This is a genomic window from Halobaculum sp. MBLA0143, from assembly GCF_041361465.1.
In the GTDB taxonomy this organism is placed as follows: Archaea; Halobacteriota; Halobacteria; order Halobacteriales; family Haloferacaceae; genus JAHENP01.
Window position 1 is genome coordinate 901,916 of sequence record NZ_JBGKAC010000001.1, and the last position, 110,787, is coordinate 1,012,702.

The 110,787-nt window shown below is 67.8% G+C and carries 122 protein-coding genes and 1 pseudogene (2 of these 123 only partly in view); 55 read left to right on the forward strand and 68 right to left on the reverse strand.

What is annotated here, in order from left to right:
* From RYH79_RS04705 to rpl7ae, 8 genes are all read right to left on the reverse strand, one after another.
* On the reverse strand, positions 1-1,969 hold the 5' portion of the coding sequence (locus RYH79_RS04705) for a DHH family phosphoesterase (RefSeq protein ID WP_370896727.1). Its footprint begins 353 nt before the window's first position; the window shows 1,969 of its 2,322 coding nt (coding positions 1-1,969); its start codon is at positions 1,967-1,969; the stop codon falls past the left edge of the window.
* A 132-nt stretch (positions 1,970-2,101) separates the two neighbouring features.
* On the reverse strand, positions 2,102-2,761 hold the full coding sequence (locus RYH79_RS04710) for a YIP1 family protein (RefSeq protein ID WP_370900771.1): 660 nt from the start codon (positions 2,759-2,761) through the stop codon (positions 2,102-2,104).
* Positions 2,762-2,850: 89 nt separating this feature from the next.
* The gene (locus tag RYH79_RS04715) at positions 2,851-3,207 is read right to left on the reverse strand and encodes an RNA polymerase Rpb4 family protein (protein ID WP_370896729.1); all 357 of its coding nucleotides are present in this window, start codon (positions 3,205-3,207) and stop codon (positions 2,851-2,853) included.
* A 7-nt stretch (positions 3,208-3,214) separates the two neighbouring features.
* A complete protein-coding gene (locus RYH79_RS04720; RefSeq protein WP_370896731.1) occupies positions 3,215-3,508 on the reverse strand; it encodes a 50S ribosomal protein L21e in 294 nt (97 codons plus the stop codon).
* 137 nt (positions 3,509-3,645) lie between these two features.
* Positions 3,646-4,110 carry a nucleoside-diphosphate kinase gene (gene ndk, locus RYH79_RS04725; RefSeq protein WP_370896733.1) on the reverse strand — a complete coding sequence of 155 codons (465 nt, stop codon included), beginning with the start codon at positions 4,108-4,110 and terminating at the stop codon, positions 3,646-3,648.
* Between the two features lie 4 nt (positions 4,111-4,114).
* Positions 4,115-4,288 carry a 50S ribosomal protein L24e gene (locus tag RYH79_RS04730; protein ID WP_370896735.1) on the reverse strand — a complete coding sequence of 58 codons (174 nt, stop codon included), beginning with the start codon at positions 4,286-4,288 and terminating at the stop codon, positions 4,115-4,117.
* Positions 4,289-4,290: 2 nt separating this feature from the next.
* The gene (locus RYH79_RS04735; protein ID WP_370896737.1) at positions 4,291-4,518 is read right to left on the reverse strand and encodes a 30S ribosomal protein S28e; all 228 of its coding nucleotides are present in this window, start codon (positions 4,516-4,518) and stop codon (positions 4,291-4,293) included.
* Between the two features lie 6 nt (positions 4,519-4,524).
* Positions 4,525-4,887, reverse strand: coding sequence for a 50S ribosomal protein L7Ae (rpl7ae, locus tag RYH79_RS04740; RefSeq protein WP_370896739.1), 363 nt, complete (start codon positions 4,885-4,887; stop codon positions 4,525-4,527).
* A 280-nt stretch (positions 4,888-5,167) separates the two neighbouring features.
* On the opposite strand from rpl7ae, the gene RYH79_RS04745 reads away from it, so the two are divergent.
* A complete protein-coding gene (locus tag RYH79_RS04745; RefSeq protein ID WP_370896741.1) occupies positions 5,168-7,273 on the forward strand; it encodes a hypothetical protein in 2,106 nt (701 codons plus the stop codon).
* Positions 7,274-7,293: 20 nt separating this feature from the next.
* Here RYH79_RS04745 and RYH79_RS04750 read toward each other — a convergent pair whose 3' ends face one another.
* On the reverse strand, positions 7,294-7,506 hold the full coding sequence (locus tag RYH79_RS04750; protein WP_370896743.1) for a hypothetical protein: 213 nt from the start codon (positions 7,504-7,506) through the stop codon (positions 7,294-7,296).
* A 548-nt stretch (positions 7,507-8,054) separates the two neighbouring features.
* On the opposite strand from RYH79_RS04750, the gene RYH79_RS04755 reads away from it, so the two are divergent.
* The 3 genes from RYH79_RS04755 (at position 8,055) to RYH79_RS04765 (ending at position 11,416) form a co-directional block, all read left to right on the forward strand.
* Complete coding sequence (locus tag RYH79_RS04755) at positions 8,055-8,873, forward strand: transcriptional regulator TbsP domain-containing protein (RefSeq protein WP_370896745.1); 819 nt, start codon at positions 8,055-8,057, stop codon at positions 8,871-8,873.
* A 93-nt stretch (positions 8,874-8,966) separates the two neighbouring features.
* The gene (gene tmcA / locus RYH79_RS04760; RefSeq protein ID WP_370896747.1) at positions 8,967-11,237 is read left to right on the forward strand and encodes a tRNA(Met) cytidine acetyltransferase TmcA; all 2,271 of its coding nucleotides are present in this window, start codon (positions 8,967-8,969) and stop codon (positions 11,235-11,237) included.
* Between the two features lie 47 nt (positions 11,238-11,284).
* Positions 11,285-11,416, forward strand: a complete 132-nt coding sequence (locus tag RYH79_RS04765; RefSeq protein ID WP_370896749.1) for a hypothetical protein — start codon at positions 11,285-11,287, stop codon at positions 11,414-11,416.
* On the opposite strand, the gene RYH79_RS04770 is transcribed toward RYH79_RS04765, so the two are convergent.
* The 3 genes from RYH79_RS04770 to RYH79_RS04780 all read right to left on the reverse strand — a co-directional run bounded on the left by RYH79_RS04770 (position 11,413) and on the right by RYH79_RS04780 (position 12,900).
* Positions 11,413-12,102, reverse strand: coding sequence for a hypothetical protein (locus RYH79_RS04770; protein ID WP_370896751.1), 690 nt, complete (start codon positions 12,100-12,102; stop codon positions 11,413-11,415). The two genes, RYH79_RS04765 and RYH79_RS04770, sit on opposite strands and share 4 nt — an antisense overlap.
* Positions 12,102-12,479: a hypothetical protein gene (locus tag RYH79_RS04775; RefSeq protein ID WP_370896753.1), complete on the reverse strand. Its 378-nt coding sequence runs from the start codon at positions 12,477-12,479 to the stop codon at positions 12,102-12,104. The genes RYH79_RS04770 and RYH79_RS04775 overlap by 1 nt, the downstream gene beginning before the upstream one ends.
* Positions 12,480-12,540: 61 nt before the next feature.
* Positions 12,541-12,900 (reverse strand): hypothetical protein, encoded by a 360-nt coding sequence (locus RYH79_RS04780; protein WP_370896755.1) that lies wholly within the window; start codon positions 12,898-12,900, stop codon positions 12,541-12,543.
* 88 nt (positions 12,901-12,988) lie between these two features.
* Between RYH79_RS04780 and RYH79_RS04785 the strand changes: the two genes are divergently transcribed.
* From RYH79_RS04785 to RYH79_RS04800, 4 genes are all read left to right on the forward strand, one after another.
* A complete protein-coding gene (locus RYH79_RS04785) occupies positions 12,989-13,780 on the forward strand; it encodes a hypothetical protein (protein ID WP_370896757.1) in 792 nt (263 codons plus the stop codon).
* A 429-nt stretch (positions 13,781-14,209) separates the two neighbouring features.
* On the forward strand, positions 14,210-14,668 hold the full coding sequence (locus tag RYH79_RS04790) for a hypothetical protein (RefSeq protein ID WP_370896759.1): 459 nt from the start codon (positions 14,210-14,212) through the stop codon (positions 14,666-14,668).
* Between the two features lie 413 nt (positions 14,669-15,081).
* On the forward strand, positions 15,082-15,540 hold the full coding sequence (locus RYH79_RS04795) for a hypothetical protein (protein ID WP_370896761.1): 459 nt from the start codon (positions 15,082-15,084) through the stop codon (positions 15,538-15,540).
* 81 nt (positions 15,541-15,621) lie between these two features.
* Positions 15,622-15,762: a hypothetical protein gene (locus RYH79_RS04800; protein ID WP_370896763.1), complete on the forward strand. Its 141-nt coding sequence runs from the start codon at positions 15,622-15,624 to the stop codon at positions 15,760-15,762.
* On the opposite strand, the gene RYH79_RS04805 is transcribed toward RYH79_RS04800, so the two are convergent.
* Positions 15,759-18,377 (reverse strand): heavy metal translocating P-type ATPase, encoded by a 2,619-nt coding sequence (locus tag RYH79_RS04805; protein ID WP_370896765.1) that lies wholly within the window; start codon positions 18,375-18,377, stop codon positions 15,759-15,761. The genes RYH79_RS04800 and RYH79_RS04805 overlap by 4 nt on opposite strands.
* 231 nt (positions 18,378-18,608) lie before the next feature.
* Between RYH79_RS04805 and RYH79_RS04810 the strand changes: the two genes are divergently transcribed.
* The 5 genes from RYH79_RS04810 (at position 18,609) to RYH79_RS04830 (ending at position 23,797) form a co-directional block, all read left to right on the forward strand.
* On the forward strand, positions 18,609-20,783 hold the full coding sequence (locus tag RYH79_RS04810; protein ID WP_370896767.1) for a beta-glucosidase: 2,175 nt from the start codon (positions 18,609-18,611) through the stop codon (positions 20,781-20,783).
* Between the two features lie 187 nt (positions 20,784-20,970).
* Positions 20,971-22,344: a glycosyltransferase family 2 protein gene (locus tag RYH79_RS04815; protein ID WP_370896769.1), complete on the forward strand. Its 1,374-nt coding sequence runs from the start codon at positions 20,971-20,973 to the stop codon at positions 22,342-22,344.
* A 120-nt stretch (positions 22,345-22,464) separates the two neighbouring features.
* Positions 22,465-22,665, forward strand: coding sequence for a heavy-metal-associated domain-containing protein (locus RYH79_RS04820; protein WP_370896771.1), 201 nt, complete (start codon positions 22,465-22,467; stop codon positions 22,663-22,665).
* 91 nt (positions 22,666-22,756) lie between these two features.
* Positions 22,757-23,593 carry a 5'/3'-nucleotidase SurE gene (gene surE / locus RYH79_RS04825; RefSeq protein ID WP_370896773.1) on the forward strand — a complete coding sequence of 279 codons (837 nt, stop codon included), beginning with the start codon at positions 22,757-22,759 and terminating at the stop codon, positions 23,591-23,593.
* An 81-nt stretch (positions 23,594-23,674) separates the two neighbouring features.
* Entirely contained in the window at positions 23,675-23,797 is a 123-nt protein-coding gene (locus RYH79_RS04830; protein WP_370896775.1) for a hypothetical protein, read from the forward strand.
* Here RYH79_RS04830 and RYH79_RS04835 read toward each other — a convergent pair.
* Positions 23,794-24,477 (reverse strand): competence/damage-inducible protein A, encoded by a 684-nt coding sequence (locus tag RYH79_RS04835; RefSeq protein ID WP_370896777.1) that lies wholly within the window; start codon positions 24,475-24,477, stop codon positions 23,794-23,796. The genes RYH79_RS04830 and RYH79_RS04835 overlap by 4 nt on opposite strands.
* A 177-nt stretch (positions 24,478-24,654) precedes the next feature.
* Here RYH79_RS04835 and trxA point away from each other — a divergent pair, with 177 nt between their 5' ends.
* Positions 24,655-25,077, forward strand: coding sequence for a thioredoxin (gene trxA, locus RYH79_RS04840; protein WP_370896780.1), 423 nt, complete (start codon positions 24,655-24,657; stop codon positions 25,075-25,077).
* A gap of 4 nt (positions 25,078-25,081) precedes the next feature.
* Here the strand turns inward: trxA and RYH79_RS04845 are convergent, their stop codons facing one another.
* Entirely contained in the window at positions 25,082-25,528 is a 447-nt protein-coding gene (locus tag RYH79_RS04845; protein ID WP_370896782.1) for a universal stress protein, read from the reverse strand.
* Positions 25,529-25,929: 401 nt separating this feature from the next.
* Between RYH79_RS04845 and RYH79_RS04850 the strand changes: the two genes are divergently transcribed.
* Positions 25,930-27,177 carry a PQQ-dependent sugar dehydrogenase gene (locus RYH79_RS04850; protein WP_370896784.1) on the forward strand — a complete coding sequence of 416 codons (1,248 nt, stop codon included), beginning with the start codon at positions 25,930-25,932 and terminating at the stop codon, positions 27,175-27,177.
* On the opposite strand, the gene RYH79_RS04855 is transcribed toward RYH79_RS04850, so the two are convergent.
* The 5 genes from RYH79_RS04855 to RYH79_RS04875 all read right to left on the reverse strand — a co-directional run bounded on the left by RYH79_RS04855 (position 27,162) and on the right by RYH79_RS04875 (position 29,814).
* Complete coding sequence (locus RYH79_RS04855) at positions 27,162-27,989, reverse strand: nitrilase-related carbon-nitrogen hydrolase (RefSeq protein WP_370896786.1); 828 nt, start codon at positions 27,987-27,989, stop codon at positions 27,162-27,164. The two genes, RYH79_RS04850 and RYH79_RS04855, sit on opposite strands and share 16 nt — an antisense overlap.
* Positions 27,986-28,417: an SRPBCC family protein gene (locus tag RYH79_RS04860; RefSeq protein WP_370896788.1), complete on the reverse strand. Its 432-nt coding sequence runs from the start codon at positions 28,415-28,417 to the stop codon at positions 27,986-27,988. Before RYH79_RS04860 ends, RYH79_RS04855 begins: the two co-directional genes overlap by 4 nt.
* 59 nt (positions 28,418-28,476) lie before the next feature.
* The gene (locus RYH79_RS04865; RefSeq protein ID WP_370896790.1) at positions 28,477-28,701 is read right to left on the reverse strand and encodes a DUF7123 family protein; all 225 of its coding nucleotides are present in this window, start codon (positions 28,699-28,701) and stop codon (positions 28,477-28,479) included.
* Between the two features lie 69 nt (positions 28,702-28,770).
* Positions 28,771-28,956 carry a DUF7525 family protein gene (locus RYH79_RS04870; protein WP_370896792.1) on the reverse strand — a complete coding sequence of 62 codons (186 nt, stop codon included), beginning with the start codon at positions 28,954-28,956 and terminating at the stop codon, positions 28,771-28,773.
* Positions 28,957-29,031: 75 nt separating this feature from the next.
* The gene (locus tag RYH79_RS04875) at positions 29,032-29,814 is read right to left on the reverse strand and encodes an aldo/keto reductase (protein WP_370900773.1); all 783 of its coding nucleotides are present in this window, start codon (positions 29,812-29,814) and stop codon (positions 29,032-29,034) included.
* Between the two features lie 218 nt (positions 29,815-30,032).
* Between RYH79_RS04875 and RYH79_RS04880 the strand changes: the two genes are divergently transcribed.
* Complete coding sequence (locus RYH79_RS04880) at positions 30,033-30,761, forward strand: DUF4013 domain-containing protein (protein ID WP_370896794.1); 729 nt, start codon at positions 30,033-30,035, stop codon at positions 30,759-30,761.
* 47 nt (positions 30,762-30,808) lie between these two features.
* Here RYH79_RS04880 and RYH79_RS04885 read toward each other — a convergent pair whose 3' ends face one another.
* The 4 genes and pseudogenes from RYH79_RS04885 to RYH79_RS04900 form a co-directional block, all read right to left on the reverse strand.
* Positions 30,809-31,579, reverse strand: coding sequence for a proteasome assembly chaperone family protein (locus RYH79_RS04885; protein ID WP_370896796.1), 771 nt, complete (start codon positions 31,577-31,579; stop codon positions 30,809-30,811).
* A 155-nt stretch (positions 31,580-31,734) separates the two neighbouring features.
* Positions 31,735-31,911 (reverse strand): annotated as a pseudogene (locus RYH79_RS04890) (RNA-protein complex protein Nop10); the annotation flags it as partial.
* A gap of 16 nt (positions 31,912-31,927) precedes the next feature.
* Positions 31,928-32,728, reverse strand: coding sequence for a translation initiation factor IF-2 subunit alpha (locus RYH79_RS04895; protein ID WP_370896798.1), 801 nt, complete (start codon positions 32,726-32,728; stop codon positions 31,928-31,930).
* Positions 32,729-32,887: 159 nt separating this feature from the next.
* A complete protein-coding gene (locus RYH79_RS04900) occupies positions 32,888-33,184 on the reverse strand; it encodes a DUF7565 family protein (protein WP_370896800.1) in 297 nt (98 codons plus the stop codon).
* A 116-nt stretch (positions 33,185-33,300) separates the two neighbouring features.
* On the opposite strand from RYH79_RS04900, the gene RYH79_RS04905 reads away from it, so the two are divergent.
* A complete protein-coding gene (locus RYH79_RS04905; protein ID WP_370896802.1) occupies positions 33,301-34,059 on the forward strand; it encodes a PHP-associated domain-containing protein in 759 nt (252 codons plus the stop codon).
* A 1-nt stretch (position 34,060) separates the two neighbouring features.
* Here RYH79_RS04905 and RYH79_RS04910 read toward each other — a convergent pair whose 3' ends face one another.
* A complete protein-coding gene (locus RYH79_RS04910; RefSeq protein ID WP_370896803.1) occupies positions 34,061-34,597 on the reverse strand; it encodes a metal-dependent hydrolase in 537 nt (178 codons plus the stop codon).
* 250 nt (positions 34,598-34,847) lie between these two features.
* Between RYH79_RS04910 and RYH79_RS04915 the strand changes: the two genes are divergently transcribed.
* From RYH79_RS04915 to RYH79_RS04930, 4 genes are all read left to right on the forward strand, one after another.
* Positions 34,848-36,590, forward strand: a complete 1,743-nt coding sequence (locus RYH79_RS04915) for a methyl-accepting chemotaxis protein (RefSeq protein ID WP_370896805.1) — start codon at positions 34,848-34,850, stop codon at positions 36,588-36,590.
* Between the two features lie 43 nt (positions 36,591-36,633).
* Entirely contained in the window at positions 36,634-37,281 is a 648-nt protein-coding gene (locus RYH79_RS04920; protein WP_370896807.1) for a cupin domain-containing protein, read from the forward strand.
* Between the two features lie 82 nt (positions 37,282-37,363).
* Entirely contained in the window at positions 37,364-38,554 is a 1,191-nt protein-coding gene (locus RYH79_RS04925; RefSeq protein ID WP_370896808.1) for a redox-regulated ATPase YchF, read from the forward strand.
* Between the two features lie 39 nt (positions 38,555-38,593).
* Positions 38,594-38,914: a DUF7991 family protein gene (locus RYH79_RS04930; protein ID WP_370896810.1), complete on the forward strand. Its 321-nt coding sequence runs from the start codon at positions 38,594-38,596 to the stop codon at positions 38,912-38,914.
* Here RYH79_RS04930 and RYH79_RS04935 read toward each other — a convergent pair.
* The 6 genes from RYH79_RS04935 to pth2 all read right to left on the reverse strand — a co-directional run bounded on the left by RYH79_RS04935 (position 38,911) and on the right by pth2 (position 44,581).
* The gene (locus tag RYH79_RS04935; protein ID WP_370896812.1) at positions 38,911-39,702 is read right to left on the reverse strand and encodes a hypothetical protein; all 792 of its coding nucleotides are present in this window, start codon (positions 39,700-39,702) and stop codon (positions 38,911-38,913) included. The two genes, RYH79_RS04930 and RYH79_RS04935, sit on opposite strands and share 4 nt — an antisense overlap.
* Positions 39,703-39,948: 246 nt before the next feature.
* Entirely contained in the window at positions 39,949-40,716 is a 768-nt protein-coding gene (locus RYH79_RS04940) for a hypothetical protein (RefSeq protein ID WP_370896814.1), read from the reverse strand.
* Between the two features lie 90 nt (positions 40,717-40,806).
* The gene (locus RYH79_RS04945) at positions 40,807-41,949 is read right to left on the reverse strand and encodes an acyl-CoA dehydrogenase (protein WP_370896816.1); all 1,143 of its coding nucleotides are present in this window, start codon (positions 41,947-41,949) and stop codon (positions 40,807-40,809) included.
* Positions 41,950-42,099: 150 nt separating this feature from the next.
* Entirely contained in the window at positions 42,100-43,524 is a 1,425-nt protein-coding gene (truD, locus tag RYH79_RS04950) for a tRNA pseudouridine(13) synthase TruD (protein WP_370896818.1), read from the reverse strand.
* A 45-nt stretch (positions 43,525-43,569) separates the two neighbouring features.
* Entirely contained in the window at positions 43,570-44,169 is a 600-nt protein-coding gene (locus RYH79_RS04955) for a response regulator transcription factor (protein ID WP_370896820.1), read from the reverse strand.
* Between the two features lie 73 nt (positions 44,170-44,242).
* A complete protein-coding gene (gene pth2 / locus RYH79_RS04960; protein ID WP_370896822.1) occupies positions 44,243-44,581 on the reverse strand; it encodes a peptidyl-tRNA hydrolase Pth2 in 339 nt (112 codons plus the stop codon).
* 101 nt (positions 44,582-44,682) lie between these two features.
* Between pth2 and RYH79_RS04965 the strand changes: the two genes are divergently transcribed.
* Both RYH79_RS04965 and RYH79_RS04970 read left to right on the forward strand, forming a co-directional pair.
* On the forward strand, positions 44,683-45,258 hold the full coding sequence (locus tag RYH79_RS04965; protein ID WP_370896824.1) for a DUF7529 family protein: 576 nt from the start codon (positions 44,683-44,685) through the stop codon (positions 45,256-45,258).
* Entirely contained in the window at positions 45,255-46,154 is a 900-nt protein-coding gene (locus tag RYH79_RS04970; protein ID WP_370896826.1) for a DUF429 domain-containing protein, read from the forward strand. Before RYH79_RS04965 ends, RYH79_RS04970 begins: the two co-directional genes overlap by 4 nt.
* Here the strand turns inward: RYH79_RS04970 and RYH79_RS04975 are convergent.
* The gene (locus RYH79_RS04975) at positions 46,134-47,018 is read right to left on the reverse strand and encodes an NAD-dependent epimerase/dehydratase family protein (protein WP_370896828.1); all 885 of its coding nucleotides are present in this window, start codon (positions 47,016-47,018) and stop codon (positions 46,134-46,136) included. The genes RYH79_RS04970 and RYH79_RS04975 overlap by 21 nt on opposite strands.
* A 324-nt stretch (positions 47,019-47,342) precedes the next feature.
* The gene (mdh, locus tag RYH79_RS04980; protein WP_370896830.1) at positions 47,343-48,269 is read right to left on the reverse strand and encodes a malate dehydrogenase; all 927 of its coding nucleotides are present in this window, start codon (positions 48,267-48,269) and stop codon (positions 47,343-47,345) included.
* A gap of 180 nt (positions 48,270-48,449) precedes the next feature.
* Between mdh and RYH79_RS04985 the strand changes: the two genes are divergently transcribed.
* Positions 48,450-49,709: an MFS transporter gene (locus RYH79_RS04985; protein ID WP_370896832.1), complete on the forward strand. Its 1,260-nt coding sequence runs from the start codon at positions 48,450-48,452 to the stop codon at positions 49,707-49,709.
* An 85-nt stretch (positions 49,710-49,794) separates the two neighbouring features.
* A complete protein-coding gene (gene upp / locus RYH79_RS04990) occupies positions 49,795-50,469 on the forward strand; it encodes a uracil phosphoribosyltransferase (RefSeq protein ID WP_370896833.1) in 675 nt (224 codons plus the stop codon).
* Between the two features lie 4 nt (positions 50,470-50,473).
* Here upp and RYH79_RS04995 read toward each other — a convergent pair whose 3' ends face one another.
* Positions 50,474-53,593 (reverse strand): PAS domain-containing protein, encoded by a 3,120-nt coding sequence (locus RYH79_RS04995; RefSeq protein ID WP_370896835.1) that lies wholly within the window; start codon positions 53,591-53,593, stop codon positions 50,474-50,476.
* Between the two features lie 97 nt (positions 53,594-53,690).
* On the opposite strand from RYH79_RS04995, the gene RYH79_RS05000 reads away from it, so the two are divergent.
* A complete protein-coding gene (locus RYH79_RS05000) occupies positions 53,691-54,212 on the forward strand; it encodes an MOSC domain-containing protein (RefSeq protein ID WP_370896837.1) in 522 nt (173 codons plus the stop codon).
* On the opposite strand, the gene RYH79_RS05005 is transcribed toward RYH79_RS05000, so the two are convergent.
* Both RYH79_RS05005 and RYH79_RS05010 read right to left on the reverse strand, forming a co-directional pair.
* The gene (locus tag RYH79_RS05005; RefSeq protein ID WP_370896839.1) at positions 54,209-55,252 is read right to left on the reverse strand and encodes an acetamidase/formamidase family protein; all 1,044 of its coding nucleotides are present in this window, start codon (positions 55,250-55,252) and stop codon (positions 54,209-54,211) included. The two genes, RYH79_RS05000 and RYH79_RS05005, sit on opposite strands and share 4 nt — an antisense overlap.
* A gap of 473 nt (positions 55,253-55,725) precedes the next feature.
* The gene (locus tag RYH79_RS05010; RefSeq protein WP_370896840.1) at positions 55,726-58,698 is read right to left on the reverse strand and encodes a PKD domain-containing protein; all 2,973 of its coding nucleotides are present in this window, start codon (positions 58,696-58,698) and stop codon (positions 55,726-55,728) included.
* A gap of 615 nt (positions 58,699-59,313) precedes the next feature.
* Between RYH79_RS05010 and RYH79_RS05015 the strand changes: the two genes are divergently transcribed.
* From RYH79_RS05015 to RYH79_RS05035, 5 genes are all read left to right on the forward strand, one after another.
* Positions 59,314-61,191, forward strand: a complete 1,878-nt coding sequence (locus RYH79_RS05015) for a helicase HerA domain-containing protein (protein WP_370896842.1) — start codon at positions 59,314-59,316, stop codon at positions 61,189-61,191.
* Between the two features lie 2 nt (positions 61,192-61,193).
* A complete protein-coding gene (locus RYH79_RS05020) occupies positions 61,194-61,490 on the forward strand; it encodes a hypothetical protein (protein ID WP_370900775.1) in 297 nt (98 codons plus the stop codon).
* Positions 61,491-61,543: 53 nt separating this feature from the next.
* A complete protein-coding gene (locus tag RYH79_RS05025; RefSeq protein WP_370896844.1) occupies positions 61,544-62,701 on the forward strand; it encodes an AAA family ATPase in 1,158 nt (385 codons plus the stop codon).
* Positions 62,698-63,297 (forward strand): hypothetical protein, encoded by a 600-nt coding sequence (locus RYH79_RS05030; RefSeq protein WP_370896845.1) that lies wholly within the window; start codon positions 62,698-62,700, stop codon positions 63,295-63,297. The genes RYH79_RS05025 and RYH79_RS05030 overlap by 4 nt, the downstream gene beginning before the upstream one ends.
* A gap of 98 nt (positions 63,298-63,395) precedes the next feature.
* Positions 63,396-64,913 carry a KaiC domain-containing protein gene (locus tag RYH79_RS05035; RefSeq protein WP_370896847.1) on the forward strand — a complete coding sequence of 506 codons (1,518 nt, stop codon included), beginning with the start codon at positions 63,396-63,398 and terminating at the stop codon, positions 64,911-64,913.
* 47 nt (positions 64,914-64,960) lie between these two features.
* On the opposite strand, the gene RYH79_RS05040 is transcribed toward RYH79_RS05035, so the two are convergent.
* Together RYH79_RS05040 and RYH79_RS05045 are read right to left on the reverse strand one after the other, a co-directional pair.
* Entirely contained in the window at positions 64,961-65,392 is a 432-nt protein-coding gene (locus RYH79_RS05040; protein WP_370896849.1) for a universal stress protein, read from the reverse strand.
* Positions 65,393-65,491: 99 nt separating this feature from the next.
* Complete coding sequence (locus tag RYH79_RS05045) at positions 65,492-67,390, reverse strand: ATP-binding protein (RefSeq protein WP_370896851.1); 1,899 nt, start codon at positions 67,388-67,390, stop codon at positions 65,492-65,494.
* A gap of 100 nt (positions 67,391-67,490) precedes the next feature.
* On the opposite strand from RYH79_RS05045, the gene RYH79_RS05050 reads away from it, so the two are divergent.
* A complete protein-coding gene (locus RYH79_RS05050) occupies positions 67,491-69,236 on the forward strand; it encodes a TraB/GumN family protein (protein WP_370896853.1) in 1,746 nt (581 codons plus the stop codon).
* On the forward strand, positions 69,233-69,886 hold the full coding sequence (locus RYH79_RS05055; protein WP_370896854.1) for a zinc metalloprotease: 654 nt from the start codon (positions 69,233-69,235) through the stop codon (positions 69,884-69,886). Before RYH79_RS05050 ends, RYH79_RS05055 begins: the two co-directional genes overlap by 4 nt.
* On the opposite strand, the gene RYH79_RS05060 is transcribed toward RYH79_RS05055, so the two are convergent.
* From RYH79_RS05060 to RYH79_RS05070, 3 genes are read right to left on the reverse strand one after another with little or no spacing between them, the layout of a single operon-like run.
* Positions 69,873-70,562, reverse strand: coding sequence for an energy-coupling factor transporter transmembrane component T family protein (locus RYH79_RS05060; protein WP_370896856.1), 690 nt, complete (start codon positions 70,560-70,562; stop codon positions 69,873-69,875). The two genes, RYH79_RS05055 and RYH79_RS05060, sit on opposite strands and share 14 nt — an antisense overlap.
* The gene (locus RYH79_RS05065; RefSeq protein WP_370900777.1) at positions 70,559-71,263 is read right to left on the reverse strand and encodes an energy-coupling factor ABC transporter ATP-binding protein; all 705 of its coding nucleotides are present in this window, start codon (positions 71,261-71,263) and stop codon (positions 70,559-70,561) included. Before RYH79_RS05065 ends, RYH79_RS05060 begins: the two co-directional genes overlap by 4 nt.
* Positions 71,264-71,311: 48 nt before the next feature.
* A complete protein-coding gene (locus RYH79_RS05070) occupies positions 71,312-71,896 on the reverse strand; it encodes a biotin transporter BioY (protein WP_370896858.1) in 585 nt (194 codons plus the stop codon).
* A gap of 134 nt (positions 71,897-72,030) precedes the next feature.
* Between RYH79_RS05070 and RYH79_RS05075 the strand changes: the two genes are divergently transcribed.
* Together RYH79_RS05075 and RYH79_RS05080 are read left to right on the forward strand one after the other, a co-directional pair.
* On the forward strand, positions 72,031-72,981 hold the full coding sequence (locus RYH79_RS05075; protein ID WP_370896860.1) for an AAA family ATPase: 951 nt from the start codon (positions 72,031-72,033) through the stop codon (positions 72,979-72,981).
* 270 nt (positions 72,982-73,251) lie between these two features.
* Complete coding sequence (locus tag RYH79_RS05080) at positions 73,252-73,647, forward strand: TRAM domain-containing protein (protein WP_370896862.1); 396 nt, start codon at positions 73,252-73,254, stop codon at positions 73,645-73,647.
* On the opposite strand, the gene RYH79_RS05085 is transcribed toward RYH79_RS05080, so the two are convergent.
* From RYH79_RS05085 to RYH79_RS05090, 3 genes are all read right to left on the reverse strand, one after another.
* Positions 73,648-74,352, reverse strand: a complete 705-nt coding sequence (locus RYH79_RS05085; protein ID WP_370896864.1) for a class I SAM-dependent methyltransferase — start codon at positions 74,350-74,352, stop codon at positions 73,648-73,650.
* A 4-nt stretch (positions 74,353-74,356) separates the two neighbouring features.
* Positions 74,357-74,809 (reverse strand): HVO_A0114 family putative DNA-binding protein, encoded by a 453-nt coding sequence (locus RYH79_RS18065; protein ID WP_489753347.1) that lies wholly within the window; start codon positions 74,807-74,809, stop codon positions 74,357-74,359.
* A gap of 78 nt (positions 74,810-74,887) precedes the next feature.
* Complete coding sequence (locus tag RYH79_RS05090; protein WP_370896866.1) at positions 74,888-75,280, reverse strand: PPOX class F420-dependent oxidoreductase; 393 nt, start codon at positions 75,278-75,280, stop codon at positions 74,888-74,890.
* 224 nt (positions 75,281-75,504) lie between these two features.
* Between RYH79_RS05090 and RYH79_RS05095 the strand changes: the two genes are divergently transcribed.
* Complete coding sequence (locus RYH79_RS05095) at positions 75,505-75,777, forward strand: MarR family transcriptional regulator (RefSeq protein WP_370896868.1); 273 nt, start codon at positions 75,505-75,507, stop codon at positions 75,775-75,777.
* 61 nt (positions 75,778-75,838) lie between these two features.
* Positions 75,839-76,744 (forward strand): glycosyltransferase family 2 protein, encoded by a 906-nt coding sequence (locus RYH79_RS05100; protein ID WP_370896870.1) that lies wholly within the window; start codon positions 75,839-75,841, stop codon positions 76,742-76,744.
* On the opposite strand, the gene RYH79_RS05105 is transcribed toward RYH79_RS05100, so the two are convergent.
* Positions 76,745-77,572: an amidohydrolase family protein gene (locus RYH79_RS05105; protein WP_370896872.1), complete on the reverse strand. Its 828-nt coding sequence runs from the start codon at positions 77,570-77,572 to the stop codon at positions 76,745-76,747.
* Positions 77,573-77,684: 112 nt separating this feature from the next.
* On the opposite strand from RYH79_RS05105, the gene RYH79_RS05110 reads away from it, so the two are divergent.
* Positions 77,685-78,206 carry a DUF8526 domain-containing protein gene (locus RYH79_RS05110; RefSeq protein WP_370896874.1) on the forward strand — a complete coding sequence of 174 codons (522 nt, stop codon included), beginning with the start codon at positions 77,685-77,687 and terminating at the stop codon, positions 78,204-78,206.
* Here the strand turns inward: RYH79_RS05110 and RYH79_RS05115 are convergent.
* The 3 genes from RYH79_RS05115 to RYH79_RS05125 all read right to left on the reverse strand — a co-directional run bounded on the left by RYH79_RS05115 (position 78,203) and on the right by RYH79_RS05125 (position 80,445).
* Positions 78,203-78,901, reverse strand: a complete 699-nt coding sequence (locus tag RYH79_RS05115; protein ID WP_370896876.1) for an ArsR/SmtB family transcription factor — start codon at positions 78,899-78,901, stop codon at positions 78,203-78,205. The genes RYH79_RS05110 and RYH79_RS05115 overlap by 4 nt on opposite strands.
* Before the next feature lie 95 nt (positions 78,902-78,996).
* On the reverse strand, positions 78,997-79,704 hold the full coding sequence (locus RYH79_RS05120) for a DUF1405 domain-containing protein (RefSeq protein WP_370896878.1): 708 nt from the start codon (positions 79,702-79,704) through the stop codon (positions 78,997-78,999).
* 42 nt (positions 79,705-79,746) lie between these two features.
* The gene (locus tag RYH79_RS05125) at positions 79,747-80,445 is read right to left on the reverse strand and encodes a DUF5806 family protein (protein ID WP_370896880.1); all 699 of its coding nucleotides are present in this window, start codon (positions 80,443-80,445) and stop codon (positions 79,747-79,749) included.
* A 235-nt stretch (positions 80,446-80,680) separates the two neighbouring features.
* On the opposite strand from RYH79_RS05125, the gene RYH79_RS05130 reads away from it, so the two are divergent.
* The 7 genes from RYH79_RS05130 (at position 80,681) to RYH79_RS05160 (ending at position 87,819) form a co-directional block, all read left to right on the forward strand.
* Entirely contained in the window at positions 80,681-81,655 is a 975-nt protein-coding gene (locus RYH79_RS05130; RefSeq protein WP_370896882.1) for an ABC transporter ATP-binding protein, read from the forward strand.
* Positions 81,652-82,443, forward strand: coding sequence for an ABC transporter permease (locus tag RYH79_RS05135; RefSeq protein ID WP_370896884.1), 792 nt, complete (start codon positions 81,652-81,654; stop codon positions 82,441-82,443). Before RYH79_RS05130 ends, RYH79_RS05135 begins: the two co-directional genes overlap by 4 nt.
* Before the next feature lie 58 nt (positions 82,444-82,501).
* A complete protein-coding gene (locus RYH79_RS05140; protein WP_370896886.1) occupies positions 82,502-83,077 on the forward strand; it encodes a YIP1 family protein in 576 nt (191 codons plus the stop codon).
* Positions 83,078-83,207: 130 nt separating this feature from the next.
* Positions 83,208-83,366, forward strand: coding sequence for a hypothetical protein (locus tag RYH79_RS05145; protein ID WP_370896888.1), 159 nt, complete (start codon positions 83,208-83,210; stop codon positions 83,364-83,366).
* 158 nt (positions 83,367-83,524) lie between these two features.
* Positions 83,525-83,674, forward strand: coding sequence for a hypothetical protein (locus RYH79_RS05150; protein WP_370896890.1), 150 nt, complete (start codon positions 83,525-83,527; stop codon positions 83,672-83,674).
* A 388-nt stretch (positions 83,675-84,062) separates the two neighbouring features.
* Positions 84,063-87,176 (forward strand): type 2 lanthipeptide synthetase LanM family protein, encoded by a 3,114-nt coding sequence (locus RYH79_RS05155; protein ID WP_370896892.1) that lies wholly within the window; start codon positions 84,063-84,065, stop codon positions 87,174-87,176.
* 253 nt (positions 87,177-87,429) lie between these two features.
* Entirely contained in the window at positions 87,430-87,819 is a 390-nt protein-coding gene (locus tag RYH79_RS05160; protein WP_370896894.1) for a DUF5684 domain-containing protein, read from the forward strand.
* Between the two features lie 24 nt (positions 87,820-87,843).
* Here the strand turns inward: RYH79_RS05160 and RYH79_RS05165 are convergent, their stop codons facing one another.
* A complete protein-coding gene (locus RYH79_RS05165) occupies positions 87,844-88,776 on the reverse strand; it encodes a sulfide-dependent adenosine diphosphate thiazole synthase (RefSeq protein WP_370896896.1) in 933 nt (310 codons plus the stop codon).
* A 77-nt stretch (positions 88,777-88,853) separates the two neighbouring features.
* Positions 88,854-90,761, reverse strand: a complete 1,908-nt coding sequence (locus RYH79_RS05170; RefSeq protein ID WP_370896898.1) for a hypothetical protein — start codon at positions 90,759-90,761, stop codon at positions 88,854-88,856.
* Positions 90,762-90,978: 217 nt separating this feature from the next.
* On the opposite strand from RYH79_RS05170, the gene RYH79_RS05175 reads away from it, so the two are divergent.
* Genes RYH79_RS05175 through RYH79_RS05185 form a run of 3 tightly spaced genes read left to right on the forward strand, consistent with a single transcriptional unit; the run spans position 90,979 to position 93,260 of the window.
* On the forward strand, positions 90,979-92,010 hold the full coding sequence (locus RYH79_RS05175; RefSeq protein ID WP_370896900.1) for a glutathione S-transferase family protein: 1,032 nt from the start codon (positions 90,979-90,981) through the stop codon (positions 92,008-92,010).
* A gap of 52 nt (positions 92,011-92,062) precedes the next feature.
* A complete protein-coding gene (locus RYH79_RS05180; protein ID WP_370896902.1) occupies positions 92,063-92,812 on the forward strand; it encodes a hypothetical protein in 750 nt (249 codons plus the stop codon).
* 46 nt (positions 92,813-92,858) lie between these two features.
* Positions 92,859-93,260 carry a hypothetical protein gene (locus tag RYH79_RS05185; protein WP_370896904.1) on the forward strand — a complete coding sequence of 134 codons (402 nt, stop codon included), beginning with the start codon at positions 92,859-92,861 and terminating at the stop codon, positions 93,258-93,260.
* 43 nt (positions 93,261-93,303) lie between these two features.
* Here RYH79_RS05185 and RYH79_RS05190 read toward each other — a convergent pair whose 3' ends face one another.
* On the reverse strand, positions 93,304-93,942 hold the full coding sequence (locus RYH79_RS05190; protein ID WP_370896906.1) for a GNAT family N-acetyltransferase: 639 nt from the start codon (positions 93,940-93,942) through the stop codon (positions 93,304-93,306).
* 145 nt (positions 93,943-94,087) lie between these two features.
* On the opposite strand from RYH79_RS05190, the gene RYH79_RS05195 reads away from it, so the two are divergent.
* From RYH79_RS05195 to RYH79_RS05205, 3 genes are all read left to right on the forward strand, one after another.
* Complete coding sequence (locus RYH79_RS05195) at positions 94,088-94,681, forward strand: class I SAM-dependent methyltransferase (protein ID WP_370900779.1); 594 nt, start codon at positions 94,088-94,090, stop codon at positions 94,679-94,681.
* Positions 94,682-94,705: 24 nt separating this feature from the next.
* Positions 94,706-95,131 carry a DUF3054 domain-containing protein gene (locus tag RYH79_RS05200; RefSeq protein ID WP_370896908.1) on the forward strand — a complete coding sequence of 142 codons (426 nt, stop codon included), beginning with the start codon at positions 94,706-94,708 and terminating at the stop codon, positions 95,129-95,131.
* Between the two features lie 95 nt (positions 95,132-95,226).
* A complete protein-coding gene (locus RYH79_RS05205; RefSeq protein WP_370896910.1) occupies positions 95,227-95,544 on the forward strand; it encodes a DUF5785 family protein in 318 nt (105 codons plus the stop codon).
* An 18-nt stretch (positions 95,545-95,562) separates the two neighbouring features.
* Here the strand turns inward: RYH79_RS05205 and RYH79_RS05210 are convergent, their stop codons facing one another.
* Complete coding sequence (locus tag RYH79_RS05210) at positions 95,563-96,018, reverse strand: transcription elongation factor Spt5 (protein ID WP_370896912.1); 456 nt, start codon at positions 96,016-96,018, stop codon at positions 95,563-95,565.
* Complete coding sequence (locus RYH79_RS05215) at positions 96,019-96,192, reverse strand: protein translocase SEC61 complex subunit gamma (RefSeq protein ID WP_370896914.1); 174 nt, start codon at positions 96,190-96,192, stop codon at positions 96,019-96,021. It lies immediately after the preceding gene.
* 94 nt (positions 96,193-96,286) lie between these two features.
* On the opposite strand from RYH79_RS05215, the gene RYH79_RS05220 reads away from it, so the two are divergent.
* The gene (locus tag RYH79_RS05220) at positions 96,287-97,171 is read left to right on the forward strand and encodes a Vms1/Ankzf1 family peptidyl-tRNA hydrolase (RefSeq protein ID WP_370896916.1); all 885 of its coding nucleotides are present in this window, start codon (positions 96,287-96,289) and stop codon (positions 97,169-97,171) included.
* On the opposite strand, the gene RYH79_RS05225 is transcribed toward RYH79_RS05220, so the two are convergent.
* The 3 genes from RYH79_RS05225 to RYH79_RS05235 all read right to left on the reverse strand — a co-directional run bounded on the left by RYH79_RS05225 (position 97,172) and on the right by RYH79_RS05235 (position 99,916).
* Entirely contained in the window at positions 97,172-97,684 is a 513-nt protein-coding gene (locus RYH79_RS05225; RefSeq protein ID WP_370896918.1) for a hypothetical protein, read from the reverse strand.
* Positions 97,681-98,556 carry a sulfurtransferase gene (locus RYH79_RS05230; protein ID WP_370896920.1) on the reverse strand — a complete coding sequence of 292 codons (876 nt, stop codon included), beginning with the start codon at positions 98,554-98,556 and terminating at the stop codon, positions 97,681-97,683. The genes RYH79_RS05225 and RYH79_RS05230 overlap by 4 nt, the downstream gene beginning before the upstream one ends.
* A gap of 61 nt (positions 98,557-98,617) precedes the next feature.
* Complete coding sequence (locus tag RYH79_RS05235) at positions 98,618-99,916, reverse strand: carboxylate--amine ligase (protein ID WP_370896922.1); 1,299 nt, start codon at positions 99,914-99,916, stop codon at positions 98,618-98,620.
* Positions 99,917-100,008: 92 nt separating this feature from the next.
* Here RYH79_RS05235 and RYH79_RS05240 point away from each other — a divergent pair, with 92 nt between their 5' ends.
* Positions 100,009-100,512, forward strand: coding sequence for a DUF5813 family protein (locus tag RYH79_RS05240; RefSeq protein ID WP_370896924.1), 504 nt, complete (start codon positions 100,009-100,011; stop codon positions 100,510-100,512).
* On the opposite strand, the gene RYH79_RS05245 is transcribed toward RYH79_RS05240, so the two are convergent.
* The 6 genes from RYH79_RS05245 to RYH79_RS05270 form a co-directional block, all read right to left on the reverse strand.
* Complete coding sequence (locus RYH79_RS05245; RefSeq protein WP_370896926.1) at positions 100,509-100,682, reverse strand: hypothetical protein; 174 nt, start codon at positions 100,680-100,682, stop codon at positions 100,509-100,511. The genes RYH79_RS05240 and RYH79_RS05245 overlap by 4 nt on opposite strands.
* Positions 100,683-100,742: 60 nt before the next feature.
* Positions 100,743-101,033 carry a DUF7545 family protein gene (locus RYH79_RS05250; protein ID WP_370896928.1) on the reverse strand — a complete coding sequence of 97 codons (291 nt, stop codon included), beginning with the start codon at positions 101,031-101,033 and terminating at the stop codon, positions 100,743-100,745.
* A gap of 84 nt (positions 101,034-101,117) precedes the next feature.
* Positions 101,118-102,179, reverse strand: coding sequence for an NAD(P)/FAD-dependent oxidoreductase (locus tag RYH79_RS05255; protein ID WP_370896930.1), 1,062 nt, complete (start codon positions 102,177-102,179; stop codon positions 101,118-101,120).
* A gap of 610 nt (positions 102,180-102,789) precedes the next feature.
* Positions 102,790-102,924: a hypothetical protein gene (locus RYH79_RS05260; protein ID WP_370896932.1), complete on the reverse strand. Its 135-nt coding sequence runs from the start codon at positions 102,922-102,924 to the stop codon at positions 102,790-102,792.
* A 386-nt stretch (positions 102,925-103,310) separates the two neighbouring features.
* Positions 103,311-103,448 carry a hypothetical protein gene (locus RYH79_RS05265; RefSeq protein WP_370896934.1) on the reverse strand — a complete coding sequence of 46 codons (138 nt, stop codon included), beginning with the start codon at positions 103,446-103,448 and terminating at the stop codon, positions 103,311-103,313.
* Between the two features lie 368 nt (positions 103,449-103,816).
* Entirely contained in the window at positions 103,817-103,945 is a 129-nt protein-coding gene (locus tag RYH79_RS05270; RefSeq protein ID WP_370896936.1) for a hypothetical protein, read from the reverse strand.
* A gap of 287 nt (positions 103,946-104,232) precedes the next feature.
* On the opposite strand from RYH79_RS05270, the gene RYH79_RS05275 reads away from it, so the two are divergent.
* Positions 104,233-106,014 (forward strand): radical SAM protein, encoded by a 1,782-nt coding sequence (locus RYH79_RS05275; RefSeq protein WP_370896938.1) that lies wholly within the window; start codon positions 104,233-104,235, stop codon positions 106,012-106,014.
* Between the two features lie 3 nt (positions 106,015-106,017).
* Entirely contained in the window at positions 106,018-106,794 is a 777-nt protein-coding gene (locus tag RYH79_RS05280) for an MBL fold metallo-hydrolase (RefSeq protein WP_370896940.1), read from the forward strand.
* 11 nt (positions 106,795-106,805) lie between these two features.
* Here RYH79_RS05280 and RYH79_RS05285 read toward each other — a convergent pair whose 3' ends face one another.
* From RYH79_RS05285 to cysS, 6 genes are all read right to left on the reverse strand, one after another.
* Positions 106,806-107,006 (reverse strand): DUF7511 domain-containing protein, encoded by a 201-nt coding sequence (locus tag RYH79_RS05285; RefSeq protein ID WP_370896942.1) that lies wholly within the window; start codon positions 107,004-107,006, stop codon positions 106,806-106,808.
* Between the two features lie 289 nt (positions 107,007-107,295).
* Positions 107,296-107,700, reverse strand: a complete 405-nt coding sequence (locus RYH79_RS05290; RefSeq protein WP_370896944.1) for a YlbF/YmcA family competence regulator — start codon at positions 107,698-107,700, stop codon at positions 107,296-107,298.
* 51 nt (positions 107,701-107,751) lie between these two features.
* Positions 107,752-108,009, reverse strand: a complete 258-nt coding sequence (locus RYH79_RS05295) for a DUF8049 family protein (protein ID WP_370896946.1) — start codon at positions 108,007-108,009, stop codon at positions 107,752-107,754.
* A 28-nt stretch (positions 108,010-108,037) separates the two neighbouring features.
* Positions 108,038-109,024, reverse strand: coding sequence for an FKBP-type peptidyl-prolyl cis-trans isomerase (locus RYH79_RS05300; protein ID WP_370896948.1), 987 nt, complete (start codon positions 109,022-109,024; stop codon positions 108,038-108,040).
* Between the two features lie 79 nt (positions 109,025-109,103).
* Entirely contained in the window at positions 109,104-109,298 is a 195-nt protein-coding gene (locus tag RYH79_RS05305) for a DUF5800 family protein (protein WP_370896950.1), read from the reverse strand.
* A gap of 144 nt (positions 109,299-109,442) precedes the next feature.
* Positions 109,443-110,787, reverse strand: the 3' portion of a protein-coding gene (gene cysS, locus RYH79_RS05310; RefSeq protein ID WP_370896952.1) for a cysteine--tRNA ligase. Its footprint extends 143 nt past the window's final position; only the last 1,345 of its 1,488 coding nucleotides appear in the window; the start codon falls outside the window, past its right edge — the gene reads right to left on this strand; it ends in the stop codon at positions 109,443-109,445.

Sequence of the window (110,787 nt, forward strand, 5' to 3'; positions counted from 1 at the left end):
GCTCGCGGTCCAGCCGCTCGCGGAACTGGTCTGCAACGTGGCCGGCGAGGTCGCCGTCGTCCCCGAACAACAGGTCTGCGACGAGCTCGCGCTTGTCCTCGTAGCGCTGGTAGAACGCCTCCAACGCCATCGCCGCCCGGAGGTCCGCGACGTGGTCCGTGTCGTAGCCGGCCTCGCTCGCCAGGTCGGCGAACGCCGTCGGCGGCTCCTCCCAGTAGGTGATCGCCGGGAGGTGGCTCAGCTCCGACTCCACGTCCGGGTTCACCGTCGCCGACAGCGTCGCCGCCAGCGCGCCGGTCGTCAGCTGCGGCGCCTCCGGCGTCGCCGGCGGGTTCACCATCGTCTCGACGGAGTCGGCCACCTCGGCGTCGCCGGCCCGCGGGTCGACGACGACCCGCTCGGCGCCGTACACGCCCAACAGCCCCAGGCCGTCTGCCGACTCCTCCGTGGAGCCGGTGCCCAGCAGGACCACCAACGGCAGCTTCTCGCCGTGACGCTCCCGGTCGGACAGCATCCGCGTGGTGTCGTTCGTCGCCGCGTCCATGTCGTACACGGAGCCGTCGAGGGGCCGCCGGTCGAAGTAGTGGTACTCCGCGTCCGACTCCGGGTGTTCCGCCCGCACCAGGGGCAGCGTCGCACGCTCGATAGCCGCGCCGGCGACGTAGCCGTCCGTCGTCGCCGCGTGCCGGACGACCACCGGCCGGTCCGACAGGACTGCGCGGTGGATCGCCTCCGCGGCGTCCAGCAGCCCCTCGGTCACGGCGTCGAGAGCGGGGTGAGCGGCCAACGCCCGCACCTCGTCGGGTCGGCTCTTCGCTCGCATCGCGTCCGCGAGCCGTTCGCGGACGGCGTCGGCGTCCTCGTCTTCCAACGCCGCCAGCGCCTCCGTCTCCACCTGGATCTCCTCTTGACGGCGCTCGACTTCCCCGTCCAGCCGGACGGTCTCGCCGACGTCGATGCCGGGGTACGCCCGCACGCCCGCCTCGACGAACGCCGCACAGTCGACCGTCCCCGTCTCGTCGCGGAGCTCGAACACCGTCGGCCCGCTCGTCTGGCGGGCGTCCGTGATCTCACCCTCCAGTCGCACCGTCTCGCCGACGCGGTCCGTGAGACTCTCGACCGTCACGCGGTCGGTCTCGTCGGTCTCGTCGGTCTCGTCGGTCTCGTCGGTCGTCTCTGTCTCGACTTCGTCGTCGTCGACGGACTCGGTGTCGTCGACGGACTCGGCGTCGTCGTCAGACGCATCGGTCTCCTCGACCGTCTCGCCGTTCTCGCCGCCGGCCGGGGATCCGAACTCGAAGCTCGTGTCGTCGGCCGTCTCTCGGTCCGCCTCCGCCGGCGACGGCTCGCCGCCGACCTGGCCGTCCGGGCTCTCGCCCGCCTCGGTGTCGACTTCGCCGCCGGTCTCGTCGGCCGTCGGCTCGTCGGTCTCCGTCTGTTCGTGTCGTTCCTCCGCCTCTGCCTCGTCGTCGTCGGCCTCGTCGTCGTCGGCCTCGTCGGCCGTCGCCTCGTCGGCCTCCGTCTGTTCGTGTCGTTCCTCCGCCTCTGCCTCGTCGTCGTCGGCCTCGTCGTCGCCGGTCTCGTCGATCGCGGTCGGCTCGCGTTCCCGGTCGCCGTCCTGGACGAGCGAACCGCGGAACTCCCGTTCCGCCTGCCGAATCGACCACGACAGGTCCACGTTCCCGTTGTCGCGGACGTTCTTGACCTGCACGTAGACGGTGTCACCCGGCTCCCAGTCGAGCGACTCCAGCCGTCGGTCCAACTCCGATCGGTGGAGCAGTCCGGTCACGTCCGACGAGAGGTCGACGAACACGCCGAAGTCGGCGTAGCCGTCGACCGTACCGCGGTAGAAGCGACCGGCACGGAGCAACGAGGGGTCCGTTCCCTTGAACTCGAAGACGACGTCTTGATCGTGGGAACCACAGATCCGACCGTCGGTGGACATCCCACAGATGATGCACGTACCCATTCGTTCGATTGGTGTATCCCCCGCCTAAAACTGTTGTCGAAACCGCTCCGAGCGCGGCCGTCTCCGGCCGACTCCGCCCGCCTCGTGGTCGCTCTCCGGGTCGCCGCCGCCTACCGTCGCGCCGTCACCGACTCAGATCACGTACCACTGTCCCAACAACGACAGTGTCGCGGCGACCCCGCCGAACCCGTAGCCGAACACGAGCGTCCCGGGGACGGCCGCGGCCGCGAGCGTTCGGGAGACCGACAGCCCGTGGATCTCCCGCAGCCCGACGACGAGGAGGTACGCCCCGTACCCCGCCACGAGTACCTGCACCTCCAACACGGGGACCCCGGCGGCCACACACGGTGCCGCGGCGTACGCGATCACCTGGACGGTCTCGCTCACGCCGCCGCGGTCGGCCGTCCGGAGCCAGCCGTCGCCGCGGACCAACGCCGCCGCCGTCGCCCGCAGCCGAACGGCCGCCGTGACCAGGAACACCGTCTGGAGCGCGGCCGCGAGGTGGAGTGTCGCCGGCGCGACCAGCAGTCCAACCGCGGCCAACGCCACGACCACAGAGCCAGCACGACCACCGAACACGCCCGGCACGAGCCCCGGCTCCGCCGCGATTCGCGTGCCGGCGAACGTCAGCGCCACTACGACGGCGAACACGAGCCCCGGCGCTTGGTCGCCGGGCGCGATTCCGTTCCTGAAGAACCGTCGGGGGTGGACGACCACCTCGAACCAGGCGCGCGCCAGCCCGCGGACGCCGCGTGCCCGCCCGCCCTCCGAGTTCTCGACCCACGTCGTCACGCGCAGCCGTTCGTCGCTCGCGGTCATTACCGTTCCGGAGTCGATTCGGCGTGAGTCGACCCGGCACAGAGAGAGTCCCGAGCGCGCCGTCAGGCGTACTTCGCGACGACGTTCAACACTTCGTCGAGCTCGTCGCCGTCCATCGCGTACCGTTCGTTGGCGAACACGGACCGCAGCTCCGTCCGGTCCGCCGGCAACACGTCGGCAATCTTGATCGCCGTCGAGCCGTCTACCTTCTCTAGCTCCCGCAGTTCGTCGACGAGCTCCCGGGACTCCCCCCCGTCCAACAGGGCGAACCGGTTGACGTGCTCGACGGCCCGCGCGAGCTCGTACCGGAGTTCCCGGTCGTCGTCGGCCGCTCGCTCCGCCTCGACGGCCTCCAAGATCTCCTTCGCCTCCGAGGTCGTCAGGTACTCCTCGTCGAGCGTGTTCTTGAAGATCGTCATTCGTCCGTCACTCCCCGGTGGGCTTCAGGTGGGCGGGCTTGACGATGATCGTCTTCTCGACGGAGTCGTCCGTGATCTCCACCTTGTAGGCGGCTCCCTGCATCCCGGCGACGGTGCCGGTCTGGCCGTTGAACCGTGCGTGGAACTGGCCGTCCTCGACGGACGGGTCCAAGGCGAGGTGGACCGTCTCACCCTCCTCGAACTCCGCGATCGCACGCTGGGGCGGAGAGGTGCCCGCGTCGCGTGGGTCGTTCTTCAGCTTCCCCTTCGTCTTCGAGAGTGGACCGTTGGAGTTCGGCATAGTCGTAGCCAGAGATTCAGCCGGTCGACGTATAAATGGTGCGTTCCCCGACGGGCACGGTGTCGAACGTGAGCCCGCGACCGTCGGACCAGTCGGTGGCGGTCTGCGGACGGCGAGAGAATGAGACGAGACGGTCGCTACTCGTACAGCCAGGTCTCGTCGGCCCGCTCGTAGTCGACCAGCTCCGACTCGTCGAAGAACAGGTCGATCTCGCGCTCCCACGAGCCCTCGTCCTCGTGGTCGGAGCCGTGGATCACGTTGCGACCCAAGTCGAGCCCGAAGTCGCCACGGATGGTGCCCGGGTCCGACTCCGCCGGGTCCGTCTCGCCCATCATCTTCCGGACCTGTCGCACGGCGTCTTGTCCCTCCCAGACCATCGCCATCACCGGTCCGGAGGTGATGAAGTCGACGAGGTCGTCGAAGAACGGCTTGCCCTCGTGTTCGCCGTAGTGTTCCTCGGCCAGTTCGCGGTCGAGTTGGGTGAACTTCGCGGCGACGAGCTTCAGCCCTCGTTCTTCCAGCCGACCGACGATCTCGCCGATCAGGCCGCGCTGGACGCCGTCCGGCTTCACCATCACGAACGTGCGCTGTGTGTCGGACACGGTGTCACTCCTCCTCGCCGGTCCACTCCAGATCCCGCGCCTCGCGGCCGAGATCCGCGTTCTTCTCGCACTTGGCCGAACAGTAGTGCGTGATCGCTCCGTCCGTCTCCACGAACATCGTCCCGGTGCCGGGCTCGATGTCGCTGTCGCAGTAGTCGCAGGTTCGTTCCTGTGGCATCGTCACTGACCCCCGATCGAGTCCGCGTCGCGCTGGGTCTCCCGCAGTTGGAGGACATCGCCCTCCTTGACGGGCCCCAGGACGTTTCGCGTGATGATCCGACCCTGGTTACCGCCCTCCTGAATGCGGCACTTGACCTGCATGGCCTCACCGTGCATCCCGGTCTTCCCGACGATCTCGATGACCTCGGCAGACTGCGAGCCGTCGTCTCCTCCGTCTTCGGCGGACATCGTTGGTTACTGGAGTTCCTCGACCTTGTTGCCAATGTCCTCCACGTCGTCGGACGCCTCACCGGCGTGGACGACTGCGGCGGCCGCGGAGCCGACCTCCAGCCCGGCGGCGTGACCGACGTCGTCCTGTGTACCGATGAATACGTACGGGATCCCCTTCTCCTCGCACAGCTCCGGGAGGTGCATGACGATCTCCTCCGGCTCCACGTCCTCGGCGACGAACACGAGGTCCGCGTTGCCTCGCTCGACCGCCTTGGTCGTCTCGTTCGTTCCTTTCTTTACTGTACCAGTGTCGCGGGCGACCTCGAGCGCGTCGAGACTCCGGTCCGCGAGATCTGCCGGCGTGTCGTAGTCGACGTAGACTGACATTGTTGTTGGTGTCCCGCCCGGTGGCTCGACTTCCCCGCCGCTTCCGGTGTCCCTACCGACGGAGAGGGTCACGACCCCGAGCGGGTCGTACTACACGGGTTGTCCGGAGCAGGTTAAAAGCGTGTTCGTTGCGACCCACGGGTGTCAACCGTCGACACACAGTGTGGACCCGTTCACCCCTCGGTCCGGACTCACTTCTTAGAGGCAAAATAAACGCCAGGTAGTAACAACACGAAACGAAACTGAATTATCCCCGCGTTGTCGTCTGTACCGTACGGCGATGGAACTGCAACGGGAGAGTGACGCGTTCCGGGTGATCGACGCTGCGAAGAACACTGTACGAATCGGCACGGACGGGTGGGACGGTGGCGCCGACGCCCCCACGGTCACGGACGCTATCTCCGTCGGCGGGGACAACTCCGAGGTGGACCCAGACATCTCCGTCAGCGGGACGACAGGCGGACTCGAATTTCCCCAGACTGCAGTCAACGTTGTCCGGCTGGACACGGACGAACGATTCCGTGTCAGTACCCACCAGGATCGGGTTCTGTTCGAGCCAGGGAGCTACGTGCTCCGGATCGACTCTGAGCCACGAGTGTACGTCCGGTTCGACGGCTCGGGAGAGATCAACCGACACGCGCGTGGCCAGATCACCCTGTCGCTGTCGGACCCGACGCCGCTAACTATCCGTTTCAACAGCGATACAGGGCGACCAGGCGACCAGATCACGGTTGGATCCAGCGTCGAAGACGTGGCGAGAGCGCTCCCGTTGCTCGCTGCCGCGACCGACTGTACGACCCCAGACCGGACCTGGCCGGCTGCCAGGAAAGACCCAGTAGGGATCAGGCTCGGCGAGGCGTTCGATCGGCCAGACGGGCTCGAACCGCTCGACACGGGCGTAGAGCTCGTCGTCCCTCCGGAACTGCGCTACCTCGTCGCGAGTGCGTCGCTGGTCTCCTATCTGGGCGCAGACGTGCGGCTGGAGCAGGACTGTACTCCGACACTCCGGGTAGGTGGTGAACCCCACCGGCTCGGTCCCCTCCCGGAGTTCCAGTACGAGGTTGCCTCGACGCTCCGACGAACGTTCTACCTCGACTGTCTCGCCCGCGAGGCCGGGCCACACGCAGAGCGCGTGTCTCTCTCTCACTACCTCCCGGAACTCGGGTTGGACGCGGACTGGCTGTACGAGGCACCGATTGCGGATCGAGTCCAGGCGTACCTGAACGCCCCGTTCGACTCTGTTACCGAGGAGTTCCCCGAGTGGAATCTCTCGATGTACGTCGAACCGAGTCTCGAGAACGTTGAGTGTCTCCCTTACTTCCTAGAGGGGCTGCCGTTCTTCTTCCTCCCGGAGTCGGAGGAGTTGGACAAGGCGGAGTGGATCTCGCTGTCGATGGACGACAGCTACCAACACGGCGACCAGACGGCCGACCCTCGTGAGCCGACGGACGAGACGTTCACACGTCTCCAGCGGGAGATCTCGAACGTCGACCTGGTGAAACCTGTGTTGGGGCCGAGCCGCTACCACGGCTGGCTGGGCGACGACGTGCCAATCGACGTGTTCAAAACGTTTCCGGAGGCGTACGAGAACCGCCAGAAGTACCTCGACGACAGTCCAATCTCGGTAGTCGCGGTCCTCAACAACGCCGACATGCGGGAGGAACACGACGCTGCAGTTGAGCGGTACGAACAACAGGCGGACGCACTCAACATCGACATCGAGGTGCGAGAGAACATCACGAGCGCCGAGCTCGCCCGAGTGTTCGAGTCCCGCAACGACCTGGTCCACTTCATCGGTCACAGCGACGAGGACGGGCTGGAGTGTGCCGACGGCTTCCTCTCCATCTCGTCGGTGTCTGAGTCGAACACACAGACGTTCTTCCTCAACGCCTGTGGCTCCTACCACGAGGGCGTCGGGCTCGTCCGGAAAGGGAGTGTCGCCGGCGGTGTCACCTTCGAGGCGGTGACGGACAGCCAGGCCGCAAAGGTTGGGACGACGTTCGCCCGGCTGATGGTGTCGGGTTACTCGATGGAGCGAGCGCTCGATAAGGCACGACAACAGGTGATGACACCCAAGGACTACGCGGTGGTCGGGGACGGGACACACGTCCTGACGCAGTCTGATGCAATCATTCCACCGGGCCACCGCCTCTCCGAGCACGACGACGAGTGTGTTCTCGAAGTCACACAGATGACTCCAAGAGAGAAAGGCGGTGAAGGACAAGAGAGATTCGAAGGGTTCGACCTGGACTTCCACCTGAACGCACAGCGACGCACGTACCGCTTCGCCAAAGAGGATCTATCGGCGGCAACCGAAGTGATCGAGAACCCAGTACTGTTCGACGGACAGCTCTACTGGTCAGACGAACTACGAGAGCTACTCTGACACCGGGGAGGTCGCTGCAATCACGGTTCTCTCGGGCCGTCGCTGTACGAACTTGCCGCCATCTCCGGAGCACTCTCTACCCCGACGACCAGCTCCCCCGCGACGGTGGAGACGCCTGCGAAGGTGACGAGGACCGCGAGCACGATGATCGCCGCGAGGAGCCGCGGGTTCGTCGTCAGGATCTGGGTCACTGCGTTCGATGCGAGCCGTCGGGTCACGCCTTCTTGCGCCATGTGAAATCGAAACGAACGTCGCCATTTAGGATAAACGATTACCACTTAATCATCAACTTGTAATACAAGAGCATCTGATTTACGAATTCTAACACAACCTGTGAGACACCAGAATTCCGGCGGTAGAGGCGGGAGAGAGCCGCTCGATTCCGGATTTAATACTAACGGAAGTAGTGGAAATTGGTCAGATTTCTGCGTATAGAACGCGCAACAATCTCGCGCGCGGCCTCGGCGAGAGTCTCGACGCGGGGAGATCGGAGCCACCCGAGGCCGTCAGTTCCGTCCCGCCGACACTCGCGTAGCACCCTATCCTGTGTGTACACGGCCCGTGACACGTGGTCTCGTGCCGCACGCGGGCGCGACCGACAACAGTGAACGGAGTCGTCGATCGACGGCGTCTTACGGAGTCTCCTGTACGAACGTGTTCGTTCGTCGACGGCTCGAACGCCGATATCGGGGCGTTCGTGGTTGTTTCATTACAGTTTCTGCCTGGTACAGTCCTCTTACAGCCGGTGGTATTAACTTGTACGAGCGACATACCTTGTCGTATGGTGAAGGCAGAGAACTTACGCACCGACACGGCGAAAGGGGCACTGGAGGCAGTGTTCGAGCGGTGCGACGGCGAGACGTTCGTCGTCGACCCGTGGGTAGATATGCTGCGGGCCATCGCGGAGGCCGGCCGGTCGTTCGACGGCGACCTGCCGACGCTTCGCGTGCTCGCAGACGAAGACACCCTCCGGACCGCACGGAAGGACTTCACGCTCGGCTCGAAGCTGGCCGACATGGTGGACGCCGGCCACGCCGAGCTGCGATCGTACGACGTGACCAACAGCACGGCGTTCACCGACGGCGACGTGCTGTACTCACCGATCGAGGTGGGTGACAACGTCGCCGCGATCGCCGACACCGACGAGCCGTTCGTCACCGACACGTACGACACGCTGTGTGACCAGTGGGACGACGCAGCGACCTTCGATCTCCGGACCCCCGGGCGCAACTCCGTTCGAGAGACGATGTCTGCGGAGTTCGGAAAGACTCCCCAGGAGGACTTCGAGACGGTCGTCACCTCCATCGAGGGTGGCCGTAGCTCCCGTGAGCTGGACGAGGTGATCGTCTCGTTGCTCGTCGCCGCCAAGAACGAGCTGCTGCTGTACGACATCTCGAAGTGGGGGGAGAACGTCGGGCTCGCCAGCAAGGCGACGTTCTCTCGCCGCAAGAACGACCTCGAGGAGATGGGGATCGTCGAGACGGAGAAGTCGCCGACGGATGTCGGTCGGCCGCGCCAACGGCTGAAGCTCACCGACGAGCGGCTCCAGGAGGCGGACGGCGACCAACTGGCCGTCGTCGCACAGAACATCCTCCACTGATACCGGACGGCCATCCCGGCCGCCGACGGGCGAGGGGCGTCGTGCAGTCGGCGGGAGGGAAAGAGCCAACACCGGCGCCGCGGTAGCGACGGTGTGACAGAGATCGCTGCGGCCGTCGCCGCCCTGCGCCGCGAGGCACGGGCAACCGACGGTCGTCGGCTCCTCGCCGTCGTCGGCGAGAGCCACGAGACCTGTCGGGCGGTCGCCGACACCGCGACGGATCTGGCCGTGGTGTCTGGCGACGACTCTCACGACATCCTCGCAGAGTCCGTCGAGACGTACGAGCGACAGCCGGCTCCACACGCCGGCCGGCTGATGGGGACGACACACGAGACGGTCGTCTACGACGGGGTCGACGAGTTCTCGCCGGACGCCGTCGGCCGAACCGTCGGTGCCGTCGCCGGCGGCGGCCTGTACGTCCTCCTGCTGCCGACCGACTGGACCGACCGGACGGACGACTTCCGGGCGTCGCTGGCGGTCCCGCCGTTCGACGCCGCGGACCCGACGAACGCCTTCCGCGAACGGGTCCTGGAGACGTTCGACCACCCGGGTGTCGCGGTCTACGACGCCGACGAGGGCCGTCTCCGCCGTGACGGACTCACCGGTCGGGAACGGCCCCCACCCCGAAGCGACGGGACGCTCCCGGCGGACCCAGGGTTCCCGCTCGCGGCCTACGAGGCGTGTCGCACGGCCGACCAGGGGCGGAGTCTGCGTGCGTTAGAGCGGCTCCGCGAGCCCGAGACGGCAGTCGTCGTGGAGGCGGACCGCGGCCGCGGGAAGTCCACCGTCGCCGGGCTCGCCGCCGGCGCCCTCGCGGCCGCCGGCAGCGAGGTCGTCGTCACGGCACCCACGCGTTCCAACGCCGCCACCCTGTTACAGCGGGCGACCGAACTGACTGGGACGCTCGGCGCACGGTCGGGTACGGAGCCACTCGTCACGGCCGCCGGCGGCCGCGTGGCGTACGTCCCGCCGACGGAGGTGGCCGACCGAGCCGACGACGCCGACGCCGTCTTCGTCGACGAGGCGGCCGGGCTCCCGGTGGCGACGCTGTCCGCGACGCTGGCGGCCGACCGCGCGGCGTTCGTCACGACCGTCCACGGCTACGAGGGCGCCGGGCGTGGCTTCTCCGTCCGGTTCCGCGACCGACTCGCGGACGCCCGCCACACGGTCACGGAGACGCGGCCGACGGAGCCGATCCGACACGCTCCGGGCGACCCACTGGAGTCGTGGTCGTTCCGAGCCCTCGCGCTCGACGCTCGGCCGGCCGTCGACCAACTCCTCGCGGACGCGAGTCTCGCGGACGCGACGTACCGCAGACTGTCGACCGACCGACTCCGCACGGACGACCACCTCCTCCGGGAGGTGTTCGGACTGCTCGTCGTCGCCCACTACCGGACGGAGCCGACGGATCTCGCCCGACTCCTGGACGCGCCGAACCTCTCCGTCCACGCCCTGCTCGTCTCCGGCCACGTCGCCGCCGTCGCGCTCGTCGCCCGCGAGGGTGGGCTCTCGGAGCGTCGCCGCCGCGAGCTGTTCGACGGCGGTCGGATCCACGGCAACATGGTTCCGGATCTCCTGGGGGGACAGCTGCGGGACCCCGACGCCGCACGGCCGGTCGGCTACCGGGTCGTCCGGGTCGCCACACACGGCGTCCTCCGGCGGTCTGGCTTCGGCTCGCGGCTGTTGTCGGCCGTCGAGACCGACCTCGCAGACGGCGCCGACCGCCCGGGGTTCGCGCCCGCCGACTACTTCTCGTCCGGCTTCGGCGCCTCGCCGGGCGTCGTCGACTTCTGGCGTCAGAACGGCTACCGGACCGTCCACCTCTCGACGACCCGCAACGACACGAGCGGGGAACACTCCGCCGTCGTCGTCCGCCCGGTGACGGACGCCGGCCGAGCGTTCGCGGCCCGCCACGGCCAGGGGTTCCGCGACCGGGTCGCCGGCGTGCTCTCGGACGGACTCTCGGACCTCTCGCCGGATGTCGTCCGCGCGACCCTCCGCGCGTGTGGCGCCGACCCCGAACCACTACTAGAGTTGACCGACTACGAGTGGCGGGTCGTCGTCGGCGCCGGCACCGGCCCGACCGGCTACGGCGTCGCGCCGGACCCGTTCCGCCGGCTCGCCGTCGCGTGGTTCCTCGACACGGACGCGCCGGGCGACACTCCCGCCGACGACATCGACGCCCGCCGCGAGCGACTGCTCGTCCGGAAGGTGCTCCAGGGCCACGCCTGGGACGATGTCACGGAGGAACTCGGCTTCGTCTCCACGGGAGAGTGTATGCGGACGCTCGGGGAGACCGTCACGGCGCTCGTCGACCGCTTCGGCGGCGACCGCGCCGCCCGCGAGCGGGCCCGCTACGACTGACCGACGGTTCCGTGGGCTTAACGGCGCCCGTCGTGTACCGTCCCGACATGGGAATTCCGCCGGTCGACGCACTCGTCCGGGTGTTCGGACCGTTCGCACTGCCCGGACTGATCTTCGTGCTCGGACTCGTCGGCTACCTCGTGATCGTCGGGCTGAACAGGCTCGGGTTGGAGTTCTAATCCGGGCGACGGCTCGGGAGGACCGTCAGGTCGCCGAAGTCTCGGACGCGAACCGACAACTCGGCGTCCACCTCGACCGTACCGCCGACCGTCTTCAGTGCTCGCTGGCCCGGCGGAATATCGGGGTTGTCGACCGTCTCGTCGAGGGTGCGGCTCGTCTCGACGCTCACAGTCCCCACGTCGGCGCCGAACGACGCGCCCTCGCCACGGGCCGCCGTCGCGCGGCCGTTCGGGTGGTCGACGGTGGTCCCCTCGGGACCCACCTCCACGCCGAACTCCGGCGGTGAGAAGGGACGGGCCAGCGCGACCGTCTCGGTAGTCCGCCCGCGCGGTGCGGTCCGCGTGACGAGCGAGGTCGTCTCCTCGCCCCCGAAGGCCCGCTCGGACGCCTGTGCGACACCGGGACTCCCGTCGGGACCGTTCACGCCCGGACTGTCCCCCGTCGGCAGCGACTCCTGTCCGACCGGGCGCACGGTCCCCCGGTCTTCGTCGACGGTGTACGGCGGCAGCTCGTCCCAGTGGTACTTCTGGTACCGACTCGACTCCGGGAGGTCGTACGTCCGGTACACCTCGACGACCCGGACGGAGTCTCCGGAGGCCGCCGCCGCGGGGCCGACGAGCGCGGTGACGCCCGTCGCGCCGATTGTAGTCAGTACGTCTCGTCGTGCTGGCGTGTCTCGTGTCATCAGTTGTTGTTGTCGTCTTTAGAACAGTCGTCTGGCTTGCTCTGCTGACCGTTGCACTGGTTGTTCGCAACCTGTCTCACCGCCTCGATGGTGCAGTCGGTCAGCCGTTGGTCGTACCCCTCGAACTGCGTCCCGTCGCCGTCGCACGTCCCCTCGTTGTACTGATCACTCTCGTTGGCGTGGTACGTGAGCATCGGCGTCACCTCCCGATCCCGCACCTCACCGAGTCGATGCTCGTCGTAGTTGCTCCCCCCTCCGCCAACGAGCGCACTCTCTTCGATCTGCGAGAACCGGATGAAGCCGTGGAGCACCTCTTGAATTGCGGAGTTGCGCTGGAGTCCGTCGAAGCCACCACAGGCGGCTCCTGTGAAGGCCATGACGCCGCGCTTGAACGCGGAGGGGTTATTACAGGTGTCTGCGAGTTCACCACCGGCTGTGTTAGCAGCCCTCACTGTGGACCAGCATATGAATTCCGTTCATATCCTTGAGGTTCTGCCCCGTCCCGTTCTCGGAGCCAGTCTCCAGGTACGACCGGAACTTGCTCCTTAGGTCGTCCGTACCGCTGAAGCTGATGTCTGGGTACGAGATAGCCGACGACTGCGCGCGCTGTACATCGTAGTAGGACACGGCGTCGGCGGAGAGGAGCGTGGAGAATGCTCCGTCAATCGCCGACGGGATGTCGTCGCCCTTCCTCACGTAGTAGGTGTCCTCGTAGGACGTGTTGGGGTACAGACGGATGTACGCTCGCTTCTTCGTACACTCATCACCGCCGTTGTACAGTGGCTTGTATATGTTCACAATAGGCGGAATAAGGTGGAGACATTATTCGTTTCGAAATTAATCCACTACCACAAGACACATGAACTAGACCAATAATGAGTGGACTGTGGTAGAAGATAGCTCTCGTCGAAAGGTCCTCCAAATCCTTTCCGGGTCCGGACTAACGGTTTTGACGGGGTGTAACACGCTCGGGGGCGAGACGGAGAGCCCGTCGAGACGATCGCCGACACAGCGGCCCAGTCGGACGACCACCGCCACAGAAACTACTTCGCCAACAGACAGCCCTACCCCGACAGACACGTCAACTCCCGCAGACACCGCTTCGCCGACTGACTCCCCAATTCAGACGGATTCCCCCTCCCCAACGGACTCACCGACCCCGACAGACTCCCCCACACCGACTGCGACCCCAACGCCCACCGGCACACCGACGCCACGCGCGTGCGCTGGTATCGACCTCACGAAGGAGAACGGACTCTGGATTCGAATCGCGTTCGACCACGGTGTCACGCGCCCGGACGGCCGGGAGGTGTCGATCCGGATCGACTCGATCACGATGAGCGGTGCGACTGACGACTACGGGAAGACGTACGACGTAGGCAGCGACACAGACAAAATCGAGTTCGTCGACGGTGCGTACGACCCCGAGCGCTCCGGGGGGCGGACGTATCGGTGGTTCGAGCCGACGTTCACACTCCAGTTTCCGACACACCTGTACTGGGACTTCCACAGTGGGATCACAGCCGAAGCCGACACCTCCGCGTACGACGACGACGTGCTTCTCACCCGTTGTTCGAAGATGTTCGACCGACAGCGACTCTCACCGCGGTCGTGGCACGAAGTAGACTTTCCGTTCTATCGCTACGGGTCCCCGGAGCCGAGGACGCCGGACAACTGACGGTGACTCCGGTACGAGCGTCCCCGATCACGGGTCCTCGACTTCACTAATGAAGTATTTATGAATTCACAAGAAGACAATGAGATCCACCACAGCATGCCGGGAGACAGCTCACGCCGGAAGGTCCTCCAACTCCTCTCCGCCTCCAGCATCACGGTCCTCACTGGGTGTAACGCACTCGGTGGTGAGACGGAAAGTCCGTCGAGACGACCGCCGACACAGCGGCCCAGTCGGACAGCCACACCTACAGACACACCTTCACCGACGGACAGCCCCACCCCGACAGACACACGCTCTCCCACAGACACTGCTTCGCCGACGGACTCTCCGACCCCGACAGACAGTCCCACCCCAACGGACTCTCCGACCCCGACAGACTCCCCCACACCGACAGACAGCCCGACACCGACCGGCACACCGACGCCTCGCGTGTGCGCTGGAATCGACCTCACGAAGGAGAACGGACTCTGGATTCGAATCGCGTTCGACCGCGGTGTCACGCTCCCGGACGGCCGGGAGGTGTCGATCCGGATCGACTCGATCACGATGAGCGGTGCGACTGACAACTACGGGAAGACGTACGACGTAGGCAGCGACACGGACAAGATCGAGTTCGTCGACGGGGCGTACGAACCCGAGCGCTCCGGGGGGCGGACGTACCGGTGGTTCGAGCCGACGTTCACGCTCCAGTTCCCGACGCACACCTACTGGGACTTCCACAGTGGGATCACAGCCGAAGCCGACACCTCCGCGTACGACGACGACGTGGTCCTCACCCGTTGCTCGGATGACTTCGACCGACAACGAGTTTCGCCGAAGTCGTGGCACGAAGTCTACTTCGGGTTCATTCGCTTCGGTCCTGCAAAACCGAGGACGCCGAACAACTGACGTGGTGACGCCGATACGAGCGTGTCTGATAGTGGTTCGTCGACTTCACTAATGAAATATTTATAAGTACACGACCGAGGATGCAATTCGCCGCAGACATGCCGGGAGACAGTTCACGCCGGAAGGTCCTCCAACTCCTCTCTGCCTCGGGCGTCGCGGCCCTCACTGGGTGTAACGCGCTCGGCGGCGAGACGGAGAGCCCGTCGAGACGCCCGCCGACACAGCGGCCCAGTCGGACAGCCACCGCCACAGAGACACCGTCTCCCACAGACAGCCCCACCTCGACAGACACGCCGACTCCGACAGACACCGCCTCGCCGACGGACTCTGCAACTCCGACAGACAGGCCGACACCGACAGACAGCCCGACACCGACAGATAGCCCGACACCGACCGGCACACCGACACCCCGTGTGTGCGCAGGCATCGGTCTCACGAGTGAGAACGGACTCTGGATTCGAATCGCGTTCGATCGCGGTGTCACACTCCCGGACGGCCGGGAGGTGTCGATCCGGATCGACTCGATCAGGATGCGCGGTGGGACTGGCAACCCCGGGAAGACGTACGACGTAGGCAGCGACACAGACAAGATCGAGTTCGTCGACGGCGCGTACGACCCCGAGCGGTCCGGTGGGCGAACGTACCGGTGGTTCGAACCGACGTTCACACTCCAGTTCCCGACGCACCTGCACTGGAACTTCCACGCCGGAATCACGGTTGAGGCCGACACCTCCGCGTACGACGACGACGTGCTTCTCACCCGTTGCTCGAAGGAGTTCGATCGGCAGCGTGTTTCGCCGGACTCGTGGAACGAAGTCTACTTCGGATTCCGTCGGTTCGGTCCCCCCGAGCCCCAGACACCAGACGGCTGACACTGCGACACCCTGCGACGACACCACCCGCCGACCGCTGTCACCGACACGACTACGACCCACCCCGACCTACCGCCGTCGATGCGTCTCCGTTCGTTCGACGTCGGTCTCCTCCACCTCCTGACGTTCCTCTCGGCGGTCGTGCTGGGGCTCCTCCTGCTGTACCTCGTCGTCGAACTCGCCGCCGACCTAGAGACGGTGTTGTCGGAGCTGTTCGGTTAGTCGCGCCGGAACAGCCCGGCCAGCGAGTACCGCTCGTCCGGGTCGTACCGTCGGAACAGGAGGCTGTTCGACAGGACGGACACGGAGGAGGCGGCCATCGCGGCCGCGGCGAGCACGGGCTGGAGCAGGCCCAGCGAGGCCAACGGGATCAGGACGGTGTTGTACCCCAGCGCCCACACGAGGTTCTGGCGGATCTTCGACATCGTCCCCTCGGAGACGTTCAGCGCCCGGACCACGTCGTACGGGTCCGACCGCATGAGCGTCACGTCGCCGGCTTCCACGGCCACGTCCGTGCCCGAGCCGATGGCGACGCCGACGGCGGCGGTCGCCAGCGCCGGCGCGTCGTTGACGCCGTCGCCGACCATCGCCACGCGACTGCCGTCCGACTGGATCGTCTCGACGGCGTCGGCCTTGTCGTCCGGCAACACCTCGGCACGGACGTTGTCGGGGTCGATCCCGACCGTCTCCGCGACGGCGGCCGCGGTCCGCTCGTTGTCGCCGGTGAGCATGTGGACGGCGACACCGCGCTCCCGCAGCGCCGTCACCGCGTCGACCGCGGTGGGCTTCACCTCGTCGGCCACCGCGAGCACGCCCAGGAGTTCGCCGTCACACGCGGCCGCGACGGCCGTCTTCCCCTCCGACTGGAGGTCGGCGACGACGGACTCCGCCGGCCCCACCGTCACGCCGCGGTCGGCCAGCAACGAGAGCTTGCCGACGACCACGTCGCCGTGCTCCGTCCGGGCGCGGATCCCCCGGCCGGAGACGTTCTGGAGCGCGGTGAGATCGCCCGGTTCGACACCGCGCTCGCGGGCGCCGGCGACGATCGCCTCCCCGATCGGGTGTTCACTGCCGTTCTCCGCGGTCGCCGCGACCGCGAGCAGTCGCTCCGTCGCGGTCGGATCGTCTCCGGCCGCCTCCTCACCCTCGGGAGCGCCGTCCCCGCCGTGCTCCACCGCGCCGTCCGTCGTCGGCCGGATCGGGCGCACGTCCGTCAGCTCCATCTCCCCTTCGGTGAGGGTGCCGGTCTTGTCGAACACGACCGTGTCGATCCGGCCGACCCGTTCCAACACGTCCCCGCCGTCGAACAGGACGCCGGCCTGGGCGCCGATGGTAGTGCCGACCATCGTCGCCGCCGGCGTCGCCAGCCCGAGCGCACACGGACAGGCGATCAACACCGCCGACGCGAACACGAGTACGGCGAACTCCGTGGCGCCGACCGCCGCCGGGCCGCCGGCGGCCAGCCCCCAGATGGGGAGTGTGGCGACGAAGTCGGCGAGCGCGCCGGGAGCGAGCGCCCAGACTGCCCCCCACAGGAGAGCGTTGCCGATCACCGCCGGGACGAAGTACGCCGAGATCCGGTCGGCGACCTGTTGGATCTCCGGCTGTCGGGACTGGGCTTCCTTCACGCGCCGGACGATCTGCTCGATGGCCGTCTCCTCGCCCACGCGAGTCGCCTCGATCACGAGCACACCCTGCTCGTTGACGGTCGCGCCGATCACCTCGTCGCCGGGCGCCTTCGACACCGGGACGGACTCCCCGGTGACGGTCGACTCGTCGACGGCCGACTCACCCTCGACCACCTCGCCGTCCGTCGGCACCGTCTCGCCGGGGCGCACCTTCAGCCGGTCGCCGACAGTCACGTCCTCGAGTGGCACCTCGCGTTCGACCGTGTTGCCGTCGTCGTCCGTCTCCAGCCGCGTGGCGGTGTCGGCCTCCAACTCCAGCAGCGACCGGAGCGCCTCGCCGGCCTGCCCCTTCGAGCGGGCTTCGAGGTAGTTGCCGAGCGTGATGAACGTCAGGATCAGCGCCGCGGTGTCGAAGTACAGCCCCGCGCTCGGGAGCAGCCCGACGAGCGCGACGACGGAGTAACCGAACGCCGTCGACGACCCCAGCGCGATCAACACGTCCATGTTCGCGGTGCGGTTCTTCACGATCGCGTCGTAGCTGTTGGCGTAGAACTCTCGGCCGAGCACGACCTGGGCGACGGACGCCAGCCCGAACTGGAGCCAGCCGACGGAGCCCCCCCCGACTGTCGCCGGCAGGAGCTCCCCGCCGAACAGGAGGTGGTCGGCCATGAACGCCAACAGCGGGACGGAGACGGCGACACCGACGAGCGTGAGGTTGCGTTGTCGCCGGATCTCCGCCGTCCGGGCGGCCTCTCGGCGGTCCGCCTCACTCTCCGCCCCGTCGTCGTCCCCGCGGACGGGGCTGTACCCCGCCGTCTCGACGGCGTCGTCGATCTCCGCGCGCGTCACCGCGTCCGGGAGATACTCGACGTGTGCCTCGTCGGCCGCGAAGTTGGCGGCCACGTCGACGACCCCTGCGACCGATCCGACGGCGTCTTCCACCGTGCCGGCGCAGTTCGCACACGTCATGTCGGTGATCCCGACGGTCGTCTCGGCGGTGACGGGCTCGTAACCCGCCGCCTCGATCGCCTCGATCACCGCCGACAGGTCCGTCTCCGCCGGGTCGTACGACACCGTCGCCTCGTCCGTGGCGAAGTTGGCCGACGCTTCCGACACTCCGGACAGCGTCTCCAACCGCTCCGTGACGGTGTTCACGCAGTTGGCACAGCTCATCCCGCCGACGCCGACTGTGACTCGCTCCACTGTCATCACCCACCTGTATCTACGGGTTCCTCACTCATTGCGTTTTCTATTTAAAAGACACTGGTGGAAGACACTGACGAGTTCAGTTACCAAAGTACCGAGGGAGGTACGCCACCGTCGGCGAAAAACAGACACGACCGGGTTCCGGGTCGTCGTGGGGGGACCGGCGAGGAGCCAGGCTCCTCGTGGGACTGTGCGGTGGTTTCAAATCCAAAGCCGACACAACGAGCAGACAGTGTGGGCGAGGAGCCGGAGCGACAGACAGGGTCGCCCAGCGACCCCGGCCGACAGATGACCGCCGGTGACAGTCTCGACGGCGCGACGCTGTCGGAGAAACTGCAGTTACTCCGTGGAGAGGTGGACCCGACGGGTCGAGCGACCGGCTACCTGCCGGGTGTCGAACGGCTCGGCGTCGAGCCGCTGCGGTTCGTCGACGGGCCGTTGGGGGTCGTCGACGGGGAGTCGACTGCGTTCCCGGCGACAGTCGCGTTGGGCGCGAGCTGGGACCCGGAGCTGGCGCGGCGGTTCGGTCGTGCGCTCGGTCGCGAGACGCGCGCGAACGGCCACGACGTCGTGCTCGCGCCCGGTGCGAATCTGGTTCGTGTCCCGACGTGTGGCCGGAACTTCGAGTACCCCGGAGAGGACCCGCACCACGCCGCCCGGCTCACGGCTGCGACCGTCGCCGGCGTCGAGGCGACCGGTGCCGGGGCGACGCTGAAACACTTCGTCGTCAACAACCAGGAACGGAACCGCGACAAACTGAACGTCGTCGTCGGCGAGCGAGCGCTCCGGGAGCTGTACCTCCCGGCGTTCCGTGCCGGAGTCGACGCCGGGGCGTCTGTCGTGATGACGGCGTACAACCGTGTGGGTGGCCACTACGCGAGCGAACACCGGCGACTGCTGGAGAGGGTCCTCCGCCGGCGTTGGGGGTTCGACGGCGTGACAGTCTCGGACTGGTGGGGCACACACGACACGGTGGCGGCCGCGACGGCGGGACTCGACGTCGAGATGCCGGGCGTCTCGCCGGTCGCTCGACGCGCGCCCGACAGTCGGCTGGCGCGGCTCGTCGAGACGGTCGGCCTGTCGGAGCGACTGGGACTGTCGGTCCCGCTCTACTGGCGTGTCGTCGACCGGTTGCTCGCGGAAGACGGCCAGCCGGAACCGTACCCACCGGCAGTGTTCGACGACCGGCTCCGGCGAGCAGTCGACCGCGGAGCCGTCCCGGAGACCCGGGTCGACAAGGCTGCCCGCCGGGTCGCACGTCTCGCAGCCGACGGGAGAGACTCCCGACGGCCGTCCGTCGACCGCGACGCGCACCGACGGCTCGCCGAGACGGTCGCGGTTCGTGGGACCGTTCTCCTCCAGAACCGTGGTCTGCTCCCGCTCGACGGGGAACAGTTGGCCGTCCTCGGCCCGGCGGCAGACGAGGCGAAGGTGAGCGGAGGGGGGAGTGCCGCCGTCACCCCGTCGACGACGGTCGACCCGGTCACTGCGCTCCGTCGAACCGCGCGAGTGACGTTCGAACGGGGTGTGCCGCGCGCGACGGTGGGGCGGTCGGCGCCCGTCTGGCGGCGTGTCGGGTGGGACCGACACCCAGAGACGGACATCGGTGCGGCGACGCGAACGGCGGCGGCGGCAGACGCCGCGGTCGTGGTCGTCGAAGACGACGCCGGCGAGAGCGCAGACCGGTCGTCGCTCCGACTCCCCGGTCTGCAGGACCGACTCGTCCGTGCGGTCGCAGCAGCGAACCCACAGACGGTCGTGGTCTGTCGGACGAGCGGTCCCGTCGCGATGCCGTGGCGAGACGACGTAGCTGCAATCGTCCAGACCTGGTACCCGGGGCAGGCAGACGGCGACGCGCTCGCGGCCGTGTTGAACGGACGCGACCCCGGTGGACGGCTCCCGGTCACGTTCGGTGAACGATTCGACAGCTATCCGGTGAGGACCGACAGGCAGTACCCCGGGGTCGACGGTAACGTCCACTACGACGAGGGTGTGTTCGTCGGCTACCGCGGGTTCGACCGGGACGGCCTCGACCCGACGTTTCCGTTCGGACACGGACTGTCGTACGCCGACTTCGAGTACGACGAAGCGGTCGTCACCACGGGTGAGGAGGGGCTGTCGGTGGATATCACGGTACGGAACGTCGCGGACCGGCCGGGACGAGAGGTGGTCCAAGCGTACGTCGTTCCGCCGGCGACGGAGGTTCCTCGTCCGGAGCGCGAACTCGGGTGGTTCCGACCGGTCCGCCTCGACGGCGGGGCGTCCCGCCGTCTCACCGGGAGTATCCCCCGTCGCAGACTCGCACGGTTCGACACCGACGACGGGTGGGTCGTCGACAGCGGTCAGTACGAGGTACTGATCGGTCGGTCCAGCCGTGACGCCCGCCTCTCCGACACTGTCCGGCTGTGAGCAGGCGTGAGTCGCCCCCGGCAGTGAGGGGGCAGAGGGAACCACACCGACCGGAGCTCTGCGCGCGAATCTGTATGAGTAGAATCGGCCGTCCCCGTCGACTCTGCGTACCGCGATTCCCCCGACAACACTAGATTGTGACTTCGGGATGGAGAGGGGAAGTGGTGAGGGACCAGTGGGTAGTTCAATGGCAGACAGTAACTCCGTGTCGGCCCTCCGCAGACTGTGGTCGCGGGCGACGGCGAGGCTCCCTCGTCTGGGTGGTTTCGGTGAACGTGTAGAGGTCGCCCTGTTCGGGCTCGTGATCGGTGCCGTCGTCGTGACGGGCTACGTACAGGGACAGCTCGTGTTCGTGCTTCCGATTCCCTCCGTGTTCGGCGGCGACGCCGTCACCGTGTTGCAGGCGACGGTCGCGTGTCTCACGCTCACTGGACTGTTCGGGCTCTCGATGCTCGTGTTGCTCGGCCAGTTGGGTCGCGACGACCAGACAGAGCTCCCCACGACCGGACCGAGTGTCACGGCCGTGGTCCCCGTCCACGGTGACGAGAGTGTGCTCCACCGGAGTGTGGTGTCGTTGCTCCAGAGTCGGTACCGGGATCTGTCGGTCGTGATCGTCGCGGAACCGGACGACGAGGCGTCGATCCGGCGGGGGAGAGCCCTCGCACGCCACGACCAGGTCGAACTGCTCGTCAACGGCAACCCCGGGACGAAGGCCGGCGCGATCGACTACGCCGCGGCGGAGACGACGAGTGAACTGCTCGCCGTGTTCGACGCAGACGAGCGAGTCGATCCGCGGTTCGTCTCCAGTGCGGTCGCGCGTATCGACGACGACCGAGCAGACGTCGTCCAAGGGCGGACGATTCCGGAGCCGGAGGGGCTCACCGGACTCGCCGCTTACTACGAGTCGGTCGTGCTCGGTGACCTGAGCCAACGACTCCTGACGGCTCTGACGGGGTTCACCGTCGCAGCCAGTCGGACAGTCGTGATGCGCCGGTCGGCGTTCGACGCCGTCGACGGGTACGACCCGAAGATGCTCACCGAAGACTACGCGTTCGCGTTCGACTGTTACTGCAGTGAGGTCGACGTCGCCGAACAGTTCTCGTTCGCCTCGACGATCGAGGCGGCACACAACCCGGTCGACTGGTGGGGCCAACGGAAACGGTGGATGACCGGCTACGCACAGGTGTTACACAGGCTCGTCGGTCGCGGTCTCCGTCGGCTCTGGTCGGGAGAGGGGACACACCGGGACGTGCTCGCGCCGGCCATCTGTGCGTCGTCCGTGTTCGGCAACGTGTTCATGCTGTCACTCCTCCCGAAGGCGGCGGTCCTCGTCGCCCACGGACAGGGCCGGTGGCTCGCGTTGCCCGGGTTCACGCTGATCGGTGCCGCGCTCGCGCTCCGTGTGTACGACACGACGAGGGGCCGTCTCGGGTCGATCGGGGTCGGCTACCTGTTGCTCCCGGCAGTGTTACCGTTGTACAGCCTCGCCGGGATCAAGGCCGTCGTAGAGTACCTGTTCACCTGGAACGGGGAGTGGTACAGCGTCTCGAAGGGGAGCTGAGCCGACACAGCTCGCCGTCTCGGAACGCGACGCGCTCGCGAGCAGAGGCACCGCCGGTCGCCGCCGTCGCGGCCGGACGGAAAGCGAAACCGTCGTCTACCGTTGTCACCGAGTGTGGGTGTGGCCACAGAGCTGACTGTCACCGGGATGAGCTGTACAGACTGTGAGGCGAGCGTCGTCGAGGCGTTGGAGGCGTTGTCGGGCGCCGAGTCGGCGACGGCGGACCACGAGACGGACACCGCGACTGTCTCTGGAGAGGTCGACCCGTTGGACGCCATCGTCGCCGTCGAGGACGCTGGATACGAGGCAGACTCCGCCTGAGTCGCGGCGGGACGCGGCCGTCTCCGACGGTCGCACGGCCGGCGGAGCCGGCAACGACGCGTTTTTTCCCACGGCCGCGCGACCACTCTACATGGACGAGACGGACGCCGAGCCGAAGCCGGACACCGAGACGCCGCGGCTCCTCCTGACGAACGACGACGGGATCGAGAGCCCCGGCTTCCGGGCGTTGTACGACGAGCTGACGGAGTTCGCGGAGGTGGTCGCCGTCGCGCCGGCCGACGACCGCAGCGCGGTCGGGCGGGCGATGTCGACGGACGTACGCGTGACGGAACACGAGCTCGGCTACGCCATCCACGGCACTCCGGCCGACTGCACGGTCGCCGGGCTGGAGGCGCTGTGTCCGGACGTGGACATGGTGGTTTCCGGCTGCAACAAGGGAGCGAACCTGGGGGCGTACGTCCTGGGGCGCTCCGGGACGGTGTCGGCGGCCGTCGAGGCGGCGTTCTTCGACGTGCCGGCGGTCGCAGTGTCACAGTACGTCCCGGAGCCCGAGGAGGGCGACTGGCGCGAGCAGGCGACGGCCGTCGCCGACTACGACCTGGCCGCGGACGTAACCGGATTCCTCGTGGACCACGCCACGGACGCCGGCGTGTTCGAGCAGGCAGACTACCTCAACGTCAACGTCCCGATGGCGACCGACGACCCGTCGATGGTGATCACCCGGCCGTCGACGATGTACGACATGGCCGCCGACCGTGACGGCGACACGGTCACGCTCCACGACCGGATTTGGGAACGGATGGGCCGCGGGGACATCCCCGACCCCGTCGGAACGGACCGCCGCGCGGTCGTGGACGGCGACGTGTCCGTCTCCCCGTTGACGGCACCCCACACCACCCGCCACCACGAGGCGTTGGACGGACTCGCCGAGGTGTACGAGCCGCCGACGCCGGCGCAGGCGGACTGACGGGACACGAGCGACCCCGGGGACGACGCGCGGGCACACCGAGTAGAAGCGTTCTTGTGCGCCGGCGGGGAACGCCAGCGTATGTCACCAGTTCTGCTCGCGTCCGAGGCGACGACGAAGCTCCCGCCGTTGCTCACCGGCGGTGTCGCACTCTTCTTCAGTCTGGCCGTGACGGCCGCGTGGCTCTACCGGCTGTACAGCTAGACGGTCTCCACCCGGTCGCGGAACCAGTCGGCGGCCGCCTCCACGGACTCCGTGCCGCCCGCGAACTTCACCCGGACGGTGCCGCCGGGGTAGCTGCCGACGGTCACGTCGAACCGTTCGCGGACCGCTCGGAGCCGGTCTAACAGCTCGGACTCCGGCTCCGGCGTCTCCACGAACACGACGTGGTCGCGCTCGCCGGCGAACTCGTCGGCGACGGACTCGAACATCGCCTGCATCTCCGCGGGCACGCCCGGCATGACGTACACGCCGGCGACGACACAGCCCGGCGCGACCCCCTCGGTGTTGTGGAGCACCCGTGCCCCCTCCGGCAGCGCCGTCGTCCCGTCGTCTAACTCGTCGGCCGCGTAGCCGCCGGTCGTCGTCAGCCACTCGCGTGCCGTCTCGTTGGTCGTCAGGTCACGCCCCACCGCGGCCGCGACGCCCACCATCGTCACGTCGTCGTGTGTCGGTCCGACGCCGCCGGTCACTAAGACCGCGTCGTAGTCGGCACGGTACTCGTTGACGACACGAGCGATGTCCGGCTCCCGGTCCGGCACGGTCGTCACCCGCTCGACCGCGACCCCCCGGTCCGTCAGCTCCCCCGCGAGCCACGCCGCGTTCGTGTTCGTCGTGTCGCCGGCCAGGAGCTCGTCTCCGACCGTCACGATAGCTGCCTCCATCGTCGTTCCCTGGGTTCCCCGAGTGTAAGTACGTCCCGACAGCCGGCCGAATTGTGGAGAATTAACAAGATCAGCGCCGCGGCACGCGGGGTTCACGGACACCGCCTGGCTCGATCACGGACAGAATTGTACGGATAGCACAAGGTATTAGGCCGCGTGGCCCCACCGTTCGGACACATGAGCGAGTCCGACCGAATCGACGATATCCGCGAACAGAAGCGTCGGGAGCTGTTGGAGACGGAGACGGGCGAGGAGACGGACGCGAGCACCGGGGTGGGGGTGCCCGACGAGCCGATCCACGTCGACGGCGCCTCCGAGTTCGATCGACTCACCGCCGACCACGATGTGGTGTTCGTCGACTTCTACGCGGACTGGTGTGGTCCGTGCAAGCAGTTGGAGCCGACCGTCGAGCAGTTGGCCGCCGAGACGGACGCGGCCGTCCTGAAGGTGGACATCGACGCCAACCAGCAGATCGCGGCACGCCACGGCGTCCGGAGCGTGCCGACGATGGTGTTGTTCGCGGACGGCGAGCCGGCAGAGCAGGTCGTCGGCGTCCGCGGAGCCGACCGGCTCGGCGACCTGATCCGACAGTACACGTAGTCGGTCAGTCGGGTGGCGTCTTCACGACCAGCGTCGGCCGCGCGGTCGTCTGTGCCACCGCGTTCGTCACGCTCCCGAGCAGTCGTCGGTACGGCTCCGGCTGCTGTCCAGTGCCGAGCACGAGCAGGTCCGCGTCGACCCTGTCGGCGTAGTCCGCGATCGTCTCGGCGGGCTGGCCGTACTCCAGGGCCGTCTCGACGGCCACCTCGTGGTCACGACACCGGTCCGTCACCGCCGCGAGCGTCTCCCGGCCCACCTCGACGAGCCCGTGTTCCGGCCCCTCCGTGGCCGCGACGAACTCGTCGCCGGAGTACGCGGCGAACACCTCGTCGTCGACGACGTACAGCGCGTGGACCGTCGCGCCGACGGCCGCCGCCAACTCGACGGCCTGTGTCGTCGCGCGGTCGGACGTCCTCGTCCCGTCCGTCGAGAGCAGAATTCTGTCGTACACGGCTGTCCGTACGCGTGTGGCGAACGTCAAGCCGCCGGCCAGTTCCGACGACGTGGCGAGAACAGACGAGCGAGAAGCCGACGGAGAACGGACGAGATAGGAGCAACAGAGAACGGACGACAGGCAGACAGACAGACAGTGTGGTTCACCGTTCGGGGCTGGGCCGTTCGGGGGTCCGTGCGTCGTCGGCCGGCGCCTCACAGCGCGATCAGGGTCGCGGCGAGGAACACGGCCATCATCACGACCGTCACCATCGCGGCGATCGTATCAGACTCGGTCATTCCGTGCCTCGTGAGACGTTACGGGCCGGACGGATAAACGTCTGCTGGCGGCTCTCTCCGCTCTGCTCCGACCGGAGCCGGACCGCGGGGCCTTACCGTCACGGCCCCCTACCGGCGGCCGTGAACCGACGACAGTTCCTCCGTCTCGGCGCCGTCGCCGGGCTCGGAACCGCCGCGGGCTGTGCGACCGGCGACGGCCGGGGTCGACCGACGGCGACGACCCGAGCGCCGACCGACACCGCGGCCGGGACGGCGACGGGCGACGACCACACACCGGGCGCGTTCGACCGACGGACGGCCGCGACCGGCTTCGCCGGCCCCTGGGCCATCGAGCCGCTGCCGGACGGGCGGTTCCTCGTCACCGAGAAACCCGGCCGGCTCCAACTCGTCGACCCGGCCGCCGGGGCCGTCACCGAGGTGCCCGGCACCCCCGAGGTGTTCGCTCGCGGGCAGGGTGGTCTGCTCGACGCACGACTCGACCCGTCGTACCCGACGGAGCCGTACCTCTATCTCACGTACGCCGCCCGCGGAGACGGGGACCGCTCCAGCACCCACGTCGGTCGCGGCCGACTCGACCCGGAGGCCCCACGGCTCCGTGGGTTCGAACTGCTCCACGCCGCCGAGCCGTTCGTCGTCTCCGCCGGCCACTACGGCTCCCGGATCGCCTTCGACCGCGACCGTCGGCTGTACGTCTCCGTCGGCGACAGGCAGTTCAAGAACTTCGGCCCCGACCACCACGCCCAACGGCTGGACACGGAACTCGGTGCGGTTCTCCGCCTGACCGCCGACGGCGACGTGCCGACAGACAACCCGTTCCGCGACGACCCGGACGCCCGTGACACTATCTTCTCGTACGGGCACCGCAACGTCCAGGGGATGACGACCCGCCCGGAGACGGGCCGGATCTGGGCCTCGGAGTTCGGCGAACAGGACGGCGACGAGGTGAACGTCCTCCGGCGCGGAGCCAACTACGGCTGGCCGGTCGCAGACGAAGGGTGTACGTACGGCGCCGGCGACCCCATCGGCGTCTCACACGCCGACCGCGCGGACGTGGTCGGGCCGGTCGTCTCCTGGCCGTGTGGCTCCGGCGGCTTCCCCCCCAGCGGGACGACGTTCTACGACGGCGACGGCTTCCCGGAGTGGCGCGGCGACCTGTTCGTCTCCGGGCTCGCCTCCCGGTCGCTCGTCCGGATCGCCGTCGACGACGGCGACGACGGCCCGACCGCCCGAGTCGCCGAGACGCTGCTGGCCGACGAGAACAGACGGATCAGAGACGTGGCCGTCGCGCCCGACGGCTCGTTGCTCGTCGCGCGCGACGGTGACCCCGCTCCCGTCGTGCGGCTCACCCCGGCTCAGGTCGTGTCGTAGACTCGGCGGTCCGACAGGGTGTCGAACTCCTCGCGGACGGCCGTCACCCGGTCCGGCTCCAGGTCGGCGGTCAGCACGGTCGGCTCCGTGCTCGCGGCCGCGAGCGTCGTCCCCCAGGGGTCGTACACGACCGACCGCCCGGCGAGCTCGGCGTCCCCCTGTTCGCCGACGCCGTTCGCGGCCGCCAGGAACGACAGGTTCTCCACCGCCCGCGCCTCCGTCAGCGTCCGCCAGTGTTCCACCCGCGGGTACGGCCACGCGCTGGGCACACACAACAGGTCCGCGCCGCGGTCCGTCAGCGCCCGGAACTGCTCGGGAAATCGGAGATCGTAACAGGTGGCGATCCCGACGGTGAACTCACCGACCGTCGCCGTCTCCAGCCGCTGGCCGGGCTCCAACAACTCCGCTTCCGCCGACTCGTAGCCGAACAGGTGGTGCTTCCGGTAGATCGCCCGCCGCCGTCCGTCGGCGTCGAACAGGACGGCCGTGTTCGCCAGCCCGGTCGGTTCCGGCGTGTCGATCCCGTCCGCGGCCGACGCGGCGAGATCCTCCACGACGGTGCCCGCCAGCAGCGCGAGGTCGGCGTCGGCAGCGCGCTCGGCCAGCCCGGTCAGCCGGTCGCCGGCGACGCTCTCGGCGATCCGGCCGTAGGCGTCGAACGCGAAGTAACCGGCGTCCCACAGCTCCGGGAGCAGCAACAGGTCGGCGTCGCGGTCGGCCGCGGCCGCGACGGCCTCGCGGGCCGCCGCGAGGTTGCGCGAGACCGCCGCCGGCTCCGGCGACAGCTGTGCGACCGCCAGCCGGAGCGTCACAGCCGCGCCCCGTCGTCGGCCCGCATCGCGGCCTCCAAGTTGTCCATCTCCCCGTCCAGGTTCCGTTCGAAGAACGACTCCACGCCCGGCAGCCGGCCGTCGACGACGAACGTGTTGACGAGTCGTGTGCGCCCGTCGTCCGCCTCTTCGACGGTGTGTTCGCCGGTGACGCGGAACGCACGGGACTTACCGACGAACTCCACGTACGTCGGCGGCTCGATACGAACGTCTTCCGTCTCCACCTCCATCGTGGAGGAGATCATCGGGATCGGTAGGCCGACGTGCCAGACGGCCGTGTTCGGCCCAGTCACCTCGAACCCGTCGACGACGCTGATCGCCCCGGCGCGTTTCTCCGGGTCGGAGATGAACTCCCACACGGCCTCCGGCTCGGCGTCGAACAGGAACTCGCGGGTGGCCCGTACAGTCATACGAGCAAGTACGTGCGAACGGTGAAAAAGGCGCTCGGTATCGTCGGACGAGCAGACGGCTACGGGAGCTCCACGCGCCAGGTGGTCGACCGGGCGCGCCCCCACTTCTCGATGTCGACCTCGTCGGCCTTCTCCGCGAGCTGTGGGAGCCGCGAGCCCACCTGTTTTGCGGACAGTCCGATCGCGTCCGCGATGTTCTTGGCGCGGAAGTACTCCTCGCCTCGCGCGACGCTGTCGCGCAGGTAGGCGACGATCCGTTTCTCCTCGTCCGTGTACTCCGTCATCGCTTCGCCCGAACGTAGGGTGCGAAGGTTGTTAACCCTTTTTCGTGTCTCCCGACGTGTACGACCGGCTCAGACGTCGAACACCTGAACCGCGACGACCGCCAGCGCCGCCGCGACCATCGCGGCCGCGAACCCCCACGCCTTGATCGCCTGTGAGCCGCCGAACAACATCGTGCCGCCGCCGACCACGGCGAGCGTGCCGAACGCCAGCGCCAGCCCGATCGCCTTGTCGCTCGTGACTGTCTCCTCGGCCATACCTCCGCTTCCGGAGGCACCGTCTTCACTCCTCGGATTCGCCGCCGCCGTCCGCCGGCGCCGCGCGACCGTCCGTCAGCGGTTCCAGGGGCCGAAGTCCGGGTCCACCCGACGGCTCCGGCGTTCGATCTCGTCGATCCGAGCGACCTCCTCGTCGGTCAGCGTCAGCTCCAGGCTCTCGAAGTTGTCGTGGACGTGCGCCGCGCTCGTCGCCTTCGGGATCGTCGTCACCCCGTGGTGACGCAGCCACGCCAGACTCACCTGCGCCTCGCTCACGCCGTGGTCGGCCGCGATCTCCGACAGTACGTCCACCTCGAACACGGTCCCGCGCGCCAACGGGGAGTACGCCACCGGCTCCACGCCGGCGTCGTGACACGCCGCCCGCAGCTCCGGCTGTGGTAACAACGGGTGGAGCTCCACCTGGTTGGCGAACACCTCGCCGTCGAGAACTTCCAGCGCCGTCTCCAGCTGCGTCGGCTCGAAGTTGGACACCCCGATCCGGTCGATCAGCCCCTCCTCGCGGAGGTCGGCGAACGCCGACAGCGTCGCCTCCGGCTCGTACGTCCGGGCCGGCCAGTGCACGTACAACAGGTCGACGCTGTCGACGCCCAGGCGATCCAACGACTCTCGCGTCGTCCGGGCGACGTCCTCGGGCGCCAGGCTGTCGATCCACACCTTCGTCGCCAGGAACACGTCCTCGCGGGGCACGTCCGCGCGGGCGATTCCGTCGCCGACGGCCGCCTCGTTCTCGTAGATCTGTGCGGTGTCGACGTGGCGGTAGCCCGCCTCCAGCGCCGTCGCCACCGAGGTCGCACACTGTTCGGCGTCCTCGTTCTCCCAGGTTCCGAGCCCGAGCATCGGCACTCCGTTCGCCCGCGGCCCACCGGTGTCGTCTGCTGTCACGTCGGATGGGCGGGCCGTCGACCGTTTCAGCGTTCCGAAGCGTCGTCGCGCCCGTCTCACTACAGTGCTACCGTGTGACACTACGGTTTTATATCATCTCGGCGCGTATCAATTAGTGTAGGTTACCGTAGCAACGGACCCCGTGGCCCGGGCGCGGTGACTACGGTGAGACAATGTTACGAGATGCAATCGAGTTCCCAGTTCGAGGCGACGACGCGGCGAAGACGATCCTGATCGGCGGACTCCTGAGCGTGTTCGGCGTCCTCTTGGTGCCGGTGATCCCGTTAGTCGGCTACCTCCAACAGGTGTTCCGCACGACGGCCGCCGGTGACGAGACACCCCCCGTCTTCGACGACGTAGAGGGACTGTTCGCCGACGGGCTCCGAGCGGTCGCGGTTTCTCTGGTGTACTTCGCCCTGCCGCTGCTCGTCGGCCTGTTCACGTTCGTCGCCGTCGCGATGTTCGTGCCGGCCGCGTTCGTGTCGGCCGGCTCCGGGGCCGATCCCGGGGCGGTCTCGGCCGTCGGCGGCGTGGTCGTGTTCGCGCTGCTGGGGCTCGGACTGCTGTCGACGCTCTGGACGCTGGCGGCGTCGTACCTCCTGCCGCCCGCGTTGGCGCGAGTCGCCGAGACGGACGAAGTCCGGTCCGGCTTCGCGCTCCGGTCGGTGTGGGACACCGCCGCGACGATGGAGTACTTGACCGCCTGGCTGCTGGCCGTCCTCGTCGGTGTCGTCGCCAGCGCCGTATTCAGTGCGGTCGCGGCGCCGACGCTCGTCGGCGGACTGCTCGTCCCGTTCGGGTCGTTCTACCTGGCGGTCGTGACGGTCCGGCTGTACGCGGAGGGGGTCGCCGCCGCCACCCGATCCGGCGGCGAGCCGGAGCCGCGAGAACAGGTCGTCTGACGCCGGTCGCGCGAGTCCGCGCGACGGCCGGGTCGTGAGTCGCTCTCTTACCCGATGTACCGCAGTTCGTCGTCGGAGGGCATCCCGCCGCCGCCACCGCCGCCCTGCATCTCCTGGATCTTCCCGACGACCTCCTCCATCTCCTCTGCGCGGTCTTCCAGGTCAGAGAAGTCGACCTCGATCCCCAACACCGTCTGGATCGTCTCCAGCACAGCCTGGGCGCTCTTCGGGTCGACGAGGTAGCCGGAGGTCTCACCCATCAGACAGGCGGTGTCCAGCCCGCGACGGCTCCCCAGCCCGAGGATCAGCCCGGAGACGCCGACGATTCCGCCGGCGGGCTCGTCCTCGCGGAACTCCACGCCCGCCTCCGACAGCTCGTCTGCGACCGCCGCGTCCGACACCGCGCCGAGCACGTCGTACTCGTCGTCTTCGATCAGCTCCCCGGTCGGAACACCCCCCAGCGCGAACGCCCGCTCGGCGCCGTACGACTCCGCCACGTCGAGGAACGCGTCCGTCAGGTCGTAGTGACCCTCGTTGGAGGCGGCCTGGTGGTCGCCCGTCAACACGAGCAGCTCTGCACCGTCCGCCTCGACGTAGTGGAACTGCGCGTGTGTCAGCTCGGCGACACCCTCGTCGCCGACGGTCACCTGCGGCGGGAAGTCCGTCGTGTACACCCGGGCGACGAGTTCGCCGTCGAACTCCTCGACGAGGTGTTCGGCCGCGAGCTTCCCGACGTGGCCCACGCCGGGCAGCCCCTCGACGAACACCGGCTGTGTCGTCTCCGGCTCGGCGACAGTCTCGATCTCGATGTCCTCCATACCACACACGCGGGCTGCGGTTCACAAAGGTGCGTCGGCTCCGGTGTGTGACCCCACCCGACTCACGAGGTGTTCGACGCGTCTGTCGCGTCGTCTTCCGCGTTCTCTCCGTTCTCTGCGTCTTCTGCGTTCTCTGCGTCCTCCCCGTTCTCGTCGCGGGCCCGTCGTTTCGCTCGCCGGCGGTACTCCCCGTGGGGGTCGTCGGGTCCGAACGGCGCCGGGGCGGCGTTGACCGCGTCGGCGCCACAGTCCGGACACGTCTCGCCCAGCGTGTACACCGGGCGGTCGTGAGCCCGCTCCCAGTCGGCACAGACGTGAACGTCGGACTTCACGGTCGCCGTCGAGGAGTCACTCCTCGTCCGTGTGGCGCTCGCGGTGGTACGCTCCGGTGCCGCCCACCTCGCCGATGCGGCCGGCGGCGCGCTCGGCCGAGGCCTCCAGTTCCCGTTCTGCGGTCTTGTAGTCCGGCGCCTTCACCGTGATCCGGTACTCCGGCGACCCGACGTACGACACGGACAGCTCCACCTCCTCGGGCACCTCGCCGTTCCCCTCCGCCGACTGGAGGGCGTCTCTGATCGCGTCGACCCCGTCCGGCGACGGACACTCCAGGTCGACGTAGCCCGTCACGTTGACGTACGGGACGGAGACGTTCTCGCGGGCCGCCTCCACGACCGCGTCCACCTCGTCGTCGGTCAGGTCCACGTCCTCCAGCGCCTCGTGGCCGTGGATCGCCGCCTGCTCGAACCCGTCGTACATCGTGCCGAACCCCGCCAGCAGCTCCGTGGCGACACCGCTGTACTTCTCGTCGCTCACGTCCTCGCCGAAGGCGATCGTCATCCAGTTGTCCGCCTTCCGTTCGTTCTTCCACTCCTGGATCTTGTCCGACCGTTGGTGGTCGTTCACGTCCTTCAGCGACAGGTCGATCTGTTGGCTGGACTCGTCGATGTCCAACACCTTGGCGACGACCCGTTCGCCCGTGTTGACGTGGTCGCGGATGTTCTTGATCCAACCAGACGCCACCTCGCTGACGTGGACGAGCCCGCGTTTGTCCTCGTACTCCTCTAAGTCGACGAACACGCCGAAGTCGGCGATCTCGTCTACCTCGCCGACGACGAGGTCACCCTTCTCGGGCCAGCCTGTGAATTTCATGTCCGGTGGTTGCGGACGGAGCCATATACCGTTTCCTTTCGCCGCCGTGGCGCGTCACCGCCCAGCGGGCCGACTCCGACGGCCGCGCCGCTCGCGACGACTACGGACGGAGAGACGGACGGCCGTGTCACTCGGCGCGCGAGACGCCTCGGCGGTTCGTCACTCGGAGCCGTTGAGTCGTTCGACGACCGACCGGAGGTCGGCCGTGTCCTCGACTGCGGCTTTGATCTCCTCGCGTTCCCGAACGGCGTCGGAGTCGGCGTCGTACGCGCGGACGAACTCCGCGCGGGTGTGCTCGTCGAAGGCGTGCCGGATGGCGAAGTACCCCTCCGGGACGATCGTCCCGCAGACGGCACACTCGTGGCGCTCGTGTTCCGTCGTCTGGTGGACGATCGCGTCCTCGACAGCGTCGAACGCCGCCTCACAGCCGTCGATCCCGCAGTCCCAGCCGGGCATACCTCCGAGTCCAGCGGCGAGGGGCAAAAGCCTTCTCGGTCGGACGTCCCGGCGGCGGACGGCCGGCGACGACCCGAAACAGAACCGACAAGTCTGTGCCGGGCCAGTCGACCGACGTGAGCGAGGGAACCCGCGTCGACTGTCACGTGAAGACCCTAGACGAGCGGGTGGTCAGCCGGGCGAAAGCGGCCGGACTGGACGTGATCGTGTACGCCCCCCACTTCACGCGGCTGCCGACGATCCGCGAGCGGGCCGCACGGTTCAGCGACGACGAACTGTCGGTCGTCCCCGCTCGGGAGATCTTCACCGGCGACTGGCGGTGCCGCCGTCACCTCCTGGCGATCGGACTGTCCGAGCCCGTTCCGGACTTCGTCAGCTTCGAGGGGGCGCTGTCGGAGTGTGCTCGTCAGGAGGCGGCGGTGTTGGTGCCACACCCGGAGTTCCTGAACGTGTCGCTGACACGGGCGGAGGTCGGTGCTCACCGGGACGCGATCCACGCGGTGGAGACGGGCAACGCCAAGCTGTTCGATCACCAGAACGAACGAGGCGAACGGATCACGGCCGCCTTCGAGCTCGAACGGTTCGCCTCCTCGTACGCCCACTTCCCGGGGACCGTCGGGGCCGCCTGGACGACGTTCGAGACGGACCTGGAGACGGCCGGCGATCTGGCGGAGGCGCTCCGGACGGGCGCGTCCCGCCGGACGGTCGTCCGGTCGGACCCGGCGACGCGCGCCCGCCGGCTGGCGGAGTTCACCCACCTCGCTTACGAGAACTCCTGGGGGAAACTCGACAGGCTGTTCCTCTCCGGGATGGAGCCGACACACCCGCGACACATCGCCTACGACGACCGGTTCGACGACGTGGCAGTGTACTGACTCAGATCGGCCCGGCTTCGGCCACCTGGACGAACTGTGCGGCCGCCTCCGGCAGGAGCTCGTACACCGCCGGACGCAGCCCGGCGGTCGTCAAGTCGACGACGAAGAAGTGGAGCACGCCCAACAGTGCCACCTCGGCGACGGAGATGATCGTCGTCACGAGCCCGGCGCGGTCGCTGGAGACGGCCACCCCGATCGGCAGACCGTACTCCTGCTCGTAGGGGTAGAACAAGGCGATTCCGCGCTTGCTGCCGACGATGTCTAGGATGTAGTGGGTGGCGATCCCGACCCAGACGAAGTGGAGGTTGTCGAACAGGATCGGGTAGGCAACGAACAGGCCGAGCACGGGGAGGTTGTGGAGCGTCTTGCGGTGGCGGCCGAACTCCGTGTCGATGTCCGGCAGCAACGCTCCCAGCACGACCGGCGGCAACAGCTCCACCGCCCACTCCAGCGTCCCCAGTTCCGGCGCCGGCGAGACGACGACCGCCAGCCCGAGCGCCAACAGTACCCCGTTCGAGACGTGACCCCGTTTGTTCACGCCCGGAGTTGTGCACCCCCCCGGTCAAACAGTTTCGGCTTCCGGCCGGACGCGGCGTCGTCGACCGCAACCGAGGGTCCAGTACCGTCGACGACCACCGACCGTCCGGCCCCGTCGGAGCGGTGACACCCCTCGACGGACACAGGCTGTGCCACGCCCCGGATTAGATCAACAGTTTCGGCAGTAAGCGGCTTCTCGCGGGTGATAATCCGAGCCACAGGTCTATGAGTAGTGGCGTCGTCCGGGCGTTATGGTCGAGAGTCTCGTCGACGGGGAGTCGATCGACACGGGCCAGTCTGCAGAGGAGTTGGCGGCAGAGATCGGGCTGACGGACGAGGAGATCGCCTGGCGAAAGGAGTTCGTCGAGTTCGACGCCGACGACGAAGACCGGATGGGGAGGATGCGCGACACGATAGAGGCCAACGAACAGACGCTCGTGGACGCCTTCCTCGGCCCGGTGTTCGCCAACGAGCGGACGAAGGCGGTGACGGACCGCTCGCCGCGGGACGCCGACGCCTTAGAACAGATCGTGTCGGGTTACTTCCGGACGCTCACCGGCGGGACGTACGACCGCGACTACTACACCCACCGCACCCGGATCGGTCGGCTCCACGACCGGTTGGAGATGCCGCTCCACTACTTCGCGGGGATGTTCGGCAACCTCGCGGCCACGCTCACGGAGACGCTGTTGACGGCGGCCGCAGACGACGTGGCCGACGCCGTCGGCGGCGAGGCGGGGGAGACGGCTGCGGCCCGCGTCCGAGAGGCGACGGGAGACGCGACGGCCGCGATCCGGGCGCTCAACCTGGACATGCAGGTCGTCAACGACACATACCTCCACTCGTACTCGGCGTCGATCCGCGAGGAGGTGGACGCCTCCCGCGAGATGCGGAGCCGGGTGGACGACAGCGTCGACGAGGCGTTCGACACCGCCGAGACGATTCAGGCCCGGATCGACGCCGTCCGCGAGTCCACCGCGGATCAGGAGTCGGCGGCCGCAGAGGCCGCGAGCGAGGTGAACGATCTCTCGGCGACGACGGAAGAGATCGCGGCGACCACCGACGAGGTGGACGCGACCGCAGCCGAGGCCACGGAGACGGTCGCCGACGGTCAGGCGGCCGCCGCCGAGGCGGTGGAGACGATGGACGACGTGCGGGCCGCCCGCGAAGAGATCGCGGCGGAGCTGGACGACCTCGTCGACGCCGTCGGCGAGATCGACCGGATCGTCGACGCCATCGACGGGATCGCCGACGAGACGAACATCCTGGCGCTGAACGCCTCCATCGAGGCCGCCCGCGCGGGCGACGCCGGCGCCGGCTTCGCGGTCGTCGCAGAGGAGGTCAAGAGCCTGGCCGAGGAGTCACAGGAACGCGCAGACGAGGTGGAGTCCGTGCTCGCCGACGTGGACGCCCGAATCGACCGGACGCTCGACAGCTTGGAGCGCGTAGAGACGAGAGTCGACGACGGCGTCGACGCCGTCGAGGAGACGGACGCAGCCCTGGACGACATCGCCGATCAGGTCGGTCGCGTGACGGACGCAGTCGGCGAGGTGTCGGCCGCGACGGACGACCAGGCCGCCGGAGCGGCGGAGCTGGCGGCCGTCACGGAGACCGTCGCGGACGGCGCCTCCACGGTCGACGAGGGGGTGGAGGCGGTCGCCGACCTGACCGACGACCAGACGGCGCTGTTAGCCGATATCCGCGAGGAGGTAGACGGGTTGGACGGAGTGGTGAGCACCGACACCGGTGCCGTCACGGACAGCAGCGACTGGGAGGGTCCCACCTACGAGACGGCGGTGCCGGACCGGTACGACACGGAGCCGACGGCGCCGACCCACGCGGACGGCGACACGGCCGCCGACGGGGGCATCCCGGCCGAACTCCGCCGACGGCTCCCGGAGGGGATGCCGGAGTTCGTGATCGAGGGGATGGACGAGGCGCGGCTCCGCGAGATCGCCGACGGCGACGGCGAACGGCCGGAGTGGGCGGAGTAGCCGACGGCGAAGCTTCTTGTCCGCCGCGGGGCACGCTCGGAGCGTGACCGACGACGACCACGCGAGCGAGGCGAGCGAGACGCCCGGCGGCGTCGTGGGCGACGGGACGGGCACCGCCGGAGCGGCGAACACGGCCGGAGCGGCGGACGACGGCGCGAACGGCCCGAGCGACGAGACCGAGGAGACACCCGCGACGGAGACGTTCCCGGGGGGTTACGCTCGGGCGACCGTCTCGGCGCTCCCGGACGCACCCAACCCGACGCGGGGGAAACGCGAGGTAGACGAGGCGGTCGGGGCGAGTCAGTTCGGCTGCAACCTGTTCGTCGCCGACCCGGGCGAACAGCTGCCGTGGGGCTACCACCACCACCCGGACCACGAGGAGCTGTTCTACGTTCTCGCGGGCGAACTCCGGGTGGAGACGGACAACGGTGACCGTCGGGTGACGGCCGGGCAGGTGTTCTTCGTTCCGGCGGGGGCGGGCAACCGCGCCCGGGCGGTCGGCGACCGGCGGGCGCGGGTGTTGGCCGTCGGTGCCCCGAAGGCGAGCGACGGCGCGGTGATCTCGGAGCCGTGTCCGGCGTGTGGCGCGGAGACGGACCGGACGGCCGACCGTGACGGCGACGCGTACGTCCTGTCGTGTGCGGACTGTGGCACGGAGACCGACCGGTTCGGCGCCGGGCCGGAGGCGTGACTGCGACCGCGACCGTGCCACCCCCTCACGCGGCCGGGACGGACCGGAAGCGACACGGCGGCGCGGGCCGGCCGAAGACACAGTGAGCTACGAGATCGGGCTCGTGGGCAAGCCCTCGGTGGGGAAGTCCACGTTCTTCAACGCCGCGACGACGAACGACGTGCCGGAGGGGGCGTACCCGTTCACGACGATCGACCCGAGCGTCGGAGAGGCGTACGTCCGTGTCGACTGTGCGGCCCCGGAGTTCGGCGACCACGACTGCACGCCGACCACCGGCTACTGTGCCGACGAGACCCGGTACGTCCCGGTGAAGCTGATCGACGTGGCCGGGCTCGTCCCGGGCGCCCACGAGGGCCGCGGGCTCGGCAACCAGTTCCTGACGGACCTCAACGAGGCGGACGCGCTGGTCCACGTCGTCGACTTCACCGGCGAGACGGACCTGGAGGGTGAGCCGACGGAGGGGCACGACCCCCGCGAGGACATCGACTTCCTGTTCGAGGAGTTAGACGAGTGGTACTGCGACGTGTTGGAACGCGGGATCGAACGCCACCAGTCCGGCTACCACGGCGCCGAGTCGGAGCTGGCCGTCGACCTCGCCGAGCAGTTCTCCTCGTTCGGCCTCTCCGACGACGAGATCGACCGGTTGTTGCGCCGTCACGATCTCGGGACGGACCCGACCGTCTGGGACGCGGACGACGAGCGGACGCTGGCGACGGCGATGCGACGGGCGAGCAAGCCCACCGTGATCGCCGCCAACAAGCTCGACACCGCGGCCGCCCGCGAGAACTGGGCGGAGATCACGTCCGACCCCGACTACGACCACCTCACGTTCGTCCCGGCGTCGGCCCACGCGGAGAAGGCGCTCCGCAACGGTGACGAGGCGGACGTGCTGTCGTACGACCCCGGCGCGGCCGACTTCGAGATCACCGCCGACCTGCCGGCCGCAAAACGCGAGGCGCTGACCGAGGTGCGGTCGTTCCTGGACCGGTTCGGCGGGACGGGCGTCCAGACGGCGATCGAGACCGCGTTGTTCGACGAACTGGGGACGATGGCGGTGTTCCCCGGCGACGGCACGCCGCGCGCGGACGGGAAGTTCCTCCAGGAGTGTCTGCTCGTCCCCGAGGGGACGACCGCGGAGGGGTTCGCCCACGCCGTCCACTCGGAGATCGGCGACGGCTTCCTCTACGCCACGGACGCCCGAACGGGCCGCCAGGTCGGCGCCGACACGGAGCTGTCCCACCGGGACGTGGTCGAGGTGACGACGACGACCTGAACCCGACAGCCCGAAGTCGCCCACCCCCGTACGACCGGCATGGCCACTGTCGTGGAACTGGTGTTGTTCGGGGTCGTCTTGATCGTCCAGACGCTCCTGGCCGCGGTGGCGACCCGTTTCTTCCGCATTCGGATGAATACTAGCTGGGGGTGGGTCGTGTACACGGCGTTGCTCACCCCGTTGTTGTTGTTCGTCGTGACGCTCCTCACCACCGGCGCGCTCGGGATCGGCCCGGACCTGGGCGGGCCGGGCGTCGCGCTCGCCGTCACGGTGGGCGTTCCGTTGGCGCTGGGGTTCACGATCGACCTGTTGTACGTCCCGTCGCCCGAGGAGTACGACCTCCCGGACACCAAGAGCTAGTTCTCGGCGTCGTCGGCCCACGACGGTCGTTGGACGGTGACGCCGTCCAACGCCCGCAGTTGGAGCCGCCTGACGACCGTGACGTTCCGCCCGGCCAGGTCCGTCTCGTAGCGGACGGTCGCCGACCGGACGACACCCGACTCCAACCGCACGACCGTCGCGGTGAGGTTGCGGACCGTCGGCGCGTTCGGCCGGTCCGTCTCCGGCGTTCTGGCGGTGAACACGTCGACCGTCCCCTGTGTCGTCACGCTGGAGCCGGCGTACGTCACGGGCCAGTAGGCGAACAGAGTGTAGACGGTGAGCCGGGCGCTGGCGGTCTGTCGCTCGTAACGGCGCGGCGGACGGTCGCGGACCAACGGCGTCGCCTCCGGGCCGAACCGCTCGACGACGACGCTCCCGTTCGTCCAGACGGTGACGTTCCGACCGACGCTCACCCCGTAGTCCGGACGGGGGACCTGGGTCCGGGCTCGGACGTACGAGCGGTCGCCGTCCACGCGACTCCGGACCGTCCGCCGGGCGACCAACTCTCCGTCGGGCGTGTAGACGACCCGCACGCGCTCGAAGGCGGCGCTCCGGGTGCGAGCGACGGCGGCGTGGCGGGCCGCGCGCTGGGCAGGCTCTCCGGTCTGTCCGGCGGTCGGCGTCGCCGTCGGCGACGGCGTCGCGGTCGACGACGGCGTCTCCTCTAACGCCGGATTCACCGTGACCGTCCGGTCGCCGCCGCCGACGCCGGCGCCACAGCCAGCGAGGACGACGAGCAGGACGACCGCGAGCCGGCGTCGTCTCACGACGGGCCCTCGCCGACGGCAGTCGTCCGGAGGCAGTCGGTGACGGGCTGCCGGCGGGGCGTCACCACGGACCGGACGACCGACCGCCCCCTGGTGGCTCGGGCGGTGGCGTTCGGCCCGAGCGACCGGAGTGTCGGCGACACGGGCGGAGCGAGCGTGGGCGACACGGGCAGAACGGAGGGCCCCGCACGAGGAAACTCCACCGGTTCCGGGGGGCCGGCCGGGAGTCTCTCGTCGACCGGCGACCTACCGGTCGACCGGGACGAGCCACGCGCCCGGTCCCCCCGTGGGCGTCTCCGACTCGCCGACGACCCGCCTGCGCTCCAGTTCCACCTTGACGAGGCTGAAGCCGACGACCGACAGCGGGAGCGTCCCCACCGGGAGGACCACGCTCGACAGTACCCCGACCGCGTACCACACGACTCCGTAGACGCCGTAACCAACAACAATCCGGCCTAGCCGCTGCATGACGACGTACGCCGACAGCTCGCTGTCTCCGAGACCGTACCACCGGTAGACGACGGCGATCTGTGCGAGGACCACTCCAGCGACAAGCACTGTGACAGTCGTGTCGCCGATGACTGTCGCTGCGTCGCTCAAGAACCCATGTATATCGACTGGATTGCGCACTCCACCGGTCGGGTCGTCGGTGAAGTTGTCAGTCATCATCGCACCCAACGTAGCTGTGATTAGTGAGAGGAAGACGGCCGAAACGCCGACGACGTGGACGTTCTTTGTCCGCACCGACGGGAGTAGCGGCAGATCGACCCGTTCTGGAAGTGGTAGCAGTTTGGGAATCGGAAGCAGAGGTACCTCCATCCGTTCACGCTCGTCAATCGCGTTCGGCTGTTGTGCGAACAGGCCGACGAGTACGTACGACCAGACGAGTGTCGTGAGTTCCGCCGAGTACGCGACCGCGACCGCCGTCGCTCCCCAGCCGAACGCGACGACGCCGACGGCCGGGAGCAGCGACGCGACGGCCAACAGCCCGGTCGCAAGCGTGTCTCCCCTCATCTCGTCGTGGGTCGCTTGTGTGCGCGTATCACCCTTTCGATCAAGCGACGAACAGGAGAGAAAGACGCTAGGACGGCGCGGTGGGTTCGACTACTCCAACACCTGATCGGCGATGGTGTTGCGGAGGATTTCGCTGGTCCCCTCGTAGATCTCGTTCAGCTTGGCGTCGCGGTAGTAACGCTCCACGGGGAAGTCCTTCGTGTAGCCGTAGCCGCCGTGGATCTGGATCGCCTCGTTGGCCACCTCGCGGGACACTTCGCTGGCGTACAGCTTGGCCTGGGCCGCCTCCTTCACGAAGTCCTCGCCGCGGATCTTCATGTCGGCGGCCTTGTGCATCAGCATCTTCGCGGCCTGGAGCTTCGTGTCCATGTCGGCGATCTTGTGTTGGATCGACTGGAACTCCGAGATCGGTCGTTCGAACTGCTCGCGGTCGGTGGCGTAGTCGGCCGCCTCCTCCAGCGCCGCGCGGGCGATGCCGACCCCGCGGGCCGCGATGGTGATCCGACCGCCGTTGAGCGTCTTCAGCGCGTGGACGAACCCGCGGCCCTCCTCGCCCAGCCGACGCTCCTCGGGGACGTACATCTCGTCGAACCGGAGTTCCGCGGTCGGACACCCCTTGTCGCCCAGCTTGTGTTCCGTGTTCTCGACGACGAAGCCGTCGTCAGTCTCCGGCCGGACGACGAACGAGGAGATTCCCTCGTTGCCCGCCTCCGGGTCCGTCTTGGCGAACACGATCACCGTGTCGGCGACGGAGCCGTTGGAGGTCCACAGCTTCCCGCCGTCGATCACGTAGCCGTCCCCCTCGCGCTCGGCGGTGGTGTCCATCGCCGGCACGTCGGAGCCGGCCTGCGGCTCCGACAGCGCGAACGCGCCGATCTCGTCGCCCAGCGCCAGGGGTTCGAGGTACGCCTCCTTCTGGCGCTCGTCCCCGAAGGCGTACACCATGTTGCCCGCCAGGGAGATGTGGGCGGCGACGATGGTGCCGAGTCCGCCCGAGCCACGGGAGATGTGTTCCAACCCGATGGCGTAGCTGTGGTAGTCGAGCCCGGCACCGCCGTACTCCTCCGGGAACGGCATCCCGAGGAGCCCCAGCTCCGACATCTCGTCGAGCAAGTCGGCGGGGAACTCGTCCGTCTCGTCGATCTCGGCGGCCCGCGGGACCACCTCCTCGTCGACGAACTCCGCGACCATGTCGCGGATCTGCCGTTGTTCCGTCGTCAGCTCGAAGTCCATGATCGACCGTTGGATAGGCACCACTAAAACCGTGTGGGACCCGGAGCGTGCGGTCACGCCGCGGTCGGGGACGGGGTCGCGTAGCGCTGGCGACTCAAACGCCGCCGCCGACTCAAACGCCCCCGACGACTCAAACGCCCCCGGCGACTCTCACAACGCCCCCGGCGACTCCTTCGAGAACTCCCGGAGCAGCCCCGTCGCGTACGCCCCCGACGGCAGCCCGAACCCGAAGACCGGGTCGTCGTCGGCTCGTGCGACCGCCAGATCGGTCTCGACGAGCACGGCCCGCCGCGTCCCCGCGGAGTCGTACACGTCCGGCAGCGCGAAGTCCTCGGGCGCGACGCCCGCCTCCTCCAGCACCGCGCGTTCGATCTCGCCCGGTTCGCCGTCCGCGAGTGTCGTCTCGTGGCCGATCAACGGCGCGGTGACGAACGCTCGCCCCCGCTCGCAGTGGCGCTCCAACACGTCCAGTCGATCCGGCGTCGCCGCCTGCGTCCGGTCGGGGTCCGGCGCCGCGAGGCCGTCCGTGTCGTCGGTGAAACACACTACGTCGCCCGCGACCGGGCGCGCGAACGGCAGCCCGCGGGTCAACCGCTCGCTCAGGATCCGGTTGAACAGGACGGACTGGGCGGCGTGGACGAACAGCCGTCGGAGGTTCTCCGGGAGCACCGCGAGCGCGAACCACCACTCCGCGTCCGGGTCGTCGGTCGGGACCGGGAGGTCGGCGTCGTCGGGAACGGTCTGGGTGAGCCGGTCGAGCATCGACCGCTCGAACCGGAGCTGCCCGGGGACGGCGTCGCGGGCGGCTGCCCAGTCCGGGTCGTCGCGCTCCGCCTCCCGTTCCACGACCGCCCGCCCGCGCTGTGAGTCGTCCGGCTCCGTCTCGAACGGGCTGCCGGTGTACGCCAGCACGGCACCCCGTGGGTCGCCGGCCAACAGCCGCAGCCCGACCGTGTGGGTGATCGGCCGCCGGGAGCCGAACCGTTGGTGCCCGAACCAGTTCGGGACGGCGACGGTCGTCGTCTTCGCGTCGGCCGTCACACCGTCGACGCGCTCGTCGGCCGTCAGCCGGGTCGCGCCGCCCGGGGCCGTCCAGTCGGCCAGCGCCGCGACCGTCGCCTCGGGGTCGCCGTCGGCCTCGCGCAGTCGGATCTCGAAGGCGTTGCCCGCGAGGTCGCCGAACTGGAGTGACCGCCCCAGCCGGCCGACGACCGTCACCTCCGCGTCCGACAGCGTCGGCACCGCGTCGGCCGCCAGCCCGCGGACGGTGAACAGCTGTGTCGTGACGGCGTGTTTGTCCTTCGTGCCGGCCCACGACACCCGCTCGCGGCCGATCCCGGCGGCGTCCGACAGCGCCCGCGCGAAGTCGTTCGTGTCCCACGACCGGAGCCGGGCGCGGACGAGGAGGTGGGGGTACGACCCCGAGTCCGCGTCCGTCGGCTCCGGTGACACCGTCTCCACCTCCCGCACGCGGAAGTCCGCCGGCTCCGTCCGGAGTCGCCCGCCGAGTCCGGGCGTGTCGCTGACGTAGTAGTCCAGCCCGACAGTGCGTTCACGCTCGTGGGCCTCGCGCATCGGCCGTCGTTCGGCCGGCGCCGGGAAGTGTCTTCCCAGTCGCCGTTACCAGGACGACACCGCACCGTGACGGGCGTTCACGTCCGCAGACAGCCCGGACAACGCCGCCGTCGCCGTCTCGTGGTCCACCTCTCCCAGCCGGTCGATGGCTTCACACCGCGCCTCCGACAGCGCCTCGTCCAACCTGGCGAACCGTTCGTCCGCCGACAGCTCCGCCGCCGGCTTGGCCGCCTCCAGCGCCGCGCGTTTCTCGGCCAGCGCGAACTCTCGGAGGACGGCGTCGTCGTACTCCGCGAGCGCCGACAGCGTCTCGACGGCCGCGAACAGGTCCGACTGGTTCACCGGCTTCGTCAGGTAGGTGTCGAACGGCATCTCCACCACGTCGAAGTCCGGATCGACGGCCGTCACGACCGCCACCCGTACGTCGTACCCCCGGGCACGGATGCGCTCCAACGCCTCGTCGCCGGAGAGTCGTGGCATCCGACGATCCAACAACACCACGTCGATGGACTCAGAGACGACCGCCAGCGCCTCTCGACCGTCGTGTGCCGTCTGTACCTCGTAGCCGTCGTCCAGCCAGGCGGCGTACGCCCTGGCGACCTCTACCTCGTCGTCGACCACGAGCACTGTAGACTCCCCTGACATCCTCCCTCTACCGTCCCCGGAAGACCCCACGTCAAAAACCTGACCGTCCGAGTATCAGATGTGAGAAAGATGCTCAGTAGAGTGACAGGTCGCCGGTGACGCGGTCGACGGACTCCTCGCGCCCGGGCCCGACAGCCAGCGCGGTGACGGTGCCGGGGTCGAGTTGGGTGCGGCCGGCGTCTCGAATCACGGCGTTGGGGAGTCCCTCGCGGTCGGCGCGGTCGGCCAGTTCGAACAGCTGTGACTCCCCGTCGACTTTCAGGACGACCTTCTGTTGGCCCGACCCTTTCCACTCGCTGGCGGCACGGCTGTCCGTGTCCTCGTAGGCCGACAGCGAGGCGTGCGCCACCTGTGCGGCGAGCTTCCCGGTGCCCATCCCGAGGTCCGTCCGGACGGCGATGGTCTGTTTCACGTCTCTCGGGTCTCTCGGCTCGCCCAAAGCCCTGTCGGGGCCGGGTCGACTTCCGGCGACGAGTCGTGTAACTTTACACGCTCGGACAGAGACGGGTGTGTATGCCAGAGGTTGGGGACGACATCGACGACGCGGACCGCGTGGCGGCGCTCGCGGACCGGCACCGCGAGGCGTGGGAGGCCACGCTGGAGGACACGGAGGGGCTGGCGGCCGAACGTCGGGCGGAGGGGTACGAGACGCTCGTGATCCCCGCCGGCGACACGGCCCCGCAGGCGCCCGAACACGGAGAATACGACCGGTTCGGGCTGGTCCACGTCGTTCCGGGCAACTTCGCCGACGAGTTCGAGACGCTGACCGACGGCGACTTCTCCGCGTACGACTGCTACCGCGCAGAGAGCGACGGTCGTGTGTTCGTCGTGACGGAACTGCTCCAAGAGCCTGCAGACGAGGTGGACGCGGACGACGCCAGGGACGACGAGACGGAGCCGGTCGCCGTCTACGTCGTCGGCACCTACGAGCTCAGACACGCGGGCGACCTGATCCAGACGGCCGTCGACCAGTCCGCGATGTACACCCACCTCGAACGGCTGGACGGCACCCACGTCGCCTCCGTCGTCCACGAGGACCCGGAGAAGTTCTTCCCGAACGTCGACCGCTTCGTCGACGACGAGGAGTGACGACACCCCGCCGCGTCGTCGGTGTCGACTTCGGCGCCGCCGGGCGCTCGGCCGGCGAGAAGACCTGGATCGCCGTCTGCCGCCGGACGGACGACGGCCTCGCCGTCGAGCGACTGGCGACCGCGACGGAGACGCTCGGCGTCGACGGCACGGACCGCGAGACCGTGCTCCCGGCGCTCGTCGAGTTCCTGGCCGACCCGCCCGCGCCGACGGTCGCCGGACTGGACTTCCCGTTCTCGCTGCCGGCCGAGTTTCTCGGCTTCGGCGGCGACCCGGACGACTCGGACGACGAACCGAACAGTCCGGAGGGGCTGTGGCGGTCGTTCCTCGCTGACACCCCCGAGCGCTGGGGCGTGCTCGGCGCCGTCGACGACCCGAAGGCACTGTACGAGACCGCCCGCGAGACGGCCGACGAACGAGGGTTCCCCCGCACTCGGGCGGCCGACGACGACTACGGCGGCCAGGAGCCGGCGGGCTACCGTATCCGGACCCAGACGTTCTACGGGATCGCTGCGGTTCTGGCGCCGCTCGTCGACGGCGGCGCCCGGGTGCCGCCGATTGCGCCGGCGCCAGACGCCGACCTCACGCTCCTGGAGACGTACCCCGCGGCCGTCTTCGACGCGTTGGACGCCGTGCGCGAGGGGTACAAGCCGGATACTCGGGCCGGCGTCGCCGCCCGCCGCGACAACCGCGCGTCGCTGCGAGCCGCCGGCGTCGCCGTCGACGGCGTCGCCGCCGACTGTCTCACCGCGACGGACGACGCCTTGGACGCCGTCGCCGCCGCTCACGCCGCCGCCGCGGACTACACTCCCGCCGTCGAGGGGTCGTACACCCCCCGCGAACGGGTGGAGGGGGTGATCTTCGACGGTGACCGCTCACTCCCAGAGGGTCGGTGACGCGACGGTCGCCTCTGCCGCCGTCTCCCACCCGTGTTCGGGCGCCCAGTCGAACAGCTCTCGGGCCCGCGCGGTCGACAGCGCCGACGCCCTCCCGGACAGCGAGCAGTCGGTCGGCAGGTCGCCGAAGAACTCCCGGACGGCGTCGGCGGTCGGGCGGTCGAGGTAGCTGTCGGCCGCGGCGGCGTGGACCGGCTCGTGGCCCGTCGGCGGATCGGCGACGGCCGCCGCGACCAGGTCCGCGACGTCGCGCGCGTCGACGTACGACCAACAGTTGCCCGCGCCGGCCGCGAGGTCGTCGACCGGCCGACACTCGTACTCCCCGGGGTACTGGATCCACGACGGCCGGACGGAGGTGACGGCGACGCCGTCCCGCCGGACGACCGTCTCGGCGGTCTCCTCCGCGACGACCTTCCCCAGTCCGTACGGGTCTTCCGGCTCCTGTGGGTGGTCGACGGTGATCGGCAACTCCGCCGGCAGCCGCGGCTCGTCGGCGAACGCCAGCCCGTAGCTCGCCTCGCTGGACGCCTGGACCACGTCCGCGCCGACCCGGCCGGCCGCCGACAGGACGTTGTACGTGGCCGTGACGTTCGTCTCGAACACCCGCGGACCGGCGTGTCGCTCCGGCGTCGGGATCGCCGCCCAGTGGACGACCGCGTCCGGGTCGACCCGGTCGACGAGCGCCAGCGTCTCGCCGGCGTCCGTCAGGTCCGCGGCCGCGAAGGCGACGTTCTCGCCGGCGTCGACCTCGTAGCCCGGGTGATCCAGGTCGACACAGTGGACGCGGTGCTCCGGCGCGAGTCTGTCGACGATCCAACGACCGGAGCGACCCAGGCCGCCGGTGACGAGGACAGTGTCTGTCACGGACGAAGACTGTCGGCGAAGAGTGAAGAGTGGTGGCGTCGACTCGGACACACCGTCTGTCGGCACGCTCAGAGACTCGGCTGTACCCTGAACGTCACAGCCTGGAACGGGAGCCAGGAGCCGAGCTTCACGAGCAACGGCGTGTCTCTCCGGCGAGTCGGTCTGCGACGTTCGACGGTCCGGAGGGAGTCGGCGACCTGCATCGACGCCGCAACGGATCGTGGGGCGTCTCGCCGTCGCCGGCGTCACCGTCGTCGCTCACACACCGGTGTCCTCGACGGCACCGTGCGAGCGGGCTCACCTGCGAGGGTGTCGCCCGGGCTACTACTCTGCCTCGGCGGTCATCTGGTCGTACTGGTCGGACAGCTTCTCGGCGGCCTCGTCGAGCAGCTCCGACTCGTAGTCGGCCAGGTCCCACTCGACGACCTCCTCGACGCCGTCACTGCCGAGCTTCAGCGGGACGCCGACCGCAGTGTCCTCGTAGCCGTACTCCCCGTCGAGCGGGATCGAGCCCGGCAACACCGCGCCCGTGTCGTGGAGGATCGCCTCGACCATGTGGGCGACGCCGGTCGCCGGCCCCCACTGGGTGGCCCCTTTCCGTTCGATCACGTCCATCGCGGACTGTTGGAGGTCGGCCAGGATCTCCTCGCGCTCGTCGGCGTCGAACGACGGGTCCGTGCCGTCGACGCGCACCTTCGAGAACACCGGCGCCTGTGCGTCGCCGTGCTCGCCGAGGATCGTCGCCTCGACGTTCTGGACCGGGGCGTCGAACCGCTCGGACAACACGTACCGGAACCGGGCGGAGTCCAGCCGGCCGCCGAAGCCGATCACCTTCTCGCGGGCCCGCTCGCCGGTCTCGTACAGGTGACGGTTGAGCAGGTCCACCGGGTTCGAGGTGGTGACGGAGACGAAGTCGTCGTTGTGCTCCCGCAGCGACGCGCCGATGTCCTCCATGATCGGGGCGTTGTCGCCCGCGAGGTCGATCCGGGTCTGCCCGGGCTGACGTGGGATACCGGCCGTGACGACGACCACGTCCGACCCGGCCGTCGCCTCGTAGCCGCCCTGCCGGACCGTCGTGTTGGAGTCGTACGCGACGCCGTGGTTGGCGTCGGCCGCCTGCCCCACGGTCTCGTCTTCCTTGTCCGGGATGTCCACGAACACCAGCTCGTCGACCACGTCCCGTAGCGCCAGGTTGTAGCCGGCCGCGGCCCCGACGGTGCCGGCCGCGCCGACGATGCTCACTTTTGTCATGCGTTCGAGACAGACGCCGAAATCCCGGTAAGCGTTTCGGAGTCGTCGGTTGTGGGCCACGAACGTCGTATCCGGAATTCGTCAGTCGTCGTGTGGTCGGTGGAGATCGGTTCGGGACGCCTCGTTTCGGGAGTCGAAACGGATCGAAGACCGTAGACGGGGAAGTCGGTAGCACGTGGTGTGTCACGCAGTGCCGTCCTGCGGTACTACGTCTACGAGGCGACCCGGAACGCACACCTCTCTGGGCCGATCTGGGTCGTGTTCCTGCTCTCACGGGGTGTCTCCTACACCGGTGTCGGGTTGTTGGACGCCGTGTTCTCCGTGACCATCGTGCTCGCGGAGGCGCCGACCGGCTACCTGGGCGACAGACTCGGCCGCCGGCGGTCGTTGCTGATCGGGACAGTCGGGGCGAGTCTGGGTAGTCTGGCGTTCGCCTTCGGCTCCTCGCTGCCGACGTTTCTGGCGGCGTACGTGTTGTTGGCGGTCGCGCGGACGTTCACCTCCGGCAGCGACGAGGCGTGGCTGTACGACACACTCCGTGCAGAGACCGACAGCGACCAGTTCGCCCGGATTCGCGGGCGGGGGAAGTCGATCGGGTTGGCCGTCTCGGCGGTCGCCGCGCTCGCCGGGGGGTTGCTCGGGACGGTGAACCTGGCGTGGCCGTGGCTCGCCAGCGCCGCAACGACCGCACTCGCCGTGCCGGTCGTCGCCACGTTCCCCGAGCCGGACCCCGAGGCGTTGGACGACGCGGACGCTGGCTCGGGTGGCGACGACACCGCAAGCGACAGTGACGATCCGCTCGGCCCACTGGCCGCACTGCGGATCGCCCGCGGCCGACTTCTCGCGGGCGGGTTGTGCGGGTTCCTCCTCCTCTCGGGGGTGTTCACCGCCGTGATGGGTGTCGTCGGCTTCTTCGTCCAACCGGTGACCCGCGACGCCCTCGCGGGGACCACGGTCGACAGCTTCGGTCTCGCGGGGGTGACCGTCGGCGGGTTCACCGTCGACGGAATCGTCGCGTTGGGTGTCGTCTTCGCGGCGTTCCGGCTCGTCGCGGCCGCCGTCACCGCCCGGACGGGGTGGATCGAGGAGCGACTGGGCGCGGCTGGCTGGTTCCGGCTCGCCCCTACCGGGTTCGGGGTCGTCCTCGCCGGGGTCGTCGCGGTGCCGGTCGCGGCGGTTCCGGTGTTCTTCCTCCTGCGGGCCGTCAGGAGCGTGACCGCCCCGCTCCGCGGGCAGTACGTCAACGACCGCACCCCGTCGGTCGGGCGGGCGACGACGTTGTCTGCCGTCTCCGTGTTCGACGGGGTGTTGGTCGCGCCGTTCGAGCTCGTCGGGGGGCGGGTCGCAGACGCGATTGGCCCGCTCGCGACCACCTCGTTGCTCGGCGGGCTGCTCGTCTCCGTGGCACTGGTGTCGCCGTGGACGTACCGCGACGACTGACCGGGGGTTCGACGCTCGTCGGCGTCCGAGGCCGGCGTTTCCACGAACCGGTGCGGTTTAGTCGTCGCCGGCCACTCTCCCGAGCGTGCCAATCGAGCAACGCGGCGACGCACACCTCATCACACACGCGCTCGCCAGACACACGCTCTCGCGGCTCCGAGACGTGGAGACGGAACAGGTCGCCTTCCGGAAGGGACTCGTCAAACTCGGCCGGATCTGTGGCTACGAGATCATCGACGGCGTGATGGAGACGGAGTACGTCGCTATCGACACGCCACTGGCAGAGACCACCGGCGAGCGTGTCCGCGGGCTCGACGACGTGGTGATCATCAACGTCCTCCGGGCGGCGACCCCGTTCGTCGAGGGACTGCTGAAGGCGTTCCCCCGGGCCAAACAGGGAGTGATCTCCGCCGGCCGCGACGAGTCGGCCGGGATGGACGACACCGGCGCGTTCCCCATCAGCATCGACTACACGAAGCTACCGGAGATCACGAGCCAGGACACCGTGATCGTCGCCGACCCGATGCTGGCGACCGGCTCGACGATGTGTACCGTCTTGGACCACGTCACGGACGCCGGCGACCCGGAGGATCTGTTCGTGCTGTCTGCGGTGTCGGCGCCGGACGGCCTCACCCGCGTCGGCGAGGCGTACCCGGAGGCGGACCTCCTGACGGTCGCCATCGACGACGAACTGGACGAAGACGGGTTCATCGTCCCCGGGCTCGGCGACGCCGGCGACCGCGCGTTCCGGACGAAGTGAGTCGTCAACTCTCGAACACGAACCGGGCGCCCCCCTCGGCCGACTCCCCGACGTCGACGGTCCAGCCGTGCGCACGGGCCGTGTCGGCGACGATGCTCAGCCCGAACCCCGTGCCGCCCTCTGCGGTCGTCACCCCGTGTTCCAACACTCGGTCGCGTTCCCCCGGCGGGATTCCCGGACCGTCGTCGGCGACGACGAAGCCCTCGTCGGTCGCCGTCACCGTCACCGCCGCCGCCGGCCCAGCGTGGTCGGCGGCGTTCCGAAACAGGTTCTCGAACAGCTGTGACAGCCGACTCCGGTCGCCCGAGACGCTCCCCAGCTCCGGGTCGACAGTCAGTGTCGCCTCTCCGGTGTCGACGTAGCCCCACGCCTCTCGGGCGACGCCGGCGAGGTCGACTCGTTGGCCGTCTTCGACCGTCGGCTCGCCGCGGGCGAGCGTCAACAGGTCGTCGATCAGCTGGTCGATCCGGTCGTGGGCGTCGGCCACCCGGGAGAGCTGGTCCGTCTCTCCCGTCTCGATTGCCACCTCCAAGAACCCGTCCGCGACCGCGAGCGGGTTCCGGAGGTCGTGGGCGACGACGCTGGCGAACTCGTCTAACCGCTCGTTCTGTCGGCGTAGCTCCGTCTCCCGGTTGGTGCGCTTGATCGCCGCCGCCGCCGTCGACGCCAGCACGCGGAACAGGTCCACGTCCGCGTCCGTGAACTCCCGGCGCTCGGTCGACCCGGTGACGAGCAGCCCCACCTCGCTCAGCGGCGCCAACAGTTCGCTCCGGATCGGCGTGTCCGAGTTGTACCGCCGTTCGACGGACTGAACGTCGTCGTACAGCTTGACCTCGTCGTCGTCGAACGCCTCCCACGCCAGCCCTTCCCCCCGCTCGAAGTGAGGAATCCCACTGAACAGCTCCTGTGCGGCCTCCGTCTCCGCGAGCGGCACCAAGGCGTCCGTGTTCGCGTCGTACTCCCAGACACCCGTCACCGACCGGTCGAGCACCCGTTCTGCCGCCTCGACGGTGATCTCGCCGATCTCCTCGACGGACTCTGCCAGCGTCAGTTTGCGGGCGGTCTCCTGGAGGGCGCGAAGCTGTGACTCGATCCGTTTCTGTGCTCCGATGTCCTCGAGCACGGTCAGGACGCCCTCCACCTCGCCGTCGGCGTCCGTGACGGGCGCGGCCGACACGAGCACGTTCAGCCGACTCCCGTCACGACACAGCCGGACCCCCTCTTCGCCGCGAATCCGTTCGCCGTCGGCCGCCCGCGCCCGACGCTCCGCCGCGGCGCTCCCCTCCCCGGGCACCGTCGGGTCGGGCTCGCCACACACTGTCGACGCCGGCCAGCCGAACACCTCCTCTGCGGCCTGGTTCCACCGCCGGACGACCCCGTCCGGATCCGTCTCCACCACAGGCGAGGGTGTCGCCTCCACGACCGACGCCAGCCGGTTGTTCGTCCGCTCCAGTTCGCGCCGGCTGGCCCGCCGGGACAGCTCCGTCCCGACGAGCTCTGCGACCAGCCACAGGAACGTGTTCTCCGCCTCCCCGAACGGCTCTTCGCGGGGACGGCGGGCGGCGAAGTTCACCGTACCGTACGGCTCACCGTCCACTCGCAGCGGGACGCCGGCGTACGCTCGCAGTGGCTCCCCGTGGAATGCGGGGTGGTCGTCGTAGCCCGCCTCCTGGGCGTTCCGGAAGGAGACGGTTTCGGCCGCGAACGAGTCGTCGCCCTCGAACAACGCGGCACAGAACGTCTCCTCCAGGTCGTAGCAGTCGCCGGCGGCGACGTCCACGTCCGGGCCGTGTGCCGCCTCGACGTTGTACTCCCGGTCCTCGACGCGAGAGACGAGCCCGACCTCCAGCCCGAGCGTCTCACAGCCGACGGCCAACAACCGCGAGAGCCGTTCTCCCGTCGAGGCGTCCGCGTCGGCGACGACTCGTTGGAGCGCCCGGAGCGCGTCCCGCTCGGCCTCCAACTGTCCGCGGGCCGTCTCGCGGTCCGTCACGTCGCGGGCGACGATCAGCGCCCGCCGGGCGTCTGCGTCCGCCAGCCCGGTGACGGTCGTGTCGAAGTGTCGTGGTCCGTCTCCGGTCTGGACGGTGAGCTGGCACTCTCGGTCGCCGTCCGTCTCGTCGTCGAGACAGTCGCCGACGATATCGGTGAACGACCTGGCGTCCGCGTGCGACACCCGGCCGGCGACGGCACTCCCTATACTCCGGCCGACGAGGTCGTCGACGGTCGCCGCCCCGACGGCCGTCGCCGCCGCCGGGTTGGCGTACTGCACCTCGAACGTCTCGTCGACGGTGAACACTGGGTCGGCCAGGCTCTGGAGGATCGTCTCGTCGCGCTCCAACTCCCGTTGCCGTTCGTGTTGCTCCGTCACCTCTCGGGAGATGACCGTCAGCCCGTCGTCGTCCGGGAACGCCCGTGCCCGGACCCAGTAGTCGTACGGCTCGCCGAGGCGTGTCTCGACGGTCGTCGCTTCCCCCGTCTCCATCGCCCGACGGTACGTCCGTTCTAACTCCGTGCCGCACACGCTCGGAAACTCCTCCCACAAGACGGTGCCCAGGATCTCCGCCGGTTCGCGCCCGACGCGGCGTGCCATCTGGTCGTCGATGTACTCGATTCGCCAGTCCTCGTCGACGGCGTAGACGGCGTCCGTCGTCCGTTCGAGCGTCCGCTCGAACCGACCGACTCCGTCGTCGTCCGACAGGAGCTCCGTCACTCGGTCGCGTAGTTCCTCCGACCGCTCCTCGCGTCCGAGCGGTGTCGCCAACGGGACGTAGGCGTCCGCGCCGGCGGCGGTGGCGTCGGCGGCGACTCGTTCGTCCCCGTCGGCGGTCGCCAACACCGTCGTCGTTCTCGACCACCGCTCGGCCACCCGCTCGATCAGGTCGACGCCCGTGCCGTCGGGCAGCCGTTGGTCCGTCACCAGGAGGTCGACCCCCGACTGTGCCTGCAGGCGCGCTACCGCCGTCGCCGCGTCTGTCACGGTGACGACCGTCGCGTCGATGCCCCCCAGGGCGCCTTGTCTCGTCTGCACCTGTCGCTCGCCCGACTGCGCGCCGTCGCTGCCACAGGACGCCGCCGCCACACCGGTGACACACAGGACAGTCCGGCCGGGGTCCTCGTTCACACTCGTGTCTACCTCTGGGTATCGAGACTTAATACTGACTCGGTGACGGCTGGCCACGGCGGAAGATGTACCCTCCCCCGGTCCCTGGTCGGTCGGTATGGACGCGACTGTCAGACAGCTGTTCACCGCGCCGGAGGGGGGTGCGGCGATGGAGCCCCGCGAGACCGTGACCTGTCGGGAGGGTGGGATCGTCGACGACCGGTACTTCGACGGGAGCGGGACGTACGCACCGTTCGACACCTGCGAGGTGACGTTCGTGTCGTGGGCGGCCGTCGAGACGATCCGCGAGCAGACGGGGATCGACCTCTCGGACGGGCGCCACCGCCGGAACGTCGTGTTGGCGGGGGCCGAGCCCACGGACCTCCTCGACACGACGTTCCGAGTCGGCGGAGTGACGTTCCGCGGCACCCGCCGTCGACCGCCGTGTGCTCACGTCGAGGAGGTCGCCGACGAGGCGGGAGTCGAGGAAGCGTTGGGTGACGGGCGCGGCGGGATCTGTGCGGACGTAGTTGAGGGCGGCGAACTCGCCGTCGGCGACCGGTTGGAACTCGTCGAAGCGGACCCCCGGAGCGTCGGTGCGGAGATCGCAGAACGGCTCGGCGCCGAGGGGGACGGCTAGACGCCGCCTGCGTCGCCGTTCGCAGTCGCGCCGTCGTCACCTCCGTCTCCGCCGTCGTCCGGGAAGATACTCTCCGGCAGGAACGCGGTCACGGTCCAGTTGGGTGCGTCGACGACCTGGCTGATCTTCAGGTCGACGGCGGCAGAACAGAGCACGTACGCCTCCCCGCGGGAGAGCCCGCGGTGTGTCGCCAGGTGGTCGATCGCGTGTCTGATCGCCAACCGCGTCGCCTCCATCAGGTCGTCGGCGACACCGGTCGTGGCGTACGCCGGCTCGTCGCGTCCGGTCGCGGTGAACGGGCCGGTCGTCGCCAGCTCCGGCTGTTCCACCGAGAGGTCCGACCGCACGTCGAGACGCGCGGTCACGGTCATCGGCGCCTCGATCCCGGTGACACACACCTCACCGTCGCCTTGGGCGGCGTGACAGTCGCCGGTCGAGAACGACGCCCCCTCCACTTCCACCGGGAGGTAGACCGTCGAGCCGGCCGTCGCCTGCTTCACGTCTAGGTTCCCTCCGACGGAGCGGGGCGGGAGCGTGTCGTGGGTGCCGTCGGCGGCGGGCGCGACGCCGATCACCCCCGGGAACGGGTCCAGCGGCACCTCGATCCCGTCGACGAAGTGACCCACGTCACCCTCCAGATCCCAGACGTGGAGTCCGGGCTCGTCGAACTCGTCCGGCAGCAGCCCCAGCCCCATCTCGCTGGGGAAGTAGTTCGTGAACCCCCAGCCCTCGTGTTCGAGGTCGAGCAGTTGGACCTCCAACACGTCCCCGGGATCGGCGCCCTCGACCGCGACCGGCCCGGTGAGGGGGTGGACCGGATCGAAGCTCACGTCCGTAATCTCGGCCGCGGTCGTGTCGTGGTCGATCTGGCCGTCGACGGCGTCCCGGCAGTCGAACTGGACCACGTCGCCCGGGGAGACGGTCAGCGCCGGCTCGATGTCGTTGTCCCAGACGCTGTGGACGTTCTCGTCCGCGTCCGACAGCCGGTGGTCGACGGTGTACTCCTGGTCGGGGAGCGCGTCCGTGCCGAAGTGTGACATGGTGTCACGAGGAGGGCAGGGGTGGTGAAGGTGTGGGTCGGGGCGACTGTGGTCGTCGTCCCGTCCGGAGAGTGGGTCGGGGCGACTGTGGTCGTCGTCCCGTCCGGAGAGTGGGTCGGGGCGACCGTGGTCGTCGTCCCGTCCGGAGAGTGGGTCGGGGCGACCGTGGTCGTCGTCCCGTCCGGAGAGTGGGTCGGGGCGACCGTGGTCGTCGTCCCGTCCGGAGAGTGGGTCGGGGCGACCGTGGTCGTCGTCCCGTCCGGAGAGTGGGTCGGGGCGACCGTGGTCGTCGTCCCGTCCGGAGAGTGGGTCGGGGCGACCGTGGTCGTCGTCCCGTCCGGAGAGTGGGTCGGGGCGACCGTGGTCGTCGTCCCGTCCGGAGAGTGGGTCGGGGCGACCGTGGTCGTCGTCCCGTCCGGAGAGTGGGTCGGGGCGACCGTGGTCGTCGTCCCGTCCGGGAGGAGGTCGAGACGCTACGTCGACTCCCGACCCGTGGACCGCAGGAGGTGGACGGCGAGTAGTGCGGCCACGGCGACCACCAGCAACGCGACGGCAGCCAACGGGTGCGAACCGTTCGCGTCCGTCTCCGTCGGAGACTGGGCTCTCGCCGGGGCGTCGGCGTCCGGTCGCTCCCCACTCGCCGTCCGTGGCGCTCGTTGCGACTCCGGTGGCACGGACCGCGGCGGGTCGCCCGCGGCGGTCGCCGTCCGCCCCGACGGTGCGGTCCCCGCGGGCGTCTGCGGGGCCGTCCGTGTGACCGCCGGCGTCGCCGTCGACACGACCCCGGGGAGTGGTCGGAACAGCGACGATTCGGCCGGCTCCGGGGGATCACGGGGGGTCGCAGTCGCCGCCGGCGTCGCGGTCGCCGTTCGACCGTCGGGACCTCGCCACACGTCACGGCCGCCGCCGTCGGGACCGACCGGTCTCGTCGGTGTGTCGCGCGACCGCGGCGTCCCGGTCGCCCGACCGTCCAGCGGCACGCTGCCCGCAGGCGTCGTCGTCCGTGCCGCGACCGGTGTCGGCGGCGGCGTGCGCGGTGTCGGTGTGGTGTCGTCCGGCCCGGCACGGCCGGCGTCGTCGGAGTCGCCCCCGGCAGAGTCGTCGGAGTCGCTCCCGGCAGAGTCGTCGGAGTCGCTCTCGTCGCCACCGCCTGGACCAGTGTCGTCGCCCGAGTCGTCGGCGACGTCACTGCCACGCTCGTCGTTCTCGTCGCCGCCGTCTCCACTACTTCCGTCGTCGCTGCCGTCCCCGGCCTCCTCCCGAACGACGACCGTGTGCGACGCTGTCGCGCGGTTGCCGGCGGGGTCACGGACCCGGACCCGGACGGTCCGCCGGCCGTCGTCCTCGGGCGTCCAGGTCCGGGTCGCGTTCCCTGCAGTCTCGAAGGCGTCGTCGCCGTCGAGATCCCAGGCGTAGCCGGCGATCCCGAAACGGTCGCGCGACTCGGTCGCGTCGAAGTCGACGGAGTCGCCGACGGTCGCCCGCGCCGGGCCGTCGAGCCCGGCGACCGGCGCCGTCGTGTCCGTCACGCGGAGCGTCAGCCGGGCGGTCTCGGCCGTCGCTGTGACGTTCGTCCGCGCCGTCGGGACCAGCCAGCCCGTCCGGGCGTCGGCGACGACCGTCGCCGCACCGGCGACCTCCACGACCGGGCGGGTGTCGTCGTCGCCACTGCCGCCGTCTCCGTCCCCATCTTCACCGTCGCCCGGGCCGAGACCGGGGAGCCACCCGACCAGTGTCGTTCCGGCGCCGTCCGGGGCGTGACCGACCGCGACCGCGACGGTCTCGCCGTCGGCGTCGCCGAGTAGACCGGCCGAGAGGCGGTCGCCGTCTGCCGTCTCGACGGCGACCGTCAGCCGGCGCGGCGCGGGCAGTTGGCCGCCGGGTGCGTCGACGCCGGCGGTGAAGCGTCCGAGGACGGCCACGTCCGGGACGCCGTCGACGGGTGGGTCGCCGACGGGCGTCTGGACGACGACCGTCCGGTACTCTCGGCCGGCGGCCAGCACGGCCTCGAACCGGCCGTTCTCGTCCGTCCGGGTGACGACCGCCGTCGACGGGCCGCGAGCGACGCCGGTACCGTTCCGGACCGCCGCCGCCGAGCGACCCACGCCGGCCCGGTACAGTCGGACGACCGCGTCCGCCAGCGCTCCGCCGTCCGGGCGGACCACTCGGCCGGCGACCGTCGTCCGCCGCGCCACCCGGAGGTCGGCGCGGGCGAGTCTGGTCTCGCCGCTCGCCGTCTCTGCACGGACGGTGACGCGGAAGCGACCGGCGACCCGCGGGACGAACGTCGTCTGCGCGCCGGCGCGGCGTCGGGTTTCGGCGTCCGGGCCGTGGAGCCACCAGTCGGCGGCGACGACACGGCCGTCGCCGACAGTGACGTTCAGCGGGACGGGCTCCCCGACGACCGCCGTCTGCGGGAGCCGCGTCTCTGCCGTCCCGGCGCTGTCGTTCAGGACGAACGTCGTCCGTGCCGGCCCGTCGACGGCGAGCCGCCGTCGGAGCCGTCGACCCGTCCGGGCGAAACGATCGGCCAGCGGGACGACCGTCACGGTCACGTTGCCGGTCAGCTCCGGCGGTCGGCCGGACAGCGTGACGACGCCGGTCGCGTTCGTCTCGAAACCGCGGAAACCGCCGGCCGGCAGCCCTACCGGGTCGTGCCGGAGCGACAGCGAGGCGTCTCCGGGCGTGTTCGCCCGACGGAGCGTCACCGGGCCGCCGTCGGCGTCCACGACCCGGACGGTCGTCGGCGCAGCCGTCGGCAGCCGGAGCGTCACCGTCTCGCCGGCGGCGACACGGCCGAGGACGGCGAAGTCGGCGAGCCCATCGGCCGGACCGGGGTCCGGCGTGAGCGGCGTCGACCGGTCGCGGTCCTGGAGCGCAGTGGCCACGTAGGAGGTGTTGTTCCGCAAGACGACGCCGACCGAGCCGTCTGTGACGGCGTACACCCCGGAGCCGACGGCACCGTCGCCGTCCAAGACGAGCGTCGCGTCGCCCGGCGGGCCGTCGGTTCCCCGCAGCCGGACGGTCGTCCGCCGGAGTTCGACCGTCGTGGTCTCCCGTGCCGTCCCCCTGTCGTCGCCGGTCACGGTCAACTGGAGCGCGTACGTCCCGGCCGCCCGGAAACGGAACCGCGGCCGACGCCCGTCCAGCCGCACCGTCCCTCGGGTCGGCGTCTCGACGCGCCAGTCGTACGCCGCGTCCGTGAGGCCGGTCGCGTTCCCGATCAGGACCGCCCGCCGCCCGGCGAACGGAGTGACGGGCCGCACGTCGATCGACGCCGTCGGTGACGCCGCCGTGTTGCCGGCCGCCGCGGGCGCCGGTACCCCTGTGCTGGCGGCCGCCGCGGGCGCCGACACCCCCGCGCCGACGCCCGCGACCGCAGCACCGACGAGGAGCGTCGTGACCAGTACCGTCCGCAGTCCGTCGTGTCTCGTGTCGTCTGACATGCAGTCCGGTCGCCGCCGACAAAGTTTGTAGATATAACTATCCAGAATAAATGTGCAGTAGACTCCGGCTGGATCGCCGTCGGGACTCGATCCGAATTCGGCGTGGATCGTGTCGGACGATTGACTATATGGTCGGGCTGTACGCCGCGGCCGGGGTGTCACCCACGCCACACGTCGTCCGGCTGGCCGTCGAACGGGTCGGCGGGACGGTCGACGACGAGACGGTCGCGGAGCTGTCGACGACGTTGGACGACGACACCCCCGACTGTACGCCCCGGCCGATCCGGACGGAACGAGAGGACCGCCCGGTCGTCGGCTACGTCGAGAGCGTGGTCGTCGCCGACACCCAGGGCTCGACCCGAGTGTACGCCAACTCCGACACGGGGACGACGCGGTCGTCCGTCGACACGTCGCTGGCGGCCGAGGTCGGCGCCGGCCCGATCGAGAGCACGACTCGGATCGAGTCCGGCAGCGTCCACGATGGGGACGCACGGCCCGTGGTCGACACCGTCGTCGGCGTCGGCGGCACCGGCGTTACCGAGGCGGACGAATCGCGTGACGCGCGTCAGACGCCGGCGCGGGGACTTATGCCGGCGGGCGGCCCACCTTCGGTCGATGAGCGAGCAGACGGAGACCATCACCGTCGCGGACGTGAGCGCCGGCCCGGGTGGCGCGTCGGACCTGAAGCCGGGGACACCGATCTCGTTGCCGGTCGTCGAGATTCTCACCGGCCGCGGGTTCATCACCGGCAAGTCCGGCTCGGGCAAGAGTAACACTGCGTCGGTGGTGATCGAGAACCTGCTGGACAACAACTTCCCGGTGTTGATCGTGGACAGCGACGGGGAGTACTACGGGCTGAAAGAGGAGTACGAGATCCTCCACGCCGGCGCCGACGAGGAGTGTGACATCCAGGTATCGGACGAACACGCCGAGAAGCTGGCCGGACTCGCCTTGGAACAGAACGTCCCGATCATCCTCGACGTGTCGGGGTTCCTGGACGAGGACGTGGCCAACACGCTCGTTCGGGAGACGGCCAGACACCTGTTCGCCAAAGAGAAGAAGCTGAAGAAGCCGTTTCTGATGCTGGTAGAGGAGTGTCACGAGTACGTCCCGGAGGGAGCGGGACTGGACGACACCGGCCGGACACTCATCAAGATCGGCAAGCGTGGCCGGAAACACGGCCTCGGGATCGTCGGGATCAGCCAACGGCCGGCGGACGTCAAGAAGGACTTCATCACCCAGTGTGACTGGCTCTGCTGGCACCGCCTCACCTGGGACAACGACACCAAAGTCGTCAAGCGCATTCTCGGCAGCGAGTACGGCGACGCCATCGAGGAGGTGGACGACGGCGAGGCGTTCCTGATGACCGACTGGGCGGAGTCGATCCGTCGGGTCCAGTTCCACCGCAAGCAGACGTTCGACGCCGGCGCGACCCCCGGGCTGGACGACTTCGAGCGCCCGGATCTGAAAGACGTGTCGGGCGACCTGGTCTCGGAGCTCCAGGGGATCACGGACGAACAGGAACGCCGGGAGTCCGAGCTGGCGGACCTGCGCCAGGAGTTAGACGAGAAACGCCAGCAGATCACCCAACTGGAGCGAGAACTGGAGGAGGCCCGCGACATGTCCGACATGGCCGACACGTTCGCCCAGGCGCTCCTCCAGAAGACGGGCGCCTCCTACCGCGGCGGCGACGGCGGCAACCCCGCGAAGGCGCAGTTGGACCAGTTCACTGGAGCGAGTGGTGACGACGGAGCCGGTGGCGGCGACGGAGACGACGCTGACGGGGCTGGCGGCAGCAACGCAGACGACGCTGACGGAGCCGCCGGTGGCGACACAGGCGACGGTGCGGGCGACGGGAGCGCCGGCACAGAGGTGAGCGACGAGACAGCCGGAACAGTCGAGACGGCGGCGGGCGACTCCCCCGAGAGCGTGGAGACGGTCGGCGACGCCAGCGACGACGCGGCCACGCCGGCGGCCAGCGACGGCGGCTCGGCGACGGACGCGGTCGGCGCGGGGTTGGGGTCGGAGCCTCGTCGACCGGTGTCGTCGCTGCCGGAGCCCGGGGACACGGACCCCGCCGCGGCGGCCACGCAGTCCGGCTTCGAGACGGGCGACGAACTGCTGTCGTTCGCGGCCGGGACGGAGCTCCGGAGTCGGTCGGCGGTCGTCTCCGGGTTCGTCGACGCGTTGGAGTCGCTCGACGAGGTGACGCTGGCGATGCTGACCCACTACCGGAACAACTACCGCGCGACGCCGGTGGAGGCGCACGTCGCCGCCGGCGGCTCCGGCGACCGGGAGTTCGCGTACGCCCGGAACCGGACGCTCCGACGCGCCGGCGTGATCGAACACGTCGCCTGCGGCCGCTACCGCTACCGCCTGCCGGAACTGCTCCGCCGGGTGTACGGCGGTGCCGCCGACGAACAGGAGCTCGCCGAGACGCTGTCGATCGTCGAAGGAAAGACGGGGCTGGCGACGGAAGTCGACGACGAGTGACGCTGAAGCTCCCACACGCCGATCCCCCGACCGCCGACGGCGAGGCGTGGCGCCTCCCGCAACACGCCCGACTGATCGTGTACGAGGCCCGCGACGGCGGGGAACTGTTGACCATCTACGACTGTGGCGCCGCCCAGAAACCCCCGTCGGCGCAGGTCGTCGGGAATCTCGGCCGCGTGCGCGCCGAGCACGAACTCGAACGGTCGCCGACCGGCTACGTCGTGAAGCTCCGCGAGCCCGCGCGGCTCGTCCGTCAAGAGTGTGATCCGGATCACTTCGTCGTGGAGACGACGGGGTAACGCGGGTTGTGACAGGCCAGATTTATCCGTTGCGGCGCGGCAACGTGTGGTAGATGGGTCACGTCGAGCGCGCCGAGATCTCCGGGTTCAAGTGCCTCTCTGCGGTCGATCTGGAGTGCGGACAGCTGAACGTGCTGACTGGGCGCAACGGGACCGGGAAGACTTCGATTCTGGAGGCGATTCAGTTGGCGCACGATCCGACGGCGTTGGAGGCGTTCGACCCGGCCGTCGGACGACTGATCGAGGTCGGAGCGTCGACCGCGAGTGTGGCGGTTGAGCGGTCGGACGATACCCTCCACCTCTCGCTGGAGTGTGTCGATGCAGATACGGCGCTCCCACTCGTCTCCGAGGCCGCCGTGCGCGACGGCGTCGTTCTCGACGACACGGGCGAACAACCGAGCTTCCAACAGGAACTCACCGAGCGGAGTGGCGTTGCTACCGGCTTCGAGCAACACCTTCGGAAGTCGGATATCGACCCGACAGATTCTGTTGTCAAGGTGGAGACGAGCACATTCTCAGGGAAATTTGTCTCCGAGAGCCCAGAAGTCTGGATGGAGATTCACGGTTTAGCGAGTCAACTCGAATCACTTGCCGACAGCGAAACGGTTGCTACGAGACACCCCTCCACTGGAGAGGGTTTCGCCAACGAGGAGCCAGATCTGGTACCGATTCAGATGGTCGACCCGACAGGACCACCAGATCGGTCTCCAAGTGCTGACTCGGATTTGCGTCGTGTCCGCGTCCGCGACTTTCTCCGCGACCACGACATCCTCCCGAACCTCGAATCGTTCAGCTTCGACGAACTCGTGTTCGACGAAGACGGCGAGCAGTACGCCATTCCGTACGACTTCCTCGGGGAAGGTACCAAGACGATCATTTCGCTCGTCTGGCAAGTCCTCTCAGACGAGGAGATCCCGGACGTGATCCTCCTCGAAGAACCGGAGAACCACCTCCACCCGGGCTACGTGAAGGAACTCGTGGAGTTCCTGATCGAGTTCGCACGCGACGAGGACGCGCAGTTGTTCGTCACGACACACAACGTCGACTTCCTGCGGGAGTTCTTCAACGACGCGACGGTCGGCGACCACGAGACGTGGCTGGGCGAGGAGTTTCGGCTGATCCAGACGACGGAACTGTCGCCGAAGCAGTTCGACTACGGACAGGCACGCGAGTACGTCGAGGAACTGCAACTGGACCTCCGAGGCCTATGAGCGGACACGTCGCGTTCGGCGAGGGGCGCAACGACGCCTATTTCATGCAGAAGACGTTCGAGAGGTGCAACGTCGACCCAGAGGTTATGAAGTTCGTAGCCGAAGACGAAGAGGGGCAGGAGATCAGTTTCGGACAACAGGAACGGGCGCTGCGGGACTTCAGACGGAACGATCAGGACTACTTCGTCAAGTCGGAGGGTGGGGACGCCGGACTGTACGACGTGTTCGCGTACTCCGCCGAGAAGATCGTGACCGGACAGTTCGAGGTGACGCTCGTGCTGGATCTCGACACAGACTCGTCCGACGCGACTGTCGCAGACGTTCAGGCGAGCCTCGACGAACAGTTCGACGGCTCGATGGAGTGGCGAGAGCGCGAGTGTCACGAGGAAGTCGGTGACCTCTGGCTCGGAGCGGCGACACTCGCAGACGTGAACACCGAAGACGGCGCCGAGTTCTCGCTCGTCGCGTTCGAGAACGACGTGGAGGCGGCTGTCGGCTGTTCGTCTGACGATCCGCAGCGGGAACGGTACGAGTCTATCCGCGACTACGTCGGCCGACCCGAGGTAGTGCGAGCCCTCGTCTCGCTGTACGGCTGACCCGGACCGACCGAAGATTCATACCCGGTGGCCGACTTCGTCTACTGTATGAGCGGCACGGCCGGCGCCGTAGCGGTTCTCTCTCGGGTGATCGGGTCGTGAGCGAGACGGGCGACGACGACTGGTTCGAGAAGGCGCTGCGGGACGACGGCGACGACGAGGAGACGGACTCGACGGACGAGCCGGAGACGGACGCGTCGGTCGACGACGAACCGTTCGACGGGGACCCGTCCGACGACCCAGACGGCGGCGACGCAGGCGGCGACCCGGACTCGTTCGGCGACGAGTCGGACGAGGACGGTTCGTTCGGTGACGCCGGTGACGGTGGCGACCCCGGAGAGGACCCGTTCGGTGGGGCGAGCGGCGACGGCACTGACGACGTGGACGGTGGACCGTACGGTACCGAAATCGACGACACAGACGACGATCCGCTCGGTGGCACGAACGACGCAGACGGCGACACCGACGACGACCCGTTCGGCGGCGTCCAGGGTGACAGCGGAAACGACGCGAACGGAGACCCATTCGGTGGGACTCGGGACGACAGCAGCGACGACACGAACGCCGATCCGTTGGGCGGCGCTCGGGGTGACACCGGCAACGGCGCGAACGGCGATCCGTTCGACGGGGTCCAGGGCGGCAGCGAGAGCGACGCGAACGGCGACGGGCCCAGCGAGTTGTCCGAGGGTGGCGGGGGTAGCGCGGATCCGTTCGGCGGCGTCCGAGCCGGCGACGACGGCGGGTCGCTCGGCGGCGGAGGCGACGGGAGCGGCGCCGGCGGCACGGACCCGTTCGGCGGGGCACAGCCGTCGGCCGGTGACGGTGACGACCCGTTCGGCGAGGGGTTCGGCGCGGCGATGGGCGGCGCGGTCGGCGGCGGCGGGGAGTCGGAGTTCGACGAGGAGGACTTCGAGTCGGACATCGACCGGCTCGACGTCGGGATCGATGGGTTAGACGACATGATCCTCGGTGGGGTTCCCGTGCGGTCGCTCATGACCGTCATCGGCAGCGCCGGGACGGGGAAGACCACCTTCGGGCTCCAGTTCCTCCAGCGGGCGATGGAGGAGGGCGGCAACGGCGTGTACATCACCTTAGAGGAGACAGAAGACGCGATCATCTCGACGGCAGAAGAGAAGGGGTGGCCGTTCGAGGAGTACGTCGTCGACAACAAGCTGACCGTGGTTGCGATGGACCCGATCGAGATGGCCAACAGCTTGGACTCCATCCGGGGTGACATCTCCCGGCTCGTCAACGACTTCGGCGCAGACCGGCTCGTCTTGGACTCCGTGTCGTTGTTGGAGATGATGTACGACCACCCGGCGAAGCGGCGCTCGGAGGTGTTCGACTTCGCTCGCTCGCTCAAGCGGGCGGGGGTGACGACGATGCTGACCTCCGAGGCGAACGCGGACAACCCCTACCAGTCCCGTCACGGGCTCGTGGAGTACCTCGTCGACGCGGTGTTCGTCCTCCAGTACGTCCGGCCGAACGACTTCCAGGAGACGCGGCTGGCCGTCGAGATCCAGAAGATCCGCGACGCCAACCACTCCCGGGAGACGAAGCCGTACGACATCACCGACGAGGGAATCTCCGTCTACCGCCAGGCCAACATCTTCTGAGACCGTCCGCCGACGACGCTCCGTCTGCCGGCTGGGTACGGACGGGACTACCGGACGACGGTGACGGGGACGGGCGAGCGCCGCACCACGCGTTCGGCCTCGCTGCCGAGAACGAGTCGAGAGACACCGGTCCGGCCGTGGCTGCCGACGACGACGTGGTCCACGTCGGCCGCTCCGGCGTGCTCGACGATCGTCGCGGCGGGCTTCCCCACGGCCGTCTCCGTCTCGATCCGGCCGGTCACGCCGTCTCGGACGCGGTCGACGCCGTCCGCGAGCGTCGCCTCGGCGTCGGTGCGGGCCTCCTCGTACCACTCCTCGGCCGCGCTGGGGACGGTCGACGTGGGCGCGTAGCCCCCGCGCGTCGGGTCGACGACGTACAACAGTCTGAAGACGGCGTCTGGCCACTCCGTTGCGGCGAACTCCAGTGCCGCCACGGCCCGTTCACTGCCGTCGAATCCCACGAGGACGCTGTCCGTCACGCTCGTCGGTACGCGCCGAGGTGACAAAACCACACCGTCGACCCCGAGAGGTGAGCCGCTCCCGTGCCGGACGACACGTGTCGCGGGTCGAGTCGCAGGTCAGTCCCCGTGGCGGACGACACACACCGGGAGCCCGGTCAGTTCCACCGGCTCGGAGTTGTCCGGACTGTACACCACCATCTGCCCGGTCTCCATGTACGGCACCTTCGACGCGAGCGACGGCGGGACGTTGACGCTGTCGATGGCGTCCTCGTCGCCGAGGTTGAGCACGAGTCGGGTGTTCACCTGTTTGAACACGGAGTCGGCGATGTCCTGTGGGTCTTGGGTGACGAGAAACAGCCCGAGTCGTTCCTTGCGGCCCTGTTTGGCGGCCTCCGTGAACGTCTGGATCACCTTCCGGGCCTGGACCGTCTCGGCGTCCGTGAGGAAGTTGTGGGCCTCGTCCATCCCGAGCACGAGCGGGGTCTCGGCGATCCGGTCGCTCCCGGGGTCGTTCGACAGTTTGTCGTCGACGAGCAGCGTCGCCACTGCGAGCACGAACGTCTCCTTCGCTCGCGAGGTGGAGAGGTGGTACGTCGGCACGACCGTCACGCCGCCCGGGCGGACGAGCTCCGTGTCCAGCTCCGTGATCGGACGGGCGTCCTGGTCGAAGATCCCTCGCGGGACCGATCGGACCCGGCGCGTCACGGCGTCGAACGTCGCCTCGTGGACTCGGCCTCGCTCGTCGAGCTCCTCGCGCAGCGCGGGGTCGTCCAGGAACCGGAGGAACTCCTCGTAGGTGCCGTCGTCGTAGTTGCGGAAGAACCGGTCGAGCAGGTGCCGGAGCGCGCCGTACTGGTTGTCGTTGAGCGAGGCGCCGGCGATCAGCCACGGCATGTCGTACTCGTCGACGACGGAGAAAGGGATCGTGAACGGCACCTGTTCGGCGCGGTGAGCGTCGCCGGAGTAGGAGACGCCCGCCTCCTGCGGGACGAGCGCGAGCGTGTCGTCGTGGCCACCGTAGGCGATGTCCTCTCGGTCGAGCCGGCGAGCCCAGTCGTCGCCGACGGCCGGGTTGTCGTCGTGGAGCTGGGCGTACTCGTCTTGCGGGTCGAACACGACGACCGCAGTCTGGGCGTCCCGACCGTCGTCCATCTCGTAGCGCCGCCCGACGTACTGTCTGAGGACGTTCTTCGCGGCGTGGGTCTTGCCCGACCCCGTGCCGCCGGCCACGAGCGTGTGCCGGAACACGAGCGGGTCGCCGGCCTCGTCGGCGTCGTCCAGTCGGTAGTCCACCGTCGGTGGCCGTGTCGCCGTCTTCACCTTCTCGCCGCCGACGGAGAGGTGTCCGAGGAACACCCCCTCCGTCGGGATGTCCAAGCCGGTCTTGATCTGGTCTGCGTCCGTCGCCTCCCGGACGGTCGCGCCGGGCTTGGGAACCCGGTCGACCATCCGCCGGGAGAGCCCGCCGTCTTCCGGGAACAACACCGCGCCGGGCTCCAACTCCGCGAGGAACTTGTAGTCGCGCTCGTCGAAGGCGTCGCCGTCGGTGAGCCGCCGGCGGGTGGTCAGCTGGGTAGCGTCGTCCGTCTGGAACTCTTGGGCGTACTCCAGCCCGGTGATGCGAGCGAACAGCTCTTCGTCGTCCGGGTACGGCACGATCAGGTACCGCCCCAGTCGGACGGACTCCCGGTTGCCCGCCTCCACGAACGCCCGCAGCGTGGTGTCTTCGCCGTCCTCCGTCACCCGGAGTCCACCGGAGACGACGACGGAGCCGACGGCGTCTGCGGACTGCCCGCCCGTCGGCTCCACGCCGTCGTACTCCCCGAACTGGTCGTCGTCCGCCTCCGTCACCCCGCCGTCGGCGGTCGACGGCGTGTCACGCCCGCCCCCTCCGTCGTGCCCGTCGCGCTCGGTGTCGTCGCCGTCACCGGCGGGCTCGTCGCCGTCTCGCGGTCCCTCGTCGTCGCCCGCGAACTGTTCGAAGTTGCCCAGATCCGAGTTCCCGCTGTCTGTCACGACACGCGATTGGTCCCCTACCGAGGTAAATGGTTGCCGCACTGGTCGTTTCCTCCAGACTCCGACAAGGGTAAACCCCGCCACGAGGTAGACGGGAGCGATGAGCGACGGGTCACTCGAAGACACGCCGACGCCGGACGACACGGCGGCTGCCCCGGCGCCGTCGAACCCGGCCGGCGAGGGCGACGTGACGGTCGTCGGCACCGCACACGTCTCCCAGGAGTCCGTCACGGAGGTCGAAGACACTCTGGCGGAGGAACGCCCCGACATCGTCGCGGTGGAGCTCGACGAGGGGCGGTACCGACAGATGCGCGGCGGGACCCCCGACGACTTGGAGCCGGGGGACCTGCTGGGCGGCAACACCGTGTTCCAGTTTCTGGCCTACTGGATGCTGTCGTACGTCCAGAGCCGGATGGGCGACCGGTTCGACATCGAGCCCGGGGCAGAACAGCTCGCGGCGATCGAGACCGCAGAGGAACTCGGCGTCGGGGTCGCCCTGGTCGACCGAGAGATCGACACGACGATCCAACGGTTCTGGGCGCGGCTCGGGCTCGTCGCCAAGTTCCGGATGCTCGGCGGGCTCGCCTTCGGGGTGACCGACCCCCGGATCGCTGGCGTGACGTTCGGGCTGGCCGCCGGGCTGTTCCTGGGCCCGCTGATCGGTGTGTTCGGCGGTAGCCTCGGGATCGGCGCCGGCGTGCTCGGCGTGGCGGCGACCGCCGCGCTCGCGGCCGGCGTCGCCGGCTACCTCGGGGTCGAACTCGTCTCGGCGTTCGGCGACGCGCTCCCCGGGGTACGTTCCTCGGACGACCTGCTCGCGGGCGGGCTGATCGGCGCCGGCGCGGCCGTGTTCGTCGCCGTCTCCGGCGTCGGTGTCGAGTTGGTGACCGGCACGCTCGGCGGCTTCCCGGTGACGGCGGTCGGCTCGCTGTCGCTCGGGATCACCGCCGGCGTCGCCGTCGGAACGCTCGCGGGTGTCCTCGTCGACGCGCTCGGCGTCGGACTCGCAGAGGAGGCCGACGAGGAGCTCGAGGAGTTCGACCCCGCGGAGCTGACGGACGGCGACGTGGTGTCGGCGATGATGGAGGAGTTCCGCGCGTTCTCGCCGGGCGGCGCGGAGGCGTTGATCGACGAACGCGACGCCTACATCGCGCACAACCTCGTCGACCTCCGGGAGGCGGGCTACGACGTGGTCGCGGTCGTGGGTGCGGGTCACCGCGCCGGCGTGGAGTCGTACCTCGAAGACCCGAGCGGGCTGCCGGCGATGGAGTCGCTCGTCGGCGAGGCCGACTCCGGTGGCGTGCCGTGGGGGAAGCTGATCGGCTTCGGGATCACCGCCGCCTTCGTCGGCTTCTTCGTCCTGCTCGCGATGGCGGGCGTCCGGAACACGGAGCTGTTGCGGCTGTTCGCGGCGTGGTTCCTCATCAACGGCGTGTTCGCGGCCGGGCTGGCGAAGCTGGCGGGCGCGCGGTGGCGGTCGGCGGGCGTCGGCGGGCTCGTCGCCTGGATGACCTCGGTCAACCCGTTGCTCGCACCCGGGTGGTTCACGGGCTACGTGGAACTGCGCCACCTCACCGTCAACGTCTCCGACGTCGGCACGCTGAACGAACTGTTGTCCGACGAGACGCGACCGCTCCGGGAGATCGTCGCCGACATGTTGGACGTCCCGTTGTTCCGGCTGATCGTCGTCGTCGCCATGACGAACGTCGGCAGCGTGATCGCCAGCGTGCTGTTCGCGGCGTACGTTCTGCCGGCGTTCTCGGCGTCGTTGGACGCCGGCGTGGCGGAGCTGATGGTCCGCGGGGCGCGAAACAGCGCCGAACTGTTGTGGGGGGCGGTGGCGTGAGCGGGCGGACGGCCGCGGCCGTCCAGTTCTCTCGGCGGGAACTCGCCGACCTGGCGGTCGCCTGGATCGCCCTGAGTGTCGCATTCGGCGTGTTCTTCTACGGCGGCGGACGGCTGGTCGCGGAGACGCTCCGGGCCGGCCGGATCGGTCCGCTCGTCGAGATTACGACCCTATCGGCGCTGACGGCGGGAGTCGGTTTCCTGTTGCACGAACTCGGCCACAAGGTCGTCGCCGTCCGGTTCGGCCAACGGGCCGCCTTCCGGGCGGACTACGGGATGCTGTTCCTGGCGGTCGTGTCCGCGCTCGCGGGGTTCCTGTTCGCGGCTCCGGGTGCGGTCCACCACAGCGGCCGGATCACCCGCCGGGAGCACGGCCTGATCGCGCTGGCCGGTCCGGTCGTCAACCTCGGGCTGGCGGCGTTGTTCTGTGGGCTGTGGATCGGCGGCGGCGCCGCCGACGTGACGATCCTCAGACAGATCGGTCAGTGGGGGCTGGCGGTCAACCTCGCGCTGGCGGCGTTCAACATGCTGCCGTTCGGCCCGTTGGACGGCGCGACGATCCGCGACTGGAGCACAGTCGTCTGGGTGGCGGTGACGCTGCCGGCCGTCGGGCTGGCGGCGTTGGTGTTGCTGGAGCTCAACCTCCTGTAGCCGGGAGCACCGCCAGCGCAACCAACCCGGCCGCGACCCCGAGCCCGACGGCGTCGGCCGGACCGAATCGGAGCCTGGGGAGCGTCGGGTTCCAGGCGAGACACCGCACTCGGAGCGCGTCGGCCAGCCGGTCGGCCCGGCGGAGCGTCCGGACGAGACTCGTCGCCGTGAGCAGCCGCATCCGGTCGGCCAGGGGGCGTTCGGCGCCGAGTCGCAGCCGCATCGCCGCCCGGGTGGCCCGAAGCTCCCGGCGGATCAACGGGAGAAACCGGAACACGAGCCCGAGCGCGACCCCCAGGAGCCGTCCGGCACGGCCGGGGACGAGCCGTTGGACGGCCGCCTCCGACTCCCGGACGGGGGTCGTCCGGACGTACAGCGCGCCGACCGCGAGCAAGAGGAGGGTGCGGTAGCTCGCCAACGCCGGCCCGACGGCGTCCCCGGGGACGAGCCACGGCTCGCCCAGTCGGGCGGCCGCGAACGCCGGCCCGACGACCAGGAACGGGGTGAGGAAGACGTACGGCCGCAGGAGCGCGACCGGCGACACGCCGACCGAGAAGACGGCGACGGCGACGAGCACGGTCGCGGTCGCCAGTCCCCGTGGCGTGGTGTGAGCGAAGACGGCCGCCGCGAACCCGGCCTGGAGTGCCAGCTTCGTCCGGGGGTCCAGCCGACTCACGGCTCTGGAACGGCGACTCCCAGCTCGGGCAGTCGGTCGCGGACGGCGGCGGGTGGGCCGGACGCGGCGACACGCCCGTCCGCGAGAACGGTGACACAGTCGACGGCCGAGAGCAGTCCACGGAGCTCGTGGGTGACGACGACGACGGTCGTCTCCGTGGCTGCGAGGTCGCGGACGTGTCCCAGCACGGCCTCGCGTGCGGGGGCGTCCAGCCCGACGAACGGCTCGTCTAAGATCAGGTGGTCCGGCTCCATCGCCAGGACGCCGGCGAGCGCCACCCGGGCGCGCTCGCCGCCCGAGAGCTCCGTCACCCGTTCCGTGCGGCGGTCGGTCATCCCGACCGTCTCCAGCGCCGTCGTCACGCGGGCGTCGACCGCCTCGGGGGTGAGGCCGAGATTCTCCGGGCCGAACGCCACGTCGGCACCGACGGTGGCGGCGACGAGTTGGTCGCGGGGGTTCTGGAACACGACACCGACGGCCGTCCGGACGGCCGTCGGCTCCTCTGTCGGGTCGTGGCCGTCGACGACGACGCGGCCGGCGTCCGGCGTCTCCAGCCCGACGAACAGTCGGACGAGAGTAGACTTCCCGGAGCCGTTCGGCCCGGCCAGCAGCCGGAACTGTCCGTCCGGGACGGACAACGACAGCCCGTCCAAGACGGGCTCGGTGTCGCCGTCTCGATCACCGTCCGGCGGCGCCAACAGGGAGCCGCCGTCGTAGCCGAACACGACGCCGTCGGCGCGCAACACGGCTCAGGCGGCCGCGATGGTGTCGCTGCGGACGATCCCGACGGCGGCGACGATCTTGACGGCCTCCATCGGCAGGAAGGCGACGACGCCGGCGGAGAAAGCGCCCGCGAGCCCGTAGTCGCCGAACAGCATCAGCCCGGCGACGCCGCCCCCGTAGACGACCGCGGTCGCCGCCAGCATCCCGGCGACGAGTGTCGTCGTGGACGCACGCCGGAAGTCACGCAGCCGCGGGCCGCGGTGGACGACGGCACCGACGGCGGCGGCCGCGAACGGGTACGCCAGGAGGTACCCCCCGGTCGGACCCAGCAACGCGCCGAGTCCGGCGGAGCCGCCCGCGAACACCGGAACGCCGACCACGCCCGCCAGGAGGTAGACGGAGAGCGAGAACCCACCCCACAGCGGCCCGAGCATGATCCCGGCGAGGAACACGCCGAGCACCTGGAGCGTGACCGGGATCCCGGGAGCCAACGGGTTCGGGAAGGAGACGTACGCGAACCCGCCCATCAGCGCGGCGAACAGTGCCGTTCGGGCGAGGTTGGCGACCACCTCGTCCCCGACTGGATCGACCGACTCGTGCTCTGTCGACATACTGGGTCGTCCGCAGGAGCACCGATTAACGTTACGGAACGTCGAGTGGTTCGACAGCCGTCGTGACTCGGGCGAGATTCGCGCCGATCGGGGGTGGCCCAAGCTTGAAGAGGTGAGGGTGTGCCGAGAGGAACGTGAATCCACAAGAGGCCTCGCGGGTCGCCGGGAGCGTGTTAGACGAGGTGGGCGGTGCGGTGATCGCACGGCGGCGGTTCCTGGCGACGGTGTTGACGGGCGTGGTCGCGGGCGGGCACGTTCTGTTGGAGGACGTCCCCGGCACCGGAAAGACGCTGACGGCGCGCAGCCTCGCGGGTGCGCTCGGGCTGTCGTTCAAACGCATCCAGTTCACCCCGGATCTGTTGCCGGGGGACATCACCGGGTCGAACGTGTACGACGAGGCCACCGGGGGGTTCGACTTCGCTCCCGGGCCCATCTTCGCCAACATCGTCTTAGCCGACGAGATCAACCGCGCGCCGCCGAAGACGCAGGCGGCGTTGTTGGAGGCGATGGGGGAGAGCCAGGTGTCGGTCGACGGGGAGACCCACCCGTTGCCGGAGCCGTTCTTCGTGATCGCGACCCAGAACCCGGTAGACCAGGAGGGCACCTTCGGGCTGCCGGAGGCGCAGCGGGACCGGTTCACCGTGAAGACGGCCATCGGCTACCCGGACCGGGACGGCGAGCGGGAGCTGCTGGACCGCCGGGCCGACCGCTCGGCGTCGATCCCGACGGTGTCGCGCGTGACGGACGACGAGCAGGTGACGGCGCTGCGGCAGGTGCCGGAGCGCGTCCGGGTGAGCGAGCCCGTTCGGGACTACGTCGTGGACCTGGGGCGGGCGACCCGCGAGGATCGGCGCGTGGACGTGGGGGTGTCACCGCGGGGGATCCAACACCTGTTCGAGGTGGCGCGGGCGTTCGCGGCGGTCCAGGGCCGGGAGTACGTCGTCCCGGACGACGTGAAACGGATGCTCCGGCCGGTGTTCACCCACCGGCTCGTGTTGACGGCCGACGCGGAGATTGAGGGAGTCGGACCGGGGGACGTGATCGAGAGCGTCGCGGACAGTGTTCCGGTGCCGTCGGGAGAGTGAGCGTCGGGGCCGGAGCGGGCCCGGTGCCGTCGGGAGAGTGAGCGTCGGGGCCGGAGCGGGCCCGGTGCCGTCGGGAGAGTGAGCGTCGGCGCCGGAGTGGACCCGGTGCCGTCGGGAGAGTGAGCGTCGGGGCCGGAGCGGGCCCGGTGCCGTCGGGAGAGTGAGCGTCGGCGCCGGAGTGGACCCGGTGCCGTCGGAGGAGTGAGAACTGCTCCCGTCGGTAACTATATGACGCCGCCCGGACAACGTCGCTGCCGGAGGTCTACTCGCGTGGAAATCTCCGACGAACTCATCTGTCTGTTCAGCGCCGAGATCGAGACAAACGGCGACAGCTACGTCGTCGAGGTACCACGCCGCGAGGTCGAGACCGGGAGCGTCCAGCCCGGCGAGACCCACCGCGTGGCTCTGATCGAACGCTCCGAGTCGGACGACACCGACGACGGAGGCGAGTCGACGGACGACGGTCCACAGCCCCCGGTCGACCAGGGGGAGATCCGGTACGTCGAGGTGGAGGACCTCGGCAAGCAGGGCGACGGGATCGCCCGCGTCGAGCGGGGGTACGTCATCATCGTCCCGGGTGCCGAGGTCGGCGAACGGGTGAAGATCGAGATCACCGAGGTGAAGTCGAACTTCGCCGTCGGCGAGATCATCGAGGAGGACCTGTAGCTACACCTCGACCGTCCAGTAGGAGACGGACGCGAGGTGGTCGCCGACGTTCGTCTCCCCGACGGAGGTGTCGACCGACCGGAACGGCGCCGCCACCCCGTTGGGGAGCTTCCTGTAGAAGCCGTACGGGAACACGAAGTCGTGTGCGGCAGAACGCAGCTCCAGGTCCGCCTCCGCGACCAGCCCGCGGACCTCCTCTTCGGAGTAGAGCCGCGACCCCATCGGGAGCGCCCAGTTGTACAACACCCGCAGCGAACTGCCGACGAACGTGTCGAAGAACACCGTCTCCTCGGCGACCCGCGCGAGCTCTCGGAGGTAGCCTGCGGGGTCGTCCGCGAGGTGGAAGAAACGCATCGCCACGACCGCGTCGAAGTAGTCGTCCGGGAACGGGAGCCGGCCGGCGTCCCCGCGGAGAAACTCGATCCGGTCTGCCACGCCCGCCCGGCGTGCCTTCTGTCTGCCCTGTGTGAGCATCGCGTCGGAGATGTCCAACCCGGTCACGTCCGCGCCTCGTTCGGCCAGCATCACGGTGAACCGGCCGGTGCCACAGGCGATCTCTAGAATCCGACGACCCTCGACCGGCCCGACGGCGTCCAACACGGCACGCTTCTCGCGGCGGTCGATCAGTCGCCCGCCGCCGGAGAACCGCTTGTCCTCGTACGCCTGGGCGACAGAGTCGTCCTGGTACCACTCCTGTCCCTTCACGCTGTCACCGATTCCCGCTCGGAGGGTAAAAAACGGTACTGATACGCTCCGAGTACCCGGGGTCCACACGCCGCGTCGGGGGTGAGCCCACCGTCGTCACCCACCCAGACTCACACGATCGGCTCGACGACGAGGTGTTCCCGTGTGAGCCGAGGCCGCTTCGACGCCCGTCGGCGTCGTACGTCACGACTGCGCGTTCGGCGAGCGACGCGAGATCACGACTCACCTGGGCTCTGTCGCGTCCGAGTTCCCGCGCGAGCGCTCGGACGGAGTCGCGGTCGCGCCGACGCAGCTCCTCGACGAAGTTCGGCCGTTCCTCGGTCGACACCTCTCTCGCCCGGTCGAGACGAATCACCTGGACACCCTCTATCCCGCCGCGGGCGAGTGTACGGGCCGTCTCCGCACGGCGTCCGCTGCGGGTGTCGTCGGTGTCTCCGTCTCGGGTCTCTGTGGTCACGTGTCGTCTCCTCTACCGTCGTGTATCGACCACAAGGGTACAGTGTTCGGCGAGGACCGACCCGCGCACCGCCCCTCTTCACCCGCTCGTCGCCACCCGGTCCGCCGGAATCCTGACGATCACGCGCGCACCGGACTCTTCGCCGTGGTGTGGGTACTCCTCGACACCCATGTACTGGCGGGCGAGCTCGTCGATGTGGTCGTCTGCCCCCTCGTCGATCAGCTCCGCCTCGCCGCGGACGGAGACGTAGCGGTACGGGTCGTCCGGGTCCAACACGGACACTCCGACCTTCGGGTTCGCCTCGACGTTCCGCGTCTTCTGTCGACCGCGGGCCGTGTTGCACAACACGGCCTCGCGGCCGTCGTGGTCCACCCACACCGGGGTGACCTGTGGAGTGCCGTCCGGCATCACGGTCGCCAGGTGGGCGTACGACTCCGCCTGCAGGATGTCGACGTGTGACTCTGGAATCACACTGTCCGGTGTGTGGGCGGCGTGTTGAAGCTTGTCGACCCGGCACGCCGCCCGGCAGTATCTGTCACAGCCGCCAGAGCCAGTTGACACCCGCCCGTAACGCCGTACGAGAGCCCTCTCCGAATCAAGAGAAACAGAGTGTCCTTATACGCCCTTCCACAGTTCGGAGTAGACTTGACAATATGGGGGTAACCTTTACCAGCGGTCACCGGCTCCGCTGGGGTATGAGTACGAGTCGCGCGGAGACGCAGCCCGAAGACCGGCTGACCGACGAAGAGTACCGCGACCGGCTGCGCGAGCTGCCGCCCAGCGCGAAGCTAGTGGCGAAGGTGCTGGAGGACGCGACCCCGTTGTCACAGGGGCAGCTGGCCGAGGAGACGCTGCTGCCGGACCGGACGGTCCGGTACGCGCTCAACCGGCTGGAGGAGACGGGGATCGTCGGCTCGCGGTACTCCTTCGAGGACGCCCGCAAGCAGGTGTACTACCTCAACACGTAAGCTCGTTCTCGCCGAGAGTGTCCGACACAGTTTTTCGGCGCGGGTTCCCATAGACGGCAGAATGGAGCTTTCCGTCGTGGTCCCGACGCTCAACGGACGGGACCGCCTCGCGGCGACACTCGACGCCCTGACAGCCGAGGCGCCCGAGGCCGAGGTGGTCGTCGTCAACGGGCCCTCGGCCGACGGAACGACCGGGATGGTGCGGGACCGCGACGACGTGGCGACGCTCGTGGAGGTGTCCGAACGCAACGTCAACGTCGCCCGCAACGCCGGACTCGCGGCCGCGACCGGGGAGGCAGTCGCAGTCGTCGGTGACGACCACCACGTCGTCGACGGCTGGGCGTCGGCAGTCCGGTCGGCCGTCGACGGTGGTGCCCGCGTCGTCACCGGTCCCTGCCGACGCGAGGTTCGCGGCGGGGCGACCAGCGAGTCGCCAGAGCGGACGGACCTGGGCGACCGGGAGGTGACGTACTTCCACGGCGACAACGTCGTGTTCGACGCCGCCACCGTCGACCGGCTGGACGGGTTCGACGAGTACCTCCAGACCGGCGGCGCCCGCGACGCCGCTCACCGGCTCGCCGGTCTGGGCGTGACGGTGACGTGGGAGCCGGCTGCGGCGACCGTCACGCGGGTCGAGGCGGTCGACGGCGGCCGCGAGCAACGAGACTGGCGGTGGCGCTACCGCGCGCTGGCCTACCGGCTCGTGAAGAACTACGGCTTCCGGCCGACCGCGCTGTGGCCCCTCCTCCGGCACGCCGTCGTCGACGCCGGCGAGGCCGGCGCGGGCGTCCTCCGGGGTGAGGGGTCGCCCACGGAGTGGTTCGGCAACGGCCGCGACGTGCTCGTGGGGCTCTCGACGGGAATCTCTCACGGGCTCGTCGCTCGGGCGAAGGATCGGTCGTCGGCCCGCAACCCGAACGGACTCAGCGGGCGGCGCGACCGTGCGGTCGCCGTTCACCGGGAGTAGCTACCCCCCGCCGGGCGCCAGCTCCGAGACGACCCGCGCTGGGTTCTTCGAGAACGTGCGCCGGAGGTGGTCTTCCGACACGTCCAGCGTCAACACCTCCATGACCCCCACGTCCGGGTGGGTGTCGGGAGCGCCGGAGCCGAACACGATCCGATCGGGGTGTTCCAACACCCCCCGCTCCAGGAGGTCGCGGTACCGGACGAACGCGGTGTCGAGGTACACCTCGTCGTGCTCGTCTAGGAGGTCGATCCCGTCGTGCATCAGCGACCGGTCGAGCGGGAAGCCGCCGAACGACGACAGGATCACCGGGAAGTCGTACGACAGCAGCGTCTCGGCGACGCTGTCGGGCGGGAAACGGTCGCCCGCGGCCACCTGGACGGGAGCGCTGGCGTCGTCGATCACGGCCAACACCTCCTCCGTCGGGAGTCCGTCGCGGGCGGGGTCCAGCGAGAAGCCGACGAAGCGGTCGTCGTAGGCGTACTGTTCTGCGTCCTCCGGGTCTGTGTGGTGGTCGGCGGGCGACGACGCGAGGTTGCGGAGCCGCGCGGCGGCGGTCTCGCTCGGGTCACGCGGCCCGTTCAGTCGTGCGAACGGGAGGAACGGCCGGTCGACGGAGAGACGCGCGACGGCGTTGTTCGCGCGGACGTACCCCTCGCCGCCCGGTCGCGGGCCGGGTGTCACGACACTCCGAACCACACCAGCCTGGTGCATCTCGCGTTGGAGCTCCTCCGGCGACACGTCCCGGCCGACGGAGGCGACGGACTCGGTATCCGGGTCGAGACGCGCGTGGAGGTCGAGAACCCTGTACCCGTGCTCCAGTTCCAACATCGTCTCCGAGGTTCGACAGCCCGCGTCTTAGTAGTTTCAGGTGCGTCCGGCCGTGTCTCGTCGTCCGTGCCGCTGGGAAAGAGCCATACGTCACCCGCTCTCACTGGGAGGTATGAGCGAACGGATGGAGGAACTCCAGGAACTCGCCGACTCGGACCTCCCGGACGAGACGGACGAGGAGGCGTCGACCGGGAGCGACGAGACCGCCGAGACGAGCGGCGGTGGACTCCGCGACCGGCTCCCCGGCCGGCCGTCCCTCTCCGGGTCGTTGTTCGCTCCCCGCCGTTTCCTCCTGGCGCTGGGGCTGGCGGTCGCCGGCTTAGTCGTCGGCGGCGCGATCCCGTTCGTCGGCGTCGTCACCCGGTACGTCGGCCTGTTCGCCGCCGCGTTCGGCTACGGGCTGGTGACGGACGACGGCGCGTACGCAGAAGTGGGGGTCGCGGGTGCCGTCGCGGCCGCGGTGACGCTCGTCTTCGGGACGCTGACGACCGGCGGCTTCGTCCTCGGCGCGGACCTGATCGGTCGCTACGGGATCACGCTCACCGGCGTCGGTGTCGGGATCGGGCTGCTCGTCTCCCTCGTCGGCCACTACTTCGGCCGGGACCTGCGGGCCGGGCTCACACAGGACATCTAGTCACTGACGCGGTAGTGGTCGCCGTCACGCTCCAGCACGCCCGCCTCGACGAGCCGGTCGATCCCGCGGCGGACCTCGCCGGCGGGAGCGTCCACGGCCGCGGTCACTCGTCGTCGGGTGCCGTCCGTCGAGACGACGGCCGCCAGGAGGTCGGCGTGGAACTGAGCGTCCGTCTCCGTCCCGACGGCGGTCTGGAGCCGGTCCAACAGGTCCGCGATCTGGCCCCGTACCCACCGCTGTGCCAGCGACAGTTCGTTCTCCATCTCTCGGAGACGGTCGTACTCGGCGGCCAACTGCCCCACGTCGACGCCGTCGGTGCCGCCGTCTGCCGCCCCAGTGTCGTCCGGATCGTCCGTCTCACCGTCGACGTCGAGCTCGACGTGGGCACACCGGCCGCGAATGTCCATCCCCGGGTTGGCGGGGTAGGCGCTCTTCGTCCCGTACTCGTGGCGGGAGACGGTCACCTCCAGGCGTACGTCCTGTGCGATGTGGAAGTACTTCCGCCGGCTCCCGTCCGTGTGTGACTCGACGAGTCCCGCGTCCTCCAGCTTGCTCAGGTGGTCGATGACGGCCTTCGGCGACACGTCCAGGTACTCTCCGATCTCCGTGACGTAACACGGCTTCCGCGAGAGCAGCCGGAGGATTCGCCTCCGGTTCTCGTTGCCGAGCAGATTGAGCAGCTCCGCGGATTCCATACACGAGAGGTAAGTGATCGACACACTTCAACTGACCGCTCCTGCGGTCCGGACCGAGCGATGGGACGGCCACGGGGAGCCGTCGTCCCGCCCATTTAAATTCCGTCTCGGGGGAGCAGCCGCCCGGCGACCCAGACGGCCAACAGCGAGGTGGCGACGCTGGCGGTCGCCAGCGGCACGCCGGGGTCGTACCGGACGGGCGGGTGGCCGGCGGGGCCGACCCCGACGAGGTGGCCGTAGTCGAACAGGTCGTTGAGGAACGCGAGGGCGAGCGCGCCGCCGAGCAGCCGCCGCGAACTGCGGCCCAGCCTGGCGATCAGTGCCGCCTCTGCCAGGAACGCTGCGTGGGTGACGAGAATTCCCCAGTAGGCCCACAGCGAGTCACCGTCGAACCCGACGTAGAGGTCGACCGGCAGGTCCGGCCGCACGAGCGGGACGTTCAGGGCGACGAGCGTCCACACTCCGGTCTCGACGAGCCAGACGACCGCGAGCGTGGACAGCGCCGCCAGCGGGCCGGGCACCCGTTCTACGAACGAGCCGTCGACGTTCGGGCGCTCTACTCCCCAGAAATCCGTCGACAACGCCGGCAGCGCCGTCGCCAGCACGAGCGTCGCCAGCGCGACTGCGGTCGGGGAGTCACCGTACAACGGCCAGCTGTACGTGGGGAACGCACCCATCGTGTCGAGGTAGTAGCGCACCCCGACGAGGAAGGCGACGGCGTTGCCGACCAACAACAGAGACAGCGTCCACGGCGTCCGGAGGTAGTACGCCGCCACGGCCGTCGACAACGGGTTGTCGGACACGCTTCGCCGTCCGGCGCCGGCGGGCAAGAACACACCGGTCGACTACTCCGGCTCGTGGACGTGGCCACACTCCGGGCACTTCACCTCGTCGCCCCGCACCTCGGCGCTGGCCTCCTGCACCTCTCGCATCACCGACGAGATCCGGTCTTCCGCCTCCAGTTCCTCCTCGACGGCGAGATCGACCCCCTCCACCTCCAGGAGGAACTTGGCGATCTCCGTCACGTCGTACATCATCTCGTCGAGATCCTCGGCCGTGAAGAAGCCGGACATCGCGCCGTAGAGGAACGTCGCCCCCGACTTTCGGATCTTCTCCTCGAAGGAGTGGCGCGCCTGGTTGACCGCCTGTGGCGTGTACGTGTCCGTCATGAACGGGACCAGTTCCGGGAGGTTCTCGCCGATCTTCGTCATCTCGACGCCGGTGTCCGTCCGGAAGTCCGCACACAGCCGAGCGATGGCCCACTCCCGGGCGGTGACGTACGTCCGGTCGCGTAGGAACTCGTTGACGCGGTCGTACTCCGCGCGGTCCATCTTCTGGAAACGGTCGTACTGGGCCACGTCCGCGGGCACGTCCGCCGTCGCCTCCGCGCCCACGTCCGGCCCGGGGACGGTGTCTGCGGTTTCTCTGGCGTTCTCCTCTGCACTCGTTGCGTCGTCCGTGGGCCCCGTGGCGTCGTCGCCGGCGTCCGTCGCCTCGGCGTCGCCGTCGTCGCCGAGCCGTTCCTGTGTCGTGTCGTTCGTCACACCCTCCGGTTGCCGCCCGGCGGGCAAAAACCCGTCCCGGGCGTCAGACACCCGGCGGACGGCGGCGATTCGAACGAGCGGAGCTACTGTCGACTGCACGCAGTGTCCGCCCTGGTTCCGACAGCCCCAGTGAACCACCGACTCCAGTTCGAATCGAGGGTGTTTGTTTCTTTATGTTCTCATAAAAGACTCTTCGTCCGAAATGCATATATCGGGGGGACGTAGAATCATGCATATGAGTGTCATTCGAGTAGAGGGCCTACACAAGCGGTACGGCGAAGGCGAAGAAGCTGTCACCGCCGTCGAGGATGTCTCGTTCGAGATAGACTCGGGCTCCTTGGTGGGTATTCTGGGACCGAACGGAGCCGGGAAGACGACTGTTATCAAGTCGATACTCGGGTTAGTGATTCCCACCGACGGCACAGTCGAAATCGGCGGAGTAGACGTGTTCGAGCGTCCACGAGTGGCTTACGACCGAGTTGGAACCGTCTTGGAGGGGGCGCGTAACATCTACTGGCGACTCACGGTTCGAGAGAACCTCAACTTCTTCACCCGCTTGGAGGGTAAAAGCGCGGAGTCACACCGTGATCGACACGACGAACTACTGGACAAGCTGAACTTACACGACCGTGCGGACACCACGGTGAACGAACTCTCCCGAGGGATGAAACAGAAGGTCTCGCTGGCGGCCGTCCTGGCCCGCGAGCCGGATGTCGTGTTCCTCGATGAACCGACGCTCGGTCTCGACGTTCAGAGTTCCCGTCAATTGCGCTCTGAACTCCAGCGGTTAAGCGAGACAGGAGTGACCGTTGTCCTTTCGAGCCACGACATGGACGTGATCGAAACACTGTGCGACAGGGTGATCATTCTCGACGACGGCACTGTCGTCCGCGACGGAACGGTTTCTTCGATGATCGACGGATTCCGAACAGAACAGGTTCGTCTTGAGGTCGACTGTCCCGACGCTGCGCGATTAGAGCCTTCGCTGCGAAATCGACACACCGTCACTTCGTTCGGGGATCAGCCCGGCCTGACGGAGTTTGAGGTCGCACTCCCATCCGGAAACGCACTCAGAGATGTCATCGGCACTGTCGCCGATTCCGACGGCGAAGTGGTTGAGGTTGAAACCGTGGCCCCCGACTTCGAGACTGCCTTCGTCGAGATCACATCCGACGACGGATCACGACACTCAGAGGAGGTCCAACAGTGACACTTACCCACTCGACAGTCACTTACGGCCGACTGTTCTACGGGATTCTGAAGAAGGAGCTCATTTTACTACTACGCTACAAGATCGACACAGTGTCTGGCTTGGTGCTTACCTACGGGTTCTTCATTTTGTTGTTGTTCGGTGGCCGGTCGCTGGGAGGAGCTGCGTTCGAAGACTCCGTCGGCGCGCTGGCTGTTGGGTTCTGTCTCTGGATTCTGTCTGCCGCGGCGTACCAGAACTTAGCTGGCAGTATGACAGAGGAGGCATCTTGGGGAACGCTAGAACAACTACACACCTCCTCGCTCGGGTTCGATAGAGTGATAATCCTGACCGCACTGGCTGGGGTCGTCGACAGCTTCGTCCGTGGTACTGTGATGTTCGTGGCCGTGGCAGTGACATCCGGGCTCTCGTTCCAGTTCGATATCCTTGGTGTGGTGGTCGTTGCGCTGTTGGGTGTCGCGTCGGTGCTCGGTATCGGGTTCGCGTTCGGGGCCCTCGCAGTACGGTACAAACGTATCGACGATCTCGTGGCGCTCCTCTCGTTCGGGTTCACTGGACTGATCGCTGCACCAGTAGGTAGTTTCCCAGTTCTCCGTATCCTCCCCTTGACACAGTCGAGCTACATGGTCCGCCGGATGATCAACGAGGGGCTAAGTCTCAGTGACTTCTCTGCCGTCAGTCTCGTCTCGTTGCTTGTCGTCTCTGTCGGGTACCTGACACTAGGCTACCTGATACTGAGATACTTTATAAACAGCGCACGAAAAGCCGGTGTGATGGGTCACTACTAGCGGATGAAGGCGAAGCCGCCACAAGATTTTTGTTTTTTGCAGAAATTAAATTTGCACGATGGAAGTTGTCAGTACGTCTGCCCGTGTGTTCCGTCAGGCAAGTGACCGACTGAGTCTGGGTCAGCTAGCCGGACTCATCGTACTGGACGGCCTGTTGACTGGGTTGCTCGCACTTGTTATCGCACAAGAACCGTTGAGTAAACCACTGTTGCTCGCTACCGCGATTACTGTGCCACTCCTGACTCTCACGCTACTGTGGGCAGGAGTGACAGTGTGGGTGTACGCAGTGACACATCCGTTTTCCGACACTGGTTCACTCCGTGAGACGTTCAAGTCAACGGGGTATGGACTCCTCCCCAGTCTCGTCAGTTCTCTGTTGGCTCTGGCCTCCGTGGCAGCAGTGGGACTCACGAGTGAGGAACCGCTTACACCGGCTCTCGCACAAGAGTCGGCACTCTTCGTTGCCGCACAGGCAGCCGGTCTTTCACTCGTGGTGTTCCAGTGGGGGTTGTGGACACTCGGAGCACGTTACGCCCGCAACGTGTCGTGGCGTGTTGCCGTTGTCGCTGGTGGTGCGCCCGCTGTCGTCGTCTTCTCGTTGGAACTGTCTCAGATGCTGACAGGCTCTGCCTGAGGGGGTGAATCTATTGTATAGAAATACAAATATAATACCGGAGATATACAAACTATACTATAGGAATTGTGTGAGTGGCTAGAAAATATAGATAAGCACTAAGTAGACTGGTGCCTTTTGTCAAGTTGCCATGTCAGCGCTTGGCAACCACGGTCGACTCGAACAGTTCAAGGCCGAACTCGACGGTGACTTCGACACCGACGCGAGTGAGAAAGTTGGCCCCGCTCGCGCCACGCCTGGCGGCGCACTCATCACGATCGCCATCAGCAAGGCAGCCGGCTGTGTCTAGAAACGAGGGAGTCTAGGTCCCTAGCTGCTTTTTTTGAACGACTCCAATCCGGCCAGACGGTGTCTCTTGGTAACGGTTGCCTCTTGTCAGTTTATTCTCCCAGACAATTTTAATTTATTACTAAAATTTTATCCATGCGGTACATACATCTTCCTGCCATGTCCGTGCTTGGCAACCGCGGTCGACTCGAACAGTTCAAAACCGAACTTGACCGGGACCTTGACCCGGCCCCAAACGAGAGGTTCGGCCCGGCACACGCAGTTATCACAATCTACATCAGCAAGGCGGCTGGCTGCGGCTCGGACTGAGCCGGCTCACTCTCCCCGACTGTACCCTTCGTACCGTCCACTCTCCGGTGTCCACCACCAGGCTGAGGATCCATTCAGTTCCGTGTGTAACTGCCGTTTTATAACCCCGCAACTGGAGTACTGGTAGCTATAGTGTCCACCATTGATACTACAAATCAAAAAAGCAAAATTATATGTAAAGCTTAAATGCTCATCGAAACGAGAAACAACTATGGTAACAGGGGTTGTCAGCTGCGAAACACTAAGCCATTTAACCGGATCTCAGCTGATAATCCACGCTAAACGGAGATATGAGATCAATATAAAAACAAAAAGTCTCTCACAGCCGGTAGGAGCAGAACGCCAGAGACCTGTTGTTAATAAGTAATATAAAATGGAGAAAAATAACATGGGGTTCACAGACGAAGAGGCCAGGGAGATCGCAGGGAAGGCACAGACACTGTTCGAAAGACACGGAACGGACAACGAGACAACAGGACAAACGCACGTAGATCCGGACGGAGTCCTCAAACAGTGGGACAAACTGTTCGAGAACTGTTCGCTGGGAGACCGACTCACAGATCTGGACTGGGACGAAGACACAGTCAGACAGATCTGTCACAGGAACAAACTCCCGGCGACGGAGCCTCTCCCAGGGTGGATCTCAACAGCCAACGAGCTGTTGCAGTTCGTCGAAAACGCTTCGCTACCGGATCAGGCGCAGTTTGGAGATGCGGCGTTCGGACGATTTCACACTCTCCTCGTTCGGTTCGCACACGGCCGAGTGGAGGATCGTATCGACAGTAGTGTGCTCGGCGACGACGCACTCGCGCCGTCACTCCGTTGGCTCTACCGCCGCCTGAGCGAGCGATTCGTCCGCGTTCTTTACGTGGAACTGAAATCGTTCGTCGCAACACACGACGAAGAACTGGCCCGGGCGGATCCGCGGGAGTACCCCGATCGACCAACAGAGTTCTACGAACAGTTCCTGAGTGTCCTCGTCGAAGACGGGGGACTCAGAGACGTATTCGAGGCGTATCCAGTGTTCACTCGCTTCCTGTCCGTGCAGCTCGACAACTGGGTCGACGCCACCGCTGAACTGGTGAGCCGAGTGGAGAAAGATAGTGAACAGATTCGACAGCAGTTCAGCACAACGGTGAAAGCTGGGTCAGTCACCGAAGTGGAGCCGTTGGCGGACGACACACACGCTGGCGGTAGGACGGCTACGAAAGTGACCTTCCGAGACGGGACAAGTGTCGTGTACAGTCCGCGTTCAGTCGAGCCGGCGGTCAGATTCTACGAGGGACTTCGGACGCTTGACGAGCGTACTGACATACCGACGCAGTACACCCCCAAGCTGCTGTCGATGGACAGTTACGGGTGGCGGGAGTTCATCACTCGTCGAGAGTGTTCGACGGAGGCAGAAGTTGAGCGATACTATCGTCGGGCAGGTGTTCTCTTGCTGTGGTCCTCGGTAACGAACACTACCGACCTACAGAACGAGAACGTCCTGTCGCACGGCGAGTACCCTGTGTTACTGGACCTTGAAACGTTCATGGAACCGTACGTTGACCCGTCCGATCGACCGTTCCCGTTCAGTGGCATGGAGCGGATCGAGGATACGTCGATATTCACCTCACTTGCACCATGGGGTGTCGAAGACCCCGGGAAAGTCGATACCGACCTGAAGAAACACGCGATGGCAGGCTTCGGGTCCACGACTGACCCTGTGGTTGTCTTTGAGAATCTCACCCCACAGGTCGTCGCGCCGAACAGTGACGTGATGTCTGTCGAGATGACACAACCTGAGCTTGAGGGGAACACGAACGTTCCACAGCTCGACGGTGTTGACCAGCCCCCACACGACTACGTATCGGAGATACAGGAGGGTTTCAACGCGGCGTACAACGAACTCAGAGAGTTCATCCAAGAGAACAGTTCTCTAGAGGAGTTGTTCGAAACTGAACAGGTCGGTGACGAGACCAACAGACCGGTCGTCCGCCCGACGAAGCACTACGTCGACGTGATCCAATCCGCGCTGGCCCGAGAGCCCCTGATCGACGGTGCGTACCTCACCGTCGCAGTTGAGGAGCTAGCTACCCCGTTCTTCGACGGCTGGGTGCCCGACGACACAGGTCGAGACGTATACGACTACGAGCGAGAGGCGATTCTGCGTCTGGAGCCGCCACGTTTCGAGTCGTCACTCGACAGCAGAGAGATTCGGTACGACGGTCAGGAAACGGGGATGCTGGCCCGGGAGTCCGGACTTGAGCGAACGAGAGAGACCATCGAGAGGATGGGGAGATCTGACCTGAAGCGGGAGCGCCGACTCGTAGCACAGCTGTTCGAGGCTGCTCCGGGAGAGGCGTCCACCGGTTCGGTCGAATCACCTGAACTTCACGAGAGTCTCGAAGCGAGTGCAGTCGACCATCTCGAGACTATCGAGTCGTCGACTATCGAGATGACGACCCCGGCGTCTCGTCCGTTCTACGAACGAACCTCAATCCGACCGAACGTCGGAGAGTCGGGACTCACGCTGAAGTTCGCCGGAGAGTCGATTGCGACCGGTCTGCTCGGCCCTGGGCTGCTCGCCGGTGCGCTTTACCGATTGACCGAGGAGGAGGTGTACGCTGAATCTGCCCGTGATCTAGTGGCTCCGATACAGGATCTGTTTGATCGGACCGAAGGAAGTTTAGACGTTGGCGGATTCCACGGTACCGGCGCACTGGTGTACGGATTCTCCTTGCTTGCCGGGTTAGTCGGAGACGATCAGTACCGAGAGCTCGTTTCGAACGCACTCACACGGTTTTCACCATCGGATCTGCGCGAGACAGACCATCGAGATCTCAGGGGGGGCACTAGTGGGCTGTGTGTGGCTTGCTTAGGGGCGGACCAGCGTGTGGCGGACAGTCGACTGACCGACATTGCAGAGCAGTCTGGCCGCCGACTTCTGGACCAGCTCAGCCGCAACGACACGACTCACGGGTTCGATCAAGGAGACGCCGGCGCAGCGTATGCGCTCGCCAGACTCGGCGCAGAAACCGGTGACGAGCGGTTCTCGACGGTCGCACAGCGAGTGTTTGACGAACTCAGTTCGCCGGTGGATAAAGACAAGTTCATCAATAAGGGGCAACAGAGCAGTAGAATTTCGCACGGCCAGATAGGTAATGTTTACGCGAAGCTAGCTACGTCCAGTTCAACAGATCTGACCTTCCACACATCTAGAGAAGTCAACCTAGCCAACGAATACTGCTCGACCGAGGCGGAGTACGATCAACTAACCTCTGGGAACGCCGGACGCGCCGAACTCGCGGTGACGATGACAGAACTCGGGCTCTGTGACTCCTCCGGCGTACCCGATCACCTCGTCGAACGTCTGAAACGGTCTGTCGACGACGTGGTGACCGTCGGGAGCGCAGCGCCAGTCCAGAACGTCTCGTTCCTGCACGGTCTCTCTGGGGTCGGATACACGGCTCTCCGGGCGATCGATCCCTCTCTTCCGTCAGTGTACATGTTCGAGTAGAGTCACCCGAGACCGGGCCCACCGGTGGTGTGGGGCCCCCGGGTCCTGTTGACTCGGCGAGAGGCTGAGGCTAGTCGACTTCGCCTCCGGTCCAGTCGTCGCCGAGTCGTTCCTGTGTCGTGTCGTTCGTCACACCCTCCGGTTGCCGCCCGGCGGGCAAAAACCCGTCCCGGGCGTCAGACACCCGGCGGACGGTCCCAGCGGCGCTGTAACTGGTCGACGGTTTCTTCTAATTTGGATCTGAGATCCGAATATGACGATCATCGAATCGGGCCCTCCGGTCCAGCTGTCGGACACCGTCTTAACTGCTATACTGCTGATAGAACTGGCGCTGTTCCTGTCTCAGCTCGTCGGAACGTGGGTCGTGTTCACCGAGGCCGACGAGCCGGGGTGGAAGGCGCTCGTTCCGTTGTACAACTTCTACACCATGCTCGAGATCGGCAACAACGCCTGGTGGTGGCTCTTCCTGCTCGCCTTCCCGGTCGTCAACCTCTACGCGGCGTACAAGATCCACGCCGGCGTCGCCCGCGCGTTCGGCAGAGGGGTCCCCTTCGCGTTGGGGCTCACCTTCCTCGGGTTCTTCTTCTTCCCGGTGTTGGCGTTCGGTGACTACCGGTACCGAGGCTCGGCCGGGCTGTCGTAGCGGCTCCAGCCCGGTCCGGGCGGCTCAGTCGTCCGCCGGCGCGGACGGCGTCACGTCGACGGCGCTGGCGTCGACGCCCAGTTCGTCCAGGGCGGCCTGTGCGGCACGCTTGCCGGAGACGAGCATCGCGCCGAACGTCGGCCCCATCCGCGGGAGCCCGTACGTCGTCGCGGTCGCCATCCCGGAGGCGATCAGCCCGTCGTGGACCTTGCCCGTGTTCTCGACGACCTTGTCCTCGCTCTCGCCGACCCACATGGAGTCGTGGCCCGGGGAGTCGTGGCCCGGCGCACCGTAGCTGTCGTCGTCCGTCTCGTCCATCCCGGTGTTGTTCTCTTTCGCGTGCTGGACGCCCGGCGCGTCGAGCACGTCGCGCTCGTCCAGCTTCGAGACGACGACGGCGTCGTGGCCGGTCGCGTCGATCACGAGGTCCGACTCCACCGCGACCGGGTCGACACAGGTGATCTCTCGCGGCAGCGCGTGGACCGGCGTCCAGTTCATCACGATCCCGCCGACGCGGTGGTCCTCCCGGACGACCACGTCCGTGAACTCCGTCATGTTCTGCATCTTCGCGCCGGCGTTACACGCGGCGTTGATCAGGCCGGAACACGCCTGCGGGCCGTCCGCGAGGAACAGCCCCTCCGTGTCCGTCTCCTCGAACGGGACGCCCAGCTCCCGGAGGATCGACTGTGCCGGGTCGCGTACCGTCACCTTGTTCATCAGGAAGCCGCCGAGCCAGAACCCGCCCCCGAGGTAGTTGTTCTTCTCGACGACCATCACGTCGACCCCGCGCTCTGCGAGCTCTTTGGCGGCGGTCAGTCCGGAGGGACCCCCGCCGACGACGATCACTTCAGTGTCGGAGAAGTCGAGGAACTCCTCGCTCCACTCCTTGGTGATCTCCTGTGTCACGTCCGCCTCACTCACGTCCGCGAACCCGTCGAACTCCTGGTCCAGACTCATACGACCGGATGGTATCACTGAGTGGTTGAAAGCCCTTTGCTTCTCTACTACCAAAATCTGAGGAATCGTACAACCGTTTACCTCATTGGCTCCGGTTCTATCCTGTAACCGTAGTTTTGAACTATCTCTTCAACGTAGATGTCGTTCTTCCCTATATTAAGCATCAAGTCCACCCCTTCTGTCTCTGCTATCTCCTGTTTCAGCTTCTCGGGGACGATCGAGTGCTGACTCTGAAGGCTACCGAGAGATAAATACGTGCCAAGATAGTCTTTCTCATCTAGTGAACGGTACTGTCCCCGACGAACTGCTTCTACTCTCTCAAAGATGTAATCTGGAATCTGGTGCTTGTCTAAGGCGCGAGAAATCACGTCCAGATCAAAGATGCTCAGAACTAATGGATTGATACTACTCTCAATTATCTTTGGATGGTCCAGGGTTGCGATCCGGTCGTACTGTCCTGCAGTTACAACTACTGGTACTACCTGGGATACACTCTCCCAGTTTATTTCTATCTCCCCCGCCTCAGAGGTCAGAGACGGACTGTGGGATTGAATTTGCGAGATTCTCTTTTCAGCTTGGTTCACTGCTTTACTAAGGTCTTTTGAAACGTCTTTGTACATCTCCTCTGGTGTACCTGTTCGCACCTTCTGACTGGGAAATGTAGCTTTTGCCTCAAACACAATAACAGTCTCTCCCATCTGACAGATATAGTCGATTTCATCGACGTTCGGAGAGTCAGCACTTCTTCCTCCTTCAGTTGAGTCGACATGCCTACTGAGAATCCCTTCAACAATACTTTCAGTGACATCCCCTCTTATCTCACCTCTGTCCCTCTCCGTGTCCCCACTTTTAATCCAGTTAGAAATATCGTAGTAAAATGTTTTGAACATGGATCTAGCAAAGTCCATGGGGTGTGGAAGAAGATAAGAGCCGTTGGTCCGAATCATAGGGGCAGCCTCTAATTCTTTGCGCCCAAGGAAGCCCTGACATTTATATTCCCCGATATTCCTGGATATCCTGTCCAGAAACCGCTGGAAACCTGCCTTGTCGTCTGGTCCTACGCCCGAAATCAGCTCATCTTTACTCACCCAAAATACATCTTCAGTTTTCTTAACCAACCTAGCCCATGAGATTGACTCCCCTCTCTTTTTGGAGGCATACTCGTTCGTCTGCAGACGCTGAGAGAGCGGACGGGTTTCGTCGTACAACTCCCCCACTAGCCGCAGACAATTCTCCTGGTATTGGCGGAAGCTTAAATAGAATTCTTCAATTTTTTCATATAAATAGTCGACAATGCGTTCGGCCCATTCGGCTGCTAGAACAGTGCTAAAGCCAAGCTCACGCTGAAACTCCCAATCGTAAGGGGAGTAATATCGTTTCATCGCATCAACGTACTGTTGAGGATACGCCAACCGTCCGACAACTGTTTCACTCATGTGGGCTGCGGACACGGTTCGTTTGTCTATATCGCTGTAATCGGTCCTTTCGTCCGCTAGCTCTGATGAAGCGTACAGCTTTGCACCCACGTTCATCAGCTTTTTTGACAGTATTCCGAGTGGGCGCTGGTCCGTTCTCATCTTACCTCTGAACTTATCGAGAGGGAAGCGCTTGAAGTACTGTACTGCACGTTCTGTAGATTGGTTTACCGCTGACTCAGACGGTTCGAACGAAGCTACCACAGTCTGCATGTATGTATTCAGTTTCGGTGGCAGCCCTACATCCTCCTCAAACACATCTCCGGACCCTAGAGAATCCCCAACGGCATGTGCGAGACGAAGAAGTGTCAGCACATTTTTACTACCATACTCACTCACTATTGACTCTAGTTCGTTTACTGCCTCAGATTCAGATGTCGAGCTCAGGCTCCTTGCCCGACTGGTTAGGCTTGAGGCACGGGGAAATCCCATTAGTCTTGTCCAATAGAATCCCGATCCAATCTCCTTTTGAGTTTCATACGGGATCTCGCCAGACTGTAGCCCTGTCACTAACGTCGGCTTCTCAGAACTACACTTCTCGCAAACTTCAGTAGGTCCGTTTGTACTTTGTCTCTCTATGTCACTGAGGCAGAGAGGGCATTCCATAGTCACATGGTATGATGCTCTGTTTATAATCCTGTGTTATTCTAATCTGACATGAATAAGTGGATCAATTCAGGCACCTCCTGACAGACGGCTTAATACCTCGGCAGAACAAACCTCCTATATGAGCGAGGGCCGCAACATGCTCGTGGACGGCGAGTGGAAGGTCGACTTCAAACAGACGGACGAGGACGGAGAGTTCCAGCGCTCGGTCACGGACTTCCGGGACTGGATCGACGGCAGCGTGCCGGAGGCGGGCGCCGACCCCGTCTCGAACCCCGAGTTCGAAGCGGAGTCCGGGCGCTACCACCTGTACATCAACCGCGCGTGTCCGTGGGCCCACCGGGCCGCGATGTCCCGACGGCTCAACGGGCTGGAGGACCACGTCTCCATCTCGCTCACGCAGCCGGAACGGTACGATCAGGGCTGGGAGTTCTCCGACGAGCAGCCGGACCCGTTGTACGGGGAGTCGTACCTCCGGGACGTGTACCGCCGGGCCGACGACGACTACACCGGGCGCGTGACCGTCCCCGTCCTGTGGGACACTCAGACGGAGACCATCGTCAACAACGAGAGCGAGGAGATCATGCGGCAGTTCGACACCGGCTTCTCCGAACTCGGCAACGACGTGAACCTCTACCCGGAGGAGCACCGCGAGGAGATCGACGAGACCATCGCGGACGTCTACCCGAAGATCAACAACGGCGTCTACCGCGCCGGCTTCGCCACGACCCAGGCCGCCTACGACGAGGCGGTGGACGAGCTGTTCGCGGCCCTGGACCGCTACGACGACCACCTCGCCGACCACCGCTACCTCGTGGGCGATCGGCCGACGGAGGCGGACATCGCGTTGTTCGCCACGCTCGTCCGCTTCGACCACGTCTACCACACCCACTTCCGGTGTAACCGTCGCGCGATCCACGAGTACGACAGCCTCTGGGGGTACACGAAGGACATCTACCAGACGCCCGGGATCGCCGAGACGGTGAATATCGACCACATCACGCGACACTACTACTCCAGTCACGCATCGCTGAACCCGAAGCGACTCGTCCCGACCGGGCCTGACATCGACTTCGGCGAGCCCCACGACCGCGCGGAACTGCCGGGCGAGCCGCCGGCGGCGCTGACCGAGGAGACGGCGACGGCGGACTGACGGCGACTGCGGGAGAGAGTTTTTGTACGAGTTAGGGAGCAAACAGGGTGTCGTGGTGGACTCAGAACAGTTGCCCGAGCCGTCGCTGCCGGAGCTACTGCTCGTGACCGCGTTTCTCGTCCCCGTCACCGTGGTGGCGCTGGATCTCCTCGGTGTCGTGAATCTGACATCTGGCGGTCTGCCGGTCGACGTTGCCACGTTCGCCGACATCGCCGGCGTGTTCGGATCAGTCGTCTCGACGTTCGCGCTCGTGCTCCTCTACCGGGAGCAGACGAAGATCCAACGTCGCCAGGAAGAGTGGATGGCGGCCGACCACGTCCCGGACGTGTTCGTCGACGAGTGGGAGGTGACACAGAATCGTATCGAACTGGGCCTCTCCAACCTCGGGACTGGCGTCGCTCGGAACCTGCGCGTGAAGGCGACTGCCGAGACGACCGGGCCCCACGGCGTCTCCACTGTGACGTTCGGCACGCGAGTGTCGCGGGAGCCGTCGCCCGCACGAGTTCTCCGTCCCGACGAAGATGATGTCACGAAGTTCGTCGGCGACCTCGATGTCGACGAAGTGACTGGCAGCCTCCGCACGACCGACTCGTCTGTCGAGAACGTCTTGACCTGGCTGAACGCCGAAGATTCCCCTATCGAGGTCACCCTCCGAATCGAGTACGACCATGTCGGGCGGGAGTCGGACTCTCAGCAGGTCTTCTGTTATCTCGCCGGTCCACAGAAGCTCAGATCTGCCGAGGACCTACTGGTCTCGACCGACGATCGAGCCGAGGGCGAACTGGGCACGACAGACGACTGACGTAGCCGAACGAGAGTTTATCACTCAGACAGCGCTACGGTGAGACATGAGCACGAAGGAGGACAACGATCCGTTGGAGGGACTGGTCGTTGACCGCGACCGGGCCAGCAAAGAACACGTTGCGGAGGCACTTGGGGGTGTTATCGACATCGGCGACGACGGAGATCTGTTGAAAGCACCGGGGTTCGACCCGCTGAACTCCAAACAGCGTATGATTGCGCTCCTCCTGGGGCAGTGGGCAGCCTGCCAGCTCGATCTCGCCGACGAACGGATGCTCTCTCTCGAGTACTTATCTGACCAACTCTGTTTGGCCCTACCCACGATCGACACGTACGTATCCGACGTGTCTGAGCTCGTCGTATCCGAAGGAGAGGCCTTGACGGTGGCTAACGGGCGAATTGTCGACGCTGCGGAGTTCGTCGACCCCGAAGTAACCGCCTCCGAGTGACTGAGCCGCCCCGTAACGACGACTGTACCCCTCCGAAGTCTACTCAGCCGTCCCCCGCTCCAACGTCCTCTATCTCCGGCGCCCCAGCCTCGGCCTTCGCCGCCAGGAACGACGCCTCCGCCTCCGCGAGATCACGCTCCGCGAACGACCGCAACCCCGCCCGGTACGTCTCGTCGTCCCCGTCGGCGGGCGCTGCGGTCGGCCGCTCCAGCACCCGCTCGGCCAGTCCGGTCTCGCGGCCGGTGTCGACGAAGCCGGCCTTCCAGAGCGCGTGGTACGAGAAGACGTTGTTGACGGCGATGCGCGCCGTGTCGAAGCCGGCGTCTGCGGCGCGGGCGGCGGTGAACCGGGCCAGTCGCGGGGCGACTCCCTCGCCCCGGCGGTCGCGCCGGACGGTGACGTACCGGAGCCACAGTGTCGACGGCGCCGTGCGGTCGGCGTTGCACGCGACCGCGGCGACGACGGTGTCGGGCGACTCGGTCCACTCGCGGTCGCCCGGCGGGTCGGCCGGCGGCGGGCCGGCGTCGGACAGATCCAGTTCGGCCGTCGGGGTCGCGTCCGGGTCCAGCGTCGCCGTCACGCCCGTGTCCGGCCCGTGGAACTTCCCGGCGTAGGCGAACGCGCGGTAGTCCAGCCGGAGGCGTGGGCCGTCCGGCGGCCACCCGAGGACGCGGTGGTACACGGCCGAACTCCGAGCGCTAGCCTCAAAAACGTCAAGCTACTTCCCCGACCGGCGCGTAGGCTCGGTCGTGACAGACACCGGCGGGCGACACGGACCGGGAGACGTGCACTTCTTCGACCGGATCGCCGGGCTGTACGACCTGGCGATGCCGCCGGCGCGACCGACTGACCTGCGTGCCGGGCTGCGGTTCGCCGACCGACCGGTCGAACGGGTCGTCGACGCCGCGGGCGGCACCGGTCGGGCCGCCCGGGCGCTGACGGAGACGGGCGGCCCCAGCGGCGGCGTGACGCCGTCGGTGACGGTCGTGGATGTCTCCCCGGAGATGTTGTCGCGGGCGGCCGCAGGCGGGTTCGACGCCGTCCGGGGTGACCTCCGGGCGCCGCCGTTGCGACCCGAGAGCGTCGACGCGGTGGTCGTGACGGACGCGCTCCACCACGTTCCGGACGCGGAGGCGGCGCTCGTGGCGCTGACGGAGACGGTCGCCCCCGGCGGGGTCGTTGTCGTCCGAGAGTTCGACCCCGAGACCGTCCGCGGCCGAGGGCTGGCGCTGGCCGAGCGGGCCGTCGGGATGGACTCGACGTTCCTGACGCCGGCGACGGTAGAACGGACGCTCCGGCGAGCGGGACTGCGCGCGTACGAGATCCAACCCGGATTCGGCTACACTGTCGTCGGCGTGGTGCCCCGAGGCGACGAACGCTCCCCGTCCGCGGCGACCGTCGCCGAGAATCCGGACGATTAAACCGCCCGCGGGTGAGCCTCCGGTATGGCCACCGCCTCGGAGTTCCTCGAGAGGAGAGTCGACCCCGGGACGCTCCCGTTGGCCGTCGGCGACGTGTTCGTGATCGTCGCGTTCCTGTACGCCGGGACGCTGCGACACGACACGGTCGGATTCCCGCCGACGGCAGACGGACTGGTCCACTTCGGGGGAGTCGTCGCCCCGTTCCTGATCGGCTGGCTGCTCGTCTCCGTTCCGATCGGCGCCTACTCCGCCGGCGCCGGCGAGTCCGCGAAGGCGTCCGTCCCGTTGGCGATCCGGTCGTGGGTCGGCGCGGGCGTGATCGGGCTGAGCCTGCGCGCGACGCCGGTGTTCGACGGCGGCGTCCAGTTGGTGTTCGCGGCGGTCGTGTTCCTCGTCGGCACCGTCTCGCTGGGGCTGTTCCGGTACGTCGCCGGACGCCTCCGGGGCTGAGGCACGCGCCGTCGCGCCAGACCGAGACGACAGACGACCGAGAGCTGTCGCGCCAGAACGAAACGACAAAGAGTCGACCGACGCAAGCGTCGGGTATGAGTGACACCGACTGGCCACACGACCCGGACGGCGAGCAGGGCAGCGAGGGCCGCCGGAAGTACGGCCACGCCGTCCTGGCGAAGAAGATCGACGAGTCGGAGGACTTCCCGGTCCGCGCCGGCGACTACGTCGACGAGTACGGCGACCACCCCGTCCGACTAGACGACGAGACGGTCGTCTCCGTCGCCGACGTGTTCGAGGGAATCGACGACGACGAGACGTTCGAGGACTTCGTCGCGTTCCACGAGGCCGTCGGTCGCGCGATGCGTGACAGCGGGCTGTGGACGTACGAAGGGTCACGGGCGTTCGCCTGACGCGCCGCGGCGACTCGACTACCGTTCGTCGCTGTCCAGCACCCGGATCTGGTCGCCACGCACCGTGACCGGAATCGGGACGGTCGCCTCGTACAGCTCCACCGTCACCTGGTCTTTCCCCTCGTCGATACGCTGGACCTGCGCCTTCTCACCCTTGAACGGCCCGGCGATCAGCTCCACGATGTCCCCCTCGGCGATCCCCTCGACGTCCGGGGTCGGCGAGAGGAAGTGTTCGACCTCGGACATCTTCGAGCGGCCGGCCTCGCCGTCCGGGCCTTCGACCAGCCCGCGGGAGTGGGGCACCTCCTCCAGCACGCGCCGGATGGCGGCGTCGTCGTCCGCCTCCACGAGCACGTAGCTCGTGAGCTGGTCGGGCGCCAACGCGGCGTGGATGGTCGGCTCGTCTTTGTTCGCCACCATGTCGGCGACGGTACGCTCCTGACTCGCGGTGGTCTTGACCGAGTAGATCGGCACCTAGATCCCCCCGGTTACGAAGAACATGACCACGTAGATGAGGAAGCCGACGAGCCCGACCAGGAACACCCCGGCGCCGGCGATCTTCGACACCTGGGAGAACTCCTCCCACTCCGGCCGGCTCGCCAGCTTGAGGACGCGTACGTAGTCGCTCAGTTCGTACTTCACTTCCATACGCCGGCGGTACAGCGTCCCGACTCCTATATCTGACGGACCCCGGCGGCGACGGACCAGTGAGGTTTTCTCGGCGGCGACGCCACGCTCGGGCATGTTGGACCGACTCCTCGGCCGTGCCGCCCTGCGGGAGGAGCTCGAAGAACTGCGCGAGGAACGCGACTCGCTCGCCGCCCAACTCGAGGCAGAGTCGGAGCGGCGCAGCGAGGCGGCCCGAGCACGCCAGGAAGCCGAGGAACGTGTCAACCGACTGGAAGACCGCGTGACGGAGCTGGAAGACAGGGTGCAGCGCGCGACCGACGACGACGGGCCGTCCGTCCGTCGGCGAGAACGGCTCTCCCGCGACCGACTCGACGAGGTGCTCGACAGGCTCGACGGCTTCGAGACCGAACGCGAGGGGGCGCTCACCGCCGCCGTCGACGAGTCGACACAGCCGGCCGTCACAGACGCCCTGGGTGACCGCGCCGTCCTGGCCCGCCAGGCGGCGCCGACGGTGGTCTGTGTCGACGACGCCGGGCTAGTCAGCGTCGCGTTGTCCCCGCCGATCCAGCCGGCGCCGTTCTGCGAGTGGGGGTCGGAGTTCCGGCTCGACCGCGAGTGGTTCCAACCGACCGGACGGTTCGGGTTCGCGCTCGTCCGGTCGGACACGTACGCCGGCGGCGTGTACGAGGGTGGCGACCGGCAGACGTTCACGGGGTTCCAGACGGACGTGACGGGAGAACACGACAAGGGTGGGTTCTCACAGGCTCGGTTCGAGCGCCGCCGCGAGGAGGAGATCGACGACCACGTAGACCGGGTCCGAGGGGCTCTCGACGACCTGGACGCCGACCGGCTGATCCTCGTCGGCGAGTCGACGGCACTGGACCGGCTGTCCGTCGACGCCGACCACACCGCGGCCGTCGACGCCACCGGCCACGACGAAGACGCCTTGGGTCGTGCGTTCCGCGACTTCTGGACGACGGAACTGACGGCGTTGTAGCTACCAGTCCACGTCGAAGACGGTCTCGTCGGCCCTCGACTCGTCGACACGGACCCTGGCGAAGTTCGTCCCGCTCAGCTCTGCGGTCCCCTTCAACATCCCCTCCTCCCACGCGACCGGGTACGGCGTCGTCGACACCACACGGGCCGTCGACTCCCCCGTCTGTTCGAAGCTGTACCCGCCGGGGGCACTGCGGTGATTGGCCTCGTAGGCGTCGGTCAGGCGTTCGAGCGCCGCCGCCGGCTCGTCGTAGCCCGCCGTCCAGTCGGCGAACCGCGGCGTCGACTCGCCGATCTTCGTCAGGGCGTTCTCTCCGGTGTCCGTCTCGACGGTGTGCAACACCGCCAGGAAGTCGTCCAACGGGTACCACTCGTCGGGGTGTGGGTCCGGTCGCTCGATCCCCGCGTCGTCCAACATCTCTCGCATCCGGCTCTGGAACACCGACATCACGCCGTCGAGACACACCTGCACCGTCTCGCCGATCACGTCACCCTCCACGTCGGGAGTGTTCACGCCGAGTCACCCCCGTCGCCGTCCGGATCGGAGCCGGTCACGACTCGTGTCTCCGGGTCGTCCGCCCAGTCGGTCCACGAGCCGTCGTAGTTGGCCGCCCGTTCGTCCAACAGCTCTTCGATCACGAACCAGGTGATCGACGACCGCTCGCCGACCCGGCAGTAGGTGACGGTCCCCTCCTCCCCGATCACGTCGCCGTACACCTCCCGGAGCGCCGGCTCCGGCTGGAACCGCCCGTCGGCAGCGACGGCCTCACCCCACGGAACGTTCTCCGCGGTCGGGACGTGTCCCTCCTCGTCGGTGGTGTCGGGCACCTCGGCGGGCGGCTTCTCCCCCCGGTACTCCATCGGGTTCCGCACGTCGACGACGTTCTCGTCCGACTCGACGGCCGACTGCACCGCCGCGCGGTCGGCTCTGATCGACGTCGCCCGCCCGGAGACGGTGTACTCCCGGGTCGTGTACGTCGGCTCGGTCGTCGTGGTCTCGTACCCTTCTAGGTCCCAGTACCGACGACCGCCGTCGAGGAGTCGCACGTCGGCGTGCTCGTAGTACCGCAACACCCACAGCGCGTGACCGGCGAACCAGTTCGCCCGGTCGCCGTACACCACGACCGTCGTCTCCGGGGTGATTCCCAACTCACCCAGCAGTGACGACAGCTCCTCGGGATCGACGAGTTCGTCCCCGAGCCCGTCGACGAGGTCTGCCTCCCAGTCGACGCCGACGGCACCCGGTACGTGCCAGTCGTCGTACACCTCCGGCTCCATGTCCACCTCGACGAGCCGCACGTCCGGGTCGTCCGACCGAACGGCGTCGAGGTTGTCCAGCACCCACTCTGCCGTTGCGACCGACTCGTTGTTCTCGTAGTGTGACACGGCCCCGCGTAGACCTCGAGAGTATAAAAATTATGTAGCAGGATCGTAGCGTTTGATCGTGTCAACAGGCACAGTAGTACTCACGACCGCCGAACGCCGTCTCGATCGCCTTCGCTGCCGGTCCGGGGTCCGACGGACGGTAGACGCCGGTCGTGAACCCCGGCTCCGTCTCGAAGTCGCCGGCGACGAGCCGTTCCCAGTCTGCCCGCGACAGAGCGTCGCGGAAAGCGGGGTCGCTCGCACACAGCTCCAGGTAGTCCGGGAGGAACACCCACCGTGCGTCACCGACGCCGTCGCGGCCGTCCGTCCCGACGGCCCGGGCCGACGAGACGGCGTCGACCGTGTCGGCGTACGCCGCCAACGGGAGGTTCGCCCCGGCCGCGACCGGCATCGAGATCCACTTCCAGGGCCGCGTGTTCACGTCTAAGAGGACGTACTCCCCGCGGTCCTCGTCGTAGACGAACTCCGACTCGCTGATCCCGTGGTAGCCCGTCTCGTCGAGAACCGACAGCGCCCGCTCGGCGATCTCCGGCTGGGCCGTCGTCTCGACGAGACAGGAGGTGCCGAACCCCTGCGGGTACCGCACCGCGGCGTTGCCGACGACACCCAGCGCGTCGTGGTCGGCCAACGGTCCGTCGCCGACGCCGGCGAAGGAGACGCCGTCGGCGGGCGGTCGGTACGAGGCCAGCGAGGCGTCTCGGCCGGTCGCCACCGAGACGGACTCTTGGACGAGCACGCGAGCGTCCGCCGCCCGGGCCGCCGCAATCGTCTCGTCGAACTCCGCGCGCGTCTCCGCCTCCACGACGTTCGTCCCGAACGCCTCCTCGAACTTCCGTTTGTGCGCGGGCTTGACGACGAGCGGGAAGCCGCCGACGGCGTCGACAGCGTCGTCCGGGTCCGTCTCCGTCAGGTCCCGCGTCTCCGGGTACGGCACGCCGTGTTCCTCGGCGAGTGTGTACAGGTTCGCCTTGTCCAGGACGGGGTCGACGTCCGGGTCGAAGGAGAGCCGGACCCCCTCCGGCCGTGTCTCGGCGAACCCGCGGACCCACTCGTCCATACAGGCGAACGCGACCGGCTCCGTCCCCAGCTCGGCGACGAGCGACTCCACGTCCGCCCGGAACCCCTCCGGGTCCGACAGAGGGTACGTCACGCTGCCGGCGAAGTCGACCGCCCGCGAGGGGGGCGCGACCCCGTTCTCGTCTCGGTCGACCGCGATCACCGGTACGTCCGCGGTCGACAGCGCCCGCGCCACACTCACTCCGGTGACGTGAGCGTTGGCGACGAGCGCCGGCGGTCGGTCGAACGTCGTCTCCGCCAGCGCCTCCCGGAGCCCCTCCGTCGAGTGGAATCGGTCTGCCATACGACCGTCTCGTGGCCCACCGCTAAAGTCTCCCGCGAAGCGGCACGCCCGGCTCCGCGACGTTTAATCGCCTCGCACCCCTCTGGCCGGCTGTGACCGACGACACACCCGACCGGGCGCTGCGTGCGTTCCGGCAACACGACTCACTGACCGACCCCGAAGAGACGGACGGCGACGGCGTGACCGTGACGACGACGCCGTTCGACGCCCGGATCACCGCCGCCCCGGGCGCGGACGGCCGGCTCACGTTCGACGTGAGCGTCGCCGTCCCGACACTGTCGGCGGTGACAGAGGAGTCGGTCGCTCCGGTCGTCGAGGACGGCTGGGCGGAGACGTTCCAACTCCGCGTCGAAGACATCGGCGCCGTCACCGCTGGGGACCACGACCTCTCCCCGTCCGTCGACCGGGACGGCGACCGGCTCGTCGTGACGGCGACGCTGTCGGATCTCGACCACGACCGCGGCACGAACGACGCCGTCGCCGTCGTCGACTACGTCGAAGGAACGTACGTCCAAGGAGTGGTTCCCGGCTACGAGTACACCGAGCCGGTCGACGGGCTGATCCAGGCGGCGCGCGCGGCCGGCGGGAGCGCCTAGTCGTCGACCCGACACCACTGACAGTCGTTCCGGTACCGAACGCCGCCGGGCGAGCCCGGCCGATCCCACTCGTCGAACTCGCCGACGGGAACCTGACGGTCGCCTGCGCCGTCCAGCATCGGACAGTCGGCGTCGTGGAGGCTCCCAGCGTAGACGACGGGCTCGGTCACAGTTCCACGAGCGCGCCCAGCCTGTTGAACCCCACGGTCACTCGACCGCGGCGCGACGCCTCAGTGGGAGTGACCCATCGCGTCTTCCAACGACTGCCCGAACGCCTCCTCGAACAGCTCCGCCATCCCCTCCTCGATCTCGGTCACGTCCGCCGGCGTCTCGCCTTCCGTGTGGTGGGCGACCACGTGGGCCTGCTGGGCGAACGACTGGATCAGGATCTCGTCGACTACCTCCACCTTCTGTTGGCCCTGTTGGGCGAGCAGGTCGACGACCCCCGTCGCCAGTTCTACGTCCGTGGTCTCTCCGTCCGGTCCCTCTACGGTGTACGTCTCTGTGTCTACGTCGGCCATAGGTCACCACGGGGCGTCCGATACATAAAGATGCGCCGGAATCGTCCACGTCGCGTCCCGGCGCCGTCGGCTCCGCTCGGCTCTTCAGTCGTCGCCCGCGGCCGCAACCTCGCCGGTCGCGGCCGCGTCGACGGCCTCCTCCAGCCACTGGTCGACGTCCAGCGCCGCCTTACACCCCATTCCCGCGGCGGTGACCGCCTGTTGGTAGTGGTAGTCGACCACGTCGCCGGCGCCGAAGATTCCCGGTACGTCCGTCTTCGTCTGGCCGCCGCCGGTGCCGCCGTACGTCTGGATGTAACCCGTCTCGTCCAGTTCGACACCAGTGTCCGCCAGGTAGCCCGTGTTCGGGGTGTGGCCGATGGCGTAGAACACCGCACCGACGTCGAAGTCGAACTGTTCCACCTCGTCGGCGTCCGGATCGTCCAGCTTCTCCTTGGGGTGGCCGTCCGGGTGTCGGACGAGAGTGGCGTGGTCGACCCCGTCCTCGCGGCTGCCGTGGAGTTCCGTCAGCTCCGTGTTGCGCATGATCTCCACGTCACCGTCGTCGACGTGGTCTTGGACGCGGTCGATCCAGTAGTCCTCCGCCCGGAAGTTCTCCCGACGGTGTGCGATGTAGACGGTGTCGGCGAACTTCGTCAGGAACGCCGCCTCCTCCATCGCGGCGTCGCCGCCGCCGACGACGAGCATGTCCTCCCCACGGAAGAACGCGCCGTCACACGTCGCACACGTCGACAACCCGTACCCCATCAGCTCGTCTTCGCCCGGGACGCCGAGCGTGCGGGCGCTGGCGCCGCTGGCGGCGATCAGCGCGTCACAGGTGTACACGTCGCCGTTCGTCAGCTCCACCCGGAACGGGCGTGTGGTGTCGTCGACGTCCGCGACGACCCCGTTCTCGATGTCGGCACCGAACCGACGCGCCTGTTGTTTCGAGTCGTCGATCAGCTCCGGCCCGGAGATTCCCTCGGGGAACCCGAGGTAGTTCTCCACCTCCGTCGTCAGGGTCAGCTGTCCCCCCGGCTCGTCTCCCTCGAACACGAGCGGGTTCAGGTTCGAACGGGCGGCGTAGACGGCTGCCGACAGCCCCGCGGCTCCGGTCCCGGCGACGATCAGCGGCCTGTGTTCGACTGGGTCGGCAGAATCACTCACGTGTAGACGTACTCGCGGGTCGCGTTTGTACGTTGTGCTGTCGGGCGACGACGGAAGACACCCGTCCCTCTCGACGGACGCGCTACGGCGTCGCGGCGTCTTCGAGGAGGGCTTTCGCGGCGCGCACACCCTCCTCGGTGGTCTCCGTCTCGTTCGTCGACGCTGCTCCCGTGTGTCCTCGTGACATGTGAATCGGCATCTATCCTCGTGAAACTAAGTTCCTCGGATGACACCTTCACCCGAACTTACAGCTCCGTCGCGTCCGCGAGCAACGCCACCGCCGGGTGGCGCGTCCGTCCGCCGTCCGTCATCACGTTCGTCTCCTGTGCCTCCGTTTCCGTCCGATCCGTCCGTTCGTCTGCCATCTCGTCGTACGCATTCGATCCGAAGAATAAACCTCTGACGACCCTGACCGAAATTCGACAAGTAGTATCTGAACACAGTTGTGAATAAATCGACGAGCGTCGAGAACCCATACGTGACTCGTCGACCACGGGGAGGACGTGACGAGGTGCGGGGAGAAGGGACGGCGAGAAACGCCGCCGCAGGAGTGGTCACCGGCAGGTGGGGTGGGTCTCGCCCGGACAGACGAGCGACCTCGGGAGACAGTTCACAGGCCGGCGGCGTCCTCGAGGAGCGCCTTCGCGGGGTTCGACGGCTCCGCACTGCCGCCGTCGGTCACGATCTCTGCGTCGGTCTCGGTCTCGATCTCTGCTGCCTCGGTGGTGGACTGCGTCGTGGACATCTTGGTTTCGCGTTGGACTGCCACATTAAACGATTAACGGGAAGTAGCCAATTCCTACTTACGACTAACGGGTGTGAGTACGCCAGAGATTCCGGCTGAATCGGTGGGTACATAATACAAACAGCCCCGTTACACCTACTTCCGACCTGTATCCGGACGGTACAATCTCGTCCGCGGCGGCGCGCGTCGGCCGGGGCCTCCGAGGCCGGCAGCTGCGACGGTCGGAGGCACAGGAGGGGTGACGACGGAGGCCACTCCGAGTCCCGGGGTAAGTGGCGGTCGACGGACGGCGCCGGCGCTGGCAGACGAACGGGCGCAGAACGTACCGGACGACGGCTACACCGTGGCGGCGGTGTCGTCGGACGAGCCGGTGGTGGTGTCGTCGGTCACAGGCCGGCGGCGTCCTCGAGGAGTGCCTTCGCGGGGTCGAGCGGCTCTGCACTGCCGCCGTCGGTCACGATCTCTGCGTCGGTCTCGGTCTCGATCTCTGCGTCGGTCTCGGCGGTGAACTGCGTCGTGGGCATCTTGATTTCGCGTTGGACTGCCACATTAAACGATTAACGGCGAGTGGTCAGGTCCTACTTAGGGATAACGGGAGTGAACACTCTTCGAGATTCCGGGTAATTCGGGGAGTATATAATACAAACAGGGCCGCTAGATCTATTTCCGATCTAGATCTAGTCGGTACAATCTCGGGCGCGCCGGCGCGCCGCCCGGCCGGCTCGGGACACGCCTGTAGCGGTCGATGGTCGACGGGCAGTGGCGTCGTCGGCGGACGGACGGTGGTGTCGCCGACGGGCGGGCACAGAACGAGCGGGTTCGACAGTCACGCCGCGGCGGCGGCGGTGTCGGCGGTCACGACTCGACAGCTACACACCGACGGTGTCGTCGGTCACAGGCCGGCGGCGTCCTCGAGGAGTGCCTTCGCGGGGTCGAGCGGCTCTGCACTGCCGCCGTCGGTCACGATCTCTGCGTCGGTCTCGGTCTCTGCCGTCTCGGTGGTGGACTGCGTCGTGGACATCTTGGTTTCGCGTTGGACTGCCACATTAAACGATTAACGGATGGTTTCGAAGTCGTACTTACGACTGACGGTCGTCTGAGACGAGTGAAATACGGGAGTACGCGGTAGTATATAATACAAACGTGGTCTCTCGGTCTAGTTTCAGACGACAGGAACGTGTGAAATTCGCGTGCGCGCCGGGCTCTGCCGGCGCGCGCGAGAGTCCGACTCGATTCGTCGCCGAGGGGCCGCCCGTCCGTCGGCGGCAGAGACCGCACACATTTACACCGGGGTCGCCAACCGTGGGTGTGACCAGAGACCCCGCAGGCGTGGCTGTCACCATCGTCGACGGCTACGTGGACGAGCCGGCCCACTTCGGCGTGCCGCCGTACGTCTCCACGTACCCACGCTACACCGCAGGGGCGCTCGTCGACGCGGGCGTCCCGCGCGACCAGATCGTCTACCACACCATCGACGAACTCCGGTCGGATCCCCGCAAGCGCGGGGACGTGGCGGACGCGGACCTCCTCGTCTACGTCGGTGGGATCACCGTCCCCGGAAAGTACGTCGGCGGAACACCCGCCGAGCCGGACGAGGTCCGGGAGCTGGCGTGGACCGCCGACGGCACCACGCTGTTGGGCGGTCCCGTTCGGTTCGGCGTCGGCGAGGAGAACGCCGGCGCTCAGGACATGCAGCGCGACGACTTGGACTACGACTTCGTCTCGATGGGCGACGTGGAGGCGGCCGCTCACGACCTCGTCGAGAACGGGTTGGAGGGGTACACGGACCGCATCCGCGACTACGACGAGGTCGACCGGTGGTCGAACCTCGGCGCGTTCGTCGTGGAGCAACACCCGGACCACCCTGAGTACATCATCGCGGAACTGGAGACCTCTCGGGGGTGTGCCTACCGGTGTTCCTTCTGTACGGAGCCGATGTACGGCGACCCGGACTTCCGGTCGCCGCCGGACGTGGTCGGCGAGGTGGACGCGCTCTCGGACCACGGCGTGACGGACTTCCGGATCGGCCGCCAGGCGGACATCCTGGCGTACGGCGGCGACGGCGAGGCGCCGAACCCGACCGCACTCCGGTCGTTGTACGCCGGCATCCGCGAGGTGGCGCCCGACCTCCGGACGCTCCACCTCGACAACATGAACCCAGTCACCATCGTCGACTACCCGGAACGCTCCCGGGAGGCGATCCGCACCATCGCCGAGTACAACACCCCGGGCGACACCGCCGCGTTCGGACTGGAGAGCGCCGACCCGGTCGTCCGCGAGGAGAACAACCTCCTCGTGTCCGCCGAGGAGTGTCTGGAGGCCGTCCGGGTGGTCAACGAGGCCGCCGGCTGGCGGCCGGGGGAACACCCCGGCGACGGCCCGACGTTCGGCGACGACGCCACCCGACGGCTCCCGAAGCTGTTGCCCGGGATCAACCTCGTCCACGGCCTGGCCGGGGAGCGGGAGGAGACGTTCGAACACAACCGCCAGTTCCTGCGTGACGTGTTAGACGAGGGGCTCCTGCTCCGTCGGGTCAACGTCCGCCAGGTGATGGCGTTCGAGGGGACTGAGATGGACGAGACCGGCGCGGAGATCGCCCGCGAACACCGCGACCAGTTCAAACAGTACAAACGAGAGCTCCGCGAGGAGATCGACCGGCCGATGCTCGAACGGGTGGCTCCGCCGGGGACGGTCCTCCCGGACGTGTACACGGAGTACCACGAGGACGGCACCACCTTCGGTCGTCAGCTCGGTACCTACCCGTTGCTCGTCGGCCTGCCCGGCGAACTCCCCTTGGGCGAACGGATCGACACCGCCGTCGTCGACTGGGGCTACCGCTCCGTCACGGCCGTCCCGTACCCGTTGGACGCCAACGCCGCGAGTATGACGCAGCTGACTGCACTCCCGGGCGTCAACCGCGGTACCGCCGGGGACCTCGTCGTCGGTCGACCGTACGACACCGTCCGGGAGGCGACGGCCGTCGCCGGCGACGACGACCTCGCCCGGTTCCTCGCGGTCGACACCACGGCCGCGAGCGTCCCGCACGCCAACCCGGCCGCCGAGCGCGGCAAGCCGGTCGACGCCGACTGACGGATGCACGTCGACACGTTCTCCGTCCCGGTCGACGCCGCCGCCGCGCCGACGGGGACGACGAACGCCGTCGTCGTCGCCGGCGACGAGACGCTACTCGTCGACCCTGCCGGCCGGACTGACGCCCTCGACACCGTCGTCGCGGAGAAGGGTATCGATCATGTTGCCGTCACCCACGCTCACCCGGACCACGTCGACGCGGTCGCCGACTACGCTGCCGAGACGGACGCGACCGTCTGGGCCAGGGTCGGCCGCGAGTCTCGGTTCCGGGCGGCGACGGGCGTCGCCCCCGACCGGACGTTCCGCGACGGCGACCGGGTCGGCCCGGCGACGGTCGTGGACACGCCAGGCCACGCCCCGGACCACGTCGGCTTCGAGACGGTCGCCGGCGTCGTGTGTGGCGACCTCGCCGTCGCCGAGGGGAGCGTCGCCGTCGCTGCGCCGGAGGGTGACGTGCGGGCGTACCTCACCTCGCTGCGCCGGCTGTACGCCCGCGATCCCGATCGACTGTTCCCCGGCCACGGTCCGACGGTGACGCGACCGCGTGCCGTCTGCCGGCGACTGATCGACCACCGACTGCGCCGGGAGCGTGCCGTCGCAGCCGCCGTCGCCGACGGCGCCGACACGGTCTCGGCAGTGGTGGACGCGGCCTACGAGAAGAACCTCGACGGAGTCCGTGACCTGGCGCGGGCGACTGTGCGAGCCCACGTGGAGAAACTGGCCCGCGCCGGCCGCGTCCGGTGGGACCCGGAGGCCGACCGGGTGACACCGGCCGAGTAGCCGGCGTGTCGCTACCGGAGGTCCTGCAGGTTCACGAAGCTGTGATCGTCTGCGGTGAACCAGTGGGTGAGGAGGTCGTCCTCGTCTGCGTCTGCCGGAAACACCGTCCGGCGGTCCGGCGAGTCGTCGTACCGGGCGAGCTGCGAGTGGAGGGCACCCTCGGCCGCGTCGTCGTCTGCGGTCCCCGTGGCGGGGTCTGTGTCCGCGGGCATACTCCCTATTTGGTCGTTCCAGTATTTAATCCCGGCTAAGTCGTGGCAGTACGACCTGCGAGCCGTCCGGTGTGTTCCAGAGTCGTCCAGTAGGTTCTGGAGCGTCCGGTGTGTTTCAGAGTCGTCTAGTAGGTTCTGGAGCGTCCGGTGTGTTTCAGAGTCGTCCAGTAGGTTCTGGAGCGTCCGGTGTGTTTCAGAGTCGTCTAGTAGGTTCTGGAGTCGCCTGGTGGACCTCGGGGTCGCCCGGTCGGGCCTGGAGCCGTCTGGGGTGGTCCGGACCGGTGTCGTGCTACTCGTCGCGGCAGCAGCCGCCGGCTTCGCCGCCGAAGTCGACGGCCAACGAGTCGGAAATCGCCTCGTTGAGCGTCTCCAGCCGCGCCTCCAGGTCGTCCTGCGCCTCTAGGTACCGGCGCATCTTCGGCATCGAGTGGAGCCGTTCCTGGGCGTCCCGCAGTTCCTCCAGAGCCGCCTCGTCCGCCTGCCCGGTCTGTCTGGCGAGTTGGAACTCCTCGCGGAGCTGCTCGAACTCCGAGATGCGTTCCTGGACCGTCTCGTCGGCCTCCACCGCGGCCTTCGCGGCCTCGAACTCGCGGTACACCGGGAGGTCGGCGATGGCCGCCCCCAACTCCGCCGCCATCGTCTCGACGTCCGTCTCACCACCCGTCTCGACCGTCTCGTCGGCGTCGACACTCATGGCCGCTACGTCCGGGACGGAACTACTTGAGCCCGCGGGAACGCGCCGGGGCTAGACCACCGCCACCCCGACCGCGAGCACGCCCGTGACGACCGCGGCGGCGCTCCAGGTCCGCGGCGTGTCCAGTGAGCCGTACGGCCCCCCTTTCCGTGAGAACAGGTACACGAGGTAGACGGCCAACGGCAACACCCGCAGCCACAGCGCCGCGTCGAGATTCAGCAGGAGCTCCGTGACGACCGTCACGGCGACGGCCGTGCCGGCGGCGCTGGCTGCGACGAGCGTGTCCTCTTTCGTCGAATCCAGATCCATCGGTGGCTGGCCCGCGGCGACGACGCGACTACTCCTCGTCTAACTCCTCGACCAACTCGTCCGCGTCGACGTCGATGTCCTCGTCGTCTGCGGCCTCTTCGACGGCCTCCTCCAGGCCGCCACCACCGCCGCCCATACCGCCCATGCCGCCCATCATGCCGGGCATTCCGCCGCCGTCGATGACCTCCTCGACGACGACGCGGTCCAGCCCCAGCTTGTCCATCAGCTGTTGGGCGATCTGTTGCTTCGAGAACATCCACTGCTGGTTCATCTGCATCGCCTGCGTCGCCTCCACGATCAACGACCGACGGTCCACCTCCTGGGTCTCCGTCTCCGCTTCGCCGTCCTCGTCGTCCGGCTCCACCGTGACCTCCTCTTCGACGGTGTCTTCCTCGATCCGGATGTCCGGCGTCTCTTGGAGGTACATCCCGATCATGGCGGCCGCCTGTTCCTCCTCGTCTTCGACGCGGTCGACGATCTCGTAGCTGTACGTCAGGTCGTCGCCCGCGAGGGGGTGATTGAAGTCGACCCGGGCACGCCCGCCGACGATCGTCTCGACGTAGCCCTGGTCACCGTCGACGGTCACTTGGGCGCCGGGGTAACGGTCGTCCTCCGGAATCTTGTCCGAGGCGACGGTCTGGACCTCGTCGGGGTCGAACTCGCCGAACGCCTCCGTGGCCGGGACGCGAACCTCGTTCTCGTCGCCGACGCTCTTCCCCTCCAGGTCCTCGTCGACGGAGTCGAACACGTGGCCCTCGCCGACCGTGACGGTCCGCGAGGTGAAGTCGTACTCTTCGTCGTCGATGCCGGCCTCCTCGGCCACCGCCTCGCTCGTCGTGTCGACGACGCGCCCCTCCTCGTCGCCCTCGGCGACGGTTCGGACGGTGTACTCCAGTTCGACGAACTCTCCGCTCTCGATCTCGTCTGCGGTCTCGTCTTCGTCTGTGCCGTCCGTCTCGTCGGCCTCGGCTGCCGGGGCGGACTCTGCCGCCTCGGACTGCTCTTCTTCGCTCATGTGCCGAGAGTCGCCCGTCCGCTTCTTAACAGTCACGTTTCCCCCGTACCGTAGACTGCCGGACCTACACCCCTTCCGGCTACAGAATGTCGCCGATTCGGCGTGGTTCCGTGGAGAACTGCGGATCCGGCTCCACCATCTGCAACACGTCGTGGTCTGTCACGTCCACGTACGCCTTCTGGGTCGCCTCCTCCACCAGATCCTTCTCCAGTCTGAACTCCGTGCCGGCGTACTCCACGTCGACGCCGTCCTCGTCGAAGCTGAGGGCAGTCATCTCCTGCTCGTTGGCCCGTGAGCCTGAAGTACGCCTCGGTGTGGGCGGCCGGAGGCGACGAGCGCGCCGGGAGTACCCGACGGACACGCCGGAGGCGACGAGCGCGCTAGAGGCGCCGCCCCCGACCGACACGACGGGTAGGGACTACTCGAACCGGTACGTCGGGCCGTCGTCGCCGTCCTCGACGGTCACGCCGATCGCCGCGAGGTCGTCGCGCAGTTCGTCCGCCCGCTCGTAGTTGCCGGCATCCCGCTCCCGTTCTCGCACGTCCAAGAGCAGCTCCACGAGACTCTCGGCTAACTCCACGCCGCCGCCGTCCGTCTCCCCCAGCGAGAGCCCGAACACCTCGCCGCCGAGCGCCTCGAATGCCTCGACGGCCCGGCGGAGCCCCCGGTAGTCGTACGGTCGGCCGGCGTCGACGTGGGTCTCGACGGCCGTCCCCAGATCCAACAGGGCGTTGTAGGCCGTCCGCACGTCCAGGTCGTCGTCCATCGCCGTCTCGAAGGCCGTCCGTTCGTCGGCGACGGCCGACCGGAGCGTCTCGTCGGTCACGGTCGACAGCGCCGCCGCGTCGTCACACGCCGTCACGGCCGTCTCGTACGCCCGGCGGAGTCGGTCCCAGCGCGCCTCCGCCTCCTCCATCGCGTCCGCCGAGAAGGTCTGTTCGCCGCGGTACTGCGCGCCGAGGTAGAAGGTTCGGATCACGTCGACGCCGTACTCCGCCAGCGCGTCCGAGACGGTGAAGAAGTTGCCCAGGCTGGAGGACATCTTGTCGTCACCCGTCTGGAGCAGGCCGGTGTGGACCCACCGCCGTGCGAACGTCTCCCCGGTGGCGGCCTCGCTCTGGGCGATCTCGTTCTCGTGGTGGGGGAAGACCAGGTCACGACCCCCGACGTGGACGTCCAGCGTGTCGCCGAGGTGGGTCGTCGACATCGCGGAACACTCGACGTGCCAGCCGGGGCGACCCTCACCCCACGGCGACTCCCAGGTCTGTCCCGTCGGGAGCGCGTCGTCGTCGTCCGCGTGGTCGTGTTTGGCGTGCTCTCGGACGGCCGCGGGCGCGACGCCGCCGGCCTTCCACAGCGCGAAGTCCGCCGGGTTACGCTTCTCCGACCGCTCGTCTGGCTCCCCCTGTGCTTCCAGGTCGTCCAGCGTCTGGTTCGACAGCGCGCCGTAGTCGTCGAACTCGGTCACGTCGAAGTAGACGGAGCCGTTCGCCTCGTAGGCGTAACCGCGGTCGATCAGCCGTTCCACGAGGGCGACGATCTCCGGGACGTGCTCCGACACCCGGGGGTACACCTCCGCTCGCTTCAGGTTCAGCCCGCGCATGTCCTCCAAGACGGACTGGGTGTAGTGGCGGGCCACGTCCGCCTCCGTCTCCCAGTCGTCGCGCTCGCCGACGCGGGCGGTGATCTTCTCGTTCACGTCGGTGACGTTCTCGACGTGGCGGACGTCGTGGCCGCGGTACGACAGCCACCGGTGGAGCGTG

Excerpts from the sequence above, each read along its gene's own strand:
- RYH79_RS04715 (WP_370896729.1), bottom strand. The coding sequence starts at position 3,207 with ATGACGATCTTCAAGAACACGCTCGACGAGGAGTACCTGACGACCTCG.
- RYH79_RS04720 (WP_370896731.1), bottom strand. The coding sequence starts at position 3,508 with ATGCCGAACTCCAACGGTCCACTCTCGAAGACGAAGGGGAAGCTGAAG.
- RYH79_RS04730 (WP_370896735.1), bottom strand. The coding sequence starts at position 4,288 with ATGCCACAGGAACGAACCTGCGACTACTGCGACAGCGACATCGAGCCC.
- RYH79_RS04735 (WP_370896737.1), bottom strand. The coding sequence starts at position 4,518 with ATGTCCGCCGAAGACGGAGGAGACGACGGCTCGCAGTCTGCCGAGGTC.
- rpl7ae (WP_370896739.1), bottom strand. The coding sequence starts at position 4,887 with ATGTCAGTCTACGTCGACTACGACACGCCGGCAGATCTCGCGGACCGG.
- RYH79_RS04745 (WP_370896741.1), top strand. The coding sequence starts at position 5,168 with ATGGAACTGCAACGGGAGAGTGACGCGTTCCGGGTGATCGACGCTGCG.
- RYH79_RS04750 (WP_370896743.1), bottom strand. The coding sequence starts at position 7,506 with ATGGCGCAAGAAGGCGTGACCCGACGGCTCGCATCGAACGCAGTGACC.
- RYH79_RS04755 (WP_370896745.1), top strand. The coding sequence starts at position 8,055 with ATGGTGAAGGCAGAGAACTTACGCACCGACACGGCGAAAGGGGCACTG.
- RYH79_RS04765 (WP_370896749.1), top strand. The coding sequence starts at position 11,285 with ATGGGAATTCCGCCGGTCGACGCACTCGTCCGGGTGTTCGGACCGTTC.
- RYH79_RS04770 (WP_370896751.1), bottom strand. The coding sequence starts at position 12,102 with ATGACACGAGACACGCCAGCACGACGAGACGTACTGACTACAATCGGC.
- RYH79_RS04775 (WP_370896753.1), bottom strand. The coding sequence starts at position 12,479 with ATGGCCTTCACAGGAGCCGCCTGTGGTGGCTTCGACGGACTCCAGCGC.
- RYH79_RS04800 (WP_370896763.1), top strand. The coding sequence starts at position 15,622 with ATGCGTCTCCGTTCGTTCGACGTCGGTCTCCTCCACCTCCTGACGTTC.
- RYH79_RS04805 (WP_370896765.1), bottom strand. The coding sequence starts at position 18,377 with ATGACAGTGGAGCGAGTCACAGTCGGCGTCGGCGGGATGAGCTGTGCC.
- RYH79_RS04815 (WP_370896769.1), top strand. The coding sequence starts at position 20,971 with ATGGCAGACAGTAACTCCGTGTCGGCCCTCCGCAGACTGTGGTCGCGG.
- surE (WP_370896773.1), top strand. The coding sequence starts at position 22,757 with ATGGACGAGACGGACGCCGAGCCGAAGCCGGACACCGAGACGCCGCGG.
- RYH79_RS04830 (WP_370896775.1), top strand. The coding sequence starts at position 23,675 with ATGTCACCAGTTCTGCTCGCGTCCGAGGCGACGACGAAGCTCCCGCCG.
- RYH79_RS04835 (WP_370896777.1), bottom strand. The coding sequence starts at position 24,477 with ATGGAGGCAGCTATCGTGACGGTCGGAGACGAGCTCCTGGCCGGCGAC.
- trxA (WP_370896780.1), top strand. The coding sequence starts at position 24,655 with ATGAGCGAGTCCGACCGAATCGACGATATCCGCGAACAGAAGCGTCGG.
- RYH79_RS04860 (WP_370896788.1), bottom strand. The coding sequence starts at position 28,417 with ATGACTGTACGGGCCACCCGCGAGTTCCTGTTCGACGCCGAGCCGGAG.
- RYH79_RS04865 (WP_370896790.1), bottom strand. The coding sequence starts at position 28,701 with ATGACGGAGTACACGGACGAGGAGAAACGGATCGTCGCCTACCTGCGC.
- RYH79_RS04870 (WP_370896792.1), bottom strand. The coding sequence starts at position 28,956 with ATGGCCGAGGAGACAGTCACGAGCGACAAGGCGATCGGGCTGGCGCTG.
- RYH79_RS04875 (WP_370900773.1), bottom strand. The coding sequence starts at position 29,814 with ATGCTCGGGCTCGGAACCTGGGAGAACGAGGACGCCGAACAGTGTGCG.
- RYH79_RS04880 (WP_370896794.1), top strand. The coding sequence starts at position 30,033 with ATGTTACGAGATGCAATCGAGTTCCCAGTTCGAGGCGACGACGCGGCG.
- RYH79_RS04885 (WP_370896796.1), bottom strand. The coding sequence starts at position 31,579 with ATGGAGGACATCGAGATCGAGACTGTCGCCGAGCCGGAGACGACACAG.
- RYH79_RS04895 (WP_370896798.1), bottom strand. The coding sequence starts at position 32,728 with ATGAAATTCACAGGCTGGCCCGAGAAGGGTGACCTCGTCGTCGGCGAG.
- RYH79_RS04900 (WP_370896800.1), bottom strand. The coding sequence starts at position 33,184 with ATGCCCGGCTGGGACTGCGGGATCGACGGCTGTGAGGCGGCGTTCGAC.
- RYH79_RS04915 (WP_370896805.1), top strand. The coding sequence starts at position 34,848 with ATGGTCGAGAGTCTCGTCGACGGGGAGTCGATCGACACGGGCCAGTCT.
- RYH79_RS04930 (WP_370896810.1), top strand. The coding sequence starts at position 38,594 with ATGGCCACTGTCGTGGAACTGGTGTTGTTCGGGGTCGTCTTGATCGTC.
- RYH79_RS04940 (WP_370896814.1), bottom strand. The coding sequence starts at position 40,716 with ATGAGGGGAGACACGCTTGCGACCGGGCTGTTGGCCGTCGCGTCGCTG.
- RYH79_RS04945 (WP_370896816.1), bottom strand. The coding sequence starts at position 41,949 with ATGGACTTCGAGCTGACGACGGAACAACGGCAGATCCGCGACATGGTC.
- truD (WP_370896818.1), bottom strand. The coding sequence starts at position 43,524 with ATGCGCGAGGCCCACGAGCGTGAACGCACTGTCGGGCTGGACTACTAC.
- RYH79_RS04955 (WP_370896820.1), bottom strand. The coding sequence starts at position 44,169 with ATGTCAGGGGAGTCTACAGTGCTCGTGGTCGACGACGAGGTAGAGGTC.
- RYH79_RS04965 (WP_370896824.1), top strand. The coding sequence starts at position 44,683 with ATGCCAGAGGTTGGGGACGACATCGACGACGCGGACCGCGTGGCGGCG.
- mdh (WP_370896830.1), bottom strand. The coding sequence starts at position 48,269 with ATGACAAAAGTGAGCATCGTCGGCGCGGCCGGCACCGTCGGGGCCGCG.
- RYH79_RS05000 (WP_370896837.1), top strand. The coding sequence starts at position 53,691 with ATGGACGCGACTGTCAGACAGCTGTTCACCGCGCCGGAGGGGGGTGCG.
- RYH79_RS05005 (WP_370896839.1), bottom strand. The coding sequence starts at position 55,252 with ATGTCACACTTCGGCACGGACGCGCTCCCCGACCAGGAGTACACCGTC.
- RYH79_RS05010 (WP_370896840.1), bottom strand. The coding sequence starts at position 58,698 with ATGTCAGACGACACGAGACACGACGGACTGCGGACGGTACTGGTCACG.
- RYH79_RS05015 (WP_370896842.1), top strand. The coding sequence starts at position 59,314 with ATGAGCGAGCAGACGGAGACCATCACCGTCGCGGACGTGAGCGCCGGC.
- RYH79_RS05025 (WP_370896844.1), top strand. The coding sequence starts at position 61,544 with ATGGGTCACGTCGAGCGCGCCGAGATCTCCGGGTTCAAGTGCCTCTCT.
- RYH79_RS05030 (WP_370896845.1), top strand. The coding sequence starts at position 62,698 with ATGAGCGGACACGTCGCGTTCGGCGAGGGGCGCAACGACGCCTATTTC.
- RYH79_RS05050 (WP_370896853.1), top strand. The coding sequence starts at position 67,491 with ATGAGCGACGGGTCACTCGAAGACACGCCGACGCCGGACGACACGGCG.
- RYH79_RS05070 (WP_370896858.1), bottom strand. The coding sequence starts at position 71,896 with ATGTCGACAGAGCACGAGTCGGTCGATCCAGTCGGGGACGAGGTGGTC.
- RYH79_RS05095 (WP_370896868.1), top strand. The coding sequence starts at position 75,505 with ATGAGTACGAGTCGCGCGGAGACGCAGCCCGAAGACCGGCTGACCGAC.
- RYH79_RS05100 (WP_370896870.1), top strand. The coding sequence starts at position 75,839 with ATGGAGCTTTCCGTCGTGGTCCCGACGCTCAACGGACGGGACCGCCTC.
- RYH79_RS05105 (WP_370896872.1), bottom strand. The coding sequence starts at position 77,572 with ATGTTGGAACTGGAGCACGGGTACAGGGTTCTCGACCTCCACGCGCGT.
- RYH79_RS05110 (WP_370896874.1), top strand. The coding sequence starts at position 77,685 with ATGAGCGAACGGATGGAGGAACTCCAGGAACTCGCCGACTCGGACCTC.
- RYH79_RS05115 (WP_370896876.1), bottom strand. The coding sequence starts at position 78,901 with ATGGAATCCGCGGAGCTGCTCAATCTGCTCGGCAACGAGAACCGGAGG.
- RYH79_RS05130 (WP_370896882.1), top strand. The coding sequence starts at position 80,681 with ATGAGTGTCATTCGAGTAGAGGGCCTACACAAGCGGTACGGCGAAGGC.
- RYH79_RS05140 (WP_370896886.1), top strand. The coding sequence starts at position 82,502 with ATGGAAGTTGTCAGTACGTCTGCCCGTGTGTTCCGTCAGGCAAGTGAC.
- RYH79_RS05145 (WP_370896888.1), top strand. The coding sequence starts at position 83,208 with ATGTCAGCGCTTGGCAACCACGGTCGACTCGAACAGTTCAAGGCCGAA.
- RYH79_RS05150 (WP_370896890.1), top strand. The coding sequence starts at position 83,525 with ATGTCCGTGCTTGGCAACCGCGGTCGACTCGAACAGTTCAAAACCGAA.
- RYH79_RS05155 (WP_370896892.1), top strand. The coding sequence starts at position 84,063 with ATGGGGTTCACAGACGAAGAGGCCAGGGAGATCGCAGGGAAGGCACAG.
- RYH79_RS05160 (WP_370896894.1), top strand. The coding sequence starts at position 87,430 with ATGACGATCATCGAATCGGGCCCTCCGGTCCAGCTGTCGGACACCGTC.
- RYH79_RS05165 (WP_370896896.1), bottom strand. The coding sequence starts at position 88,776 with ATGAGTCTGGACCAGGAGTTCGACGGGTTCGCGGACGTGAGTGAGGCG.
- RYH79_RS05175 (WP_370896900.1), top strand. The coding sequence starts at position 90,979 with ATGAGCGAGGGCCGCAACATGCTCGTGGACGGCGAGTGGAAGGTCGAC.
- RYH79_RS05185 (WP_370896904.1), top strand. The coding sequence starts at position 92,859 with ATGAGCACGAAGGAGGACAACGATCCGTTGGAGGGACTGGTCGTTGAC.
- RYH79_RS05195 (WP_370900779.1), top strand. The coding sequence starts at position 94,088 with ATGCCGCCGGCGCGACCGACTGACCTGCGTGCCGGGCTGCGGTTCGCC.
- RYH79_RS05200 (WP_370896908.1), top strand. The coding sequence starts at position 94,706 with ATGGCCACCGCCTCGGAGTTCCTCGAGAGGAGAGTCGACCCCGGGACG.
- RYH79_RS05205 (WP_370896910.1), top strand. The coding sequence starts at position 95,227 with ATGAGTGACACCGACTGGCCACACGACCCGGACGGCGAGCAGGGCAGC.
- RYH79_RS05215 (WP_370896914.1), bottom strand. The coding sequence starts at position 96,192 with ATGGAAGTGAAGTACGAACTGAGCGACTACGTACGCGTCCTCAAGCTG.
- RYH79_RS05220 (WP_370896916.1), top strand. The coding sequence starts at position 96,287 with ATGTTGGACCGACTCCTCGGCCGTGCCGCCCTGCGGGAGGAGCTCGAA.
- RYH79_RS05235 (WP_370896922.1), bottom strand. The coding sequence starts at position 99,916 with ATGGCAGACCGATTCCACTCGACGGAGGGGCTCCGGGAGGCGCTGGCG.
- RYH79_RS05250 (WP_370896928.1), bottom strand. The coding sequence starts at position 101,033 with ATGGCCGACGTAGACACAGAGACGTACACCGTAGAGGGACCGGACGGA.
- RYH79_RS05260 (WP_370896932.1), bottom strand. The coding sequence starts at position 102,924 with ATGTCCACGACGCAGTCCACCACCGAGGCAGCAGAGATCGAGACCGAG.
- RYH79_RS05265 (WP_370896934.1), bottom strand. The coding sequence starts at position 103,448 with ATGCCCACGACGCAGTTCACCGCCGAGACCGACGCAGAGATCGAGACC.
- RYH79_RS05270 (WP_370896936.1), bottom strand. The coding sequence starts at position 103,945 with ATGTCCACGACGCAGTCCACCACCGAGACGGCAGAGACCGAGACCGAC.
- RYH79_RS05280 (WP_370896940.1), top strand. The coding sequence starts at position 106,018 with ATGCACGTCGACACGTTCTCCGTCCCGGTCGACGCCGCCGCCGCGCCG.
- RYH79_RS05285 (WP_370896942.1), bottom strand. The coding sequence starts at position 107,006 with ATGCCCGCGGACACAGACCCCGCCACGGGGACCGCAGACGACGACGCG.
- RYH79_RS05290 (WP_370896944.1), bottom strand. The coding sequence starts at position 107,700 with ATGAGTGTCGACGCCGACGAGACGGTCGAGACGGGTGGTGAGACGGAC.
- RYH79_RS05295 (WP_370896946.1), bottom strand. The coding sequence starts at position 108,009 with ATGGATCTGGATTCGACGAAAGAGGACACGCTCGTCGCAGCCAGCGCC.
- RYH79_RS05300 (WP_370896948.1), bottom strand. The coding sequence starts at position 109,024 with ATGAGCGAAGAAGAGCAGTCCGAGGCGGCAGAGTCCGCCCCGGCAGCC.
- RYH79_RS05305 (WP_370896950.1), bottom strand. The coding sequence starts at position 109,298 with ATGACTGCCCTCAGCTTCGACGAGGACGGCGTCGACGTGGAGTACGCC.